This is a genomic window from Pseudomonas mangiferae (genome assembly GCF_007109405.1).
In the GTDB taxonomy this organism is placed as follows: Bacteria; Pseudomonadota; Gammaproteobacteria; order Pseudomonadales; family Pseudomonadaceae; genus Pseudomonas_T; species Pseudomonas_T mangiferae.
The window spans coordinates 168795-279395 of sequence record NZ_VJOY01000003.1 but is presented as its reverse complement, the minus strand read 5'-3'; the positions used below and the strand labels follow the sequence as shown (position 1 = coordinate 279395).

General features: G+C 67.3%; 108 protein-coding genes and 1 pseudogene (1 of these 109 cut by a window edge). 63 read left to right on the top strand and 46 right to left on the bottom strand.

Translation table 11 applies throughout. The features are described from left to right. A protein-coding gene (locus FM069_RS05645; protein ID WP_143487311.1) for a YihY/virulence factor BrkB family protein crosses the window boundary here: on the bottom strand, positions 1-23 show its beginning. 847 nt of this gene lie to the left of the window's left edge; only the first 23 of its 870 coding nucleotides appear in the window; its start codon is at positions 21-23; its stop codon lies off the left edge, out of view. Positions 24-433: 410 nt separating this feature from the next. Here FM069_RS05645 and FM069_RS05640 point away from each other — a divergent pair, with 410 nt between their 5' ends. The 6 genes from FM069_RS05640 (at position 434) to FM069_RS22020 (ending at position 6592) form a co-directional block, all read left to right on the top strand. Then, the gene (locus FM069_RS05640; RefSeq protein ID WP_143487310.1) at positions 434-1384 is read left to right on the top strand and encodes a hypothetical protein; all 951 of its coding nucleotides are present in this window, start codon (positions 434-436) and stop codon (positions 1382-1384) included. Positions 1385-1601: 217 nt separating this feature from the next. Then, the gene (locus FM069_RS05635; RefSeq protein ID WP_178106671.1) at positions 1602-1877 is read left to right on the top strand and encodes a DUF3509 domain-containing protein; all 276 of its coding nucleotides are present in this window, start codon (positions 1602-1604) and stop codon (positions 1875-1877) included. Between the two features lie 16 nt (positions 1878-1893). Next, a complete protein-coding gene (locus tag FM069_RS05630) occupies positions 1894-2094 on the top strand; it encodes a hypothetical protein (RefSeq protein ID WP_143487308.1) in 201 nt (66 codons plus the stop codon). A 169-nt stretch (positions 2095-2263) separates the two neighbouring features. Beyond that, positions 2264-4042, top strand: a complete 1779-nt coding sequence (locus tag FM069_RS05625; protein WP_233281986.1) for a putative bifunctional diguanylate cyclase/phosphodiesterase — start codon at positions 2264-2266, stop codon at positions 4040-4042. 200 nt (positions 4043-4242) lie between these two features. Beyond that, positions 4243-5862 carry a histidine kinase famiy protein gene (locus tag FM069_RS05620; protein WP_143487306.1) on the top strand — a complete coding sequence of 540 codons (1620 nt, stop codon included), beginning with the start codon at positions 4243-4245 and terminating at the stop codon, positions 5860-5862. 598 nt (positions 5863-6460) lie between these two features. Beyond that, a complete protein-coding gene (locus FM069_RS22020; protein WP_267904171.1) occupies positions 6461-6592 on the top strand; it encodes a hypothetical protein in 132 nt (43 codons plus the stop codon). 107 nt (positions 6593-6699) lie between these two features. Here FM069_RS22020 and FM069_RS05615 read toward each other — a convergent pair whose 3' ends face one another. Further along, positions 6700-6924, bottom strand: a complete 225-nt coding sequence (locus FM069_RS05615; RefSeq protein ID WP_143487305.1) for a hypothetical protein — start codon at positions 6922-6924, stop codon at positions 6700-6702. Positions 6925-7237: 313 nt separating this feature from the next. Between FM069_RS05615 and FM069_RS05610 the strand changes: the two genes are divergently transcribed. Both FM069_RS05610 and FM069_RS05605 read left to right on the top strand, forming a co-directional pair. Next, positions 7238-7534: a hypothetical protein gene (locus tag FM069_RS05610; protein WP_143487304.1), complete on the top strand. Its 297-nt coding sequence runs from the start codon at positions 7238-7240 to the stop codon at positions 7532-7534. A gap of 33 nt (positions 7535-7567) precedes the next feature. Then, positions 7568-7822 carry a hypothetical protein gene (locus FM069_RS05605; protein ID WP_143487303.1) on the top strand — a complete coding sequence of 85 codons (255 nt, stop codon included), beginning with the start codon at positions 7568-7570 and terminating at the stop codon, positions 7820-7822. Positions 7823-8059: 237 nt separating this feature from the next. Here FM069_RS05605 and FM069_RS05600 read toward each other — a convergent pair whose 3' ends face one another. Continuing rightward, complete coding sequence (locus tag FM069_RS05600; RefSeq protein WP_143487302.1) at positions 8060-8575, bottom strand: DUF4142 domain-containing protein; 516 nt, start codon at positions 8573-8575, stop codon at positions 8060-8062. A 228-nt stretch (positions 8576-8803) separates the two neighbouring features. On the opposite strand from FM069_RS05600, the gene FM069_RS05595 reads away from it, so the two are divergent. Next, complete coding sequence (locus FM069_RS05595; RefSeq protein ID WP_143487301.1) at positions 8804-9070, top strand: PepSY domain-containing protein; 267 nt, start codon at positions 8804-8806, stop codon at positions 9068-9070. 590 nt (positions 9071-9660) lie between these two features. After that, positions 9661-11718, top strand: a complete 2058-nt coding sequence (locus tag FM069_RS05590; protein ID WP_143487300.1) for a TonB-dependent receptor — start codon at positions 9661-9663, stop codon at positions 11716-11718. Between the two features lie 476 nt (positions 11719-12194). Here FM069_RS05590 and FM069_RS05585 read toward each other — a convergent pair whose 3' ends face one another. The 7 genes from FM069_RS05585 to FM069_RS05550 all read right to left on the bottom strand — a co-directional run bounded on the left by FM069_RS05585 (position 12195) and on the right by FM069_RS05550 (position 18845). Next, positions 12195-13073: an alpha/beta fold hydrolase gene (locus tag FM069_RS05585; protein ID WP_143487299.1), complete on the bottom strand. Its 879-nt coding sequence runs from the start codon at positions 13071-13073 to the stop codon at positions 12195-12197. Positions 13074-13191: 118 nt separating this feature from the next. Then, entirely contained in the window at positions 13192-13884 is a 693-nt protein-coding gene (locus FM069_RS05580; protein ID WP_143487298.1) for a pseudouridine synthase, read from the bottom strand. Next, complete coding sequence (locus tag FM069_RS05575) at positions 13884-14090, bottom strand: cysteine-rich CWC family protein (RefSeq protein ID WP_143487297.1); 207 nt, start codon at positions 14088-14090, stop codon at positions 13884-13886. Before FM069_RS05575 ends, FM069_RS05580 begins: the two co-directional genes overlap by 1 nt. 552 nt (positions 14091-14642) lie before the next feature. Then, positions 14643-15746, bottom strand: a complete 1104-nt coding sequence (locus FM069_RS05565) for an enoyl-CoA hydratase/isomerase family protein (RefSeq protein ID WP_143487295.1) — start codon at positions 15744-15746, stop codon at positions 14643-14645. Positions 15747-15846: 100 nt separating this feature from the next. Beyond that, complete coding sequence (locus tag FM069_RS05560) at positions 15847-16665, bottom strand: enoyl-CoA hydratase (protein ID WP_143487294.1); 819 nt, start codon at positions 16663-16665, stop codon at positions 15847-15849. Positions 16666-16673: 8 nt separating this feature from the next. After that, the gene (locus FM069_RS05555; protein ID WP_178106670.1) at positions 16674-17861 is read right to left on the bottom strand and encodes an acyl-CoA dehydrogenase family protein; all 1188 of its coding nucleotides are present in this window, start codon (positions 17859-17861) and stop codon (positions 16674-16676) included. A gap of 99 nt (positions 17862-17960) precedes the next feature. Beyond that, positions 17961-18845: an HDOD domain-containing protein gene (locus tag FM069_RS05550; RefSeq protein WP_143487292.1), complete on the bottom strand. Its 885-nt coding sequence runs from the start codon at positions 18843-18845 to the stop codon at positions 17961-17963. 80 nt (positions 18846-18925) lie between these two features. Between FM069_RS05550 and ung the strand changes: the two genes are divergently transcribed. Further along, positions 18926-19630: a uracil-DNA glycosylase gene (gene ung / locus FM069_RS05545; RefSeq protein ID WP_143487291.1), complete on the top strand. Its 705-nt coding sequence runs from the start codon at positions 18926-18928 to the stop codon at positions 19628-19630. A gap of 6 nt (positions 19631-19636) precedes the next feature. Here the strand turns inward: ung and FM069_RS05540 are convergent, their stop codons facing one another. The 4 genes from FM069_RS05540 to FM069_RS05525 all read right to left on the bottom strand — a co-directional run bounded on the left by FM069_RS05540 (position 19637) and on the right by FM069_RS05525 (position 23743). Continuing rightward, complete coding sequence (locus tag FM069_RS05540) at positions 19637-20509, bottom strand: DUF6279 family lipoprotein (protein WP_143487290.1); 873 nt, start codon at positions 20507-20509, stop codon at positions 19637-19639. Positions 20510-20717: 208 nt separating this feature from the next. After that, entirely contained in the window at positions 20718-22232 is a 1515-nt protein-coding gene (locus FM069_RS05535; RefSeq protein ID WP_143487289.1) for a tripartite tricarboxylate transporter permease, read from the bottom strand. A gap of 1 nt (position 22233) precedes the next feature. After that, positions 22234-22692: a tripartite tricarboxylate transporter TctB family protein gene (locus FM069_RS05530; protein WP_143487288.1), complete on the bottom strand. Its 459-nt coding sequence runs from the start codon at positions 22690-22692 to the stop codon at positions 22234-22236. A 73-nt stretch (positions 22693-22765) separates the two neighbouring features. Continuing rightward, a complete protein-coding gene (locus tag FM069_RS05525; RefSeq protein ID WP_143487287.1) occupies positions 22766-23743 on the bottom strand; it encodes a Bug family tripartite tricarboxylate transporter substrate binding protein in 978 nt (325 codons plus the stop codon). 390 nt (positions 23744-24133) lie between these two features. Here FM069_RS05525 and FM069_RS05520 point away from each other — a divergent pair, with 390 nt between their 5' ends. Beyond that, positions 24134-24805 (top strand): response regulator, encoded by a 672-nt coding sequence (locus FM069_RS05520; RefSeq protein ID WP_143487286.1) that lies wholly within the window; start codon positions 24134-24136, stop codon positions 24803-24805. Positions 24806-24845: 40 nt separating this feature from the next. Then, positions 24846-26231, top strand: a complete 1386-nt coding sequence (locus tag FM069_RS05515; RefSeq protein ID WP_143487414.1) for a sensor histidine kinase — start codon at positions 24846-24848, stop codon at positions 26229-26231. Here the strand turns inward: FM069_RS05515 and FM069_RS05510 are convergent, their stop codons facing one another. The 3 genes from FM069_RS05510 to ygfZ form a co-directional block, all read right to left on the bottom strand. Next, positions 26232-26987 carry a substrate-binding periplasmic protein gene (locus tag FM069_RS05510; RefSeq protein ID WP_143487285.1) on the bottom strand — a complete coding sequence of 252 codons (756 nt, stop codon included), beginning with the start codon at positions 26985-26987 and terminating at the stop codon, positions 26232-26234. A 63-nt stretch (positions 26988-27050) separates the two neighbouring features. After that, positions 27051-27887 carry an HDOD domain-containing protein gene (locus FM069_RS05505; protein WP_143487284.1) on the bottom strand — a complete coding sequence of 279 codons (837 nt, stop codon included), beginning with the start codon at positions 27885-27887 and terminating at the stop codon, positions 27051-27053. Positions 27888-27929: 42 nt separating this feature from the next. After that, the gene (gene ygfZ, locus FM069_RS05500) at positions 27930-29051 is read right to left on the bottom strand and encodes a CAF17-like 4Fe-4S cluster assembly/insertion protein YgfZ (RefSeq protein WP_143487283.1); all 1122 of its coding nucleotides are present in this window, start codon (positions 29049-29051) and stop codon (positions 27930-27932) included. Here ygfZ and FM069_RS05495 point away from each other — a divergent pair. Beyond that, the gene (locus FM069_RS05495; RefSeq protein WP_143487282.1) at positions 28999-29253 is read left to right on the top strand and encodes an FAD assembly factor SdhE; all 255 of its coding nucleotides are present in this window, start codon (positions 28999-29001) and stop codon (positions 29251-29253) included. The genes ygfZ and FM069_RS05495 overlap by 53 nt on opposite strands. Beyond that, positions 29237-29689, top strand: coding sequence for a protein YgfX (locus FM069_RS05490; protein ID WP_143487281.1), 453 nt, complete (start codon positions 29237-29239; stop codon positions 29687-29689). Before FM069_RS05495 ends, FM069_RS05490 begins: the two co-directional genes overlap by 17 nt. Here FM069_RS05490 and nadB read toward each other — a convergent pair. Next, positions 29658-31274 carry an L-aspartate oxidase gene (gene nadB, locus FM069_RS05485; protein ID WP_143487280.1) on the bottom strand — a complete coding sequence of 539 codons (1617 nt, stop codon included), beginning with the start codon at positions 31272-31274 and terminating at the stop codon, positions 29658-29660. The genes FM069_RS05490 and nadB overlap by 32 nt on opposite strands. Before the next feature lie 360 nt (positions 31275-31634). Between nadB and rpoE the strand changes: the two genes are divergently transcribed. From rpoE to pdxJ, 11 genes are all read left to right on the top strand, one after another. Then, positions 31635-32216 carry an RNA polymerase sigma factor RpoE gene (gene rpoE, locus FM069_RS05480; RefSeq protein ID WP_143487279.1) on the top strand — a complete coding sequence of 194 codons (582 nt, stop codon included), beginning with the start codon at positions 31635-31637 and terminating at the stop codon, positions 32214-32216. 30 nt (positions 32217-32246) lie between these two features. Beyond that, positions 32247-32837 carry an RseA family anti-sigma factor gene (locus FM069_RS05475; RefSeq protein ID WP_143487278.1) on the top strand — a complete coding sequence of 197 codons (591 nt, stop codon included), beginning with the start codon at positions 32247-32249 and terminating at the stop codon, positions 32835-32837. A 15-nt stretch (positions 32838-32852) separates the two neighbouring features. Beyond that, positions 32853-33815: a MucB/RseB C-terminal domain-containing protein gene (locus tag FM069_RS05470; protein WP_143487277.1), complete on the top strand. Its 963-nt coding sequence runs from the start codon at positions 32853-32855 to the stop codon at positions 33813-33815. Between the two features lie 140 nt (positions 33816-33955). Next, positions 33956-35380: a DegQ family serine endoprotease gene (locus tag FM069_RS05465; RefSeq protein WP_143487276.1), complete on the top strand. Its 1425-nt coding sequence runs from the start codon at positions 33956-33958 to the stop codon at positions 35378-35380. Between the two features lie 148 nt (positions 35381-35528). Next, positions 35529-37328: a translation elongation factor 4 gene (gene lepA, locus FM069_RS05460; RefSeq protein WP_143487275.1), complete on the top strand. Its 1800-nt coding sequence runs from the start codon at positions 35529-35531 to the stop codon at positions 37326-37328. A 5-nt stretch (positions 37329-37333) separates the two neighbouring features. Further along, on the top strand, positions 37334-38188 hold the full coding sequence (gene lepB / locus FM069_RS05455; protein WP_143487274.1) for a signal peptidase I: 855 nt from the start codon (positions 37334-37336) through the stop codon (positions 38186-38188). Between the two features lie 82 nt (positions 38189-38270). Next, a complete protein-coding gene (locus FM069_RS05450) occupies positions 38271-38645 on the top strand; it encodes a DUF4845 domain-containing protein (protein ID WP_143487273.1) in 375 nt (124 codons plus the stop codon). Next, complete coding sequence (gene rnc / locus FM069_RS05445) at positions 38642-39331, top strand: ribonuclease III (RefSeq protein ID WP_143487272.1); 690 nt, start codon at positions 38642-38644, stop codon at positions 39329-39331. The genes FM069_RS05450 and rnc overlap by 4 nt, the downstream gene beginning before the upstream one ends. Continuing rightward, positions 39324-40226, top strand: coding sequence for a GTPase Era (gene era / locus FM069_RS05440; protein WP_143487271.1), 903 nt, complete (start codon positions 39324-39326; stop codon positions 40224-40226). The genes rnc and era overlap by 8 nt, the downstream gene beginning before the upstream one ends. Before the next feature lie 31 nt (positions 40227-40257). Beyond that, positions 40258-40953, top strand: a complete 696-nt coding sequence (recO, locus tag FM069_RS05435) for a DNA repair protein RecO (RefSeq protein WP_143487270.1) — start codon at positions 40258-40260, stop codon at positions 40951-40953. Continuing rightward, positions 40946-41695, top strand: coding sequence for a pyridoxine 5'-phosphate synthase (pdxJ, locus tag FM069_RS05430; RefSeq protein ID WP_143487269.1), 750 nt, complete (start codon positions 40946-40948; stop codon positions 41693-41695). The genes recO and pdxJ overlap by 8 nt, the downstream gene beginning before the upstream one ends. Before the next feature lie 378 nt (positions 41696-42073). On the opposite strand, the gene cmoB is transcribed toward pdxJ, so the two are convergent. The 4 genes from cmoB to lon form a co-directional block, all read right to left on the bottom strand. Next, the gene (cmoB, locus tag FM069_RS05425) at positions 42074-43042 is read right to left on the bottom strand and encodes a tRNA 5-methoxyuridine(34)/uridine 5-oxyacetic acid(34) synthase CmoB (RefSeq protein WP_143487268.1); all 969 of its coding nucleotides are present in this window, start codon (positions 43040-43042) and stop codon (positions 42074-42076) included. Continuing rightward, positions 43039-43782 (bottom strand): carboxy-S-adenosyl-L-methionine synthase CmoA, encoded by a 744-nt coding sequence (gene cmoA / locus FM069_RS05420; protein WP_143487267.1) that lies wholly within the window; start codon positions 43780-43782, stop codon positions 43039-43041. The genes cmoB and cmoA overlap by 4 nt, the downstream gene beginning before the upstream one ends. 179 nt (positions 43783-43961) lie before the next feature. Further along, complete coding sequence (locus FM069_RS05415; RefSeq protein WP_143487266.1) at positions 43962-44363, bottom strand: protease inhibitor I42 family protein; 402 nt, start codon at positions 44361-44363, stop codon at positions 43962-43964. A gap of 171 nt (positions 44364-44534) precedes the next feature. Further along, positions 44535-46934, bottom strand: a complete 2400-nt coding sequence (gene lon / locus FM069_RS05410; protein ID WP_143487265.1) for an endopeptidase La — start codon at positions 46932-46934, stop codon at positions 44535-44537. A gap of 166 nt (positions 46935-47100) precedes the next feature. Here lon and FM069_RS05405 point away from each other — a divergent pair, with 166 nt between their 5' ends. The 6 genes from FM069_RS05405 (at position 47101) to FM069_RS05380 (ending at position 55797) form a co-directional block, all read left to right on the top strand. After that, positions 47101-47853: a helix-turn-helix domain-containing protein gene (locus FM069_RS05405; RefSeq protein WP_143487264.1), complete on the top strand. Its 753-nt coding sequence runs from the start codon at positions 47101-47103 to the stop codon at positions 47851-47853. Positions 47854-48069: 216 nt separating this feature from the next. Continuing rightward, on the top strand, positions 48070-51237 hold the full coding sequence (gene putA / locus FM069_RS05400) for a bifunctional proline dehydrogenase/L-glutamate gamma-semialdehyde dehydrogenase PutA (RefSeq protein ID WP_143487263.1): 3168 nt from the start codon (positions 48070-48072) through the stop codon (positions 51235-51237). Between the two features lie 288 nt (positions 51238-51525). Then, the gene (gene putP, locus FM069_RS05395) at positions 51526-53016 is read left to right on the top strand and encodes a sodium/proline symporter PutP (RefSeq protein WP_143487262.1); all 1491 of its coding nucleotides are present in this window, start codon (positions 51526-51528) and stop codon (positions 53014-53016) included. Between the two features lie 98 nt (positions 53017-53114). Continuing rightward, a complete protein-coding gene (locus tag FM069_RS05390; RefSeq protein ID WP_143487261.1) occupies positions 53115-53339 on the top strand; it encodes a VF530 family protein in 225 nt (74 codons plus the stop codon). A gap of 15 nt (positions 53340-53354) precedes the next feature. Further along, positions 53355-54038, top strand: coding sequence for a class I SAM-dependent methyltransferase (locus tag FM069_RS05385; RefSeq protein WP_143487260.1), 684 nt, complete (start codon positions 53355-53357; stop codon positions 54036-54038). A 349-nt stretch (positions 54039-54387) separates the two neighbouring features. Beyond that, the gene (locus tag FM069_RS05380) at positions 54388-55797 is read left to right on the top strand and encodes an amino acid permease (RefSeq protein ID WP_143487259.1); all 1410 of its coding nucleotides are present in this window, start codon (positions 54388-54390) and stop codon (positions 55795-55797) included. A 40-nt stretch (positions 55798-55837) separates the two neighbouring features. Here FM069_RS05380 and FM069_RS05375 read toward each other — a convergent pair whose 3' ends face one another. Next, a complete protein-coding gene (locus tag FM069_RS05375) occupies positions 55838-56989 on the bottom strand; it encodes an OpgC family protein (protein ID WP_143487258.1) in 1152 nt (383 codons plus the stop codon). Between the two features lie 230 nt (positions 56990-57219). On the opposite strand from FM069_RS05375, the gene FM069_RS05370 reads away from it, so the two are divergent. The 4 genes from FM069_RS05370 (at position 57220) to FM069_RS05355 (ending at position 59738) form a co-directional block, all read left to right on the top strand. Continuing rightward, a complete protein-coding gene (locus tag FM069_RS05370) occupies positions 57220-58044 on the top strand; it encodes an aldo/keto reductase (RefSeq protein ID WP_143487257.1) in 825 nt (274 codons plus the stop codon). Positions 58045-58165: 121 nt separating this feature from the next. Next, positions 58166-58426, top strand: coding sequence for a type B 50S ribosomal protein L31 (locus tag FM069_RS05365; RefSeq protein WP_143487256.1), 261 nt, complete (start codon positions 58166-58168; stop codon positions 58424-58426). Then, entirely contained in the window at positions 58423-58578 is a 156-nt protein-coding gene (gene ykgO, locus FM069_RS05360; protein WP_143487255.1) for a type B 50S ribosomal protein L36, read from the top strand. The genes FM069_RS05365 and ykgO overlap by 4 nt, the downstream gene beginning before the upstream one ends. Positions 58579-58757: 179 nt before the next feature. Next, complete coding sequence (locus tag FM069_RS05355; protein WP_143487254.1) at positions 58758-59738, top strand: SDR family oxidoreductase; 981 nt, start codon at positions 58758-58760, stop codon at positions 59736-59738. A 42-nt stretch (positions 59739-59780) separates the two neighbouring features. Here the strand turns inward: FM069_RS05355 and metR are convergent, their stop codons facing one another. Further along, positions 59781-60701: a transcriptional regulator MetR gene (metR, locus tag FM069_RS05350; RefSeq protein WP_143487253.1), complete on the bottom strand. Its 921-nt coding sequence runs from the start codon at positions 60699-60701 to the stop codon at positions 59781-59783. A 509-nt stretch (positions 60702-61210) separates the two neighbouring features. Here metR and FM069_RS05345 point away from each other — a divergent pair. Further along, the gene (locus FM069_RS05345; protein ID WP_143487252.1) at positions 61211-62200 is read left to right on the top strand and encodes an alpha/beta fold hydrolase; all 990 of its coding nucleotides are present in this window, start codon (positions 61211-61213) and stop codon (positions 62198-62200) included. A 14-nt stretch (positions 62201-62214) separates the two neighbouring features. Here the strand turns inward: FM069_RS05345 and FM069_RS05340 are convergent, their stop codons facing one another. After that, the gene (locus FM069_RS05340; RefSeq protein ID WP_143487251.1) at positions 62215-63576 is read right to left on the bottom strand and encodes an erythromycin esterase family protein; all 1362 of its coding nucleotides are present in this window, start codon (positions 63574-63576) and stop codon (positions 62215-62217) included. 156 nt (positions 63577-63732) lie between these two features. On the opposite strand from FM069_RS05340, the gene FM069_RS05335 reads away from it, so the two are divergent. Beyond that, entirely contained in the window at positions 63733-64425 is a 693-nt protein-coding gene (locus tag FM069_RS05335) for a uracil-DNA glycosylase family protein (protein ID WP_143487250.1), read from the top strand. A gap of 15 nt (positions 64426-64440) precedes the next feature. Here the strand turns inward: FM069_RS05335 and FM069_RS05330 are convergent, their stop codons facing one another. Then, complete coding sequence (locus FM069_RS05330) at positions 64441-65208, bottom strand: MlaA family lipoprotein (protein ID WP_143487249.1); 768 nt, start codon at positions 65206-65208, stop codon at positions 64441-64443. After that, entirely contained in the window at positions 65201-66502 is a 1302-nt protein-coding gene (locus tag FM069_RS05325; RefSeq protein ID WP_143487248.1) for an alpha/beta fold hydrolase family protein, read from the bottom strand. The genes FM069_RS05330 and FM069_RS05325 overlap by 8 nt, the downstream gene beginning before the upstream one ends. A 361-nt stretch (positions 66503-66863) precedes the next feature. On the opposite strand from FM069_RS05325, the gene FM069_RS05320 reads away from it, so the two are divergent. Next, the gene (locus tag FM069_RS05320; RefSeq protein ID WP_143487247.1) at positions 66864-67238 is read left to right on the top strand and encodes a hypothetical protein; all 375 of its coding nucleotides are present in this window, start codon (positions 66864-66866) and stop codon (positions 67236-67238) included. Between the two features lie 11 nt (positions 67239-67249). Here FM069_RS05320 and FM069_RS05315 read toward each other — a convergent pair whose 3' ends face one another. Further along, the gene (locus FM069_RS05315; protein ID WP_143487246.1) at positions 67250-69457 is read right to left on the bottom strand and encodes a patatin-like phospholipase family protein; all 2208 of its coding nucleotides are present in this window, start codon (positions 69455-69457) and stop codon (positions 67250-67252) included. Between the two features lie 72 nt (positions 69458-69529). On the opposite strand from FM069_RS05315, the gene FM069_RS05310 reads away from it, so the two are divergent. Then, positions 69530-69814, top strand: a complete 285-nt coding sequence (locus tag FM069_RS05310) for a SelT/SelW/SelH family protein (protein WP_143487245.1) — start codon at positions 69530-69532, stop codon at positions 69812-69814. Positions 69815-70151: 337 nt separating this feature from the next. Then, positions 70152-70658 carry a hypothetical protein gene (locus FM069_RS05305; protein ID WP_143487244.1) on the top strand — a complete coding sequence of 169 codons (507 nt, stop codon included), beginning with the start codon at positions 70152-70154 and terminating at the stop codon, positions 70656-70658. Positions 70659-70691: 33 nt separating this feature from the next. Here the strand turns inward: FM069_RS05305 and FM069_RS05300 are convergent, their stop codons facing one another. The 5 genes from FM069_RS05300 to FM069_RS05280 form a co-directional block, all read right to left on the bottom strand. Continuing rightward, positions 70692-71567 carry a DMT family transporter gene (locus FM069_RS05300; RefSeq protein ID WP_143487243.1) on the bottom strand — a complete coding sequence of 292 codons (876 nt, stop codon included), beginning with the start codon at positions 71565-71567 and terminating at the stop codon, positions 70692-70694. Next, the gene (locus tag FM069_RS05295; RefSeq protein ID WP_143487242.1) at positions 71564-71902 is read right to left on the bottom strand and encodes a tRNA-binding protein; all 339 of its coding nucleotides are present in this window, start codon (positions 71900-71902) and stop codon (positions 71564-71566) included. The genes FM069_RS05300 and FM069_RS05295 overlap by 4 nt, the downstream gene beginning before the upstream one ends. A gap of 79 nt (positions 71903-71981) precedes the next feature. Continuing rightward, entirely contained in the window at positions 71982-72722 is a 741-nt protein-coding gene (locus tag FM069_RS05290; protein WP_143487241.1) for an AraC family transcriptional regulator, read from the bottom strand. Between the two features lie 129 nt (positions 72723-72851). Next, positions 72852-74240, bottom strand: coding sequence for an adenylate/guanylate cyclase domain-containing protein (locus FM069_RS05285; RefSeq protein WP_143487240.1), 1389 nt, complete (start codon positions 74238-74240; stop codon positions 72852-72854). A gap of 152 nt (positions 74241-74392) precedes the next feature. Next, on the bottom strand, positions 74393-74710 hold the full coding sequence (locus FM069_RS05280) for an Mpo1-like protein (RefSeq protein ID WP_143487239.1): 318 nt from the start codon (positions 74708-74710) through the stop codon (positions 74393-74395). 161 nt (positions 74711-74871) lie between these two features. Between FM069_RS05280 and FM069_RS05275 the strand changes: the two genes are divergently transcribed. Continuing rightward, entirely contained in the window at positions 74872-75873 is a 1002-nt protein-coding gene (locus FM069_RS05275) for an AraC family transcriptional regulator (protein WP_143487238.1), read from the top strand. A gap of 6 nt (positions 75874-75879) precedes the next feature. Here the strand turns inward: FM069_RS05275 and FM069_RS05270 are convergent, their stop codons facing one another. Then, a complete protein-coding gene (locus FM069_RS05270) occupies positions 75880-77334 on the bottom strand; it encodes a TrkH family potassium uptake protein (RefSeq protein WP_143487237.1) in 1455 nt (484 codons plus the stop codon). A gap of 133 nt (positions 77335-77467) precedes the next feature. Between FM069_RS05270 and FM069_RS05265 the strand changes: the two genes are divergently transcribed. Beyond that, a complete protein-coding gene (locus FM069_RS05265; protein WP_143487236.1) occupies positions 77468-78025 on the top strand; it encodes a nitroreductase family protein in 558 nt (185 codons plus the stop codon). Between the two features lie 3 nt (positions 78026-78028). Here the strand turns inward: FM069_RS05265 and FM069_RS05260 are convergent, their stop codons facing one another. From FM069_RS05260 to FM069_RS05240, 5 genes are all read right to left on the bottom strand, one after another. Further along, positions 78029-79381 carry a sensor histidine kinase gene (locus FM069_RS05260; RefSeq protein ID WP_143487235.1) on the bottom strand — a complete coding sequence of 451 codons (1353 nt, stop codon included), beginning with the start codon at positions 79379-79381 and terminating at the stop codon, positions 78029-78031. Between the two features lie 76 nt (positions 79382-79457). Continuing rightward, entirely contained in the window at positions 79458-79883 is a 426-nt protein-coding gene (locus FM069_RS05255; RefSeq protein WP_143487234.1) for an LTXXQ domain protein, read from the bottom strand. 103 nt (positions 79884-79986) lie between these two features. Continuing rightward, complete coding sequence (locus FM069_RS05250; protein ID WP_143487233.1) at positions 79987-80664, bottom strand: response regulator transcription factor; 678 nt, start codon at positions 80662-80664, stop codon at positions 79987-79989. Positions 80665-80725: 61 nt separating this feature from the next. Then, positions 80726-81025, bottom strand: coding sequence for a YciI family protein (locus FM069_RS05245; RefSeq protein ID WP_143487232.1), 300 nt, complete (start codon positions 81023-81025; stop codon positions 80726-80728). Positions 81026-81034: 9 nt separating this feature from the next. Further along, a complete protein-coding gene (locus FM069_RS05240) occupies positions 81035-81625 on the bottom strand; it encodes a septation protein A (RefSeq protein WP_143487231.1) in 591 nt (196 codons plus the stop codon). Between the two features lie 136 nt (positions 81626-81761). Here FM069_RS05240 and FM069_RS05235 point away from each other — a divergent pair, with 136 nt between their 5' ends. From FM069_RS05235 to rluB, 6 genes are all read left to right on the top strand, one after another. Further along, on the top strand, positions 81762-82619 hold the full coding sequence (locus tag FM069_RS05235) for a PHP domain-containing protein (RefSeq protein ID WP_143487230.1): 858 nt from the start codon (positions 81762-81764) through the stop codon (positions 82617-82619). Positions 82620-82632: 13 nt separating this feature from the next. Then, complete coding sequence (locus FM069_RS05230) at positions 82633-83259, top strand: L-threonylcarbamoyladenylate synthase (RefSeq protein ID WP_143487229.1); 627 nt, start codon at positions 82633-82635, stop codon at positions 83257-83259. Positions 83260-83371: 112 nt separating this feature from the next. Then, positions 83372-84076: a segregation and condensation protein A gene (locus FM069_RS05225; RefSeq protein WP_178106676.1), complete on the top strand. Its 705-nt coding sequence runs from the start codon at positions 83372-83374 to the stop codon at positions 84074-84076. Then, positions 84073-84963 carry an SMC-Scp complex subunit ScpB gene (gene scpB / locus FM069_RS05220; RefSeq protein WP_143487227.1) on the top strand — a complete coding sequence of 297 codons (891 nt, stop codon included), beginning with the start codon at positions 84073-84075 and terminating at the stop codon, positions 84961-84963. Before FM069_RS05225 ends, scpB begins: the two co-directional genes overlap by 4 nt. Positions 84964-85037: 74 nt before the next feature. Continuing rightward, positions 85038-85220 (top strand): DUF1289 domain-containing protein, encoded by a 183-nt coding sequence (locus tag FM069_RS05215; RefSeq protein ID WP_143487226.1) that lies wholly within the window; start codon positions 85038-85040, stop codon positions 85218-85220. Positions 85221-85348: 128 nt separating this feature from the next. Further along, on the top strand, positions 85349-86572 hold the full coding sequence (gene rluB / locus FM069_RS05210) for a 23S rRNA pseudouridine(2605) synthase RluB (protein WP_143487225.1): 1224 nt from the start codon (positions 85349-85351) through the stop codon (positions 86570-86572). A gap of 99 nt (positions 86573-86671) precedes the next feature. Here the strand turns inward: rluB and FM069_RS05205 are convergent, their stop codons facing one another. From FM069_RS05205 to FM069_RS05185, 5 genes are all read right to left on the bottom strand, one after another. Then, positions 86672-87601, bottom strand: coding sequence for a GGDEF domain-containing protein (locus tag FM069_RS05205; RefSeq protein WP_143487224.1), 930 nt, complete (start codon positions 87599-87601; stop codon positions 86672-86674). Positions 87602-87811: 210 nt separating this feature from the next. Then, on the bottom strand, positions 87812-88552 hold the full coding sequence (locus FM069_RS05200) for a YciK family oxidoreductase (protein WP_143487223.1): 741 nt from the start codon (positions 88550-88552) through the stop codon (positions 87812-87814). Between the two features lie 69 nt (positions 88553-88621). Continuing rightward, on the bottom strand, positions 88622-89293 hold the full coding sequence (gene mupP, locus FM069_RS05195) for an N-acetylmuramic acid 6-phosphate phosphatase MupP (protein WP_143487413.1): 672 nt from the start codon (positions 89291-89293) through the stop codon (positions 88622-88624). Between the two features lie 2 nt (positions 89294-89295). Further along, the gene (gene ubiG / locus FM069_RS05190; protein ID WP_143487222.1) at positions 89296-89994 is read right to left on the bottom strand and encodes a bifunctional 2-polyprenyl-6-hydroxyphenol methylase/3-demethylubiquinol 3-O-methyltransferase UbiG; all 699 of its coding nucleotides are present in this window, start codon (positions 89992-89994) and stop codon (positions 89296-89298) included. 112 nt (positions 89995-90106) lie between these two features. Further along, positions 90107-91426, bottom strand: coding sequence for a TRZ/ATZ family hydrolase (locus FM069_RS05185; RefSeq protein ID WP_143487221.1), 1320 nt, complete (start codon positions 91424-91426; stop codon positions 90107-90109). Positions 91427-91606: 180 nt separating this feature from the next. Between FM069_RS05185 and mtnA the strand changes: the two genes are divergently transcribed. From mtnA to ihfB, 9 genes are all read left to right on the top strand, one after another. Next, positions 91607-92683, top strand: coding sequence for an S-methyl-5-thioribose-1-phosphate isomerase (gene mtnA, locus FM069_RS05180; RefSeq protein WP_143487220.1), 1077 nt, complete (start codon positions 91607-91609; stop codon positions 92681-92683). Positions 92684-92806: 123 nt separating this feature from the next. Then, entirely contained in the window at positions 92807-95620 is a 2814-nt protein-coding gene (gene gyrA / locus FM069_RS05175; RefSeq protein WP_143487219.1) for a DNA gyrase subunit A, read from the top strand. Positions 95621-95752: 132 nt separating this feature from the next. Beyond that, a complete protein-coding gene (serC, locus tag FM069_RS05170; protein WP_143487218.1) occupies positions 95753-96838 on the top strand; it encodes a 3-phosphoserine/phosphohydroxythreonine transaminase in 1086 nt (361 codons plus the stop codon). Then, on the top strand, positions 96838-97932 hold the full coding sequence (pheA, locus tag FM069_RS05165) for a prephenate dehydratase (RefSeq protein ID WP_143487217.1): 1095 nt from the start codon (positions 96838-96840) through the stop codon (positions 97930-97932). Before serC ends, pheA begins: the two co-directional genes overlap by 1 nt. A 78-nt stretch (positions 97933-98010) precedes the next feature. Continuing rightward, positions 98011-99123 (top strand): histidinol-phosphate transaminase, encoded by a 1113-nt coding sequence (gene hisC / locus FM069_RS05160; protein WP_143487216.1) that lies wholly within the window; start codon positions 98011-98013, stop codon positions 99121-99123. Positions 99124-99139: 16 nt separating this feature from the next. After that, positions 99140-101350 (top strand): bifunctional prephenate dehydrogenase/3-phosphoshikimate 1-carboxyvinyltransferase, encoded by a 2211-nt coding sequence (locus tag FM069_RS05155; protein WP_143487412.1) that lies wholly within the window; start codon positions 99140-99142, stop codon positions 101348-101350. Further along, a complete protein-coding gene (cmk, locus tag FM069_RS05150; protein WP_143487215.1) occupies positions 101350-102018 on the top strand; it encodes a (d)CMP kinase in 669 nt (222 codons plus the stop codon). The genes FM069_RS05155 and cmk overlap by 1 nt, the downstream gene beginning before the upstream one ends. A gap of 114 nt (positions 102019-102132) precedes the next feature. Continuing rightward, a complete protein-coding gene (gene rpsA, locus FM069_RS05145) occupies positions 102133-103815 on the top strand; it encodes a 30S ribosomal protein S1 (RefSeq protein WP_143487214.1) in 1683 nt (560 codons plus the stop codon). Between the two features lie 157 nt (positions 103816-103972). Beyond that, positions 103973-104251 carry an integration host factor subunit beta gene (ihfB, locus tag FM069_RS05140; protein WP_143487411.1) on the top strand — a complete coding sequence of 93 codons (279 nt, stop codon included), beginning with the start codon at positions 103973-103975 and terminating at the stop codon, positions 104249-104251. A 116-nt stretch (positions 104252-104367) separates the two neighbouring features. Here the strand turns inward: ihfB and FM069_RS05135 are convergent, their stop codons facing one another. Beyond that, entirely contained in the window at positions 104368-105927 is a 1560-nt protein-coding gene (locus tag FM069_RS05135) for a glycoside hydrolase family 17 protein (RefSeq protein ID WP_143487213.1), read from the bottom strand. A 301-nt stretch (positions 105928-106228) separates the two neighbouring features. Between FM069_RS05135 and FM069_RS05130 the strand changes: the two genes are divergently transcribed. The 5 genes and pseudogenes from FM069_RS05130 to pdxH all read left to right on the top strand — a co-directional run bounded on the left by FM069_RS05130 (position 106229) and on the right by pdxH (position 110254). Next, complete coding sequence (locus tag FM069_RS05130; protein WP_143487212.1) at positions 106229-106540, top strand: DUF485 domain-containing protein; 312 nt, start codon at positions 106229-106231, stop codon at positions 106538-106540. Continuing rightward, positions 106537-108192 carry a cation acetate symporter gene (locus FM069_RS05125; protein WP_143487211.1) on the top strand — a complete coding sequence of 552 codons (1656 nt, stop codon included), beginning with the start codon at positions 106537-106539 and terminating at the stop codon, positions 108190-108192. The genes FM069_RS05130 and FM069_RS05125 overlap by 4 nt, the downstream gene beginning before the upstream one ends. Before the next feature lie 252 nt (positions 108193-108444). Further along, the gene (locus tag FM069_RS05120) at positions 108445-108603 is read left to right on the top strand and encodes a DUF3309 family protein (protein WP_143487210.1); all 159 of its coding nucleotides are present in this window, start codon (positions 108445-108447) and stop codon (positions 108601-108603) included. Between the two features lie 324 nt (positions 108604-108927). Further along, positions 108928-109500, top strand: a pseudogene (locus FM069_RS05115) (OmpA family protein); the annotation flags it as partial. 103 nt (positions 109501-109603) lie between these two features. Continuing rightward, complete coding sequence (pdxH, locus tag FM069_RS05110; RefSeq protein ID WP_143487208.1) at positions 109604-110254, top strand: pyridoxamine 5'-phosphate oxidase; 651 nt, start codon at positions 109604-109606, stop codon at positions 110252-110254. 3 nt (positions 110255-110257) lie between these two features. Here the strand turns inward: pdxH and FM069_RS05105 are convergent, their stop codons facing one another. Next, a complete protein-coding gene (locus FM069_RS05105) occupies positions 110258-110506 on the bottom strand; it encodes a hypothetical protein (protein ID WP_143487207.1) in 249 nt (82 codons plus the stop codon). Positions 110507-110601 lie beyond the last annotated feature (95 nt).

Below are 110601 nucleotides of genomic sequence, written 5' to 3'. Positions count from 1 at the left end.
CTTATACCCTTCAGATCGAACATGCGAGAGGCTCCTTTACCCTTCTAATCGGGGATGCTTACGCCTGTTATGACCCGCTCCGCTGCGGAACGCTCAGGAGAATTCCGTTTTCCACCAAGGGCTGGATTTCTGTATGCATATACAGTATCGTCGGTTTTCCCCTCGACGCGGCCATTCCATGCCGTGTCCTTAGCGCAGCCATTCAGGCTGCTTTTTTTTGCGTCGAATTTTTTTTCAAGGCCATGCAAAACGCCTGCTGCTCCAGACGCTTCATTGCAAAACGCAAGCGTCATGTGAATTTCACATTTTTTTTGTATTTTAAAATCAGTTACTTACCTAAAGGTGACGAATGGCATGGTTACTGCTCAGAAGAGCAGGCGCAAACCCGTTCTCGAAGGGTGACGCTTCTTGAATCACTGCCGGAGTTCAACGAATGAACGAAACCTTCGCTGCCTATTCCGCCTCGTCGGAAGACCCTTCCAGCCGCTCTGCCGTTTCTTGGGGCGCCATCTTCGCCGGTGCCGCTGCTGCTGCGGCACTGTCGTTGATCCTGATCCTGCTGGGTGCAGGCCTCGGTTTTTCCGCTGTCTCGCCTTGGGCCAATGATGGCGTGGGCGCCGACAAGATCGGTATCGGGGGCATCGTCTGGATCGCCCTGACCCAGATCGTTGCGTCCGGGCTCGGCGGCTATGTTGCCGGTCGCCTGCGGGTGAAATGGGTGTCGCTGCACCATGACGAGGTCTACTTCCGCGACACCGCCCATGGCTTCCTGGCCTGGGCCGTGGCCACCCTGGTCACCGCGACCCTGGTGCTGTCGGCTACCGGTAGCCTGATCGGCGGCGCAGTGAAGGCCGGTACCACCGTCGCTGCCGGCGCAGCCACTGCAGTGGGTGCTACTGCGGCCAGCGCGGCCGATGGCAGCGACCAGACCTTCGGCTATTACGTGGACACCTTGTTCCGCACCGATCGCCCAGCAGCGGTGAGCGACGATGCCGTCCGTAGCGAAGTGGCGCGCATCTTCGGCAAGACCCTGGCCAATGCCAAGGACACTGGCGACCTGCAACTGAGCGCCGAGGACCGCAACTACCTGGCCCAGGTCGTAGCCCAGCGCTCCAACCTGACCGTGCCGGAAGCCGAACAGCGTGTCGATGCCGTGTTTGCCCAGGCTCGTCAGGCCGTACAGGAAGCCAAGGCCGCCGCGTTGAAGGCTGCCGATGACGCCCGCAAGGTCGCAGCTTGGACCTCTCTGTGGATGTTCATCGCCCTGCTGTGTGGCGCGTTCGTGGGCAGCCTGGGGGCTACCTTCGGTGGTCGTCAGCGTGAAGCGGTGGTCTACCTGACCGCTCGCGATGGCACCTACGCGACGACCGTCGACCGTCGCTGATACCAGGCAGTAGAGGTTGAAAACGGCAACCCTCGGGTTGCCGTTTTTATTTGCAAGGCTCTTGCAGTTTGCAATGTGACCGACGGTCATTCGTGCGTTTTGCAAGGTGTGCTGTTCAGGTCTAAACCCTAAGTACCTGTCGCGCATGGAATTGGATTTTCGTCCGCGATGGCCTGATGTTTGCTCCCTAGGATTGACCTACTCAGGAGTGTTCTCCATGGAACTCGCTCAACACGCCTTCACCACGGCTTTCCCCGACTTTTCCGTCACCCTGTCCGCCAATCCAGACCATAGCCTCGTGCTGGTGCTGCGCGGTGATACCGCCACCAGCGTCGTCCGGCGCACTATCCCGGCGAGTGAGTCGCGCTCCCACGGGTATCTGGAAAAGTGGATCAGCGCCATCCGCCGCGACCTCGCCCAGAGCGAAGCCGCCTCCGGCACCTTGGGTTATGACCCGCTGCTGGCCGTGCTCCCGCGCTACGCGCGACACTGATCCGGAGCGGCTGAGAATGGAGGTCAGGATCAAGAAGGGCCCTAGTGCCACTTGGCGGGTCTACCTCAACGACTGCTTCATCGAGTGCGACAGTCGCCAGACGGCCGTCGAACTCTATGAGAAAGCCGTCATCGGCTCCCTGGCGCCTCGGGGTGGCAGCCCCCATCCCCTGACGGCGGGTTCGGCCTTCAAGCCGCGCCGCGAGCGCACCTCCTGATCTGACGGGCGTTCTTCAGGCCGCTTCCCCATACGGCGGCCTTTTTCCATGACAATGACCATGGTCGACATTTATCGGACCCATACGAAAGTCCGAGCTGAGCAGATTGCATTCAGCCGCTATGCTTACCGCACTCCCCAGCAGAGCGGTCAGCATGGAAAGTAGTCCCATGATCCCCGAGAACGAGCAGCGGCGTCTGGTACGCGTCAAGGAGCTTTATCAGCTCGAACGCGACGGGGACGAGGAATTCGATTGCATCGCCGCGCTTGCAGCCCGCCTGTTCAAAGCGTCCATCGCGCTGATCTCCATCGTCGACGAAAAGCGCCAGTGGTTCTGCGCCCGGGTGGGCATCACCACCCATGAAACCCCTCGCCACCATTCCTTCTGTGCTCACGCCATCCTCGGCGACGAGCTGTTCGAGGTCTGTGACGCCCGCCTCGACGCGCGCTTCCACAAAAACCCCTTGGTGCTGGGCGAGCCCCAGATCCGCTATTACGCCGGCATTCCCCTGTGGACCGATGACGGCCTGGCCCTGGGTAGCCTGTGCATTATCGACGACCAGCCAAGGCCGCCCATGGAGCCCGAAGAGCGCGCTCTACTGCAGACCCTGGCCCAGTTGGCCATGAAGCGGATCAACAGCCTGCGGGCCATCAACTACATCGATTCACCCACCGGTCTGCTCAATCGCCTGCGTCTGCAGGAGGACGTCCAGCGCCTGCTGGACACTGGCGAGCAGCCCATGTGGCTGGTGGCTGCCGATGTGGTCTCGCCGGTCTTCCTCAACGAGATCGTCAAGGCATTGGGCTACGTGTTCAGTACCGAGCTGATGCTGCGTATCAAGGAGCGCCTGCAACTGCTGATGCCCCCGGCCACTCCGTTGTACAAGCTCAGCCCCACTCGGTTTGCCTTCATTCTGCGCGGCGATGATGCCGAGAGCCGCCGGGCCACGGCGCTGTTCAGCACCATCCTGGAGGCGTTTCGCGAAGAAGTGGTGTGCGACAACATCCCCATCCGTACCCAGCTGGGGCTTGGCGTGCTGCGCATGCGGCCCCAGGGGGAGGGCCGGGCCGACTGGCTACGTTGCCTGATCAGCACCGCCGACCACGCCCGGGCCACCGGTACCGGCTGGCGGTTCTACAGCGAGCAGCGCGATCGGGCCCAGCTGCGCGCGTTCGGCCTGCTCAACGCCCTGCCCACCGCCCTCAAGTCCGAAGACCAGCTCAGTCTGCACTACCAGCCGAAGCTGGACCTGCGCAGCGGCGAATGCACTTCGGTGGAGGCGCTGCTGCGCTGGACCCACCCCACCCTGGGCGAGGTCTCGCCCATGGAGTTCATTCCCCTGGCGGAAAAGACTGCCCTGATCCGCCCCATCAGCCTGTGGGTGATGAACCAGGGGCTGCGGCAGATCGCCGAGTGGCGGCGCCAGGGCTGGCGGTTCGGCCTGGCGTTGAACATCTCGGCCCTGGACCTGGAGGACGAAGCCTTCGTCGACCACCTGTTTCCGCTGCTGGACCACTACAGTGTGGAGCCCGAGCAACTGGAACTGGAACTGACCGAAAGCACGCTGATGAAACGCCCGGAGATGGTCAAGACGCAGCTGGAACGCCTGGTGGCGCGGGGCATTCATCTGGCTATCGATGACTTCGGCGCCGGCTACAGCAACTGGGCGTACCTGCGGGAGATCGCCGCCCGCTCGCTGAAGCTGGACCAGTCCTTCGCCCGAAGCCTGGACTCCAGCGAACGCAGCCGGGAGATCGTGAAGACCATGATCCAGCTGGCTCGCAGCCTCGGCTATCGGGTGGTGGCCGAGGGCATCGAGAACGAGAGCACCTATCGCCTGCTGCGGGAGTGGCAGTGCGACGAAGGGCAGGGCTACTACCTGGCATTGCCCATGCCGGCGGACGACCTGATCGCCTGGCTGGACGCGCACCAGCAGCGGAACGAGTAGGGGCGTCGAGGCGGTGGGGCACCGTGTCCTCGCTGCCGATGATGACCGTGCTTCTCCTCGATACTCGTACATCCTCATCCCGGTCCTGAGTGGCTAGAACGCTATGCCAGCGGCCTGGTGCCGACGGACGTCAGGCGGATTCTTCGCACCTTCTCCAAGCCCGCGCAGTCTCTCTTCCATGAGGGTTCGGAGGTCGAGGCATGGACAAGCGGTGCAACGAGGGTGCGGAGGCGAGTGACGGTGAACTCGCGCTGTTGTCGCAGGATGCGCTGCAGGCCATCGCTCGCGCCGAGGGCGTGCCGCTGGTGGTTACGGATCCGGCTCAGGCGGACAATCCCATCGTCTACGCCAACCAGGCATTTCTCGACCTGACGGGGTACGCCGCAGGCGATGTCCTGGGCCGCAACTGCCGCTTCATGCAGGGCCCTGAAACCGATCCGCGGGCATTGGAGCTGCTGCGGGGGGGCCTCGCCGGCAAGCAGGAAACCGTCGTCGAGTTGCTCAATTACCGCCGCGACGGCACGCCGTTCTGGAATGAACTGGTAGTGGCCCCGGTGAGCGACGGCAAGGACGGCGTGCGTTACTACATCGGCCTGTCCCGCGACGTGACGCGTCGCCGCGAGGCCGACCAGAGCCTGTACCAGGCCCAGAAGATGGACGCCCTCGGCCAACTCACCGGCGGACTGGCCCACGACCTGCACAACCTGCTGCAGGTGATGGTGGGCTACCTGGACATGATTCGCCTGCAGAACGGCCGGGAACAGCCGGACCCCCGGCGCATCCAGCGCAGCGTGGAGAACGCCTTGGGCGCGGCCGATCGTGCCAGGACCCTGACCCAGCAACTCTTGGCCTTTTCCCGGCGACAGAAGTTGGAGGCGCGCTCCACCGACCTGAACGCACTGCTGCAGGACATGCAGCCGTCGATCCAGCGCATCCTGGGCACCGACGTGGCCCTGGAAGCCCGCCTGGCCCCTGACCTGTGGTCCTGTAAAGTGGACCCGTTGCAGGCCGAATCCGCCTTGCGCAACCTGTTGTTGAACGCTTACGACGCGCTGGCAGGCGTCAGCCCGCGTGAGGTCCGTATCAGCACCGAGAACGCCTGGGTGGCGTCCGAAGACGTGGGGCTGGGGGATGATCTCCAGCCCGGTCCTTATGTCTGCGTGTCGGTCACCGATTCAGGGGCCGGCATCCCGTTCGAGCACTTGGGTCGGGTCATCGACCCGTTCTTCACCACCAAAGGCGCGGGGCCCGGTTCGGGTCTGGGCCTGTCCATGGTCTACGGGTTCGCCCGCCAGTCGGGCGGTACACTGCGAGTGTTGTCCGGACAAGGTATTGGAACCACGGTCAGCCTGTTCTTCCCGAGGGCAGAAGAGCAGCGCTCCACGGATGCGGCCATTGGCGCAGCCTGCTCTATAGAGTCTGTCGGCCAGGGCGAGCGCGTCCTGGTGGTGGAGGACCGGGCCGATGTGGCCGAACTGGCGCAGGTCATGCTGGAGGAGGCCGGCTACGCAACCCTGGTCGCCTACGATGCGGTCCAGGCGCTGAATGTGCTGGAGAAGCATCCGGTGGACCTGCTCTTTACCGACCTGAGCATGCCTGGCGAGATGAACGGGGTGACCCTGGCTCGGGAGGCGGTCAAGCGCCATCCAGGTCTGCGGGTTCTGCTCACCACCGGCTACGCCGATGCGGACTTGGCGCGTACCGACGGTGACGGTAAACGGTTCGAGACCCTGCCCAAGCCCTATGGTCACGACGATCTTTTGCGTCAGGTGCGGTGCGCACTGGAAGCAGCCTACCGGCCCTCTGCTTCTTCCGCCTGATCGGTCACCGTTCGTCCAGTGGGTCGCACCCGTCCGCGAGGATGGGGACAAAAAATACAGGCCCTTCGACACCGGAGCCGTGACATGCCGGTACAGATGCGTCGATGCAGGCTTCGACCCGATGAATGGAGAAGCGACATGACACCCAAGACACTCGCGGCATTGGCCCTAAGCGGCCTTCTCACCACCACGGCATTCGCCTCTTCGGTCTCCCCCGGCAACGGGGTAGGTGGAACCGGCACGGGGAATGGCACCGGTGCGTCCGGTAGCGGCATGGGGAGCGGCGCCGGCACGGGCAACGGCATGGGTACCGGGACAGGCACTGGGACCGGGACCGGGACCGGTACTGGGACGGGCGCGGGTACCGGCTCCATCGGCACCGATTCCGGCATGGGCACTGGTACGGGAACGGGCAGCACCGGCACCGGTACTGGTACCGGAACGGGCGGCATGAGCGCACCGCCGGCAGGCGGTACCGGTGGCATGGGGACGGGCACCGGCGGTACGGGCACCGGTACCGGGGGCTCCATGGGCAGTGGCTCCGGCTCGGGCATGGGGTCGGGTGCCGGAACCGGCACTGGTACCGGGGGTAGCACGGGTGGCAGTACCAGCGGCGGCATGGGGGGTTCCGGCGGCGGTACGGGCGGGGCTGCCGGTGGCTCGGGTGGTGCTGCGGGAGGAGCCGGTGGCGGTGCAGGTGGTGGAGCTGGCGGCGGAAGCTGATCGCTAAACAGCACAAGCCCCGCTTAGGCGGGGCTTTTCATTTGAAGGGAATTATTCAGTACCGAAAGACAATGAAGGACGATCCGGCGGCCGGGTGCCGCTGAGCAGCCTGGGTCAGTAGGTCCCACAGCGATTGCGCAGGAGTTCGGCCTGGATATCGTTCACCAAGGTATCCAGCAGGCCCCGATTTTCCAGGTGACGCTGGTAGAGCAGGCGACTGATGACCGAAGAACTAGCGGGGTCGCTGATGGTGAGCTCGATCACTTCGTCATGTACGTCCAAAGCGAACGGGGTGTCACTGGGCAAGGCAGAACGGATTTTTGCGGTAAGACGATGCATGGCGTGGCTCTTACTGTCTATGCACGTAAGAAATGACCTGAGGGCCGAGGTTTTCGTTCGAACCATCCATCGGCATATCTGCGTCATTCCACCACATGCCAGGAGGTTATCGGTGAGTGGCCAAGCCAGCCGATACGCAGAAAAGCTAGCCTGCATTTTGCACGACCCCTGAATCGTTCACCGTGCAATTTAACCGTAACATCGTGTGCTTATGTAACGCATGCCATTGTTTATTAAGGATTTTATTTAGCGTGCGATGAGGCACGCTCCGTGCACCATCAGGGGGAACCTTACCCGGCTATGGAGCGTAAAGATGTCGAGCCTGTTCGAGGTAAATTCGGTCATCGACCGTCTACCGCAACGATTCAATACCCACCAGTTCGCCCAGGCCTATCTGGATCTCTATCCCGGCCACTTCGCCGGTTTGTTGCGTAGCCAGGGTTCCCCCCGGCAAGCCGAGTTGGCTATCCGCGGCATTCACGCCCTGATGGGCAAACACCTTCAGCGCCACTGTGCCTTAACGGTACGAGCCCTGACTCGCCGGCAGCGGACGTTTCCGTTTCTCGCAGCTCCGGTGAACGATGCGTTTTCCATGTGGCAGCGCATGTAGCGCTGCGCTGACTCCGTTCAGAGGAGATTTGTCATGAAGGTCATGGTCTGCACGGTACTGGCAACATGCGCTCTGGGTACACAGCTTGCCCTGGCAGACGTAACGACCGGTTTGCCGAGCGCCGGCACTTCGGCGCCGCAAACCGAGAGTCGTCATGAACAGCAGGACAAGCAGTCCGCTCCTGTCATTCATACCCGAAACACTTCATCCACGACTAAGGACAAGACCTCTGCGGGTGAACATAAAAAGACCAGCAAGGAGAAGATTAAGAAATCCTCCGCGCAATAACGGACACGGATTTTTGTGTTGAACGCTTTATAGAAAGACTTTCTCTAAATCATGCAGGCCACCTAAACAAGGAGATACCCCATGCGTTCCATTCTGCTTTGGCTGCTCGGTGTACCGATCCCGGTCATTATTCTGCTTGCCATCTTCTGGCACTGATCCCGGAACATTAAAAAGCCCCGCTTGGCGGGGCTTTTTAATGCCTGCAGTTCGAAGAAGACTTCGAACTGCAATTGGCCATCAGTTGGCCTTTTTGTGGGCAGCGGCCAGTTTCTTGGCCATGTCCAGGTGGCTTTCCAGCTTCGGCAGGGTTTTCTTGGCGAAGGCTTTCAGCTCGGCATCGTCCGCAGTCTCGGCTTCGTCACGGAAGAGCTCGATGGTTGCCTCGTGAGCCTTGACCTGGTTATTGGCGTAGGCTTCGTCGAAGGATTCGCCGTCGCGCAGCTTGAGAATGAAGGCCTTGGCCTTGTTCATCAGCTCGGCGTCATCGGCCACTTTGAGTTTCTTCTCGCTGGCGAGGGTGGCGAGTTCCTTGTTCGCCGCGGTGTGATCGTCGATCATCATCTGGGCAAAGCTCTTCACATCGGCGGATGTGCCTTTGTCCAGCGCCAGTTTGCCGGTTTCGATTTCGGCGATGCCCTTGGCCGACGCCTCATCGACGAATTCACGCGGGCTCATCTTGTCAGCAGCATAGGCAGATGCCATCACGCCGAAGTAAGTGGCAACGGCGCCGGCAAGCAAAGTCTTCATGTTCATGGGATTTCCCTTCTTAGCGGACAATGGACTCGTAGCGACCAGCCTGTGCTGGTTCACCACGTGTGACCCTGTGCTTCGGTGATGGGTTCAGGTCAAGCAGATGGGCATAAGTCGTAGATGTGTTGGCCCATGAGAGCAATCCTGTTGAACTCTTCGCGGCGAACGTTCTTCCAACTTATCGGGGCGTCATTGAACGCCGCTCTTTATTGGTTGAATGGAGTTTTTGCCATGCTCAAGAAAACACTTGCCGCAGCTGTCGCTACCGTTTCCTGCCTGGCCGCAGGTGCCGCCCTGGCGGACCGCCCGGGTGCCGACTGGATCACCATCGAGCAGGCGATCGACAAGGCCAAGGCCGCCGGTTACACCCAGATCAACAAGATCGAGGCCGACAACGACGGCTATTGGGAAGGCGAAGGCCTCAAGAAGGACACCAAGGTCTATGAGTTCCGCATCGACGGCAAGACCGGCAACGTGCTGCGTGACAAAGAAGACTGAGGTCTTCTCGGAGTACCAAAGGCCCCGCTTGATGCGGGGTTTTTTATTGCGCGCCGTACAGGCTTATTGGTGGGCAGTGGGGGTGGAAACGCTTCGCGGTTTTCCACCCTACGGGCAGGCAAGGCGTAGGGTGGATAACGTTCCACTGTCCACCAGAACTTCGGGGCTGGTGAATCTCACATCTACAGCCACTCCTTCCAACCTCTTCAGACATTGCGACCTCGTGACGGGCCCCTTTCTTTCAGCAATGCGGTCGCTTCTTCGTGAAAAACCTCCTCACGAGATTGACTGCCTTTACGGTAAAGCGCTTCTCGCATAACCCCGGACCGTTTACGTTTCTCACGCCTACCCACTGACGCCGAACTCCCACTACCTGCCCATGAATCAAGCGCTTCTCTCATTGCTTGAATTGTTATGTTATTACATATTTAATCCGCTCGGCGACAATTCTCCCACGCCGCTTCTGCGAGCGGTTGTGCTCAGGGGAGTGCGAAGCGGTGTCGGGGCGGCATCGCTGCAGGAGAGCGTCGGTCGAGCGTGCGTTTCCTTTTCATATTTGCGCCTTGCGCATGAGGTTCACGGGGTAATCCATGAAAGCATTTCCACATTCACTGGCCTGGGCGATGGGCCTGGCGTTGTCGCCTGCGGCAATGGCGCAGGCTGCACTGGAGCTGGACACCGTCGAGGTCAGCGCCAGCGCCCTCGGGCGTTCCCCTCGCGAGATGGCCCAGCCAGCCGAGGTGTTGCAGGGTCCCGATCTGATGAAACGGCGCGGCGCGACCCTGGGGGAGACCCTGGACGGCCTGCCCGGCGTGCATGCCAGTGATTTCGGTGCAGGCGCCAGCCGGCCGATGATCCGCGGCCTGGAGGGCGCCCGGGTGAGGGTGCAGAGCGACGGCATCGAGACCCTGGATGCCTCGACCATCAGCCCCGATCATGCGGTGACGATCGAGCCGTTGCTGACCGAGCGCATCGAGGTGCTCAAGGGCCCGGCAACCTTGCTCTACGGCGGCGGTGCCATCGGTGGGGTGGTCAACGTGATCGATACGAAGATTCCGACCGCAGTGCCGGAAAAGGGCTATGCCGGCCAACTGGAGCTGCGGGGGAACAGCGTGGCTGACGAGGGCGCGGGCGCTGCCGGCCTGACGGTCGGCCAGGACCACTTCGCGCTGCGTCTGGAAGGGGCCAAGCGCCAGGCGAATGCCTACCGCATCCCGGGGGCGGAGGGCGACCCCCGCTCGGACAGGCAGGACGGCGCCTACAACGACACCGACACCGGCACCCTCGGGGCCAGCTGGATCGGCGACCGAGGTTACCTCGGCCTGGCTTATACCCAGCAACGCAACCGCTACGGCTTGCTCGCCCACCAGCACGCCGACTGCCATACCCACGGTCCGCGCGACTGGCACTGCGCCAGCCATGACGACCACGACCATGACGACGATGCTGGCGACGACCACGACCACGACCACGACCACGACCACGCGGGCGTGCCCTACATCGACATGGAGCAGAAGCGCTGGGACCTGCGGGGCGACCTCAGCGATCCCCTGACCGGCTTCGAACTCGCCCGGCTGCGGGTTTCCCACACGAACTATGAGCACCGGGAAATCGAAGGGGGCGAAGCGGCCACGACCTTCAACAACGATGCCACCGAGGGGCGCCTGGAACTGACCCACCAGCCCCTGTTCGGCTGGCGCGGCGTGCTCGGCGGGCAGGTACTGAACAGGGACTTCGAGGCCCTGGGCGAGGAAGCCTACGTGCCGCCCACCCTGACCCGGAACTACGGGGTGTTCCTGCTGGAGGAATACCGCGCCGGCGACTGGCGCTACGAGCTCGGCCTGCGCCACGAATGGCAGGCCATCGATGCGCGCCGCGAGCCGGATTCCGATCACGCGGGAACATCAGTGTCCGCCGGGGCGACCTGGACCTTCGCCCCGGACTATTCCCTCGGCTTCTCGCTGTCCCGCTCGCAACGCCTGCCGACGGCCGAAGAGCTGTACGCCAACGGCCCCCACGCGGCGACCCGCACGGTCGAGCTGGGCAACCCCGACCTGGACGAAGAAACCTCGTACAACGCGGACATCACCCTGCGCAAGTTCGTCGGCCGCACTCAGTTCAGCCTGAGCCTGTACCGCAACGAGGTGAGCGACTTCATCTATGCCGCCGACACCGGGCACGTGGTGGGCGGCGGCTACCGGGAGGTGGAATACCGCCAGCAGGACGCGGTGCTGACCGGCGCCGAGGGGGACGTACGCGTCCAGGTGACGGAGGCCTTCGCCGTGACCGTCTTCGGCGACCATGTGCGCGGCAAGCTGAAGGCGGGCGGCGACCTGCCGCGGATTCCCGCCGATCGCCTGGGCGTGCGTCTCGACCAGGCCTTCACCCCGGCGCTGGACGGCCAGCTGGAGTTCTACCGGGTGCAGCGTCAGGACGACCTGGCCGCCTACGAGACGGAAACCGGTGGCTACAACATGCTGGGCGCCTCCCTGGTCTACAGCGGCGTCCTCGACGAGACCGACTACCAGGTCTATCTGAAGGGCGACAACCTGCTGGACGCCGAGGCCCGCAACCACAGCTCCTTCATCAAGGACGAGGTGCTGCTGCCCGGGCGCAACCTGACCCTGGGCGTGAGGCTCAGCTTCTGAGGCCGGACCTTCCTGCGCCGGCCGGGTCGGCGCAGGAAGATTTCAGGGGGGATGCCGGGCCCCGGGTACCAGGGCGTGCCGCCTGATGACCGTATCGTTCGTTTCGTGAGTCCGCCTGCCGTGGCAGGCCCTCGCAACGGCAGCCTTTGACGCACACCTTCGGCTCGTCCCGACAGGAAATGAGGTTCTTAGACCCGCATGCTCGCCGGGTCCGCACGACTGCCGTGCCATGCGGCGACCCGGCGGGCGAGCGGTGCTGCCTGCCCTCATTCGCTTCACCTCGAGCCTCTTTTCTGAGGGGGTCAAAGGCGTCGACTACGCGATCACGAGACGCCTCCCGGCAGGGGGCAAGCGGACTCGACGAGCTTACCGCCGTGCTCCGCTATTCCCGCCAAACTCCCGTTCGGACGGCTGCCCATAGGCAGGCGATGGGTGCCTTCTGGCGTATCCGCTACCCGGCGGCCACCGCCATCTGCCTAGCCCGCCAGGGCCAGCGCGCCGCAGGTGTCGACCAGACGCCGGCGGGCCGGAGCGGAGGTGTCGAGGAAGCCGAGTACGGCATCGCGGGTCGCTTCCCAGGCGCGCTTGTGTTCCATGTCGAGGAAGTGCCCGGCGTTGTCGATGGTGGCGAAGTGGCTGTCGTCGATATACGCGGCGAAGCGGCGGGCGTCCGCCGGGGGCGTGTAGGCGTCCCGTTCGCCATTGACGAACAGCAGCGGGATGTCGATGGCGGTGAAGGCGTCGCAGTAGTCCCGGGATTCCAGGTCGAGCATCTGCTGGATGTGGGCATGCATCTGCCGGTACTCGTGCAGGTCGAGGCTGGCGATATGGCGATGGTTGTGGCGCTTGTACAGCGCCGACAGGTGCTGGCCGATGGTGGCGTTGACCAGCCCCGCGACGCGCTCGCGATCGCCCTGGCGCAGGTGCTCCAGGCCCCGGGTCAGGTAGTCCAGCATGGCGTCGTTGAAGGTCGGGGCGAAGGAGGCGATCACCGCGCGGGTCACCGTGCGGGGCCGCCGCGCCAGGGCCATCAGGGCGGCGATCCCGCCCCAGGAGAACGCCATCAGGTGGTCGGCGCGAACGTGGTCGATCAAGCCCGCCAGGATGTCCGCCTCGCGCTCCTTGCCCAGGCACACGCCACTGACGTTGCAGGCTTTGGAGCGCCCGGCATAGGGGGCGTCGTAGAGCACCACGTTGAAGCGCGGGTACAGGTAGCGCAGCGTCTGGGCGAAGGAAGCCGTGGTGGCCAGGGAGCCGTTGACCAGCAGCAGGGTCTTGTCCGCCTGGGGCGAGCGGTAGTGCTCGGTGTGGATGTTCCAGCCCGCTACCGCGATGACGGCGGTTTCCGGTTTCATGTCGCTGCCTCCGATGCCGGTGAATGACGCGGCGCCTCGCGCCGGGTTCCCAGCAAACCGCTTGGGCATGACAGGGGCGTGTCAGCCCGGGCCGTGGGGCGGGCTGAGCGACGGCCGGTCAGAAGGCGGTGATCTCCTCGGCGCTCAATGGCCGGTAGTCGCCGGGCGCCAGGGCCGGGTCCAGGAGGATCGGGCCGATGCGCTCGCGGTGCAGGCGGACCACCTTGTTGCGGAAGTGGCCGAACATGCGCTTGACCTGGTGGTAGCGACCTTCGTGCAGGGACAGGCGCGCTTCGCGAGGGGACAGGATGTCCAGCTCGGCGGGGAGGGTGGTGTGGTCCTCATAGGCGAAGTGGATGCCCCGGGCGAATGCCTCGACGCAGGCGGGGTCGATCGGGTCTTCGGTGCCGACGAGGTAGACCTTGGGCAGGCGGCTGCCGGGGAGGGTGGCGCGACGCGACCAGAGCCCGTCGTTGGTGATCAGCACCAGGCCGGTGGTGGTCAGGTCGAGCCGCCCGGCCAGGTGCAGTTCGTGGGTGTCGGGCTCGTCCAGCAGGTCGATCACGGTCCGGTGGTGCGGATGGTGGGTGGCGCTGACGCAACCGGCCGGCTTGTGCAGCATGAAATAGCGGGCGGGGAGACCGCTTTGGATCGGTCGATCATCCAGCTCCACGCGCTGGAAACGCGAGATGGGGCAGTCCGCTTCGGTCTCCAGGCGGCCATCGACCCGGACCCGCCGCGCCACCAGGGCTTGGCGCACGGCCTGGCGGCTGAGGCCGCCCAGGTGACCCAGCAGGCGGTCCAGGCGCATCAGCCGTCCACCCCGTGGCCCGCGGCGCAGCGCGGGCACAGGCAGGCCCGGTTACGGGCGTCGGCCGGCACCCGCTCCAGCGCCTCCGGGGACACCGTGGTCTCGAAGCACCAGCAGGGCTGGTCGCGGCGGGCCGGGTCCGCCTGGGTGCAGCGGTTCGAAAGGCCGCAGAGCGGGCATCGGCAGGGGTCGACGGGTTCGGGCATGGCAGCGGGACGGGACAGGGAGCGCCAAGGGTGGGGCGCGGAGTCGGGCGATGCAAGCGAAGGAGAGGGGTGTCGGCGAAATACGCGGTAAAGGTTGACGACGGCCACCGCGGGATACGCCCCGTTTGCCGCTGTCCTAGCTCCCAGGCGCCGCTCGTTCTCGCGCCTGCCTGCGGTCGAAAGGAGGCCGCCATGTATCGAGCTCTCATCCTGACTGTATGTGGCGCGTTCCTTGGCGGATGCGCCGTCTACGACTACCCCGTTTATTACCCCGCGCCGGCCCCCGTGAGGGTGGCCGAACCCATCAGGTACTACAGCGTTCCTCGCTACGACGTGGCACCGGCTCCGGTGATCTACGTTTCCGGCCCTCACTACTATTACCGGCCTTCGCCCCGTTATCTGCCCCCGCCGCCTCCGCCCCGCTGGGGACCAGGGCCTGGTTACTGGCAACCCCGTTACCGGCCGCCGATGTACGGCCCGCCAAGGCCGGGGCCGGGCATGCCGCCTCCGCCCGGCGTCCACGGGATGCCCATGCGGCGCTGAGCCGCGGCGCTACAGGTCGGCGAGCGGGTGCGGGCCATCCCAGGTCGGCTCGAAGTGGGCCGCCACCACTCCCTCGGGTACGGTATCGATATCCGGCCAGTGCCAGCGGGGCGCCTGGTCCTTGTCGATCAACCGGGCCCGGACGCCTTCGGGGAATTCCGGATGGCGGCAGCAATTCAGGCTCATGGCGTATTCCAGGCGGAACACCTCGGCCAGGGACAGCGTGCGGGCGCGGACGATCTGCTCCCAGACTAGATGCGCGGTGAGCGGGCAGCCCCCCGCCAGGGTCTTGGCCGCCCGTGCCAGCAGCGGGTCCGGGTCGCCCGCCAGACCCACCAGGGCATGCCAGGCTGCCGGGGCATCGCTGACGTCCAGCAGCGCATCCAGGCGTTCTCGGCGCGGCAGCCACTGGGCCGCGGGCAGGGCCTCCCGCGCCTCATGGCCCAAGGCCTGGAGCAGGCTGATGAGCTGCGCACCCGGGCGTTCATTCCAGTTCAGTTGGGTCAGGCCCTCCAGCAGCGCATCCTGCTGGTCGTCCCGCAGGAAGCGGTCGGCCAGGCCCAGGTCCAGGGCGTCCCGGGCATTGATCGGGCTGCCGGTGAGGCCGAGGAACAGGCCCAGCTTGCCCGGCAGGCGGGACAGGAAATGGCTAGCGCCCACATCCGGGTAGAGGCCGATGCCGATTTCCGGCATCGCCAGGCGACTGCTGGGGGTAACGATGCGCACCGAGGCGCCCTGCAGCAGGCCCATGCCGCCCCCCAGCACGTGACCATGGGCCCAGCACAGCAGCGGCTTCGGGTAAGTGTGCAGGTGGTAGTCGAGACGGTACTCGTCGGCGAAGAACCGCGCCGCCAGGGGCGGCACTTCGGCGGGGCGTTCGCGGCAGGCCTCCACCAGCCGGCGCACGTCGCCCCCGGCGCAGAAGGCTTTTTCGCCCAGGCCGCGCAGCAGCACGCAGGCAATGCCGTCGTCCCGGGCCCATTCGCCCAGGCGCTCGCTCAGGGCATGGATCATCGGCTGGGAGAGGGCATTGAGGCTATCCGGCGCCGCCAGGGTGGCGATGCCAATGCGCAGGCCCTGGGAAGCCCGGCGCTCTTCGAATTGTACGTTCATGGTCGAATCCCCGGACGCCCGCGGGCGTCCTGGCAAGGGCGGCGAGGCCCGGTGAAGGGAAGGGCGCGCCCGCCGAGCGGTCCGTGCCCGGCGTGGCCGCTCAGCGGTTGCGCCATTGCGGGTTGCGTTTTTCCAGGAAGGCGTTGACTCCTTCGCGGGTGTCGTCCGCCTCGAACAGGTCGACGAAGCGCTCGCGCTCCTCCGACAACCAGGCGTTGGGGCCGCGTTCCCGGGCGCCCTGGATCAGCGGCTTGATGGCGCGCACCGCCACCGGACTCTGCCGCGCCACCTGGGCCGCCAGCAGCAGCGCCGTGCCGCGGGCCTCGCCGCTGTCCACCACCTGCTCCACCAGGCCGATGCGCAGGGCCGTCTCGGCGTCCACCCGCTCGCCGCAGAGGATCATCCGCTTCGCCCAGCCCTCGCCCACCAGCCAGGGCAGCGCCTGGGTGCCACCGGCACACGGCAGCAGGCCGACCGCGGCTTCCGGCAGGGCCATCTGCGCCTGCCGCTCGGCGATCCGCAGGTCGCAGGCCAGGGCACACTCCAGGCCGCCACCCATGGCATAGCCGTTGATGGCGGCGATGGACACGCCGCGAAAATCCCGCAGGGCCTCGAAGGCCTCGCCGAAGCGGCGGGCCATCTCCCGTGCGCGGCTGCGGTCGCCGTCGGCGAACAGGTTGAGGTCGGCGCCGGCGCTGAAGAACGTGTGCCCCTGGCCGGTGATCACCAGGGCGTAGATGTCGTCGTCGTGGTTGAGGTGCTCGATGAGCTGGCGCAGGCCGATCAGGGACTCGCGGTCCCAGGTGTTGGCCGGCGGGTGGTTGATGGTCAGCAAGGCGGTGTGCCCGTGCTTCTCCACGGTGAGCTTGTGAGTCAGGTCGGACGGGCCGGGTGCGTAGGCTTCGACAGCGGTGTTCATGGCTTCCCTCAAGGTGCGGCGCACGGGGCCTCGGACTCCGCGGCGGCCTCGGACGCGGCCGCCTGCGGAGGCGCCTGCAAGGCCTGGGAGGCATGCAGGCGACGGGCGATGGCCGCGCGCAGGTGTTCGTCTCGCCCCTGGACGCCGGTGTGCATCTCGCTGTCGCGGGCCCGGCGATCCAGGGCGTAATCGTTGAGATAACCGGAGCTGGCCCGGAGTTGCAAGGCGGCACGGCACAGGCGCGGCCCGTGGTGGTCGGTGTAGTGCTTGGCCGCGGCGCAGAGCAGGCCGGCCTGGGGCGCGTCGTCGTCCAGCTGACCGGCCGCCAGGCGCACCAGCTGCTGGCCGGCGATGAGCGCGGCGTAGGGTTCGGCGAGGGCCTCGGGGACCTGGTCGACGGTCAGCGGCGACGGTTCGGGCACCCCGGTATGGCGAGGGTCGCGCAGCACCTGGCCCAGGGCCGCCTGGGCATTGCCCACCGCCACCGCGGCGAGTGCCAGGTGCGCACGCTCCCGGGCCCGGCGCAGGGCCTCGGTCGCCTGGCCCTCGGCGCCAAGCCGCTGGCCGGCCGCCACCCGAGCGCTGTCGATGCGCAGCGGGCGCGAGGGCAGGGCACGCCAGCCGCTGCGGGGTTCCTCGGCGCCGAAGCCGACGCCTTCGGCGGCCACCGGCAGCAGGAACAGGGTCGGTCCGGCGTCTTCCAGCTCGGCGTCCACCAGCAGCAGGTCGCTGGCCGCGGCGGCGGGAACCGCCCCGGGCAGGCCATCGAGGCGATAGCCGTCGTCGTCCCGGGTGGCGCGCAGCGGTGTCGGGGTGGCCTCGCCCAGGGCGAAGGCCACCAGCACTTCGCCGGCGCACAGCCGGGATAGCCAGTGGGCTTTCAGGGCGTCATCGGCGAAGCGGTCCACCGTCCAGGCGGCGACGTTGTGCAGGGCGATGAAGGCTGCGGTGGCGCCGCACCCGCTGGCCAGTTGCTCCAGCACCAGGGATTCGTCCAGGGCGCTCAGGCCGAGACCGCCGTGGGCGGGGCTCGCCGAGAGGCCCAGGTAGCCCTGGGCGGCGGCACGGGCGATGGCCTTCAGCGGGAAATGGCCCTCGCGGTCCCAGTCGTCCGAATGGGGAGCCAGTTCGCCGCGGGCGAAGGCGAATGCCGCTTCCACCCGTTGCCGCTGCGTGTCGCTGAATCGATAGTCCATGGTGCCTCGCCGGTCGGAGCAGGCGCCGCGCGGCAGACGCGCGGCCATCCCTATCCTTGACCGCGGAACGCCGCGGGCCGTTCGCGGGCGTGCCGGGGGTCAGGCGGCGGGCGGGGTCTTCGCCGGCGGCTTGGCGCCCAGCAGCTTGAACCACAGCGGCGCCTCCTCGGCGATCTGCTGCAGCAGGCTGTCGCTGGCTTCGACGGACTCGCCCACCACCGGGAACAGCCGGCGCAGCGCTGGCGCATCCCTCAGCGGCGGGGCATCGGCGGGCGGGAGGGCCTGCAGCAGGCTGGCCACCTGGACCAGGTCGGCGAGGTCGGCGAAGGCCTGGTCGCGGTGCCACTCGCGACGCTGGCGCGCCACGTCGATCATCGCCGGGGGCTGCTTCCAGGCGGTGAGGATCACCACCCCCACCGGCCCGGAAAGCTCCTCGCACAGGGCGCGCAAGGCGTTCTCGTCGCGGGGGAAGTCCGGCCAGCGCTCCAGTTCGGCCAGCAGCGGCAGGCTGCCGATGTCCTGCAGCAGCCCCGCCAGCAGGGCGTCGTCCACCGACGCCACGGGGCTGCGGGCCGCCAGGCAGGCGCAGTAGGCGGCGCGCTCCAGGGACGCCCGCCAGCGGGCGCGGAAGACCTTCTGCAGCGGCAGTTCCTTGCTGATGAAGAGGTTGCGCATGCTGAAGCCCAGCACCAGTTGGTAGAGCTTCTCGGTGCCCAGGCGGCCGAGCACGTCGCGCAGGCTGTTGCACGGGCGGGCGCCACGCAGCATCGGGCTTTCGGCGAATTGCAGCAGGTAGGCGGCCAGGGGCGGGTCACTGTTGATGACCCGGCTGAGCTGCTCCAGGGAGGTCCGCGGGTCGTCCAGCAGGCGCCGGATGCGCAGGGCGTTCTCCGGCATCTGCGGGATCTTCGCCTCGCCCTTGAGGAAGCGGGTGTACAGGGCGAAGCGCAGGCTGTCGGTGGACGGCGGCGGGAGGGTGCTCATGAAGCGGCCAGGACTCCTGGATTGACAAGCCGGGCGGGCTTTTCTAGGGTGCGGCGGCCATGTACAGGACGGGTGGAGCCATGACTGCCAGCGATGATCGTATCAAACTCGAACCGGGTTGGAAGGAAGCCCTGCGGGACGAGTTCGACAAGCCCTACATGCAGTCGCTGCGGGCGTTCCTGATGCAGGAAAAGGCCGCCGGCAAGGTGATCTACCCGCCGGGGCCGCTGATCTTCAATGCCCTGGATTCCACGCCGCTGGACCAGGTCAAGGTGGTGATCCTCGGCCAAGACCCCTACCACGGGCCGAACCAGGCCCACGGCCTGTGCTTCTCGGTACAGCCCGGCGTGCCGGCGCCGCCCTCGCTGCAGAACATCTACAAGGAGCTCAAGCGCGACCTCAATATCGAGGCGCCGCGCCACGGCTACCTGCAGCACTGGGCGGAGCAGGGCGTGCTGCTGCTCAACACTTCCCTGACCGTCGAGCAGGCCCGCGCCGGCTCCCATGCGGACAAGGGCTGGCAGCCGTTCACCGACCGGGTGATCGAGGTGGTCAGCGAGCGGCGGCCGCATCTGGTGTTCCTGCTCTGGGGCGCCCATGCCCAGAGCAAGCAGCGGCTGATCGACGCCAGCAAGCACCTGATCCTGCGCTCGGCCCACCCCTCGCCCTTGTCCGCCCATCGCGGCTTCCTCGGTAACGGCCACTTCAGCCGATGCAATAAATTCCTCGAACAGCACGGCCTGGCGCCCATCGACTGGCGCTTGCCGGAGTTGTCCGCCGCCTGAGGCGGCTCAGGCCGGGGCGTCCTTGCAGGGCATCTCGGCGAAGCGCTGGTGCAGCTCGTCCAGGCGTTGCCGCACCCGCTCGCGCTGGGCCGGCTCGGCGTCGTTGAGCAGGTCGGCAAGCAGCCGCGAGAAGGCGTTCAAGGAGTGATCGAACGAGGTGTGGTAGGCCTCGCTCCAGAACTGCTCGCGCTGCTGGATGAGGGAAGTGAGGGTGGCCGGGAAGTCGTCGGCACCGCGGTTGGCCAGGGCAGCGCGGAAATGGGTCTGCCAGTTCTCGCGATTGCCCAGCCACAGGGCGTTCTGCCCGCCCAACTCGTTGGACCAGGCGAGAATGCGCGCCCGCTGGGCGGCATTGAGCCGGCCGAACCAGCCCTGCAGGCGCTGCTGCATGCGCTTGGCACGGTCCTCCACCTGTTCCTGCAGGGGCGGGTCCAGGTAGTCCTCTTTCCACTTGGCCTTGTCCTCGTCCAGACGTGTGTTCACCTGGGCCACCTGCTCGTCGCTCAGGCTGCGGGCCAGGTCGATGGCGTCGGGGGTGATGCGCACCGCCACCTGGTGCACCGCGTTCTTCATTTCCAGCAACTGGCTGGCCACCTGGTCCGGCTTCACCGGCCGGGCATCCACCAGGGTCCGCGCGCGGTCGATCCATTGGGCGTAGGCGGGCAACTGGGTGCGACAGTGCCAGGCGAGGTGGGCCTTGAGGCCGGCGTCGAGGCGCGCCTTCTGGGCCTTGTCCAGGGTCACGTAGTCCCGCAGCGACCAGGGCACCAGCCAGTCCACGTTGCGGTAGGCCAGGTCGAGCCGGGTACAGCCGGCGATCAGCACGAGGGCCAAGCAGGCCAACAGGCGGCGGGCGAGACGTACGTCCAGTACCGGCATAGGAAGCTCCCAGGGGCGCCAGGCTGGGGCGAGGCATGCGCCTCGCCGGCGTGAAGCCGCGATGGGGGCGGCTCCTGGGTTCTGACCGGGGGGCGGAAAGGGAGGTTCCCCCTGCCCAGCGAAGCGATGCCGCGGTGGTGCGAGGCCGGAGAAGGGGCGTGGCGCCAGCGCCCCGCGTCATCCATTCCGACCTCGCGGGCGCGCCTGCTCAGGCCTCCGCCGGAACCCGGCGACCCTGGGCCCGGCGTCGCGCGATGCGCACCAGGGGCAGGGCCAGCATCAGCGCCACCAGCGCCCAGGTGCCGAGGGTGATCGGGCCGGACCAGAGGATGCTCAGCTCGCCGTTGGAGATGGACAGGGCGCGGCGCAGGTTCTGCTCCATCAGCCCGCCGAGGATGAACCCCAGCAGCAGCGGCGACAGCGGGAAGTCCAGCTTGCGCAGGATGTAGCCGAAGACGCCGATGCCCACCATCAGGAACAGGTCGAAAGTGGTGGCGTGCACCGCGTACACGCCGATGGCGGTGATGATCGCGATCAGCGGCACCAGCAGCCAGTTGGGCACCGCCAGGATGCGGGTGAACAGGCGGATCATCGGCACGTTGAGCACGATCAGCATGAGGTTGGCGATGAACAGCGAGGCGATCAGGCCCCAGACGATCTCCGGCTGGTTCTGGAACAGCAGCGGCCCCGGGGTGATGTTGTAGAGGGTCAGGGCGCCGATCATCACCGCCGTGGTACCGGAGCCCGGTACGCCGAGGGTGAGCATCGGCACCATGGCGCCGCAGGCCGAGGCGCCGATGGCGGTTTCCGGCGCCGCCAGGCCGCGGGGATCGCCCTGGCCGAAGCGGCCGCCGGCGCCGGCGAGCTTCTTCTCGGTCATGTAGGCCACCGCGCTGGCCAGGGTCGCCCCGGCGCCGGGCAGTACGCCCAGGGCGAAGCCCAGCAGGCCGCAGCGCAGGTTCACCGTGAACACCCCGGCCGCCTCCCGCAGGTTGAACAGCATGCGCCCGGTGGCTTTCACCGCCGCCTGGCCGTGGTGGGTCTTCTCCAGCAGCAGGAGGATCTCGCTCACCGAGAACAGCCCCAGCACCAGCACCACGAACTGGATGCCGTCGGCCACGTGGATACTGCCGAAGGTGAAGCGGTAGACGCCGCTGTTGGCGTCGATGCCCAGGGTCGAGAGGAACAGGCCCAGCAGCGCGGCGATGAAGGTCTTCAATGGGCGGTCGCCGGCCATGCCGCCCAGGGCGACGATGGCGAACACCATCAGCACGAAGTACTCCGCCGGGCCGAAGGCGATGGCCCAGCGCGCCAGCAGCGGGGCGAACAGCACCATGCCGCAGGTGGCGATGAACGCGCCGATGAAGGAACTCCAGGCCGACAGCGACAGGGCCACGCCGCCCAGCCCCTGGCGCGCCATGGGGTAGCCGTCGAGGGTGGTCATCACCGTCGACGCCTCGCCCGGGATGTTCAGCAGGATCGAGCTGATGCGGCCGCCGTACTCGCAGCCCAGGTACACCGCCGCCAGCAGGATCAGTGCCGACTCCGGTGGCAGCCCCAGGGCGAACGCCACCGGGATCAGCAGGGCCACGCCGTTGATGGGCCCGAGGCCCGGCAGCAGGCCCACCACGGTGCCGATCAGGGTGCCCACCAGGGCGGTGATCAGGTTGTAGGGGGTCATGGCCACGCCGAAGCCCTGGCCGAGGTAACCGAGTGTATCCATGTCAGATCTCCAGGAAACCGAGGATGCCCAGGGGCAGCGGCACGTCCAGTGCCTTGTCGAAGAGCAGGTAGAGGCCGACGCTGAGCAGCGCGGAGCAGCTCAGGGCGGCGCGCCAGCGACCGCCGTACAGGCGGGCCATGGCAGCCCCCAGCAGCCAGCTGGAGGCGATGAAGCCCAGGGGCTCGAACAGCCCGGCGTAGACCAGCAGCAGGCCGATGCAACCGGCCACCTTGAGCAGCGCCGCCCGGTCCAGGGGCGGCTCGTCGGCAGCCTGGCGCAGGGGCACCGGGCGCAGCAACTGCCAGGCCAGGGCGACGGCCATCAGCCCCAGCATGAGCAGCGGGAAGGCCCGGGGGCCTACCGGTTCATAGGAGAACGGAGCGTGGTAGCCCCAGGCGATGGCGGCGAAGGCCAGGCAGGCGATGAGCCAGCCGGCGCTGAACAGGCGTTGGAAGAGCATGGCGAAACCCTCGTGGGCGCGTGGCAGGTAACCGTGGGAATGGCCGGACCGCGGGGCGACCCGGCCGCGCGGATCACTGGATCAGGCCGAATTCCCGGGCCAGGGTCCGGTAGTCGGCCACCTGCTTCTTCACGTAGGCGTCCAGCTCCGCGCCGGTGAGGGCGAAGGGGAACAGCTCGCGCTGGTCCCGCAGACGCGCGAAGTCGTCCGAGGCCAGCAGGGTGTCGAACGCCTGCTTCCACCAGGCGTAGTCCGCGTCGCTCACTTTCGGCCCCAGGTAAAAGCCGCGCACCACCGGCCAGACGATGTCGTAGCCTTGTTCCCGGGCGGTGGGAATGTCGGCCATGGCCGGGTCTTCCAGGCGCTTCTCGGCGAACACCGCGAGGACCCGCATCTGCCCACCCTGGATGTGCGGCATGGAATCGGAGATGTCGGTGCTGCCCACCTGGATGTGGCCGCCCAGGAGCGCCGTGGCGATCTCCCCGCCGCCTTCCAGGGCCACATAGCGCAGGTTGCGCGGGTCGATGCCGGCGGCCCGGGCGACCAGCGCGGTCTGCATCCAGTCTTGGCTGCCGACGGTGCCGCCGGACCCGATCACCACCTTACCCGGGTCCGCCTTCAGGGCTTTCACCAGATCATCCAGGGTGCGGTAGGGCGAGTCGTTGCGTACGGCGATGGCACCGTAGCTGGTGCCCACCGCCGCCAGCCACTTCACCGCGTTCTCGTCGAAGCGGCCGAACTTGCCTTGGGCGAGGTTCAGCAGCGAGCCGCTGGACCAGGCGGTGAGGGTGCCGGCGTCGGCGGGGCGCTGGGCGACCACGGCGTTGTAGGCCACCGCGCCGACGCCACCGGGCATGTAGGTGACGCGCATGGGCTTGGACAGCAGCTTGGCGTCCACCAGGGCGCTCTGGGCCAGCTTGCAGGTCAGGTCGAAGCCGCCGCCGGGGGAAGCGGGGGCGATGCACTCGGGGCGTTTCGGTTCGGCCATCAGGTGGCTGGCGAACAGCAGGGCGGTGCCGGCGAGCAGCAGGCGGGCGAAAGGCAGGGGCATGGACGATCTCCAGGTCGAATGAACGTGCGCGCGCCGGAGCGGCCAGCGCGTCGAGTCTAGGCGATGCGCTCAGCGACGCCGAGGGCGGCGGGCGCGTGCGGGGCGGCGGGCGTGGAGGACGGTCGTCCGCGGGGGACGGAGGGACGAGGCGAAGGCCTGCGTGGACGGAGCGCGGGCAGCGAGTGGCATGTGGTCTTCCTCTTGTTTTTGTGAGCGCCGGCGCAACCACGGGCCGGCGTCTGTGGGGCGGCGCTTGCCACCCGCCACCGATGCTAAGGGCCGAAGCTTTCAGCAAGCTTTCGCCGGCGAATAAAGTCGGCGACTGCGCCGAGGACCTCGTCGCGCCGCTACACTGCGCGGCATCCGGGCCTTGCAAGCGAGAACGACACCGTGCGAATCCTGCTGGTCGAAGACCACCTGCCGCTGGCCGAGAGCGTGGCCCAGGCCCTGCGGGGCGCGGGCTGGAGTGTCGACGTGCTGCACGACGGGGTTGCCGCCGAACACGCCCTGACCAGCGAGGACTACGCCCTGGCGGTGCTGGACGTGGGCCTGCCGCGCCGCGACGGCTTCGAGGTGCTGGCCCGCCTGCGGGCGCGCGGCCGCACCCTGCCGGTGCTGATCCTCACCGCCCGCGGCGAAGTGCGGGACCGGGTGCACGGCCTCAACCTGGGCGCGGACGACTACCTGGCCAAGCCGTTCGAGCTCAGCGAACTGGAGGCCCGGGTCAAGGCCCTGCTGCGTCGCAGCCTGCTGGGCGGCGACCAGCAGCAGCGCTGCGGCGACCTGCTCTACGACCTGGGCACCCGGCGCTTCAGCGTTGGCGAGCGGCCCTTGAGCCTGACCTCCCGGGAGCTGGCGGTGCTGGAGGCGCTGATCGCCCGGCCGGGACGGGTGATGAGCAAGGACCAGTTGGCCGCCCAGGTGTTCGGCCTGGACGAGGACGCCAGCCCCGACGCCATCGAGATCTACGTGCACCGCCTGCGCAAGAAGCTGGAAGGCGCCGCAGTGCGCATCGTTACCTTCCGCGGCCTGGGCTACCTGCTGGAGGCCTCGGATGGCTGAGCGGGCATTCCGGCCGTTCAGCCGCCGCCGGCAGGCGCCGGTGGCCTCGGCCAGCAGCCTGCGCGGGCGCCTGCTGCGGCGGCTCGCGGCGCTGCTGGCGGTACTCCTGCTGGTCAGCGGCCTGAGCGCCTACTGGAACGGCCGGGCGGCGGCGGACATCGCCTATGACCGGACCCTGCTGGCTTCGGCGCGGACCCTGGCCGAAGGGCTGTACGCCCAGGACGGCAGCCTGCGGGCCGACGTCCCCTACGTGGCCCTGGACATCTTCGCCTACGACAGCGCCGGCCGGCTGTTCTACCAGGTCAACGACATCCACGGTCAGCCGATCTCCGGCTACGAGAACCTGCCGCCACCTCCGCCGGGCACGCCGCGCACCGACGATTACCCGGCCCTGGCGCGCTTCTACGATGCCCGCTACCAGGGCGTGGCGGTGCGGGTGGTGAGCCTGCTGCAGCCGGTCAGCGAGCCCAGCGTCAACGGCATGGCGGAAATCCGCGTGGCCGAGACTGAGAACGCTCGTGAGCGCATGGCCCGCGACCTGCTGCTGGATACCCTGTGGCGCATGGGCGTGCTGGCCTTGGGGGCATTGCTGCTGGTGTACGGCGCCGTGAGCGCCGCGCTGCGTCCCCTGGAGCGGCTGCGCGCGGCGGTGGAGGACCGCCAGCCGGACGACCTGCGGCCGTTGCCGGTGCTGGCGACCCAGAGCGAACTGCGTCCCCTGGTGGTGTCACTGAACCATTTCACCGAGCGGCTTCGTTTGCAATTCGAGCGCCAGGCCCAGTTCATCGCCGATGCCTCCCACGAACTGCGTACGCCCCTGGCGGCCCTCAAGGCTTGCCTGGAGCTGGGCCTGCGAGAGCGCGAGCCGACGCGCTGGCTGGCCACCCTGAACGAGGCGGGGCAGGGTACCGACCGGCTGATCCACCTGGCCAACCAGTTGCTCTCCCTGGCCCGCATCGAGAGCGGCGCCCGGGCCATCGCCGAAGGCGGCGCGCAGCGCATCGAGCTGGGCCACCTGGCCCGGGAGCTGGGCCTGGCCCTGGCGCCCCTGGCCCATTCCCGCGGGGTGGCCCTGGCGCTGGAGGCGGAGCGGCCGGCCTGGGTGCAGGGCGAGCCGACCCTGCTCAACGAACTGCTCAGCAACCTGCTGGACAACGCCATGGCCCATACCGAGGCGGGCGGCGCGGTGGTCCTGCGAATCCTGGAGCCGGCGGTGCTGGAAGTGGAGGACGACGGCCCGGGGATTCCCCCGGACGAGCGGGACAAGGTGTTCCAGCGCTTCTACCGGCGGTCGCCACGCTGGGGCGGGGCCGGCCTGGGGTTGGCGATCGTCGGCGAGATTTGCCGGGCCCACCGGGCCACCATCAGCCTGCACGATGGCGCCCTGGGTGGCCTGCGGGTGCGGGTGGCGTTCCCGCCCGCCTGATCAGTGCGCCAGGGCCAGAGTCTGCTGCAGGTCGTCCAGGTAGCGGTCCAGCAGCCCTTCGCGGCGCAGGGCGGCGAGGCCGTGGTTGAAGCGTGCCAGCAACTCGGCGTTGCCGGAGACCCGGCGCGACAGCAGCAGGTGCAGGGTATCCACCCGCAGGGGCCGCGGGTGGTAGGTCAGGCGGGCGCGCTCGGTAACGTCGTATTCGTTGCGCAGCAGGTGCAGGGCGACGATCCGGTCCACCGGCAGCACGTCGATGCGCCCTGCCAGCAACATGTCCAGGCCCTGGCGCTCGCCGCGCATGCGCGCCACCTGCAGGCGCCCGTCGCGCTCGGCCTGCTGGAACGCTTCCCCATAGTCATAGCCGAGGGTGCCGCCCAGGCGCAGTCCCTGCAGGTCGTCCACCGATTGCCAGTCGAAGCGGCGGTCGCGCCGGTGGAACAGCACGTAGCCGCTTTCCAGCACCGCTTCGCTGATGTGGAAGGCGCCCTCGCGCTCCGGCGAGCGCAGCCAGAGGGCGGTACCGGTTCGCTGGCCGCGTTCGGCCATGCGCAGGGCGCGGGCCCAGGGGTGGAACTCCCACTGCACCTCGACGCCTTCGCGGGCGAAGGCTTCCTCGACGATGCGCGAGCCGACGCCATGGTGGGGCAGGTGCTCGCCGAAGTAGGGCGGCCACTCGCCGTTGGTCAGGCGGATGATCTCGCTCCGTGCCGGCAGGGTGACGAGCAGCGCGAGCAACAGGACCCATACGCGCATGCGATTCCCTCCTTGGACGGCGTCCACCGCAGCGGTGGACGCCGGCGATGCGGTGTCAGGCCCTCATTTCAGCATGCTCATGGCCGCCTGCATGGCGTCCGACATGTCCTCGTCGGCCTGCATGTCCACCTGCGGGTCGAGGCCGAGCTTGCTGAACGCCGGGATCTGCGACCAGTCCAGCTGGGTGAACGGGTGCTCGCTGCCCAGGTAGCTCTGCAGGGTCGCCACCTGGACGATGTCCACGTAATCCACCTTGGCCGAGTCGCGGGTGAAGTCCAGGTACTGGCTGGGCACCAGGGCGATGGGTTCGGGGAATTCCCAGGTGCGTAGGATCTTGTCGCCGATGATCGGATGGATCTTCTCGATCACGTGGTTGAGGCTGATGGAATCCGCCAGCAGCTCGTTGTGCTCCTCGGCGTAGGTCAGGATCGGCAGCACGCCGATCTGGTGTACCAGGCCGGCCAGGGTGGCCTGGTCGGGCATCAGCCGGGTGAAGTGGCGGCACAGCACGTGGCTGATGCCGGCGATCTCGGTGCTCTTGTTCCACACCTCGCGCATCTTGCGGTCCACCACGTCGGAGGTGGCCTGGAACATCTGCTCCATGGCCAGGCCGGTGGCCAGGTTGCAGGTGTAGTTGATGCCGAGCCGGCTGATGGCCATCTGCAGGTCGGTGATTTCCTTGTGGCTGCGCAGCAGGGGGCTGTTCACCACCTTTACGATGCGCGCGGTGAGGGCGGCGTCGTTGCCGATCACCCGGGCCAGGGCGGCGGTGCCGATGTTCGGGTCCTCGGCCGCCTCGCGCACCTTCAACGCCACCTCCGGCAGCGTCGGCAGCACCAGCTCATCGTTGTCGATGGCGCGGATCAGCTCCTCTTGGACTTTTTCGGCAAGCTTGCTCATGTCGTAATCCCTTGCTGGGCGAGTGCCCTGTTCAGTGTAGGTCTAGCGCTGGATCTCACGGTCCGCGTCGAGGGTATAGGGCAGGTCCAGCAGCGTCAGGGCGGGCCCGTCAGGGGCGCCGAGGGCGATGCGGCCGTCCGTGGCGGCGTCTTCCTGCAGCACCGCCAGCAGTTCCGGTGTGCCGTCCGTGAGGGCCACCAGGACCACCTCGCCGACGCTGCTGCCGTGCACCGGCGAGAACACCGGGGTGCCCGGCGCGGGCTGCCCGGCGCCGGGTGCGGCCAACCGGTGCAGGCGGCGCTTGAGCTTGCCCAGGTACTGCATGCGCGCAACGATTTCCTGGCCGGTGTAGCAGCCTTTCTTGAAGCTGACGCCGCCCACCGCCTGCAGGTTGATCATCTGCGGCACGAACAGCTCGCGGGTGGCGCCGAACACCTGGCCGACGCCGGCCCGCACCTGGCCCAGCAGCCAGTCATTCAGCGGCGCTTCGGGCAGGTGCTCGGCGAGCCGCGCCAGCAGGGCCTCGCGTTCGTCAGCCGGTATCCACAGCTCGACCCGCTCGGGGTCCAGGCGGATCGCCAGGCAACGGCCGTTCCGTGCAACCTGGCCCGCTTCGGCGGCGGGGTGCAGGCCCAGGTCGTCCAGCAGGGCGTCGGCCTGAGCGACGCCGATGCGTGTCCAGGCGGCGCTCTCGTCCTCCAGACGAACCTTGGAGAACACCGCGTATTTCTTCAGCTCGTCCCGTTGCGCGTCCAGCAGCTCGGCAGCCATGGCCAGGAGGAAGCCGTCGTCTTCGGCCACGATGCGGAAGCTGGTCAGCATGCGCCCCTTGGGGGTGCAGCGGGCGCCCAGGCTACTGTGCGCAGTCCCGAGGTAGTTGAGGTTGCAGGTCACCTGACCCTGGAGGAACTTGCTGGCGTCCGGACCCCGCACGGCCAGCAGGCCTTCGTGGGTCAACGGACAGAAAAACGCGGACTGGGTCATTGCGAGTCGCTGGGAGGAGGGCGAGGCGTCATGATAGAGCCGCCTTCCCGGCTTGTCAGCGGGTGCGGCCCGGCGCACGCCGTCGCTATAATGCCGCCCCACTTCCCTCGGATGCCCGGAGCCCGCGATGGTCGACGCTACAGAACTCAACCGCCTTTTCTGGCACAGCCGCCGCGGCATGCTGGAACTGGACGTGTTGCTGGTGCCTTTCGTGCGCGAGGTGTACCCAGACCTGGACCCCGAGGACCAGGCACGCTACCGCAAGCTGCTGGCCTGCGAGGACCAGGACCTGTTCACCTGGTTCATGCAGCGGGGCGAGTCGGACGATGCTGACCTCCAGCGCATGGTTCGCATGATCCTGGACCGTGTCCAGCCGAAGTGACCGCTTCGAGTGTCACTGGCGCCCTTCGCGGCGCCTGCTGACGCTCTACCTGGCGCTCCAGGCGTTGGTGCTGGTAGCGCTGCTGACCAGCGACCTGCCGACCTGGAGCGTTGTTATAGGCATCGCGCTGGCGCTGCTCCACGGGCTGTGGACGGTGCCGCGGCACGTGGCGCTGAGCGCATCCTCCGCATTCACCGGCCTGCGCCACGAGGGCGAATCCTGGTCCCTCTGGCGCGCCCGGGACGGCTGGCTGCCGGTGCGCCTGCATCCCGACAGTCTGGCGCTGCCGCTCGCCGTGGTGCTGCGTTTCCGGCTGGAGGGCGGGCGCCGGGTCCAGGGCGTGTGCATCCCAGGGGACGCGCTGCCGGCGACGGAACACCGCCGCCTGCGGGTGCGCTTGAGGTTCAGTCGCCGTAGGTGGGCGGAACCAGAATAGTGTCCTGGGGCGGGTCGACCGGGTCCGGGTAATCCAGGGTGTAGTGCAGGCCACGGCTCTCGTGGCGTTGCATGGCCGAGCGGATGATCAGGTCCGCCACCAGCGCCAGGTTGCGCAGCTCGATGAGGTCGCGGCTGACCTTGTAGTTGCTGTAGAACTCGTCGATTTCGCTGAGCAGCAGCCGCACACGGTGCTGGGCCCGCTGCAGGCGCTTGTTGGTCCGCACGATGCCCACGTAGTCCCACATGAAACGCCGCAGTTCGTCCCAGTTGTGGGCGATGATCACGTCCTCGTCCGAATCGGTCACCTGGCTCGCGTCCCAGCTGGGCAACTGCTCCGGCAGAGGCGTCAGGGATGCCTGCTCGAGGATGTCGAAGGCGGCCGAGCGTGCATAGACGAAGCATTCCAGCAGCGAATTGCTGGCCAACCGGTTGGCGCCGTGCAGGCCGGTGAAGGTGGTTTCCCCGATGGCATAGAGTCCGGGGATGTCGGTGCGCCCCCGGGCTTCCACCACCACGCCGCCGCAGGTGTAGTGGGCGGCGGGCACCACCGGAATCGGCTCGCGGGTGATGTCGATGCCAAAGGCCAGGCAGCGATCATAGACGGTGGGGAAGTGCGCCTTGATGAAGTCCGCCGGCTTGTGGCTGATGTCCAGGTAGACGCAGTCCGCGCCCAGGCGCTTCATTTCATGGTCGATGGCGCGGGCTACCACGTCCCGGGGCGCCAGTTCGGCACGGCTGTGGAAGCGCTGCATGAAACGCTCGCCGTTGGGCAACTTCAGCAGGCCCCCTTCGCCCCGCACCGCCTCGGTGATGAGGAAACTCTTGGCCTGAGGGTGATAGAGGCAAGTGGGGTGGAACTGGTTGAACTCCAGGTTGCCCACCCGGCACCCCGCGCGCCAGGCCATGGCGATGCCGTCGCCGCAGGTGCTGTCCGGGTTACTGGTATAGAGGTAGACCTTGGAGGCGCCGCCGCAGGCCAGCACCACGAAGCGTGCGTGGTAGGTATCCACCTCGCCGCTGGCGCGGTCCAGCACGTAGGCGCCCAGGCAGCGGTCGCCGGTCTGGCCGAGCCGGCGCTCGGTGATCAGGTCCACGGCGACCCGCTGTTCCAGCAGCTCGACGTTGGGCCGCTGCCGGGCCTTCTCCAGCAGCGTATTGAAGATGGCCGCCCCGGTGGCGTCGGCGGCATGGATGATGCGCCGGTGGCTATGGCCGCCTTCCCGGGTGAGGTGGAACTCGAAGCCGCCGTCTTCCCGGCCCGGGTCCTCGTCCCGGGTGAAGGGCACGCCCTGTTCGATCAGCCACTGGATGGCTTCCCGGCTGTGCTCGACGGTGAAGCGGACCGCGTCCTCGCGGCAGAGCCCGGCGCCGGCCACCAGGGTGTCCTGCACGTGGGAGTCGACCGTGTCGGTGTCGTCCAGCACGGCGGCGACCCCGCCCTGGGCCCAGTAGGTGGAACCGCTGGCAAGGCTGCCTTTGCTCAGCACGGCGATGCGCAGGTGTTCGGGCAGGGTGAGGGCCAGTGTAAGGCCGGCAGCACCGCTGCCGATTACCAGAACATCGTGCCGATGGTGGTGGCTCATGGTAGGAATCCGCGACAGGACGCTCGCTAGTATATAGAGGGGGGGGACGGCACAATAGCCGGCTGGGTGAATGATGGCGCTCTGGAACTTTCCCCGACCCGGGGGCTCCATAGCAGGTCACCCTTGAACGGGACACGGCTTGTTTTCGAGAGGGCTGGACGGCCTGCATGCTTCGGATCAAGTGAAAATTATGGGTGCAGCAAGATGGAAGTCTGGCTGCGCCGTTTCGTGCAGGATAGAAACCGGTCCTGCAGGAAAGCCTGCTTGGAGGGGAGAACTTTTGTGCAACGCCCGAGTCTATTTTGGCAGTTCGATCTGCTGGCCGGCGCGACAGTCCTTCGACGATAAGGAGGAATGCCGATGCTGACCCAAGAGCAAGACCAACAGCTGGTCGAGCGCGTACAACGAGGTGACAAGCGGGCCTTCGACCTGTTGGTGCTGAAGTACCAGCACAAGATTCTCGGGTTGATCGTGCGCTTCGTCCACGACACCCAGGAAGCCCAGGATGTCGCTCAGGAAGCCTTCATCAAGGCCTACCGCGCGCTTGGTAATTTCCGCGGCGACAGCGCCTTTTATACCTGGCTGTACCGCATCGCCATCAACACGGCGAAGAACCATCTGGTAGCTCGCGGACGCAGGCCCCCAGATAGCGATGTAAGTGCTGAGGATGCCGAGTTCTACGATGGCGACCACGCCCTCAAGGACATCGAGTCGCCCGAGCGCTCGTTGTTGCGGGATGAGATCGAAGGAACCGTTCATCGAACCATTCAGCAATTGCCGGAAGATTTGCGCACCGCTCTAACATTGCGCGAATTCGACGGTCTCAGCTACGAAGACATTGCGAGCGTCATGCAGTGTCCAGTCGGTACCGTGCGCTCCCGTATCTTCCGAGCGCGTGAAGCCATCGATAAAGCCCTGCAACCCCTGTTGCAGGAAGCCTAGGCAGCGGCGACAGCCAAGAGAGGAAACACCATGAATCGTGAAACCCTGCAGGAATCGCTGTCCGCGGTGATGGATAACGAAGCGGACGAACTGGAACTGCGGAGAGTACTGAGCGCCAGTGAAGGCGCGGACGTACGGGCCGATTGGGCACGCTACCAGCTCGCTCGCGCCGCGATGCACAAAGACCTGCTGGTGCCGCGCCTGGATATCGCCGCCGCCGTTTCCGCTGCACTGGCCGACGAAGCCGCACCCGCCAAAGCGTCCACTCCGTGGCGTGGCCTGGGTCGCCTGGCCGTTGCAGCCTCGGTAACCGTGGCTGTGCTTGCCGGTGTTCGTATGTTCAACCAGGACGATGTCGCTGGTGCCCAACTGGCCCAGCAAACCGCTCAGCCGGCGTCGTCGTCGGTTGCTGTGCCGCAGGCCAAAGGCCCGGCAGTTCTGGCTGGTTACACCGAGGAAACCACCCTCGAAGAGACGGCTACCAATGTCGAGCAGGATCAATCGGCCTGGCAAGACCAGCGTGTACCGTCCTACATGCAGCAGCATGCCCAGCAAGCCGGTGACAAAGGTGCCAATGCCGCCCTGCCGTATGCCCGCTCCAACAGCATGGAAAATCGCTGATACGTAGGAAACTCGATGCGTGCGCTTCCGTTGTTGGCTGTCTTCGGTGGCTGGCTGGTACAGTCGGCCCATGCTGCCGAAGCGCAGGACTGGTTGCAGCGCCTGGCTTCGGCCGAGCAGCAACAGAGTTTTCAAGGTACTTTCATTTATGAGCGCAACGGAAGCTTCTCCACTCATCAGATCTGGCATCGCGTCGAATCGAGTGGAGAGGTGCGTGAGCGCTTGCTCCAAGCCGACGGTTCTTATCAGGAAGCGATCCGAGTTGCCGGTCAACTTCGGTGCGTAAGCGGTGATTCTGCCGTCATCGCAGGGGCGATCGAGCAGACGCAGACAAAGAACGCCTCTTTCAAGTCGCTGGGAAATTGGTACGACGTTCAGGTAACAGGAGCGTCACGCATCGCCAATCGTGACACCGTCGTTCTGGCGTTGACCCCTCGCGACCCTTATCGCTATGCCGCCGAGTTTCAGATCGATTCTCAAACTGGGCTGCCATTGAAATCCATCTTGTTGAACGACAAAGGGCAGATGCTCGAGCGACTTCAATTCGTCCAAGTCGATATAGGCGATGTTGTGCCTTCGATGCTTCAACCGTCCGCAGCCTGCAAACCGGTGAGTGTTGCAGCGACTCCGCCTTCGAAAGATGTTACTCAGGCCTGGCATTCGGACTGGCTTCCCCCCGGTTTCACTCTGAAATCAACGTCTCAGTCTCCCAGCTCGGTAACCCAAGATCTGGTTGATCGTCTGACATACGATGACGGTCTCAGTGGATTTTCCGTTTTCTTCGAGCCGTTGCATGGGGCTCAGGTTGAGACGTCCCATAGCCAATTGGGGCCGACCGTAGCGGTGTCGAAGCGTATTCCAACGGATGAAGGTGGCGTCATGGCTACCGTGGTCGGAGAAATCCCGCTGGGGACTGCCGAGCGTATCGCATTGTCCATGCGCGCGGGCCCCGGGGATAAACGTCAGGCGACGCCTTAGGCAATGATGTTTCACGGTATCGTCCGGGCGGATGGCCGTCCGGAATGGGCGAGTGGAGCAGTGCCACTCGCCGTGTGCTGGCTCAGGGCGTCCTGCCCGATTCGAGCCTTTCCTCGTTGTGTAACGGGAGCTTTCCATCAATGTTCAACCTCAAATCCTACCTGACGGCAGTCGCCACGGTGCTCCTGCTGGGTCAGACCTTGAGCGCCCGGGCCGATCTGCCGGACTTCACCCCTCTGGTCGAGGAAGCCTCGCCCGCAGTGGTGAACATCAGTACCCGACAGAAGCTGCCGGATCGCATGTCCGCCAATGCCCAGGGCATGCCGGACCTGGATGGCCTGCCGCCGATGTTCCGCGAGTTCTTCGAGCGTGGCATGCCGCAGGCACCACGCAACCCGGGCGGCCGCCAGCGTGAAGCGCAGTCGTTGGGCTCTGGCTTCATCATCTCCCCCGACGGCTACGTGATGACCAACAACCACGTGGTGGCCGGTGCCGACGAGATCATCGTCCGCCTGTCCGACCGGAGCGAGCTGAAGGCCAAGCTGATCGGCGCGGATGCCCGTACCGATGTGGCGCTGCTCAAGGTGGAAGGCAAGAACCTGCCCACCGTCAAGCTGGGCAAGTCTGAGCCACTGAAGGTGGGTGAGTGGGTGCTGGCCATTGGCTCGCCCTTCGGCTTCGACCATTCGGTGACCGCCGGTATCGTGTCTGCCAAGGGCCGTAACCTGCCGAACGAGAGCTATGTCCCGTTCATCCAGACCGACGTCGCGATCAACCCGGGTAACTCCGGGGGGCCGCTGTTCAACCTGAAAGGCGAAGTAGTAGGGATCAACTCGCAGATTTTCACGCGTTCGGGCGGTTTCATGGGCCTGTCCTTCGCCATCCCGATCGACGTGGCGCTCAGCGTGTCCGACCAGTTGAAGACAGAAGGTAAAGTAAGCCGCGGCTGGCTGGGCGTGGTGATTCAGGAGGTCAACAAGGACCTCGCCGAGTCCTTCGGCCTGGAGAAGCCAGCCGGCGCCTTGGTTGCCCAGGTACTGGAAGACGGCCCCGCCGCCAAGGGTGGCCTGCAGGTGGGCGACGTGATCCTCAGTCTCGACGGCAAGCCCATCATCATGTCTGGGGACCTGCCGCACTTGGTCGGGGCGCTCAAGCCGGGCGCCACCGCTACCCTGGAAGTGGTGCGCGAGGGTGCTCACAAGGACCTCAAGGTCACCATCGGCAACCTGCCGGACGATGACGACGACGTGGCCGGTCCCGGTGCTACCCAGGGTGCCGAGCGCAGCAGCAATCGCCTCGGGATTTCCGTGGCCGAGCTGACCGGCGAACAGCGCCAGGCCCTGGACATCAAGGGGGGCGTGATGATCAAGGACGTTCAGGATGGCCCGGCCGCGCTGATCGGTCTGCGTCCCGGCGACGTCATCACTCACCTGAATAACCAGGCCATCGATTCGGCCAAGACCTTCACCCAGATCGCCAAGGATCTGCCGAAGAATCGCTCAGTGTCCATGCGCGTACTGCGTCAGGGCCGGGCCAGCTTCATTACCTTCAAGCTGGCGGAATAACCGCTGCCAACGAAAAAGGGCGACTCAGGTCGCCCTTTTTCATGGCACCCGGCCAACTGCCGCGCGTGACGGCCCATCGGGCGATCGGGTAAACTCCGCGACTATTTTTCGACGAGCAACCAGCTCGTGCTATTTCGAGTGTTGATCCGTGAGTGACCTGAGTCATATCCGCAATTTCTCCATCATCGCCCACATCGACCATGGCAAGTCGACGCTGGCGGACCGCTTCATCCAGATCTGCGGTGGTCTGTCCGATCGCGAAATGGAGGCCCAGGTTCTGGATTCCATGGACCTGGAACGCGAACGCGGCATCACCATCAAGGCCCACAGCGTCACCCTGCACTACAAGGCGCAGGATGGCCGTACCTACCAGCTGAACTTCATCGACACCCCCGGGCACGTGGACTTCACCTATGAAGTCAGCCGCTCCCTGGCGGCCTGCGAAGGAGCATTACTGGTGGTGGACGCAGGGCAGGGCGTCGAGGCCCAGTCCGTGGCCAACTGCTATACCGCCATCGAGCAGGGCCTCGAGGTCATGCCGGTGCTGAACAAGATGGACCTGCCCCAGGCCGAGCCGGAGCGGGTCAAGGACGAGATCGAGCACATCATCGGCATCGACGCCACCGACGCCGTGCCCTGCAGCGCCAAGAGCGGCATGGGCGTGTTGGACGTGCTGGAGCACCTGGTGAAGGTGATCCCGTCGCCCGAAGGCGAGATCGAGGCACCGTTACAGGCGCTGATCATCGACTCCTGGTTCGACAACTACCTCGGCGTCGTCTCCCTGGTGCGGGTCAAGCATGGGCGGGTGAAAAAGGGCGACAAGATCCTGGTGAAGTCCACCGGCAAGGTCCACCAAGTGGACAGCGTCGGCGTCTTCACGCCCAAGCACACCGAGATGGCCGATCTCAAGGCTGGCGAAGTGGGCTTCATCATCGCCGGTATCAAGGAAATCCTCGGTGCGCCGGTGGGCGATACCCTTACCCTGTCCACCACCCCGGACGTGGACGTGCTGCCGGGCTTCCAGCGGGTCAAGCCCCAGGTCTACGCCGGCCTGTTCCCGGTGAGCTCCGACGATTTCGAGGATTTCCGCGAGGCGCTGCAGAAGCTGACCCTCAACGACGCCGCGCTGCAGTACGAGCCGGAAAGTTCCGAGGCCCTGGGCTTCGGCTTCCGCATCGGCTTCCTCGGCATGCTGCATATGGAGATCATCCAGGAGCGCCTGGAGCGCGAATACGACCTGGACCTGATCACCACCGCGCCCACCGTGGTCTTCGAGGTGGTGTTGAAGAATGGCGACATCATTTATGTCGACAACCCTTCGAAACTGCCGGACCTGGCGTCCATCGGCGAGATGCGCGAGCCCATCGTGCGCGCCAACATCCTCGTGCCCCAGGAGCACCTGGGCAACGTCATCACCCTGTGCATCGAGAAACGCGGTGTCCAGCGCGACATGCAATTTCTCAGCAGCCAGGTGCAGGTCAGCTACGATCTACCGATGAACGAAGTGGTCCTGGACTTCTTCGACCGGCTGAAGTCCGTCAGCCGGGGTTATGCCTCGCTGGACTACGGCTTCGACCGCTTCGAAAGCGCCAACCTGGTGAAGCTGGATGTGCTGATCAACGGCGAGAAGGTCGACGCCCTGGCGCTGATCGTCCACCGCGACAAGGCTCACCACAAAGGCCGCGCCCTCACCGAGAAAATGAAAGAGCTGATCCCGCGGCAGATGTTCGACGTGGCGATCCAGGCGGCCATCGGTGGCCAGATCGTGGCGCGGACCACGGTCAAGGCGCTCAGGAAGAACGTTCTGGCCAAGTGCTACGGCGGCGACGTCAGCCGCAAGCGCAAACTGCTGGAGAAGCAGAAGGCCGGTAAGAAACGGATGAAGCAGGTCGGTAGCGTGGAAATCCCGCAGGAAGCCTTCCTCGCTGTGCTCAAAGTGGATAGTTAGGGTCTATGTCGATCAATTTCCCGCTGTTGCTGGTAATCGCCGTGGCTGTCTGCGGCCTTCTCGCCTTGTTCGACCTGGTGGTGCTGGCACCGCGCCGGCGGACCGCCATCGCCGCCTATACCGGGCAGGTGGGGGAGCCGGACCCGGACACCCTGGAGCGCCTGAACAAGGAGCCGATGCTGGTGGAGTACGGCAAGTCGTTCTTCCCGGTGCTGGCCATCGTGCTGATCCTGCGCTCGTTCCTGGTAGAGCCCTTCCAGATTCCGTCCGGCTCGATGAAACCCACCCTGGAGGTGGGCGATTTCATCCTGGTGAACAAGTTCGCCTATGGCATTCGCCTGCCGGTGGCGGAAACCAAGGTGATCGACATCGGCGACCCGCAGCGCGGCGACGTGATGGTGTTCCGCTACCCCAGCGAGCCGGACATCAACTACATCAAGCGGGTGATCGGCCTGCCGGGCGATACCATCAAGTACACCAGCGACAAGCATCTCTACGTCAATGGCCAACTGGTGGCGGAAACCCTGATCGGCGAAGAGCCGGGCACCCTGGGCAGCGCCACCCTCTACGACGAGAAGCTGGGCGACGTGGAGCACCAGATCCGCAAGGAAATGCGCCGCTACCGCATCGAGCCGGATCGCGAGTGGAAGGTGCCGGCCGAGCACTACTTCATGATGGGCGACAACCGCGACAACTCAAACGACAGCCGCTACTGGAACGACCCGCGGATCCCGAAGGAACTGCTGGGCATGGTTCCGGACCGCAACATCGTCGGCAAGGCGTTCGCGGTCTGGCTGAGCTGGCCGGAGCCCAAGCTGCGCAGCATGCCGACCTTCTCACGGGTCGGACTGATTCACTGATACGGCCGCGCCGCGTCCTGCGGCACCGGCTGCGGGCCCGGCGTTCCGCCGGGCTTCCAACTCAAGAAGAATGGGGTCGTACATGAGCGTTTCGCATTCGCAGAAAGGAATGTCGATGCTGAGCTGGGTGGTGGTGCTCGCCGTGGTGGCGTTCCTCGCCAGCGTCGCCTTCAAGATGATTCCGCACTACCTGGACTACATGTCCATGGACAAGATCATCAAGTCCGCCGAGACCGACAAGTCCACCGAGATCAAGTCGGTAGGCGACTTCTACAGCCACGTCGAGAAAGGCATGCAGGTGAACGGCATCCGGGACCTGAATTCCCACGACATCCTGACCGTGGAACTGGCGAACGATCAGTTCAAGGTCCACCTGAAATACGAGAAGCGCGAGCCGATCATCCAGAACCTCGATCTGGTGGCCCGTTTCGACAAAGAATACCGTCTGCGCCCGTGAGCTTTTCTCTGTCTCGACTCGAGCGTCAGCTCGGCCACACGTTCAACGACCAGGAGTTGATGACCCTGGCCCTGACCCATCGCAGCTATGCCGGTCGCAACAACGAGCGCCTGGAGTTCCTCGGCGACGCGATCCTCAATTTCGTCGCCGGCGAAGCCCTCTACGAGCGCTTTCCCCAGGCCCGCGAAGGCCAGCTGTCGCGCCTGCGGGCGCGCCTGGTGAAGGGTGAGACCCTGGCGCTGCTGGCGCGCGGTTTTGAACTGGGGGAATACCTGCGGCTAGGCTCCGGCGAATTGAAGAGCGGCGGCTTCCGCCGCGAGTCGATCCTGGCCGATGCCCTGGAAGCCCTGATTGGCGCGATTTACCTGGATGCCGGCATGGACGTCGCCCGGGAGCGGGTGCTGGCCTGGCTGACCGGCGAACTGGACGGCTTGACGCTGGTCGACACCAACAAGGACCCCAAGACCCGCCTGCAGGAGTTCCTGCAGTCCCGGGCCTGCGAGCTGCCGCGCTACGAAGTGGTGGGCATCCAGGGCGAGCCCCATTGCCGCACCTTTTTCGTCGAATGCGAGGTCAATCTGTTGAACGACAAGACCCAGGGCCAGGGCGCCAGCCGCCGGATCGCCGAGCAGGTGGCCGCGGCCGCCGCACTGATCGCCCTGGGCGTGGAGAATGGCCATGACTGATGCCTCGACCCCCCGCTGCGGCTATGTCGCCATCGTCGGCCGGCCCAATGTCGGCAAGTCCACCCTGCTCAATCACATCCTCGGGCAGAAGCTGGCGATCACTTCGCGCAAACCCCAGACCACCCGCCACAACATGCTGGGGATCAAGACCGAGGGCGACGTCCAGGCCATCTACGTGGACACCCCCGGCCTGCACAAGAACAGCGACAAGGCCCTGAATCGCTACATGAACAAGACCGCCTCGGCCGCCCTGCGGGACGTGGACGTGGTGGTGTTCGTGGTGGATCGCAGCCGCTGGACCGAAGAGGACCAGCTGGTGCTGGAGCGCGTCCAGTACGTCCAGGGGCCGCTGCTGATCGCGGTGAACAAGACCGACCGCCTGGAAGACAAGGCCCAGCTGATCCCGCACCTGGAGTGGCTGCAGCAGCAGTTGCCCAACGCCGAGGTGGTGCCGATCTCCGCGCAACTGGGGCACAACCTGGACACCCTGGAACGCCTGGTGGCGGAGCGCCTGCCGGAAAACGAGCACTTCTTCCCGGAAGACCAGATCACCGATCGCAGCAGCCGCTTCCTCGCCGCCGAACTGGTGCGCGAGAAGATCATGCGCCAGCTGGGCGCCGAGCTGCCGTACCAGATCACCGTGGAGATCGAGGAATTCAAGCAGGAAGGCCGCATCCTGCACATCCACGCGCTGATCCTGGTGGAGCGCGAGGGGCAGAAGAAGATCATCATCGGCGAGAAGGGCGAGCGCATCAAACGCATCGGCCAGGAAGCACGCAAGGACATGGAGGTGATGTTCGACTCCAAGGTCATGCTCAACCTCTGGGTCAAGGTGAAGGGCGGCTGGTCCGACGACGAGCGCGCTCTGCGTTCCCTGGGCTACCTCGACGAGTGAGGCGTCACGCCTCCCGTTCCCGGCGGCGGGCATGAACCCGGTCACGCCGGCCTTCGTCCTGCACAGCCGCGCCTACCGCGAGACCAGTGCGCTGGTGGATTTCCTCACGCCCCAGGGCCGCCTGCGCGCGGTACTGCGAGGCGCCCGCGGCCGGGCCGGGACCCTGGCCCGGCCCTTCGTTTCCCTCGAACTGGAACTGCGTGGCCGCGGCGAACTGAAGAACGTCGCCCGCCTGGAAAGCGCCGGCATCCCCTGGATGCTGGGGGGCGAGGCACTGTTCGGCGGCCTCTACCTCAACGAATTGCTGGTCCGGCTGCTGCCGGCCGAAGACCCCCAGCCCGCCCTGTTCGAACACTACGCCGCTACCGTTCCCGCGCTGGCCGCCAACCGGCCACTGGAGCCCTTGCTACGGGCGTTCGAGTGGCGCCTGCTGGACGAGCTGGGCTATGGTTTCGCCCTGGACCGGGATAGCCAGGGTCGGCCCATCGACGCCGACGGCCTCTACCGCCTGCAGCCGGACGCCGGCCTGGAGCCGGTGGCGCACCTGCAGCCGGGCATCTTCCAGGGGCGCGAGCTGCTGGCCATGGCCGAAGCGGACTGGCAGGCCCCCGGCGCCCTGGCCGCCGCCAAGCGGCTGATGCGCCAGGCCCTGGCCCCTCATCTCGGCGGTCGGCCGCTGGCCAGCCGCGAACTCTTCCTGAACCGCAAGGATTCCCCCCGTGACTGAAGCCAATCGCATTCTCCTCGGTGTGAACATCGACCACGTCGCCACCCTGCGCCAGGCCCGCGGCACCCGCTACCCCGACCCGGTGAAGGCGGCGCTGGACGCCGAGGAGGCCGGCGCCGACGGCATCACCGTGCACCTGCGCGAGGATCGCCGGCACATCCAGGAGCGCGACGTCGTGCTGCTCAAGGACGTGCTGCAGACCCGGATGAACTTCGAGATGGGCGTCACCGAGGCCATGCTGGCGTTCGCCGAGCGAATCGCGCCGGCCCACGTCTGCCTGGTGCCGGAGACCCGCCAGGAACTGACCACCGAGGGCGGGCTGGACGTGGCCGGGCAGGAGACGCGCATCCGCGACGCGGTACGGCGCCTGGCCGACAACGGCAGCGAGGTGTCCTTGTTCATCGACGCCGATCCCCGCCAGATCGAGGCGGCCCAGCGTGTCGGCGCGCCGGCCATCGAGCTGCACACCGGCCGTTATGCCGATGCCCACACGCCCGAGGAAGCCGCCCGCGAACTTCAGCGCATCCGCGAGGGCGTCACCCAGGGCGCCGGCCTGGGCCTGATCGTCAATGCCGGGCACGGCCTGCACTACCACAACGTCGAGCCCGTGGCCGCCATAGCCGGGGTCAACGAGCTGAACATCGGCCACGCCATCGTCGCCCATGCCCTGTTCGTCGGCTTCAAGGCGGCGGTGCTGGAAATGAAGCACCTGATCGTGGCGGCGGCCGGCCGTCGCCACTGAGCGGCCGCAGCTGGCCGTCCTCGTCGAAGCGAATCTTCAAGGAAACCCTCACGGCCAGGCCCCGACACCGGTTTACACGGAGGTCGCCCCCGAGGCCGGCAGCACCAGTGGCGCGTGCAGGGGCGGGACTTCTTTCGTACCGGTCATGGCTCGCGAGCCCGTAACGCCTTGGTAGGTGCCGGCGTCGCCGTATGGCTGGGCTTACGGGTCATGAGGGCGGACGGGACAGGCCAATGAAATACCGACCTGCATCCGCTGGGGCACCGCCCTTTTTGCAGCGCCTGGTTCGCTCGCCAATGGCACCGCCTGGGTCGGAAGGGCTTCGGATGAGAAGTCGCTAAAGCGCATCCATCCGACACCCTGCCTCCTTCGCCGTGCCTAGGGCTTGCGGGCCAGCAACACTGCCCGGGTCGGTGCTGGCAGGCCTTCCACGGTACGACTGGGGTCGCCGGGGGCGAGAAAGTCCGGCAGGGATTGGAAGCGCATCCACTCGGTGCTGCGCTGTTCGTCGAGGCCGGTGACGTTGACGTCCACGCAGCGCACGTCGACGAACCCGGCGCGGCGCAGCCAGCGCTCCAGCGCCGCCACCGAGGGCAGAAACCAGACGTTGCGCATCTGCGCATACCGATCTTCGGGCACCAGGACCTGGTGCTCGTCACCCTCCACCACCAGGGTCTCCAGCACCAGTTCGCCGCCCCTCACCAGGCAGTCCTTGAGGGACAGCAGGTGATCGATGGGCGCGCGGCGGTGGTAGAGCACGCCCATGGAGAACACCGTGTCGAACCCTTCGGGTTTTTCCGGCAGCTCTTCCAGGGCCAGCGGCAGGTGCCAGGTCTTCGCCTCGGGCAGGTAGCGCTTGAGGGCGAGGAACTGGCAGAGGAACAGCCAGTTGGGGTCGACTCCCACCACGCTGTCGGCGCCGGCGCCCAGCATCCGCCACATGTAGTAGCCGTTGCCGCAGCCCACATCCAGGATTCGCTTGCCGGCCAGGTCCAAGTGGGGCGCGACCCGCTGCCATTTCCAGTCCGAGCGCCACTCGGTGTCGATGTCCACGCCGAACAGCGAGAATGGCCCCTTGCGCCAAGGGATCAGGCCTTGCAGCGCGGCCCGCAGGCGCGCCTGTTGCCCGGCATCGCAGGAGCCTTCCAGGCCGACTCGGCTCGTCAGGTCGGCGTGCTCCAAGGGCAGGGCGGGCAGGGCTTCCACCGCACCTATCCAGCGCTGGAGGTCGCCGTGGCCGGTCGCCAGGCGCTCCTCCAGGATCGCCGGCAGGCGCGCGCACCAGTCCTCCAGGCGCGTGCCCCGGAGCTGTTGGCGCAGGGCGTCGTAGGCGAGCAGGTCGATCATGGCAGGGCGATCAGGGAGGCGAAGTTGAGGCACTGGAACCAGGGCACCACCTTGCTGAACCCGGCGGCCAGCAGGCGTTCGCGGTGGTCCTCCAGGCTGTCCGGGCGCATCACGTTCTCCAGGGCGCTGCGCTTCTGGGCGATTTCCAGTTCGCTGTAGCCATTGGCGCGCTTGAAGTCCAGGTGCAGGTCGTTCAGCAGGACGTGTTCCTCGAGGTCGTGGAAACGCAGCTTTTCCGAGAGGATCAACGCGCCACCCGGCAACAGCGCCCGATGCAGGGACTCCAGCAGACCCTGGCGCCGGTCCGGGGCGATGAATTGCAGGGTGAAGTTCAGGGCGATCAGCGAGGCCGGCTGCAGCACCAGGCCGAGGATGTCGGCCTCGACGACCTCCACCGGCAGCAGCTCCTGGTACATGGCGTCCTGGGCGTGCAGGTATTCCCGGCAGCGGTCCACCATGGCCGTGGAATTGTCCACCGCCACCACCCGACAGCCCTCGGTCTTCACGTGCCGGCGAAGGGCCTGGGTCACGGCGCCCAGGGAGCTGCCCAGGTCGTACAGGTGCGTGTGGGGCTGGGCGAAGCGCGCGGCCAGCACGCCGATGTTCTCGACGATGGTGGGGTAGCCCGGCACCGAGCGCTTGATCATGTCGGGGAACACCCGCACCACGTCTTCGTTGAAGACGAAGTCGGCCACGTTGCCGTGGGGCGTGGAATAGATGCGATCGGGCGTGTCGGTCACGGTCGGGTCCGCCTGGCGAAAAGGCGGCATTCTAGGTTCTGGGCGGTAGGCCGTCGAGGGAGGCCGTGGGCGTGACCCGGGCGACGAGAGGGCCGGGACTGGGATCGTCGCGGCGAGTGCGCCTCAGGCGGCCCGTCCCGGGCACGTCCTGCTGCGGTTGTAGCTGGAAGGGACCGGGCTCAGGGCCTGACCTCGACCCGGCAGTCGAACATGTCCGCCGGCGCCACACCGGTTTCCCAGGGGCGGCGCGAGATCAGCATGAGGTGACCCTCGCCGGCCTCGGCGGCCTTGAAGCGCCAGGTGGAGTGCCCGCCGCCGCCCACCAGCCCGTCGTCATCGTCGCCCGCCGCATAGACCTCCGGCCCCAGGCTGTGCAGGACATTGGCGGCGCCCTCGCGCATTTCCCAGCGGTAGCCGCTGGTGGGGTCGCTGGGCAGGGTGAGCACCAGCACCTGGTCGCGGGCGAGCTGCAACGGGCAGTCCTCCTGCTGCTGGACCAGCAGCGTACCGCTGGGCTGGCTGGCGCAGGCGGCCAGCAGGGTCAGCGGAGCGAGGCGCAGGGCGCGGGTGATGGGCTTCATCGAAGGACTCCTGTCGGCGGGATCGGCACAGGATAACCAGAAGCGGTGGGTGAGGAACACCGACGAGGCGCCGAGAAGGTGTCGCGGGGGGCGCCGGCGGCGAGAGGAGCGCTGAGGAACCCGCCGGGCGGCACGCGTCCGGACGCTGCCGAGGCAGCGCCCGGGCGGTGGTCAGGCGAACAGCACCTTGGCCACGTCGGCGTAGTGCTTGGCGAAGTGTACGGTGAGGCCGGTCTTCAGGTAGTCCGGCAGTTCCTCGAAGTCGCCGCGGTTGGCGTCGGGCAGGATCAGCTCGAAGAGCTTCTGCCGCCGGGCCGCAATGACTTTCTCCCGCACCCCGCCGATGGGCAGCACCTGGCCGGTGAGGGTCAGCTCGCCGGTCATGGCCACGCCTTTCTTCGGCGCCTGCTTGCGCGCCAGGGACAGCAGGGCGCTGGCCATGGTGATGCCGGCGCTGGGGCCGTCCTTGGGCGTGGCGCCCTCCGGCACGTGCAGGTGGACGAAGGCCTTGTCGAAGAACACCGGGTCGCCGCCGAAGCGCTTGAGGTTGGAGCTGACGTAGCTGTAGGCGATCTCCGCCGACTCCTTCATCACCTCGCCGAGCTTGCCGGTGAGCTTGAAGCCGCGGTTGAGGGTGTGGATCAGGGTGGCCTCGATGGGCAGAGTGGCACCGCCCATGCTGGTCCAGGCCAGTCCGGTGATGACCCCGACGCCGCCCAGTACCTGTTCCTTGCGGAACAGCGGCATGCCCAGGTAGTCCGGCAGGTCGCGGGGGCCGACCTTGACCTTCGACTGGGGGTCTTCCAGCAGCCGTATCACCGCCTTGCGGACGATCTTGCCCAGCTGTTTTTCCAGCTGCCGCACGCCGGCTTCCCGGGCATAGCCCTCGATCACCGCGGTCATGGCGCTGTCGCTGATGCTCAGGCGATCCTTCGGAACGCCGGCCTTCTCCAACTGCTTAGGCCACAGGTGGCGCTTGGCGATGGCCAGCTTCTCCTCGGTGATGTAGCCGGACAGGCGGATCACCTCCATGCGGTCCAGCAACGGCCCGGGGATGGAGTCCAGGGTGTTGGCGGTGCAGACGAACAGCACCTTGGACAGGTCCAGGCGCAGGTCCAGGTAGTGGTCGAGGAAATCGACGTTCTGTTCCGGGTCGAGGGTCTCCAGCAGCGCCGACGCGGGGTCGCCCTGGTAGCTCTGGCCCATCTTGTCGATCTCGTCGAGCATGATCACCGGGTTCATCACCTCGACGTCCTTCATGGCCTGCACCAGCTTGCCCGGTTGGGCGCCGATGTAGGTGCGGCGGTGGCCCTTGATCTCGGCCTCGTCACGCATGCCGCCGACGCTGAAGCGGTAGAACGGCCGGCCCAGGGACTCGGCGATGGAGCGGCCGATGCTGGTCTTGCCCACCCCCGGCGGGCCCACCAGCAGCACGATGGACCCGGCGATCTCGCCCTTGAAGGCGCCCACCGCGAGGAATTCCAGGATGCGGCCCTTGATGTCGTCGAGGCCGGCGTGGTGCTGGTCCAGCACCTTGCGGGCGTGCTTGAGGTCCAGCTTGTCCTTGCCGAAGACACCCCAGGGCAGGGCGGTGGCCCAATCCAGGTAGTTGCGGGTGACGGCGTACTCGGGCGAGCCCGTCTCCAGGATCGACAGCTTGTTCAGCTCCTCGTCGATGCGTTTCTGCGCCGCCGGCGGCACCTGCTTGCCGGCCAGCCGGGCGCGAAACTCGTCGCTGTCGGCGCTGCGGTCGTCCTTGGTGATGCCCAGCTCGCGCTGGATGATCTTCAGCTGTTCCTTGAGGAAGAACTCCCGCTGGTGCTCGCCGATCTTGCGGTTGACCTCGGCGGACAGCTCCTTCTGCAGGCGCGCCACTTCCACTTCCTTGCGCAGCAGCGGCAGCACCTTCTCCATGCGTTTGAGGATCGGCACGGTGTCCAGCACTTCCTGCAGCTCGTTGGCCGGGGCCGTGGTGAGGGCGGCGGCGAAGTCGGTGAGGGGGGAGGGCTGGTTGGGACTGAAGCGGTTCAGGTAGTTCTTCAGTTCTTCGCTGTACAGCGGGTTGAGCGGTAGCAATTCCTTGATGGCATTGATCAGCGCCATGCCGTAGGCCTTGACCTCGTCGCTGGCCGGGGGCTGCTCCTTGGGGTATTCCACTTCCACCAGGTAGGGCGGGCGATGGCGCTTGAGCCAGCCGGTGATGCGCAGCCGCGACAGGCCCTGGGCGACGAACTGCAGCTTGCCGTTCTCGCGGCTGGCGTGGTGCACCCGTACCAGGGTGCCGTATTCCGGCAGGGTGCTGGGGTCGAAGTGTCGCGGGTCCTCCGGCGGCTGGTCCATGTAGAACAGCGCCAGGCAGTGGTGGTCGCTGTTGGCCACCAGATCGAGGGTCTCCGCCCACGGTTCCTCGTTGACGATCACCGGGAGGACCTGGGCGGGGAAGAAGGGACGGTTGTGGATCGGGATGACGTACAGCTTGCTCGGCAGATGCTGGCCGGCCAGCGCCAGGCCCGTGCTGGCCTGCACCGCTTCGGCTTCGAGAATGTCCTGGTTGATATCCTGATCGCTCATGGGGCACCGTCTGAAAGGGTCACGCAGCCTTAGATGGGGAGAGGGCCCAGGCATTTCAACCAATGCAGCGGTTTTTGCCGCTGGCGTAGCGGCAGGGTGCCATGCGGTGCTGTGCACGGCGGGCGCGGTTCTCTAGAATCCGGCAAAACCCGATCGTGCGCCGCCCATGCTCAAAGCCCGTTTCATGCGTCTGGAAGACCAGGCCACCGAACACGCCCACGACTATCACCAACTGGTGATGTCGGTGTCCGGGCGCGCCGAGTTCGAGGTCAACGGCCGCGGCGGCGAGGTCTGCCGGATGCGCGCCTGTCTGGTGCCGGGGGACGCCGAGCACCAGTTCGCCGGCATGGGCGACAACCGCATGCTGATCCTCGACCTCAACGAGCAGGACATGTCCGCCGAGGACCTGGAGCTGCTCGGCCGGTTGTTCGATTCGCCGCGCTTCCCGGCCCTGGATGCCGACTTCCAGAACCTCCTCAACTACGCCGACGCCGAGCTGACCCGCTACGGCAGCGACCCGCTGCTGTCCCGCGCCCTGGGCGGCGTGCTGATCCGCGCCTTGCACCTGCGGCTGTTCGGCGAGCACACCCGGCGCAAGGTGGGGCCGCTGGACCTGGGGCGCCTGGACGCCTACATCGGCCAGCACCTCGGGCGGCGCATCAGCGTCGCCGAACTGGCCCAGGTGGCCTGCGTCAGCCCCAGCCATTTCCACGTGCAGTTCAAGGACTGCGTCGGCCTCACGCCCCACCAGTACCTGCTCAAGGCGCGCCTGGACCGGGCGGCCCGCCTGCTGCGGGAAAGCCCGCTGCCGCTGGTGCGGATCGCCGAGGAGTGCGGCTTCTCCAGCCAGAGCGCGCTGACTACCGCCATGCGCCGGTACCTCGGCCTGACTCCCAAGCGGGTTCGCGGCGCCCCTTGAACGCGGAGTGACCTGCCGGTCACTCCATAAGGGATGCGTTGTCGAGAACAGGAGCTTTTCGCAAAAACTCCGGAGGTTCCGGCAAGAAGGCCCGGCCCGGCAGCTTCTACATTCCGCCATCCCGTCGCGGCGGGCGTCACCGGCATGCCTGCCAGGGAAACGGGTTTCCGCGACGATTTCCCCACCATCCCATCTCCACAGCAGGAGGGAGGCGTGATGTTCAATGCCGCTCGCGTCGTGCTAGACGACCTTCCGAACCGGACCGCCGCCGAGTTCTTCCCCGTCATCAGTGACCACTACGACATCGACGAGGCCCAATACCTGGGCGAACTGGCGCGCCTGGCCGATCCCGGCGACGCCGGCATCGAGACCATCCGCCGCAATGCCCGTGCGCTGATCGAGGACGTGCGCGGCCGCGACAACGTGGTGGACACCCTCGACGCCCTGCTGCGCCAGTACAGCCTGGACACCCAGGAAGGGCTGATGCTGATGTGCCTGGCCGAGGCCCTGCTGCGGGTGCCCGACGCCGCTACCGCCGATGCGCTGATCCGCGACAAGCTCAGCGCCGCCGAGTGGGAACGCCACCTGGGCCAGAGCGACAACCTGCTGGTGAACTTCGCCGCCTGGGGCCTGGTGATGACCGGCAAGGTGGTGGACCCGGAGACCGCCGACGGTCGCCCGAAGAACGTCCTCGGCCGCCTGCTCAAGCGCTCCGGCGAGCCGGTGATCCGCGCCGCCATGAACCAGGCGATGAAGCTGATGGGCAAGCAGTTCGTGCTCGGCCGCACCATCGGCGAGGCGTTGAAGAACGGGCGCCCGCAGCGGGAGAAGGGCTACACCTATTCCTTCGACATGCTGGGCGAGGCCGCGCTGACCCGCGCCGACGCCGAGAAATACATGGCCGACTACCGCCAGGCCATCGATGTGGTAGGCCGCGAGCCCCAGGTCGGCCCCGGTCCGCGACCGTCCATCTCCATCAAGCTTTCGGCGCTGCACCCGCGCTATGAGGTGGCCCAGCGCGAACGGGTCCTGACCGAGCTGTTCGCCAACGTCCGCGAGCTGGCCAGCCGCGCCCGGGCGCTGGACGTAGGTATCACCATCGACGCCGAGGAAGCCGACCGCCTGGAGCTGTCCCTGGCGCTCTACGAGAAGCTCATGCGCGACCCGGCCATCGCCGGCTGGGGCGAGTTCGGCCTGGTGATCCAGGCCTACTCCAAGCGCTGCCTGCCGGTGCTGGTGTGGCTGACCCTGCTGGGCCGGGAACTGGGTGCGCGGATTCCGCTGCGGCTGGTGAAGGGCGCCTACTGGGACAGCGAGATCAAGCAGTGCCAGGTCCAGGGCCTGGACGGCTACCCGGTCTACACCCGCAAGGAAGGCACCGACACTTCCTACCTGGCCTGCGCCCGCTACCTGCTCTCGGAGCACACCCGCGGGGTGATCTACCCGCAGTTCGCCAGCCACAACGCCCACACCGTCACCTGCATCCTGGCCATGGCCGCCGAGGCCGCCACGCCCCGGGAGTTCGAATTCCAGCGCCTGCACGGCATGGGCGACGCGCTGTACGACACGGTGATCGAGAAATACCGCAAGAACGTGCGCATCTACGCCCCGGTGGGCGCCCACAAGGACCTGCTGCCCTATCTGGTGCGGCGCCTCCTGGAAAACGGCGCCAACTCCTCGTTCGTCCACCAGCTGGTGGACCCACGGGTCCCGGTCGAGGCGCTGATCGACCACCCGGTCACCGAGCTGCGCCGCTTCGCCAGCCTCGGCAACGACCGCATTCCGCTCCCGCCTGCGCTGTTCGGCGCCGGCCGCACAAACTCCCAGGGTGTGAACATGAATATCCAGAAACAGTGGCAAGAACTGGACGCCGCCTACCGTCCCTTCCTCGACCGCCAGTGGCAGGCGGCGCCCCTCGTCGACGGCCGCGCCCTGGCCGGCACCGCCCATGACGTGCAGTGCCCCTACGACCTGGGCAAGCGCATCGGCAGTGTCCAGTGGGCCACCGCCGAGCATGCCCGCCAGGCCCTGGACGTGCTGGACAAGGCCTGGCCGCGCTGGAGCGCGACGCCGGTGGACGCCCGCGCGGCGATCTTCGAGCGCCTCGCCGACCTGCTGGAGCGCAACCGCGCCGAGCTGATGGCCCTGTGCACCCTGGAAGCCGGCAAGTCCCTGCAGGACGGTATCGACGAGGTCCGCGAGGCGGTGGACTTCTGCCGCTATTACGCCCAGCAGGCCCGTGAGCGCCTGGTGCGTACCGAGCTGCAAGGGCCCACCGGCGAGCGCAACGAACTGTTCTACGAAGGCCGCGGCATCTTCGCCTGCATCAGCCCGTGGAACTTCCCGCTGGCGATCTTCCTCGGCCAGATCAGCGCCGCGCTGGTGTCCGGCAACACCGTCATCGCCAAGCCGGCGGAACAGACCAGCCTGATCGCCGCGCGCACCGTGGAGCTGATGTTCGAGGCCGGCCTGCCCAAGGACGTGATCGCCCTGCTGCCGGGCGATGGCGCCACCCTGGGCGGGGTGTTCTGCCGCGATGCGCGGCTGGTGGGCGTGGCCTTCACCGGCTCCACCGACACCGCCCGGGTGATCAATCGCCAGCTGGCGGACAAGCCCGGCCCGCTGGCCGCGCTGATCGCCGAGACCGGTGGCCAGAACGCGATGATCGTCGACTCCACTGCGCTGCCCGAGCAGGTGGTCAAGGACGCGGTGCAGTCGGCCTTCACCAGCGCCGGCCAGCGCTGTTCCGCGCTGCGGGTGATGTACGTGCAGAACGACGTCGCCGAGCGGGTGATCGAGTTGCTCAAGGGCGCCATGGCCGAGCTGCGTATCGGCGCGACCCACCTGCGGGAGACCGACGTCGGCCCGGTGATCGACGCCGAGGCCAAGTCCGGCCTGGACGCCCATGTCGCCACGTTGAAGGGCGAGGGCCGGCTGATCGCCGAGGCACCGCTGCCCAGCGGCCTGCAGGGGCATTTCGTGGCCCCGGTGGCTTTCGAGATCGACGGCATCCAGGTGCTGGAAAAAGAGAACTTCGGGCCGGTGCTGCACGTGGTGCGCTTCGCCGCCGACCAGCTGGACGACGTGGTGCGGGCCATCAACGCCACCGGCTACGGTCTGACCATGGGCGTGCACAGCCGCAACGAGGAAACCGCGCGGCGCATCGAGCACCTGGCGCGGGTCGGCAACCTGTATGTCAACCGCAACCAGATCGGCGCGGTGGTGGGCGTGCAGCCGTTCGGTGGCCACGGCCTGTCGGGCACCGGGCCCAAGGCTGGCGGGCCCAACTACCTGCTGCGCTTCGTCAGCGAGCGCACCACCTCGGTGAACACCACCGCGGTGGGCGGTAACGCCTCGCTGTTGTCTCTCGCCGACGCCGAGTGACCCCGGCTTGCGCCGTTCGGCGCGAGCGAAGACCCGCGGCGCAGAGCCTTCCTGCGCCGCGACTGCCAGATGAGCCACGCCGTCGTGCCGGCGTGTAAACTCCGCGCCGCCTCGCTTCGTCCTATCGACGTGTTCGGCGTACCAGAAGCCGGAGGATTCGGCGCGGCCACAACGGCCAGCCCCGGAGCGGGCAGGAGCATCGGGCCACCGTCACGAGCGGTTGCCCCTCGAGCGGACCAGGTCTTCCCCCTGGCCGTATAACAACAACGCAAGGGTAGATCCCCCCAAATGACTGCTAGCAATCCGACGCTGATCACGTTCGTGATCTACATCCTGGCGATGGTCCTGATCGGCTTCGCCGCGTACCGCGCCACCAAGGACTTCTCCGACTACATCCTCGGCGGCCGCAGCCTCGGCAGTTTCGTCACCGCGCTGTCCGCCGGCGCCTCGGACATGAGCGGCTGGCTGCTCATGGGCCTGCCCGGCGCCATCTACGTCTCCGGCTTGTCGGAGAGCTGGATCGCCATCGGCCTGATCGCCGGCGCCTGGTTGAACTGGCTGTTCGTCGCCGGTCGCCTGCGGGTGCATACCGAGCACAACAACAACGCCCTGACCCTGCCCGACTACTTCACCCACCGTTTCGAGGACCACAGTCGCATCCTGCGGGTGCTCTCCGCCCTGGTGATCCTGGTGTTCTTCACCATCTACTGCGCCTCCGGCGTGGTGGCCGGAGCCCGTCTGTTCGAAAGCACCTTCGGGGTGCCCTACGACATCGCCCTGTGGGTCGGCGCCGCCGCCACCATCGCCTACGTGTTCGTCGGCGGCTTCCTGGCGGTGAGCTGGACCGATACCGTGCAGGCGACCCTGATGATCTTCGCCCTGCTGATCACCCCGGTGTTCGTCATCCTCGCCCTGGGCGACTACTCCGCCGCCATGGCCACCATCGAAGCGAAGAACCCGGCGAACTTCGACATGTTCCGCGGCCTGGGCTTCGTCGCCGTGATCTCCCTGCTGGGCTGGGGCCTGGGCTACTTCGGCCAGCCCCACATCCTGGTGCGCTTCATGGCCGCCGACTCGGTGAAGTCCATCCCCAATGCACGCCGCATCGGCATGACCTGGATGATCCTCTGCCTGGGCGGCGCGGTGGCTGTCGGCTTCTTCGGCATCGCCTACTTCTCCGACAACCCCGGCCAGGCCGGCCCGGTGAGCGAGAACAGCGAGCGGGTGTTCATCGAGCTGACCAAGCTGCTGTTCAATCCCTGGGTCGCCGGGGTGGTGCTGTCCGGCATCCTTGCCGCGGTGATGAGCACCCTGAGCTGCCAGTTGCTGGTCTGTTCCAGCGCCCTGACCGAGGACTTCTACAAGGCTTTCCTGCGCAAGAATGCCGGTGAGCGCGAGCTGGTGTGGGTCGGCCGCGGCATGGTGCTGCTGATCGCCGCCGTAGCCATCGCCCTGGCGGCCAACCCGGACAGCAAGGTGCTGGGCCTGGTGTCCTACGCCTGGGCCGGCTTCGGCGCGGCGTTCGGCCCGGTGGTGCTGTTCTCCCTGCTGTGGAAGCGCATGACCCGCAACGGCGCCCTGGCCGGCATGCTGGTGGGGGCGGTGACGGTGATCGTCTGGAAGCAACTGGCGCTGCTGGGGCTCTACGAAATCATCCCCGGCTTCATCTTCGGCAGCCTGGCCATCGTCGTCTTCAGCCTGCTGGACAAGCAGCCGTCGGCGGCCATGCAGGCCCGCTTCGAGGCTGCCGAGGACGAGTACCGCAGCGCTTCCCTCTGATCCCGATGGCGGCCGCCGGCCGCCATGCTCTCCCGGACGCCTGCGGGCGTCCGCATCCCTCTGCTAAGCTGCATCGCCTTCCTTCCTGGCGATTCCCGATGACCTCTCCCTCCCGCGATCCGTTGCACGGCATCACCCTCAGCGCCCTGCTCACCGAACTGGTGGCGCGCCACGGCTGGGCGGGGCTTGCCCAGCGCGTGCCGATCCGCTGCTTCCAGCACGAGCCGAGCCTGAAGTCGAGCCTGGCCTTCCTGCGCCGCACGCCCTGGGCGCGGGAAAAGGTGGAGGCGCTGTACCTGGAAAGCCTGGGGTCCGACCGCTGACTGCCGAGGTACGCGATGGATGACCGCTCCCCGCCGACGACCGAAGATCCACGCCTGCTGAGCAGCTGGCAGCACAACGCCGGGGCCTGGACCCGGGCCGTCCGCGAGCAGCGCATCGAGAGCCGGCGCCTCGCCACCGATGCGGCGATCCTCGCCGCGGTGCGCGAGCGCCGTCCGGCCCGGGTGCTGGACATGGGTTGCGGCGAGGGCTGGCTGTGCCGGGCCCTGGCCGAGGCGGGCATCGACGCCCTGGGGGTCGACGGCGCCCCGGCGCTGGTGGACGCAGCGCGGGCCGCCGGCGGCCGCTTCGAAACCGTGGCCTATGCCGACTGGCCGGCACAGCCGCGGCGCTTCGGCCTGTTCGACGCCATCGTCTGCAACTTCGCCCTGCTGGACGCGGCCCCAGGGGCCCTGCTCGCCGCCCTCGGTGACGCCCTCGCCCCCGGCGGGGCGCTGCTGATCCAGACGGTGCATCCCTGGGCCGCCGCGGGCGAGGAGGGGTACCGCGACGGTTGGCGGCTGGAGCGTTTCGCGGCCTTCGGTGAAGGCTTCGCCCCCATGCCCTGGTACTTCCGCACCCTGGAGTCCTGGTTCGTCTTGCTGAATGCGGCGGGCCTGCGCCTCGAAACGGTGCGCGAACCGCGCCATCCGGATTCCGGGCACCCGCTGTCGCTGCTATTGGTGGCCCGCCGTCAATGAGTGAGGTGCGAACGGTCCATCGCGCTGTTCGACGGTTTTCCTGAGAAATAATCTGATTTGGAGTCGCCTTTCGGCAGAAGCTGCTACAGAACCGAAGGCGCGCGGGTAAAGCCCTTGGCTAGCGAGGGCACGGCCCGCTCCAGACGAGTGCCGCCGCTCTAAATCGAGGCATGACGCTGACCTGTCTTTGTGCAAAACTCGCCGCCGACCTCGGGTGCCTCGGTTCCCGTCCCGCTTTCGCGGCCCCAAGAAGGCCGTCCGGCGGGCGGAGCGTGCCGGTCTATCGCCGCGCACGGGCGGGCCTGTATCCGACTTCTCGATAAATACAAGATATAGAGGTAACCGCTTCATGCACGTCGGCGAAAACGATCCGCAACGTGACACCCTGCACCGCGACCTGGGCGAGCGTCACATCCGTCTCATGGCCCTGGGCGCCTGCATCGGCGTCGGCCTGTTCCTCGGCTCGGCGAAGGCCATCCAGATGGCCGGGCCGGCCATCATGCTGTCCTACATCCTCGGCGGCCTGGCGATCCTGGTGATCATGCGCGCCCTGGGCGAAATGGCTGTGCACAACCCGGTGGCCGGCTCCTTCAGCCGCTATGCCCAGGACTACCTCGGCCCGCTGGCCGGCTTCCTCACCGGCTGGAACTACTGGTTCCTGTGGCTGGTGACCTGCGTCGCGGAGATCACCGCCGTGGCCATCTACATGGGCATCTGGTTCCCCGAGGTGCCCCACTGGATCTGGGCCCTGGCGGCCCTGGTGAGCATGAGCGCGGTGAACCTGATCGCCGTGCGCGCCTTCGGCGAGTTCGAGTTCTGGTTCGCCCTGATCAAGATCGTCACCATCATCGCCATGGTGGTGGCCGGTGCCGGGATGATCGTCTTCGGCTTCGGCAACGAGGGCGTCGCCACCGGCATCTCCAACCTGTGGAGCCACGGTGGCTTCATGCCCAACGGCTTCCAGGGCGTGCTGATGTCGCTGCAGATGGTGATGTTCGCCTACCTCGGCGTCGAGATGATCGGCCTCACCGCCGGCGAGGCGAAGAACCCGCAGAAGACCATTCCCCACGCCATCGGCTCGGTGTTCTGGCGCATCCTGCTGTTCTACGTCGGCGCGCTGTTCGTGATCATGTCCATCTACCCCTGGAACGAGATCGGCACCCAGGGCAGCCCGTTCGTCATGACCTTCGAGCGCATGGGCATCAAGACCGCCGCCGGCATCATCAACTTCGTGGTGATCACCGCCGCGCTGTCCTCCTGCAACGGCGGCATCTTCAGCACCGGGCGCATGCTCTACAGCCTGGCCCAGCAAGGCCAGGCCCCGCGCGCGTTCGCCGTGACCAAGCAAGGCGTGCCGCGTCGGGCGCTGCTGGTGTCGGCGGCCGCGCTGCTGCTGGGCGTGCTGCTGAACTACCTGGTGCCGGAGAAGGTGTTCGTCTGGGTGACCTCCATCGCCACCTTCGGCGCGATCTGGACCTGGGCAATGATCCTGCTGGCCCAGCTGCGCTTCCGCCGCGGCCTGAGCCCGGCCGAACGCGAGCGCCTGAGCTTCCGCATGTGGCTGTACCCGGTGAGCTCCTACGCGGCGATGGCGTTCCTGGTGCTGGTGGTGGGCCTGATGGCGTACTTCCCGGACACCCGCATCGCGCTGTACGTCGGCCCGGCGTTCCTGGCCCTGCTGGTGGTGCTGTACCACGTGTTCAAGCCCGGCCAGGGCAACACCGTGGCCCACACCCCGTCTCCCCACGTCGCGTCCTGACGTCCCTCGGGGCGGCCCATTCGGGCTGCCCCCGCTTCCCTCACGTCGGCTGCAGCGCCACCGCTGCGGCCGGTGTTCTCGGGCTCTGGCCGAGACGCTTGTTCAGGTCCAGCCAGGCCGCCAGCCCCGCCATCAACGCCAGCCCCAGCAACGCGGTGCCCACCTGAGCTAGCGGGTGATCGTCCGCCAGGGTGTTGCCGGCGTCCGCCAGGGGGGCCAGCAGCACGCCCAGGCAAAACACCTCCAGGGAGAACTGCCCCATGCGGGTGAATTCCCGCGCCGGCCAGCGCCGCAGCCACTCGCCCGCCGGCAGCCAGGCGGCCACGCAATAGGCCAGGGCGAGGAAGTGCAGCAGCCGCGCCGGCGCCAGGTTGGTCTTGTCGATGGGGTACAGCCACTGGGCCAGGGCCTGGGGCATCCAGGCGTCGTGAATGGCCGGGAAGCGCCAGGACACGGCGATCAGGCCGGTTGCCAGCAGGTAGCCGGCGCACAGCGCCAGCAGCATCCGGCGACGGCGCGGATCGGGCGACGTGCCGCTGGTGCGCCGGCGCTGCGCCAGCAGCGAGGCCGCACCGCCCAGCACGAAGAGGAACTGCCACGCCCAGGGGTTGAAGAACCAGGTCCCGCCGCTGGCGGCGGCGAAGTTCCATTGCAGCAGCGGGGCGCACAGGTACAGCGCCAGGGAGGCGGCCAGGGTCCAGCCGGGATGGCGCAGAAGCGCCGGGAGGATCGCCGGCAGCGCCATCAGCAGCACCACGTACAGCGGCAGCGGGTCCATCAGGTTCGGCTTGAAGCGCAGCAGCAGTTCGTCGATCAGCGCCTGCTGCGGGTCGCTGAGGAAATAGCCGAGGCCCATCTCGGCGATGAAGTCGCGGGTTTCCACGTGGTTGTTGGTGACGAAGACGATGCCCATCAGCACCGCCAGCAGGAAGATGTGCGCCACGTAGAGGACCCAGACCCGCCGCAGGATCCGCAGGCAGGCGTAGCCGTAGCCGTCGCGCAGCAGCACCTTGCCGTAGGCCATCACCGCGGCGTAGCCGGCGAGGAAGACGAAGATTTCCGCGGCATCGCTGAAGCCGACGTTGCGGGGCGTCAGCAGGCCCAGGGGGTTCTGCGGGATGTGATCCCAGAAGATGAACAGCAGCGCCAGGCCGCGGAAGAAATCGATGCGCAGGTCACGTCCGCTTTGCATGTCGTTGTCTCGCCGAAAAAAAGTCCGCGCCACCGCGGCGATGGTGGGGGAAGGGTACTTGCTCCGGGCAGGCGCCACCAGCGGCGAGGGCGCGGGGCGCGGCGCGTCGCGACCTGGGTCACAGCCACCGCCGGCCCTCGACGAAGCGCGTCGAATTCCTGGCGGTGGGTCGGGTCTTTCACGGAAGAGGCGGGCCGTCGGGCCACCGCCACCGGTTTGGAGAGAATCCGATGCGTGACGTACGTCTGCAGGACGGCTGCGAAGTGCCGGCGATCGGCCAGGGCACGTGGCACATGGGGGAGTCGGCGGCGCGCCGCCAGGACGAAGTGGCTGCGCTGCGGCGTGGGCTCGAGCTGGGGATGCGCCTCATCGATACCGCGGAGATGTATGCCGACGGCGGCGCCGAGCGGGTGGTGGGCGAGGCCATCGCCGGCCGCCGGGACCAGGCGTTCCTGGTGAGCAAGGCCTATCCCTGGCATGCCGGCCGGCACAGCCTGCCGCGAGCCTGCGAGGCCAGCCTCGACCGCCTGGGTACCGACTACCTCGACCTCTACCTGCTGCACTGGCGGGGCGATTTCCCGTTGATGGAGACTGTCGATGCCTTCGAGCGCCTGCGGGAGCAGGGCAAGATCCGCCGCTGGGGCGTTTCCAACTTCGACGTGGACGACCTGCAGGAACTGGAGGGGCTGGCCTGCGCCACCAACCAGGTGCAGTACAACCCCGAGGCCCGCGGCGTCGACTTCGACCTGCTGCCCTGGCAACGCCGCCGGGGAATGCCGCTGATGGCCTATTGCCCGGTGGGGCAGGGCGGCGGGCTGCTGGGCCATCCGGCGCTGCTGCAGGTAGCCGAGCGACGCGGCGCCACGCCCGCCCAGATCGCCCTGGCCTGGTGCCTGCGGGATGACGGGGTGATCGCCATTCCCAAGGCAGTCGACCCGGAACACCTGCGGCAGAACGCCGAAGCCGCCGATATCCGTCTGGACGACGAGGACCGGGCGGTGCTGGACGCCGCCTTCCCGCCACCGACCCGCAAGCAGCGCCTGGCGATCGTCTGATCCGGGTGCGTGCGAAGCCCTTGCACTGAAGGCAGCGCAGGGGCGGTCAAACCCAACGCCAGTTGCAAAGCCGACTCGGGTTCCAGTATTGTTATCTTATAACATTTGACTGGAGATTGAGATGAAACCCGGCATCCACCCCGATTACCGTCCCGTGCTGTTCCACGACCTGGCGGCCGATGTGTATTTCCTCATCGGCTCCTGCGCCGTCACCGACAAGACCCGCACCCACAGCGACGGCGTGACTTACCCCTACGTGCCCCTGGACATCTCCAGCGCCTCGCATCCCATCTACACCGGCCAGCAGCGCCAGGCGAAGAGCGAAGGGCGCGTGGCGGGCTTCAACAAGCGTTTCGCCGGGTTCGTCGGGGGTGGCCAATGAAGGTCCTGTCCTCCCTGAAACAGGCCAAGCTGCGCCACCGCGATTGCCAGATCGTCAAGCGTCGCGGGCGGCTGTACGTGATCTGCAAGACCGAACCGCGCTTCAAGTGCGTGCAAGGCCGGCCGAAGCCCCAGCGCAAGCACAAGAGCTAAGCGCTGTCGGGTACCACCGCGCCGGACACCGCTGTTCGGCTACGGCCCAGATCGCCCCACTCGGGCGCCGTGCCCTCGGCGAATCGCCAGGCACCGCCCGCCGGATGGCTGGAATGATCCACGGCGCAGCGGGGTCCCTCCTTTCTCACGCCCAACGGCAACCAACGAGGAGAGACCCGATGGCGCATAACGATCTGACGGACAAGCTGGTGGTGGTGACCGGTGCTTCCAGCGGCATCGGCCGGGCCACGGCCCAGGCCTTCGCCCGGAGTGGCGCCTACGTGGTGCTGGCGGCGCGAGACGAAGACGCGCTGGCCGAGGTGGTGGAGGAGTGCCGTCGCCTGGGCGGCGGCGCCGAAGCCGTGGTCACCGACGTGACCGATGCTCAGGCGGTGCAGGCGCTGGGCGAGACCGCCCTGCGCATCGGGGGCGGGCGTATCGACGTCTGGGTGAACAATGCCGGGGTCGGTGCCGTGGGGCGCTTCGAAGAGACCCCGCTGGCCGCCCACGAACAGGTAATCCAGACCGACCTGCTGGGCTACCTGCGCGGCGCCCACGTGGTACTGCCGATCTTCAAGCGCCAGGGCCATGGCACCCTGATCAACACCCTGTCCCTGGGCAGTTGGGTCGCGCAGCCCTACGCCGCCGCCTATTCCGCGGCGAAGTACGGCCTGCGCGGCTTCACCGAGGCCCTGCGGGGCGAACTCAGCGGCTGGCGCGACATCCACGTGTGCGATGTCTACCCGGCGTTCATCGACACCCCCGGCCTGCGCGACGGCGGCAACTACAGCGGCCGCAGCATCAAGCCGCCGCCCCCGGTGTACGACCCGCGCAAGGTGGCCGACGCCATCGTGTCCCTAGCGGTCCGGCCGCGGGCCTCGGTCACCGTCGGCAGCGTGGCCACCCTGCTGCGTGTGCAGCACTTCCTGACCCCGGGGTTCCCGGCCCTGTCGCGCTGGGTGCTGGACCGTGCCTTCGCCCGGGCCAAGCCGGTGGCCCACTCCTCCGGCAACCTGTTCGGTCCGCCCAGCGGCGAGCGCCGTGTGGACGGGGGGTTCAGCCGCGCCAGCAACACCGCCGGCGCGGTGACCGTCGGCGCCCTGGCGGCGGTGGCGCTGCTGGGCCTGTATACGGCGCGGCGGTTGAGCGACCGCCGCTGACGGCCCGCACGGGTTGCTTCTGCATCGGCGGGTTCCGGCGCATCAGCCCCGGGCGGCGCTGACCCCGGCCAGGGTGGCGAACGAGGTGTCCTTGGCCGTGAGCAGAAAGTCGCGCATGAACGGTGCGTCCAGCATGTCGGCGCGGATCGCCGCGTAGAGGGTGGCGTAGAGCGCCTTTTCGCCGAGGCGCTTGGCAGTGACGTAGCCCCGCGAGCTGTACTCGTGGAGCGCCCAGTTGGGCAGGCAGCAGACGCCCCGGCCGCTGGCCACCAGCTGCATCATCATCACCGTCAGCTCGGAGGTGCGCACCTGGGCCGGCTCTACGTCCGCCGGCTCCAGGAAGCGGGCGAAGATGTCCAGGCGATCGCGCTCGATGGGGTAGGTGATGAGGATCTGGTCGCGCAGGTCTTCCGGCTGCACGTAGGGCTTGCCTGCCAGGGGGTGTTGATTGGCCACCGCCAGCAGCGCCTCGTAGGTGAACAGCGGCACGTAGGTGATGCCGCTGAGCTCCAGCGGGTCGGCGGTGACCACCAAGTCCAGGTCGCCCCGGGCGAGGGCGGGCAGCGGCGCGAAAGAGAAGCCCGAGGCCAAGTCCAGTTCCACTTCCGGCCAGGCATCGCGGAACTGGTCGATGGTAGGCATCAGCCACTGGAAGCAGCTGTGGCATTCGATGGCCATGTGCAGGCGCCCGGCGGTGCCGCCGGCCAGGCGCGCCAGGTCGCGCTCGGCGCTGCGCAACTGGGGCAGCAGGCTGTCCGCCAGTTGCAGCAGGCGCAGGCCGGCGCTGGTGAAACGTACCGGCTTGGTCTTGCGGATGAACAGCGACATGCCCAGGCGCTCCTCCAGTTCCTTGAACTGGTGGGAGAGGGCGGACTGGGTCAGGTGCAGGCGTTCTGCGGCTTCCACCAGGCTGTCGGCCTCGCGCAGGGCGTGCAGGGTTTTCAGATGGCGCAGTTCCAGCATTCGGACTACCTCTTGCGAAAGACGACGAAACGGCGGCCACGACCGGTCTGTCCGGTAGGCGGCGAAGCGCGATGACTATGAGGAAAACTGGAGATAACTGCCAGGCGGTTGAGTCTGTCTCAAGTTGATCGGCCTGTCATCAGGCGGGCGTACTGGCTGGCCAGGCGCTTCCGATCGTCCAAGTTCTTTGAAGTCCGCAGGCCGGTCATTCAATGACGTCGCTTGGAAGCGTGGTTGAATGATGTGTGCGGGCGGGGGCGCCCATCTTTACAGGCAGGTGAAGAGGCTCGCTGAAGCCCTGCCACGGTTGCCTGCGGTGAGAGACGGATCACGCAGGTTCACCTATCGCCGGGTCGTTTCGGATAAAACGGGGCGCCCTGGCGTCTTCGTCCCCCTGAAAGGCGACGAACCGTTCGGCGCCTGTCATGCAACGGTCACCCGCCTGTGGCAGCGGGATTGCCGCCGGGCTCGGCAGAATCGGCTCTTTTCCCGATCCGTCCCGTTATGCCATGCGAGTGCTCCTGTTCCTCGCCGCCTTGTTGAGCGGCTCCCTCGGTTTCGCCGCGTCTCGCTGCGACACCCACGTTCCCACCGAAATCCTGCCCCTGGGCGACGTGCGCCTGGCCTACCAGAGCATCGGCGACCCACGTGACCCGACGCTGCTGCTGGTGATGGGCCTGGGCGGACAACTGATCCACTGGCCGGACGACGTGGTGGCGCGCCTGTGCGAGCAGGGCTTCCGGGTGATCCGCTACGACAACCGTGACGTCGGCCTGTCCGCCTGGCGCGACCGGCCGCCCACCGCCAACCTGGTCTACGAGGTGCTGCGCTATCGCCTCGGTCTGGCGGTGCAGGCCCCCTATACCCTGACCGACATGGCCGACGACGGCCTGCGCCTGCTGGACGCCCTGGGCGTTCGCCAGGCCCACGTGCTGGGCGCCAGCATGGGCGGAATGATCGCCCAGCACCTGGCCGACCGGGCCCCGGAGCGGGTCCTCAGCCTGACCCTGGTGATGACCAGTTCCGGCGCTCAGGGGCTGCCGGCGCCCAGCGATGCCTTGCTGGGATTGTTGGCCCGCCGGGAGGTGCCGGACCGCGCCACCGCCCTGGAGCGCCAGGCCGACCTGCTGGCGGCCTTGGGCAGCCCGAAGGTGGTGGATGATCGTGAGCAGCTGCTGGAACAGGCGGCCCAGGCCTACGACCGCGCCTTCAACCCGGAGGGTGTGCAGCGCCAGTTGCTGGCGATCCTCGCCGAACCAAGCCGGGTTCCGCTGCTGGAGCGCCTGCGCGTGCCGACCCTTGTGGTCCACGGCACCGCCGACCCGTTGTTGCCGGTGATGCACGGGGTGCACGTGGCTGCCCACGTACGGGGCGCCCAGCTACGGCTGATCCCGGGACTGGCGCACCGGTTCCAGGAGGTGTTCAGGGAGCCGCTGCTGGCGGCGGTGCTGCCCTACCTTTCGGCTCACCGCCAGCCGGACCAGGTGGCCCGGCTGTGACCTGAAGGCCGCATTCAGAGGCCGAAGGGGAAGGTGTCTTCCTCGTGGCTGGGGGAGGCGAGGGTCGCCAGGGGCTCCACCGCGTGGGTCTCTTCCAGCCACAGGTAGGCGTCGAACTGCTCGGCCAGCACCGCTTCGAAGTAATGGCTGACCCGCTCCGTCTGTGGCCGGTAGATGACCCCGATGGCCCGCTCCAGCAGGACCTCCGACAGGGCGTCGCGCAGGTCTTCGCGGTCGGCGGCGCGCCAGTCGGTGAGGGACGCGGGCACCCCAGCCTGCAGGAAGCGGTGCTCCCAGCTGTCCGGGTCGGACGGGCGCACCGTCTTCACCTCCAGGGTGCCGTCCCAGTCGTCGGCCGCCGCCACCCCGCCCCGGTCGGTGCCCATGCCGATCAGCACGGCATCCCGGCCCCAGGCGGTGCGGCACAACTGGCCGAGGGTGAACTCGCCCTCCCAGCCCATGGCGGTGGCGGCGGCGTTGCCGATGTGGGAGTTGTGGGCCCAGACCACCGCCTTCGCCTGGGGCCCGCGGTGCGCCATCAGCGCCTGCAGGGTCTCGAACATGTGCCGGTCGCGCAGGTTCCAGGAGGCCGTGGTGCCCCGGTAGATGGCCCGGTAGTACTGCTCGGCGGCCCGCACCACCCGGGCGTTCTGGGTGGCGTTGAAGAACGCCTCCTCGTCCTCGACGAGATGCGCCAGGCGGTCCCCCAGCAGATGCTGCAGCTGGTCCACCACCGCCTGTTCGCAAGACGGCTCGCCGACCCGCTCGACAAAGTGCCCATAGAGCGCCGGGTCGTCCTGCCAGGGGGTGAGGCAGGCGTAGCGCTGGCGCGCCTGGTGCGCGGCGTCGGGGTCGGCCTGGTCCAGGTAGCGCAGCACCTCGGTCATGGAGTTGCGCAGGCTGTAGATGTCCAGGCCGCGGAATTCCACGCGCTGGGCCGGCATCAGCGGCCGGTTGTGGGCCTGCAGCCAGCGGGTGAAAGTCTTCACCTCGGTGTTGCGCCACATCCAGGTGGGGAAGCGGGTGAACGCCTGCCCGTACCAGGGTGAGGGGCCCAGGTCGCGCACGTAGCGGTCGATCTGCCCGGCGTCTGGCCAGTCCGCCTCTACCGCCACCAGGTTGAAGCCGTGGCGCTCGATCAATCGCTGGGTGACGGCCGCGCGGGTCCGGTAGAACTCGGCGCTGCCGTGGCTGGCTTCGCCGATCAACACCACCCGGGCGTCGCCGTAGCGGTCGAACAGTGCGCCGAACGCCGGATCGTCCAGGGCCGGCAGGGGCTCGGCATAGCGGCGCAGCAGCTCCGGCAGGTGGTCTTCGTGGTCATCGGTGCGGCGACGGCGGAAGCGTTGCAGGAGCTCCTTGGCAGGCAGGGTCATGATGCTCTCCTCTCGGCGGCCGGACAGGGCCCTTGCTCATCCCGACCCGCTGGGTACGGCGATGTTCCCCGGCGCTGACCGGCGCATGGGCACGCCGTTGGCACCCCCGCCGGCTAGCACGGTCGAGATGGAAAGGACATTCTGAGGAGGACCCGCATGGCCCTGAGCAAGGCATTCCGTGAGCAGTTCCGCGCCCTGGCGGCCCACACCGACGGCATCGACGTCGAGGTCTACCGGCAGTTTGGCAAGGACCCGCTGGAGCCCATCGTCGGCGCCGGCGAGCGCCACGTGCGGATCGGTTTCTTCGGGCGCGACCCGGGGCGGGAGGAGGTGCATCACGGCGAGCCGTTCATCGGCTCCGGCGGCAAGATCGTGCGCAAGGTCCTTTACCAACACCTGCACGGCGAGCCGGCGCCCGACGTCGAGGCCCTGCGGACCCTGGGGCGGCTGTTCTTCTGGATCAACACCGTGCCCTACAAGCCGGTGGGCAACAAGGCCTGGTCCATGGCGGTGAAGCGGCGCTTCCAGCCCCTGGTGAGCCGCCTGCTGATCGAGCAGTGGGACGGCCACGAGGTGATCACCCTGGGCCGCGAAGCCTTCCTCTGGTTCGGCCTGGAGCAGCCCCGGGAGACCCGCGAGGCGTTGGAGGCGTTCTGGGTCCGGGAGGATCGCTTCAGCGCGTCCATCGACGTGGAACTGCGCAGTGGCGGGGACGCGCGGACGTTCCGCCTGCACCCATTGCCGCACCCGTCGCCCCTCAACCAGACCTGGTTCAAGCGCTTCCCCGAGCTGCTGCGGGCGCGCCTGGAGGCCCTGGGCGTGGAGGCCGGCGAAACACCCAAGGCGTAACGCCGACCGGCGGCCTCACTCGGCGATCTGCAGCTTGCGCGCCTCGGTGTAGACGTAGCGGATTTTCTCGTATTCGAACGGCGAGTTGAGCTGGCCGTAGCGCAGGTTGGTGGTGTAGCGCTTGTCGATGCCACGGAGCACGGTGATCTCCGGGTGCTCGCTGCTCAGCTCGCTCATGTTCAGGTAGTTGATCTGCCCTTCGGCGCCGAAGTCCACCACCAGGCCGCTGGTGTCCCGCACGTTGGACGGCCCCAGCAGCGGCAGCATCAGGTAGGGGCCGGCGGGCACGCCGTAGAAGCCCAGGGTCTGGCCGAAGTCCTCGCTCTGTTTGGGCATGCCCCAATGGGTCGCCGGGTCCCACAGGCCGGCGATGCCCACGGTGGTGTTCACCAGCAGGCGCCCGGTGGTCTGCAGGGCGCGCTTGCCCTTGAGCTGCAACAGGCTGTTGAGCAGGTTGGGCACGTCCCCCAGGTTGCTGAAGAAGTTGCTGACCCCGGTGCGCACGAAGCTCGGGGTGACGTAGCGGTAGCCGTTCACCACCGGCAGCAGGACCCACTCGTCCACCCGGTAGTTGAAGTGGTAGACCCGGCGGTTCCACGATTCCAGCGGGTCGTAGACGTTCAGCGCCTGCCAGGTGGAGCGCTCGAACTCGCGCTGGTCCAGGCCCGCGTTGAACTTCAGGTCCTTCAGCGGCTGGGTGAAGCCGTCGTCCTCGACGGGCTGGTCGGCGAGGGCCGCGCCGCTGAGCAGCAGCGAGGCGAGCAAGAGCAGTTTCTTAGCCACGGAAGAACTCCAGCATGGCGTCGCTGTTGACGCGGTAATTGAGGTTGCCGCAATGGCCGCCGTAGGGGTAGACGATCAGCCGCGGGCCCAGGGTGCGGCGCAGGAAACCCAGGTCGCCGGGGCCGAGGATGACGTCGTCGGCGTTGTGCATGACGGCGATCTTGCGGCTGCTGCGGAGGTAGTCCTCCAGGGCGTAGAGGCTGACCTGGTCCACCAGTTGGGTGAGGCTGCCGCCCTTGGAGACCTTGCGCCAGTGGGGGATCAGTTGCTCGCTCATGTAGCAGTCGAAGTCGCACTGCAGGGCCCGGCGGAAGAACGGCGTCAGGCTGGTGCCCTCGCTGACCGGGTAGGCGGGCGGGATGATCAGGCCGCGGCGGTTGATCAGGTCTGAGGTGAAGGTGATGTCGGCGGCGGAGAAGCGGAAGGAGGTGCCGATCAGCATCGCCATCTGCTCGTCGGACAGGCGCTGCCGGGACGACTGGAAGTCGAAGAGCAGGGCGTCGTTGAGGTCGATGTAGCCTTTCTGCTGGAAGTAGCGGGTCAGCTTGCCCAGCACCATGTCGTAGAAGGTGGTGGTGTTGTCGATGCCTTTCACCTGGGTCTGCACCAGGCGATCCAGGTTGGTCACCGAGGTGTAGAGGTTGACCGGCGGGTTGAGCAGCAGCACGCGCTTGAAGTTGAAGCTGCGGCGGGTCTCGTCCAGCTTGCTGACGAACGCCGCGTCCAGTGCGCCCAGGCTGTAGCCGGTGAGGTAGAAGTCGGTGATCGGCAGCTTGGGATGCTGGGCACGCACCGCCTGCATGACCCGGTAGAGGTCGTCCGCGTCCTCGGTGGAGATGCCCGGGGTGGCGTGGCGCGAGGCCGCGGCCATGAAGTCGTAGCTGGTGGGGGAGGACAGCTGCACCACGTGGTAACCGGCTCCGTAGAACAGCTTCTTCAGGTATTCCGCGAGGCTGCTGGAGTAGGGCGCGCCGGTGCCGGCGATGATGAAGATCAGCGGTGCCGGGTGGTCCTGCTGGGCCAGGCGGTAGCGCAGCTGTTTCACCGGCCAGAAGTTGTCCGGCAGGATGAATTCCCGCTCCGGCCGCAGCCGCAGGGTGTAGTCGCTCTGGTCGATGTCCTCGTCCGTGGGCAGCGCCGGGCGCAGGTCCGGCGGTGTGGTGGCGATGGTCGCCTCGAACGGGTTGGTCAGGGGGAAGCCATAGGTGGCTTTGTCGATGTCGTCAGCGAGTGCGGACGCACCGTAGAGCAGGCCGCCGAGGAGCACGGCGGCGAGGCAGCGAAGGCGGAGCATGGCGGTTTCCCTGGGGTAGTGACCGTGGTGAGTGCGACGGGGCGCCATCCTGGCCTCCGTGGGTACAGCGCCGGCCACGGGGGGCGGCCGGCAGCCGGCGCGTCCGGGCGCCGGCGACGTGATGGTCCGAATCGGGTGCTTGGCGCGGCTGTCCGGCGACCGCGCGCGGCGGGCGCGACCGGAGGCGGACGCCGCGCACAGTGTACGGGGAGCCGCTGCCGCTGTGCAGCCGTCCACAGCGGAAAAACCGCGCCCGCCGGCGGGTTCGCCGACGACGAGGCCGGCCGCGTGCCGGTCCGGCCTTGCATAAGCCGGGCGGGGGATTATGCTGGGCGCCGTTTCGCCATTAGGAGAGTGCGTCATGTCCCGCCGTCTGCCCCTGATCCTGTTGCTCCTGGCCCTGTCGCTGTGGCTGGGCGCCAGCTACGGGCTGCGCTACGCCTTCATGGAGGACCCGCGCTGGGTGGGGCTCTGCGCCGAGGACGCCGGGCGGTGGGAATGCGTGCTGCGCTCCAGCCTGGGCACCCTCATCCATTACCGGGTGATCGCCCTGGCCGGCCTGCTGGCGGCGCTGGTGGCGTTCTTCCTGCCGGGCCGGCCCGGCTGGTTGCTGGCGGTGCTGGCGTTGCTCTTCGCGCTGCCGGCTCTGGTGCTCTACAGCGCCAGCCTGGCGGTGTTCGCGGTGGTGATCGGCGCCCTGCGCCTGGTGCGCCGGCCGCTGGACGCGGCGCTCTAGGCGCCGGCCCTTCAGAAGTTGCCGCCGAGGTTCAGGTAGAAGGCGTGCTGTTCCTGGTCGTTGAGGCCATAGCTGAAGTTCAGCGGCCCCAGCGGCGTCTCGAAGCCCAGGAACAGGCTGGCGGCGTTCACGTAGCCGCTGTCGAAGGCATTGTCGTTGTTCCATACCCGTCCCCGTTCCAGACTGCCCCCCAGGTACACCGGGAAATCCAGGGGCAGGAAGGCGCGCTCGGTCAGCCGCCGGTAATAGACCAGCCGGCCGAAGCTGACGTTCTGTCCCGATAGCGCGTCCTGGCGGAAGCCGGACAACTGTCGCGCGCCGCCCAGCAGGAAGCTGGACGACACCACCTCGGCGTCGTCCAGGGTCCGCCCGTAGCGGCCACCCAGCATGAAGGTGTCGGGGCCGTGGCTGAACGCCTTGTCCAGCTTCAGCTGCCACTGCCGGTAGCGCTCGTCGGACCCCAGGCGCTTGTCGTACTGGCGCAGGGTCAGGCCGATGTCCTCGCCTTCGTGGGGGTAGTCGACGTTGTCCAGGGTGTCGAAGGAATATTTCAGTTCGTAGTAGCCCTCGCTGAAGCTGAAACTGGGCAAATCCCGCTCTCCCACCCGCACGTTGGCCTCGCCCCAGGCCTGGCCGATGCCGAAGCGGATCTCGCCGTTGTTGGCGATCTGGCGGCCCAGGTTGAATCCGTAGCCATAGCGTTCCAGGCGGTATTCGGCGATGGGGTCGTTGTCCTCCAGGCGCTCCACGTTGCGCGCCTCGCCCACCAGGTAGGGCGCGACGAAGTAGCGCGAGCCGGCGTCCAGGGGCTGGTAGAACTCGCTGTACAGTTCCTGGTGGTCGCCCAGCTGCACCCGTGTCAGCCACTCGGCGCCCAGGCGGTTGATGCCGTTGACCCGGTAGCTGGCGCCCAGATTGAAGGCGCTGTCGCCGCGCATGTCGTCGGAGAGGTTAAGCCCCAGGCGCAGGAAATCGGTGCCGGCGCGCTTGCCGCGGGCATCGATCACCAGGGCGTTGCCGTCCCGCTCGTGGGCCACCCGGTATTCCACGCGCTCGAAGTAGTCCAGGCCGTAGAGCGTGCCCATGTCCTTCTGCAGGCGCTCCAGGTCCAGCCGTTCCCCGAGGGGCTGGCGGATATAGCGGCGGATCACGTCGTCGGCCACTTTCGAGTCGTTCTCCACGCGAATCCGGTGGATCACCGGGGTGCGATGCCCCGGCGCACGGGCGGCGCTCAGCTCGGCGTCTTCGGTGCCTGCCGGCCGCAGGTCCGCCAGGCGCCCCCGCAGGGCGCGGGTGGCCCGGTAGCCGGCGTCGATGGCCTCGCGCACCCGGCCGAAGTCGGTGCCCGCGAACCCCGCCAGGGGCGGCTGGATCAGGATGTCCTGCGCGTCCAGGGTGGCCAGCTGTTCCTCGGAATTGCGACGGGTCATCAGGGTGATGGACTGGTTCATCACGTCCACCACCGTGAGCAGTTCCTTGCGAGGTCGCAGCGCGGTGCCGATATCCACCACGATGACCCGGTCGACGCCCATGGCCCGCGCCACGTCCACCGGAATGTTGTCCGCCATGCCGCCGTCCACCAGCAGCCGCCCGTCCATCTCCACCGGGGCGAACACCGCCGGGATCGACATGCTGGCGCGGATCGCCTGGGGCAGGTGGCCGTGGTCGAACACCACCTTCTCGCCATTGGCGATGTCCGTGGCCACCGCGCGGAAGGGGATGGCCAGCCGGTCGAAGTCGCGGGTGTTGCTGGTGTGCACCAGCAGGCGTTCCAGGGTCAGCGCCAGGTTCTGCCCCTGGATCACCCCGATGGGCAGGCCGAGGCTGCCGTCGTCGCGGAAACTCAACTGCTGCCGGACCAGAAAGTCGCGGTCATCCTGCTTGCGGCGGAATGGCACGTCGGAACGCGGCGGCGAATCCGACAGCACCTGCTGCCAGTCCAGGGTCAGGGCCAGTTTCTCCAGTTCCTCGACCCGGTAGCCGGAGGCATACAGGCCGCCCACCACCGCGCCCATGCTGGTACCGGCGATGGCGTCGATGCGGATGCCCTGTTCCTCCAAGGCCTTGAGCACGCCGACGTGGGCCAGGCCCCGGGCAGCGCCGCCGGACAGTACCAGGCCGACGCGTGGGCGCGGGTCGTCGGCGGACTGGACGGGCAGGGCGGGCAGCAGAAGGCAGAGCAGCAGGCCGGGAAGCAGGCGGGACAACAGGCGGCGCATGGGCACCTCGGGACGCGGGTGTAAACGGAAAGCCGGCTATTATAAGCCTCCCGCCCTCACGAGCCGCCGCCCATGCCCGACGTCCGCGCCGAGATCGTCATCACCTACTGCACCCAGTGCCAGTGGCTGCTGCGGGCCGCCTGGCTGGCCCAGGAACTGCTCAGCACCTTTGCCGACGACCTCGGGCGGGTGACCCTGGAGCCCGGGCGTGGCGGCGTTTTCCGCATCACCTGCGACGGCGAGCAGATCTGGGAGCGCAAGGCCGACGGCGGTTTCCCCGAGGCCAAGGTCCTCAAGCAGCGTGTCCGCGACCGCATCGACCCGGACCGGGACCTGGGTCATAACGACCGGTCCTGACCGGCTTCTTTCCCGACTGCCCGGACCGCTGTAGCTGCGCTGCGCAAGGCAGGGCGCTGCAGACAGTCCGGGCGACAAGGGCATCGCCTCGCGAGGGCTGGTCTTCCCCGTCATCCGTCGGCGCCAATCGCGGGCCAGGCCATTCGGCGAGAGGTGTTGTCACTCTGGCATTCTGCGTGCGGACGCGGTCGTTCCGACCGACGCGTGTAGCGCCTTTGTATCAACCCTGTCGCAGTCCTTTACCCAGCGCTTACCCGGTGCTGACAGCCAGGCCCCTGGCGGGCGGCGATAATGCGTGGGCGCAAGGTGGCTTGCGTGTCTCTCGAGGAGGTGTCGGATGTCTTCCCCCCTGATGCGCGCCGGCGTGGCCGGGCTGCTTTCCCTGGTTCTCGCCGCGCCGGCGTTCGCCGGCCCGCCGGGTCCCGGTGGGCCGGGAGGCCCGGGCTTCGGCGGCCCGGGGCCGCGGCACTTCGAACCCGGCCCGCGGTATGGCCATGGCCTGCCCGGGGCCGCCCGGGAAGTGTGGATCGGCAGCACTTTGTATTTCCTGGCCGCCGGCACCTATTACCTGTGGAGCGCGAACCAGCAGCAGTACGTGGTGGTCAGCCCGCCGCCGGCGGTGCAGACGGTGAGCCAGGGCAACTACGAGGTGATCGCCTACCCCTCTCGCGGGCAGCCCGCCGAGCTGCAGGCCCGGGATCGCTACGAATGCCACACCTGGGCGGTGGGCCAGAGCGGCTTCGACCCGGCTGCGGCCCAGGCTGCGCCCCCGGCCGGGGTCTCCGACCTGTATCGGCGCGCCCTGGGTGCCTGCCTGTCCGGGCGCGGCTACAGCATCAACTGAAAATGGACGGCCCCGGTCACGGGGCCATCATGCTCACGGTGCCGCCAGGGCCTGTTCGGTGGGCGCGGCCTTGGCGCGGCTGGACAGGACGATGGCGGCGATGATCAGTGCGCCGCCCAACAGCATGCGCAGCCCCGGCTTCTCATCGAACAGCCACCAGGCGAAGGCGATCCCATAGACCGGCTCCAGGGCGAACACCAGGGCGGCGGTACGGGCATTGAGCACGTGCAGGGCGGAAACGAACAGGCTGTGGGCGACACCCGTGCAGAACGCGCCCAGCAGGAACAGCCACAGCCAGTCCAGCGGGCGCAACGGCAGCAGGTCGCGCCAGGCGAACGGCAGCAGGCAGACGAGGATCGCCAGGTTCTGGCACAGCGCCGCCTGCATCGGGTTCAGGCCCTTCACCGTGGCGCGGTTGGCCAGGGTCAGCAGGGCGAACAGCAGCCCCGAGGTTACCGCCCAGAGCAGCCCGCCGGTGCCGCTGCTGGCGAGGTCGAAGTGGGGCGTCACCAGCACCAGGCCCAGGGTCACCAGGGCCACCAGGGACCACTCCCGGCCGTGAATGCGCTCACGGAACAGCAGCCCTTCCAGCAGCACGGTGAACGCCGGGAAGCTGGCGAAGCCCAAGGTGGCGATGGCCACGCCGGAGATCTTCACCGCGTGGAAGAACGTCAGCCAGTGGGCGCCCAGCAACAGGCCGCTGCCGGCGAGCCGCCACAGGCGATGGCGGTCGAGGGGCACCTGGCCCGCCCGGCGCCGGCAGAAGGGGATCAACGCCAGCACCGCGAACAGCGCGCGCCCCAGGACGATGGCCAGCGGGGCGGCCAGGGCCAGCTTGCCGAAGATGCCGCTGAGGCCGAAGGCGAGGGCGCCCAGGTGCAGCCCCAGTAACGCGCGACGGGTGTTCATGCCAGGCGCGCTCCGTTGGGCAGCGGACGGTCGAAGCCGGCCAGCACCACCTTGCCCTCGGCATCGTGGACGCCGGTGACCAGCACCTCCGAGCGCACGCCGGCGATGCGCTTCGGCGGGAAGTTGCAGACACAGAGCACTTGGCGCCCTACCAATTCGGTGGCGGTGTAGTGGGCGGTCAGTTGTGCACTGGAGATCTTTACGCCGCGCGTCCCCAGGTCGATCTCCAGCACGTAGGCCGGCTTCATGGCTTTTTCGTTGGGTCGCGCGCTGAGCACCGTGCCGACGCGCAGCTCGACCCGCAGGAAATCGTCCCACTCGATATCAGGGTTCATGGCACCTCCGAGGATCAGGCCGCCAGTGTGCCGCGCCGTGGCGCGCGCGTCTGTCGGCGGACTCGCGGCAATCGTCGCGTCACTCGCGGCGCAGTTGCCGGGGTGTGCGGCCGAAGGCCTTCACCAGCGCGGCGGTGAAGGCGCTCTGGGAGTGATAGCCGACCCGGGCAGCGACCTCGCCCACCGGCGCCGCGCTGGTGCGCAGCAGGTGCAGGCCGAGCCGCAGGCGCCGCTGGCGCACGTAGTCCATGGGCGTGCGCCCGGTCTCGGCGAGGAAGCGGGCGTGGAAGCGGGCGCTGGACAGGCCGCAGAGCCGCGCCAGGTCGGCCACCTGCAGCGGGTGGGCGGCGTGGGCGTCGATATGGGCGTCCAGCCGGGCCAGCGGCAGGCAGGCGCGTTCCACTTCCGGCTGCGCCACCAGGCTGGTCAACAGCAGTGCGGTCCCCTGGCGGGCGATCACCGGGTCCTGGACCGGGCTGGCGGCCAGCCATGCCACCAGCTGGCTCTGGAAGGCGTCCAGGCTCAGGGCGCCGGGCCGCTCCAGCACCCGTCGAGCGGCGTCCGCGTGGGGGCCGAGGGCGTCCCGCAGCCAGGCTTCGTCGGGCACGTCCACCACCAGGCAGCGGCTGCCGCCCGGGCTCGCGCAGGCATGGGAAAAGGTGCTGGGCACCACCGCCAGGGTCTGCCGCCAGACTTGGGCGCCCTGGCCGGCCACTTCGAACTCCAGGCAGCCGGAGAGCCCGAACACCAGTTGCGGATGGGGATGGCTGTGGACCAGCACGTCATGGTCGTACTGGCGCAGGCTGAGGATCGCGGACATCGGGCATCGCTCGCGGGAAGTCGCCGCAGTCTAGCAAGCCCAGGCCAGCGTGCGGCGACCATCCAGTGGGCGAAAAACGGTGCGACGGCTGCGGGAGCCTCTCCGTGTGGGGAAAGGTGACGGGATGGGTTACAGAATGACCTTGTCGCGCAGTTTCTCGGCGGCGGTCTGCAGGGCCTGGATCACCCGTTCCTTGTCGTAGTTCTGGATGCCGTTGGTGTCCAGGTACATGGAGAAGCCCGGCAGTTCGTGCTCCACGTAGCTGGAGGTGGCGCCCAGGTCGCGGCGGAAGTCCACCACCTGGTAGATCTGCACCGGCCGGGTGAAGCCCTTGACGGTGATCTGCCCCTTGTCGCGGCACATGATCACGTCCTTCACCATGGAATAGGTCTCGTGGGAGATCAGGATCTCGCCCGCCTCGGCCGCGCTTTCCAGGCGACTGGCGAGGTTCACTTCGCGACCGATGATGGTGTAGTCCATGCGCGTGTCGGCGCCGAAGTTGCCCACCGTGCAGTAGCCGGTGTTCAGGCCCATGCGGATCTCCAGGGGCTTGGTGATGCCCTGGGAACGCCACTGCTGGCGCAGCACCTTCATGTGCTTGCGCATGGCGATGGCCATGGACACCGCCAGCACCGCGTCCTTCTTGGCGCCCTGGGACGTGGGGTCGCCGAAGAACACCATCACGCTGTCGCCGACGAACTTGTCGATGGTGCCGCCGTACTTGAGGGCGATCTTCGACATTTCGTTAAGGTAGGTGTTGAGCAGGTCGGTGAGGGCCTCGGCCTCCAGCTCCTCGCTCATCTCGGTGAAGCCCTTGATGTCGGAGAAGAACACCGTGAGTTTCTTGCGCTGGGTCTCCAGGCGCACGCTCTTCTTGCCGCTGAAGATGGTCTCCCAGACCTGGGGCGACAGGTATTTGGCCAGGTTGCGGGCGAGCCGCGCGGCCTTTTCCTGCTCCCGGGTGATCTCGCCGCGGGCCTGGGCCAGGCGCAGCCCCTGCTGGTGCACGAAATAGGCGGTGATGCAGATGTACAGGGTGGTGAACAGGGCGCTCACCAGGGACACCAGGACCGGCGTGGCGGCGTTCAATTCGGGGCGGAAGATGACACTGGTGAGCACCAGGGCGCTGGCCGCCACCAGCAGGGCCATGCCCAGGTAGCGCAAGCCACCGATGATCAGTGCGCTGAACGCCAGCACCAGCAGGAACATCAGGGCGGGTACCACCGAGAAGCCCATCAGGACGGCGCCACCGCCGGCGTTGACGGCATCGATGAACAGCAGCACCAGGTGGGTCTGGCGGGCATGGTCGCGCTTGAAACGCAGGCTCAGGTGATGCGCCAGGTGCGGGTAGAGCAGGGAGTAGGGGACCATCCAGAGCAGGTCGTAGGAGAAGTGCTGGACGTAGGTGCCGGCCGCGATGGTGGCGGCGGTGGCGATATAGGCCAGGACCCGCGAGTAATATTCGCGCAGCAGCGGCATGGGCAGGCTGCTGGGACGCTCTGAAACGACTGACTTCATGGACGGTAAACGATCCCTGCTGAATGGACGCCGGAAACGCGCGACGTTGCAAGACCCGAGCCAAAACCCTGGCGGGGTGTGGGATCATAACCAAGCGTGGCGGCGCCCGCCAAGGACTGCCGTCCGGCGGCCGGCGGGCGCCGTCGGGTGCGTCAGAAGCGAATCCGGCCGGTGAAGGCGTCCTTGAGCATCACCCAGTCGCCCAGCAGGCTGTACAGCGGATACTGGAAGGTAGCCGGGCGGTTCTTCTCGAATACGAAGTGGCCGACCCAGGCGAAGCCGTAGCCGGCCACCGGCATGGCCAGCAGCCACAGCCACTGGCCGCTGACCAGGGCATAGGCGAGGATTCCCAGCACCAGCAGGCTGCCGGCGTAGTGCAGGCGGCGGCACACCGGGTGGCTGTGTTCTTCCAGGTAGTAGGGGTAGAAGTCGGCGAAGCGGGTGTAGCGCTCGGCGGTCGGCTGGCTCACGGGGCACCTCCTGCGGGTCGCCGCGCCCGGGCGGGTGCGGCTGTTCTTGTTTTTCGCAGTCTAGGCAGTCGCCGGCGGACCAGCAGTGACAATGAGTGCCAGTCTAGTATCCTTGCCGGCAGCCCGGGTTCCCGCCGGAACCCTCAGAACAAGAAGACGCCATGAGCGAACGTACCACGTCGTCGAGCTGGGCCCAGGGCATCGTCCAGGCGCTGGAAGCGGGCGGCGTCGACTGCCGGCCACTGTTCCACGAACTGGGCCTCGACTACGCCGCCCTGCAGGACCCCGATGCGCGGTTCCCCCAGGACGCCATGACCCGGCTGTGGACCCGCGCGGTGGCCCTCTCGGGCGACCCGGCCATCGGCCTGAACATGGCCAAGGTGGCCCGCCCGGCCTCCTTCCACGTGGTGGGCTACGCGCTGATGTCCAGCCGGACCCTCAGCGAGGGGTTCGCCCGCCTGGTGCGCTACCAGCGAATCATCGCCGAAGGCGCGGACCTGCGCTTCCACCCTGGCCTGGACGGCTACACCCTGAGCCTGACGATCCACGGCGACCGCCTGCCGCCCGCCCGGCAGAGCGCCGAAGCCTCCCTGGCCGCCGCCCTGGCGTTCTGCCGCTGGCTCACCGGACGGGACATCGCCCCGCAAGCGGTGCGCCTGCGGGGCGAGCCGCCGGCGGACCTCACGCCCTATCTACAGGTATTCGGCATCGCGCCCACGTTCGCGGCCGACGACTATGCCCTGGTGCTGTCCCGGGCCGACATGGAGCGGCCGTTGCCCACCGCCAACGCTGCCCTGGCGCACCTGCACGACCGCTTCGCCGGGGACTACCTGGCGCGCTTCGTCGGCAGCCGGGTCACTCACCAGACGCGCCAGGTGCTGTGCCGGCTGCTGCCCCAGGGCGAGCCTCGCCGCGAAACCGTGGCGAATGCGCTGCACCTGTCCCAGCGGACTTTGCAGCGGCGTCTGCAGGAGGAGGGCACCGGCTTCCAGCAGTTGCTGGACGATACCCGCCGCGAACTGGCCGAGCAGTATCTGGCGCAACCGGAGCTGACCCTGCTGGAGGTCGCCTACCTGCTGGGGTTCGCCGACCCGAGCAATTTCTTCCGCGCGTTCCGCCGCTGGTTCGGCGTCACCCCGGGCGAGTACCGCGCCCGCGGGTGAGCCGCGTCAGTGGCGCCAGAACGCCGGGGTCAGCACCACCAGCACGGTGATGATCTCCAGCCGGCCCAGCAGCATGCCCACCGAAAGCATCCACTTGGCCGCGTCCGGCAGGCTGGCGAAGTTGCCCGCCGGCCCGATGATGTGGCCCATGCCCGGGCCCACGCCGCACACCGTGCTGGCGGCGCCGGTGAGGGCGGTGATCCAGTCCAGGCCGGTGAGGGTCAGGCCCAGGGCGATGACCGCGATGGTGATGGTGAAGAAGAACGAGAAGGTGATGATCGAGCGGACGATCTCGTCGTCCAGGGGGTGGCCGTTGTACTGCTGCTTGATCACCGCCCGGGGGTGCACCAGTTGCTGCATGTTGGCCCGCAGCAGCACCCAGGCCACCTGGAAGCGAAAGATCTTCAGGCCGCCGGCGGTGGACCCGGAGCAGCCGCCGATGAAGCCCAGGTAGAAGAACAGCATGATCGAGAAGCTGCCCCAGAGGGTGTAGTCACCCAGGGCGAAGCCGGTGGTGGTGACCACCGAGGTGACGTTCACCGCGACGATGCGGATCGCGTCCGCCCAGGGCAGGTCGGCGTGCAGCCAGTACCAGGTGCCGAAGCCGAGCCAGGTGACCAGCAGAAGGCCCAGCAGGCCCCGGACCTGCTGGTCCCTCCACAAGGCCAGGCGGTGCCCGCGCAGGGTTGCCACGTAGAGGGTGAAGGGCAGGCTGCCGAGAATCATCATGACCACCGCGACCCAGTGCACCGCCGGCTGCGGCCACTTGGCCAGGGACAGGTCGGAGGTGGAGAAGCCGCCAGTAGAAATCGCCGACATGGCGTGGTTCACCGCATCGAACGCACTCATGCCGGCGCCCCAGAACCCCAGGCTGCCCAGCAGGGTGATGCTGACGTAGATCGCCAGGATGTACTTGGCGACCATGTGGGAGCGGGGCATGACCTTTTCCGACCAGTCGGAGGATTCGGTCTGGAACAGGCGCATGCCGCCGACCCGCAGCAGCGGCAGGATCGCCACCGCCATGCCGATGAAGCCGATGCCCCCCAGCCAGTGCAGCAGCGAGCGCCAGATGAGGATGCCCGGCGACATGCCGTCCAGGCCGCTGAGCACGGTGGCGCCGGTGGCGGTCACCCCGGACATGCTCTCGAAGAAGGCGTCGGTGTAGCTGATGTGTTGGATCAGCAGCAGCGGCAGGGCGGCGAAGCAGCAGACCGCCATCCAGCTCACGGTGGTGAGGAAATACATGTCCCGCGGCCGCAGGTGCACGTGGGCGGGGCGCCCGGGCAGCACCAGGGCGAGGCCGGTGACCAGGGTGATCAGGCTGGCGGCGAGGAAGGAATGCAGGTCGTCGCTGCGGTCGTAGACCAGCAGGGTCAGCATGGGCACGAGCATGCTGATGGCCAGGGTGATGAGGAAGATGCCGATGATGAAGCCGATGATGCGCAGGGTCGGCAAGGCCATGGGTAATCCGGTCTGGACGGACGAAGGGCGCCATTCTACCCGTGGCGCCCCGGCTGTAAACCGCGGCCCGGCCATCGGCGCTCCCGCCCCGGAGCGGCTAGAATGCCGGCTCGTTCGTTTTCGGAGAGAGTCGATGGAAGCCCTCGATGCCTTGCTCAACCGTGTATCCACCGCCCGCCTGAGTGACCCGGCGCCGACCGCGGCCCAGCGCGACGTGCTGTTCCGTGCGGCGTTGCGCGCGCCCGACCATGGCCAGCTGCGCCCCTGGCGCTTCCTCACCGTCGAGGGCGAGGCGCGGCAGCGCCTGGGTACCCTGTTCGCCGAGACCCTGCAGGCGAAGCAGACGGAGCCGCGCCCCGAGGCTCTCGACAAGGCCCTGGCCATGCCGTTGCGGGCGCCGTTGCTGGTAGTGGTGGTCGCGCGCCTGCAGGATCACCCGAAGGTGCCTCGGGACGAGCAGTTGCTGGCGGCGGGCTGCGCTGCCCACGGCCTGATCCAGGCCGCCTTCGCCCAAGGCCTGGGGGCCATCTGGCGCACCGGTGATTTTTCCTACGACCGCCACGTGGCGGCTGGCCTGGGCCTGGCCGATGACGAGCGGATCATCGGGTTCATCTACCTCGGCCAGGTGGAGGGTGCCTTCCGCACACCGCCCGCCCTGGCTCCCGAGGATTTCGTGTCCGCCTGGGGCTGAGCCTCAGCGCCGCCAGCCGGTGCCGGTGGCGGCGGATTCCACCAGGCTGGGTGCCAGGGGAAGGTCCAGAGTAGCGACGAAGCCGCCCTCCGCATGGTTGGCCAGGGACAGGCTGCCGCCATGGCGTTCCACCGCGCGTCGTGCGATGGCCAGGCCGAGGCCATGGCCGCTGGCATTCTGCCCGGGAGCCCGGAAGAACGGTTCGCCCAGGTGCTCCAGGTGCTCTTCCGCGACCCCGGGACCGTGGTCGCGCACGCTCAGCCGCAGGCGCTGGTCCTCACTTCGGGCCTGCACCTCGATGGGCTGGCCCGGCGGATTGAAGCGCGCGGCGTTGCGCAGCAGGTTGTCCACCGCCCGCTCCAGCATGTCCGGCCAGCCGAACACGCTGGCACCAGGCTCGATGTCGACGGCGATGGTCTGTTCCGGGTGGCTGAGGCGAGCGTCTTCCCGCAATTTGTTCAGCAGCGGCAGCAGCTCGATCCGGTGCGAGGTGCCCGGCTCGGCATCGAGGCGGGCCAGGGCGAGGATCTCGCTGATCAAGGCTTCCAGGCGGTCGCATTCCTGGGTCAGGCGCGGCCACAGGCGCTCCCGTTCCTCGGCGCCGGCCCGTTCCACCAGGGCCAGGGCGATGCGCAGGCGGGCCAGGGGCGAGCGCAATTCGTGGGAAACGTCCCGCAGCAGCTGCCGCTGGCTGCCGATCAGCCCTTGCAGACGCTGGCCCATGCGGTTGAAGTCTTTCGCCAGCACCCCCAGCTCGTCGCCCCGGCGAGCCAGCCGCGCCAGGCTTTCCTGCTGGTACACGGTGTGGCCCAGGTCGTGCACTGCACTGCGCAGGCGATTCAGCGGGCGGGTGATGGATAGAGTAAGCAGCAGGCTGAACAGGGTGAGCACCACCAGGGCGATGACTAAGGCGCTCATGGGCCAGAGCAGGCTGCTGCGGCGCCAGGCATCCAGTTCCGGGTAGGGCAGGCGATAGATGAACAGATAGGTGTTGCCACTGGGACTGGTGTATTCCTCGGTGAGGCGTCGCCAGGGTGGCGGGCGGTCACCCCGGTCCCTGAAGAAGCCCGGCACGCTGCCGAAGGTTTGCCGCATCAATGGGGCATAGTTGATGTCGAGGATCTGTACGTCCAGGTGATAGAGGCGTTTGCGCCTCTCCAGCTGTTCCTGGGCGCCTCGGTAGTCGCCGGCTTCATAGATCCGGGCCCAGGTGGTCGCCAGGTCGGCGATGGCGGGGTGCCGGGCGATGATCCAGGAGTCTTGGTTCGCCGCATGGCCCAGGAGCAGCGACAGGCCCGCCACCAGGGCGATGGCCAGCCAGAAACTGGCGAAGACCCGCCAGAACAATGAGCGCACGGCATTTCCTCTCACATGCGACGACCCCGCTGGGGATTCAGCCCGGCGGGGTCGCGACGACGTTACGGTGGCGATATCAGCGATCGAGCTGACTCACTTTCTGGGCTTTCCAGGCCTGGAATTCCTTCCATTCCTCGCGTCGATCGGCCTGGCGTTTCTGATTCTCGGCGAAGCGCTTCTGCTGTTCGGGAGTCAGCTTCGCCTGGATGGCCGCGTCGGTCTTGTCCTTGCTGGCCTTGATCTCGTTTTCCATCGCCTGCCGGTCCGCGGCGGGCAGCTTGTCGAGGTAGCGTTCGGTGATCTCCCGGCGGCTCTTCATCTGCTCGGCCATCAGGATACCGACTTCGCGGCGTTGATCACGGTTCAGGTCCAGGTCGCCGAGGATCTGCATCCCACCGAAGTCACGGCCGGGCGGGCCGCCCATGGGACCATGATTGGGGCCTGCCAGCGCCAGGCCGGGCAAGGCGACCGCGAACAACAGGGCAGAAAGGGTCTTCTTCATGATTCATCCTCGTCGATCCCGGCCGGTTGCCGGATGAGCCCAGTCTAGGGACGCTTCGGTCAAGCGCGGTCAGGCGAGGGTAAAGGCAGGGTAAAGGGGCGTCTCAGGGGGCGTAGTAGTAGCCGCGGCTGCGCAGCGCGACGATGCGCGGACGGCCGTCGGCGTGGCTGCCCAGCTTCTTGCGCAGGTTGCTCACGTGCATGTCCAGGCTGCGGTCGTAGAGGGTCAGCTTGCGGCCCAGGGCCAGTTGCGCCAGCTCCTGCTTTTCCACCGGCTCGCCGGGATGGGTCAGCAGCGCTTCCAGCAGGCGGCCCTCGGACACCGTCAGGGCGATTTCCTGGTTGGCCACTACGGCCACGCCGCGCAGGGGGCTGTAGCAGAGGTCGCCCAGTTCCAACTGGCTAGAGGGCGCCACCGGCTGGGTGCGGCGCAGCACGGCGCGCAGGCGTGCGGTCAGTTCCCGCGGGTCGCAGGGCTTGGCCAGGTAGTCGTCGGCCCCCAGTTCCAGGCCGAGGATGCGGTCCAGCGGCTCACCGCGGGCGGACAGCATCACCACCGGCAGGTCGGGATGATCGCCCCGCAATTGCTTGAGCAATTCCAGGCCGCTGCCATCCGGCAGCATCACATCCAGCACCACCGCGGCGGGTGTCATGTCCGCCAGCGCCTGCCGGGCCGCCTGGCCGTCATGGCAGGCGCGTACGTCGAACCCTTCCTGGGTCAGCCAGGTGCCGAGCAGCTCGCACAGCTCTTGGTCGTCGTCGATCAACAGTAATTCGCTCATGACGTCCTCTGACGACAGGGGGCTCCGTCCGGAGCCGGTGAACGACGAGGGCGTCCGGCCCTCAGGGCAACACTTTCTTGAACGGCTTGACCAACACGGTTCCGTAGACCCCGGCATCGCGGTACGGGTCGGCGTCGGCCCAGGCGGTGGCCGCGTCGAGGGACTCGAACTCGGCGATCACCAGGCTACCGGTGAAGCCCGCGTCGCCCGGCTCGTTGCTGTCCACCGCGGGATGCGGGCCGGCCAGCACCAGGCGGCCTTCGTTCTTCAGCTGTTCGAGGCGCGCCAGGTGCGCCGGCCGGGCCGCCAGGCGCTTGTCCAGGGAGCCCAGCACATCGGTGGCGATGATCGCGTACAGCATGGGGAATCCTCACTCGTTGCGGTTTTCGGGCTCGGCGTCGTGCAGGTGGCGCGCCAGGAAAACGCCCTGGCCCAGCAGGAACAGCACCGTGAGGCCGAGGCTGCCGAAGACCTTGAAGTCGACCCAGAAGGCCGGGAAGGTGAAGGCGACGAACAGGTTGGCCGAGCCGCAGACCAGGAAGAACAGCACCCAGGCCAGGTTCAGTCGCGCCCAGGTGGCGGCCGGTAGGGTGACGGCGTGGCCCATGATGCGCTCGATGAGCGGCTTCTCGCCGATGAAATGGCTGGCGGCGAAGGCCAGGGCGAACAGCCAGTTGATCACCGGGGCCTTCCATTTCAGGAAGGTTTCGCTGTGGAATATCAGGGTCATCCCGCCGAAGAGCAGGCAACCCGCCAGGGTCAGCCACTGGCCTTTCTCCAGGCGCCGCTGCAGCAGCAGGATGGTGCCGTAGACTACCACCGAGGCGGCGATCAGCACCGCGGTGGCGCTGAATATGCCGCCCAGAGTGAAGGCATGACCCGCCAGTTCGACGGTGCGGGGCTCCAGTTTGTAGACGATGAAGAACAGGATCAGCGGGATGAAATCGATGAGTTGTTTCACTGTAGCGGCCGCGGGCGGGATGTAGCCGGCATAATAACAAACCCGCTTGCGCGGGGAACGCCGATCGGCGCCGAGTTTCAACAAGGTATGATGCCCCGTTCGCCCGGTCCTGGGGCGAGGAAGAGAAGCGCGATCCATGCACGTCGACCTGCACTGTCACAGCACCGCCTCCGATGGCGCCCTGATGCCCGCGGCGCTGGTGGCGCGCGCCCGTGAGCGGGGCGTCGAGGTGCTGGCGCTGACCGACCACGACACCCTGGACGGCCTCGACGAGGCCCGCGCCAGCGCCCGCGAGCTGGGGGTGCGGCTGATCGACGGGGTCGAGCTGTCCTGCACTTGGGGCGGTGCCACCATCCACGTGCTGGGCTACGCCTTCGATCCGGCCGCGCCGTCTCTGCATGAGGCCCTGGATGCGCTGCACCGCGGTCGCTGGGAGCGGGCCGAGGAAATCGACCGGCGCCTGGCCGCCAAGGGCATGCCCGGCGCCTTCGACGGCGCACGGGCGGTGCAGCAGGAACTGGGCGGCGGCCACAACGCCCCGGCGCGGCCCCACTTCGCCGAGTACCTGGTGCGGGCCGGCTATGCCGTCGATCGCGCCGAGGCGTTCCGCAAGTGGCTGGGCTCCGGCAAGCTGGGCGACGTCAAGCAGCACTGGCCCGAGCTGCACGACGCGGTGAGGACCCTGGTGGAGGCCCGCGCCTGGGTCAGCCTGGCGCATCCCTGGCACTACGCGTTCACCCGTAGCAAGCGCCGGCGCCTGGTCACCGATTTCCTCGCTGCCGGTGGCCATGCCCTGGAGGTGGTCAACGGCCTGCAGCCGGCCGAACAGGTCGGCGGTCTTGCCATCCTTGCCCGGGAGTTCGGCCTGATGGCCAGCGCCGGCAGCGATTTCCACGCACCGGGCGACTGGTCCGAACTTGGCATGTACCGCCCGCTGCCCGACGATCTGCCGCCGTTGTGGGCACGCTTCGCCGATGAACACGTGTCCGCCTGAACGGGAGGGTCCCATGAGCCAGTTCTTCCAGCTCCACCCGGAAAACCCCCAGCCGCGGCTGATCCGCCAGGCGGTGGAGATCATCCGGGCCGGGGGCGTCATCGTCTATCCCACCGACTCGTCCTACGCCGTGGGCTGCCGGATCGGCGAGAAATCCGCGGTGGAACGCATCCGCCGCCTGCGCCGGCTGGATGACAAGCACAATTTCACCCTGGTGTGCTGCGACCTGTCCCAACTGGGCATCTTCGCCAAGGTGGGCACCGGTGCGTTCCGCCTGCTCAAGGCCCATACACCCGGCCCCTACACTTTCATCCTCGACGCCACCCGGGAAGTGCCGCGCATGCTGCTGCACCCCAAGCGCCGCACCATCGGCCTGCGGGTGCCCGGCCATGCCATCGCCCAGGCGCTGCTGGCGGAACTGGGCGAGCCACTGATGAGCGCCACGCTGATCCTGCCTGGCGAGACCCTGCCCATGAGCGATCCCTACGACATGCGCCAGGCCCTGGAGCACCAGGTGGACCTGATCATCGACGGCGGCCACGGCGGCCTCGAGGCGTCCACCGTGATCAACCTGGCCGAGGGCGACCCCCAGGTGGTGCGGGTGGGCTGCGGCGACCCGACGCCGTTCCTGGCGGGCTGACAGCGTGGCCGAGGACGTCCGCATCCCCGAGCAGCAGGAACTGCCCTTCGCCCTGGTCTACGGCCAGGCGGTCACCCAGCTGCCGATGGACCTGTACATCCCGCCGGATGCCCTGGAAGTCTTCCTCGAAGCCTTCGAGGGACCGCTGGACCTGCTGCTCTACCTGATCCGCAAGCAGAACATCGACATCCTCGACATCCCGGTGGCCGAGATCACCCGGCAGTACATGGGCTACGTCGAGCTGATGAAGTCGGTGCGCCTGGAACTGGCCGCCGAATACCTGGTGATGGCCGCCATGCTCGCCGAAATCAAGTCGCGGATGCTCCTGCCGCGCTCCAGCGAGGCGGAGGTGGAAGAAGAAGACCCCCGCGCCGAGCTGATCCGTCGCCTGCAGGAATACGAGCGCTACAAGGCCGCCGCCGAAGGGCTGGATGGCCTGCCGCGGGTCGGCCGGGACATCCTGGTGCCCAGCGTCGCCGCACCGGATGCCCGGGCGCGCAAGCTGCAGCCGGACGTCAGCCTGGACGAGCTGCTGGTATCCATGGCCGAGGTGCTGCGGCGGGCCGACATGTTCGAGAGCCACCAGGTCACCCGCGAGGCGCTCTCGACCCGGGAGCGCATGAGCCAGGTGCTGGAGCGTTTGCGTGGCGGCGCCTTCGTGCCGTTCGTCGCGCTGTTCGCCGCGGAGGAAGGCCGCCTCGGGGTGGTGGTGACCTTCATGGCGGTATTGGAGCTGGTCAAGGAGTCCCTGGTGGAGCTGGTGCAGAACGAACCCTTCGCGCCCATTCACGTCCGGGCCCGGGTCGAACAGCCATGAACCTGTCCGAGCCGAAGGAACTGGCCGCGCTGCTGGAGGCGTTTCTCCTGGCGGCGGGGCGGCCCATGCCCCTGGAACGCCTGGGCGAGCTGTTCGAGGAGAACGAGCGGCCTTCCCCGGCGCAGTTCAAGGCAGCGCTGGACGTATTGCGCAAGTCCTGCGACAAGCGCGCCTTCGAGCTCAAAGAGGTGGCGTCGGGCTACCGTCTGCAGATTCGCGAGCGTTTCTCGCCCTGGGTCGGGCGCCTCTGGGAGGAGCGGCCCCAGCGCTATTCCCGCGCGCTGCTGGAGACCCTGGCGCTGATCGCCTACCGTCAACCCATCACCCGTGGCGAGATCGAGGATATCCGTGGCGTCGCGGTGAACAGCCAGATCGTCAAGACCCTGCAGGAGCGCGAGTGGATTCGGGTAGTGGGCTATCGGGACGTGCCGGGCCGCCCGGCGATGCTCGCCACCACCAAGGCCTTCCTCGACCACTTCAACCTGAAGAGCCTGGAGAACCTGCCGCCGCTGGCTGCCCTGCGCGAACTGGAGCCCGAACCGGTACTTGGCCTGGACGACGACCTGCCGGTCCCGCCCGACTTGCAGGCCCGGGCGGATGCCGAGGGGCAGGCCGAGCCCCAGGCACCCGCCGAGGCGCGGGAAGAAACCAGCTTCCGCAGCCTGCTGGCCGAGCTGGACGGCATGGAACTGGGGCTCAAGACCGATTTCGACGACCTGGCCGACGCCGTGGTCGAGACCGAGGTGCCGGCAGTCGACGGGACGGAGACTGAGGTGTCGAGCGCCGCATCGGCGGCCACCGGATTGCCGGCCGCCGGATCGCCGGGCGCCGATGCATCAGCCGTCGAGACGTCAGCTACAGGCGAGCCGGACGAGACCCTTCACTGACGCACGGTGCGAATCAACCCGCGCCGCGGCACTCACAACAGAACCAGGTCGAATCGTCCGTCGTCGGAGGCCGTGTGAAGAGTCCCTGCATCAAGGTCTGTGAGTTCGAGCGGGACGTCTGCGTCGGCTGCGGTCGTCGCAAAGACGAGGTGAAGGCCTGGAAGAAACTGGACAAGGCGGAACAACGGGCGGTGCTGGCCGAGGCCGCTTTGCGCCTGCTGGCGCTGGAGGCCACCGGCCGGCGCCGGCAACGCTGAGCGGCGGTGCGGACCGGTTCCGATGGGCGTATGATGCGCGCCCCTTGGCGCGGCTGCCGCGACGCTCCGCCGCCCGCGATGCCGGACGTCCGGCGCCGCCACGTGACGACACACCGGGAGGTGCCCTGATGAGTGATACCGAATACAGCCCCGCCGGGGAAAAGCTGCAGAAAGTCCTGGCGCGCCTGGGACTGGCCTCGCGCCGCGACATCGAGGCCTGGATCGGCGCCGGCCGGGTGATGGTCAACGGCGTGGTCGCCAGCCTCGGCCAGCGGGTCGACAGCCGCGACGCCATCAGCGTCGACGGGCGCCTGCTGCGTCGGGAAGAAGCCGCCCCGGTGCGCCGTGTCCTGATCTACAACAAGCCGGACGGCGAGATCTGCACCCGCGACGACCCCGAGGGTCGGCCCACCGTGTTCGACCGCCTGCCGCGTCCCAGCGAGGGGCGCTGGATCAACATCGGCCGCCTGGACATCAACACCACCGGGCTGTTGCTGTTCACCACCGACGGCGAGCTGGCCAACCGGCTGATGCACCCCTCCTACGAGATGGACCGGGAGTACGCCGTGCGTGTGCGCGGCGAGGTGACCGAGGAAATCATCGAGAACCTGAAGACCGGGGTGATGCTGGAAGACGGTCCGGCCAAGTTCACCGACATCCAGGAAGCCCCGGGGGGCGAGGGGTTCAACCACTGGTACCATTGCGTGGTGATGGAAGGCCGCAACCGCGAAGTGCGTCGCCTGTGGGAATCCCAGGGTCTGGTGGTCAGCCGCCTGAAGCGCGTGCGTTTCGGCCCGGTGTTCCTCACGTCGGACCTGACCATGGGGCGCTGGCGCGAAATGGGCCAGGGCGAGGTGGATATCCTCAGCGCCGAGGTGGGGCTCAAGCCGGTGGCGCTGCCGGAGATGAAGGGCAAGCTGCGGGAGAAGCTCGACCGCCTGCAGCGCAAGTCCGCCAAGCCCGTGGGGCGTGGCGAACGCCCGCCCCGCACCACCCGCGAACCGGGTAGCGAAGGGGCCGGCAGTCGCCCGGCACGGTCGCCCCGCTCCGATGAGGGTGCGCGCCCGGCCCGGCCGCCGCGTCGCCAGGACGGCGAGGCACCGAAAGGCCGCGCGCCCCGTGACGACAAGGCCCAGCGCCCGGTGCGAGCGCCCGCCGCCCGTGGCGAGTCGAAGGGAACGCCGGTCGCCGAGCGGCCCCGCGACGTCAACAAGAAGCGTCCGGCCAAGCCTCAGGCGCGTCCGGCGGTAGAGCTGGCCGAGCGTCCGGCCCGCAAGCCGCGCACGCCGACCGCCAGCAAGCGTCCGCCGGCGGGTGATGGTCAGCGTCCCGGCTTCGGGCGCAAGCGCTAGCCGCGACCGCTGGCAGCCTCGGGTCCCTCCCGGCAGGCAGTGACATGAAAAAGGCCGGACGATCGTCCGGCCTTTTTCATGGGCGTCGGTGTAGCGCGGTCAGCCAGCGAACGCCAGCCGGTTGCGGCCTTCGCGCTTGGCGTTGTACAGCGCATTGTCGGCGCGCCGCAGGAGGCTTTCCACGGTCTCGCCGGGGGCCAGGGTCGCGCAGCCCAGGCTGATGGACAGGTGGATGGCCTGGCCTTCCACCAGGTGCTGCAGGGCTTCCACCGCCTGGCGCAGGCGTTCGCCGATCATCGCCGCCGCCTCCTGCCCGGTTCCGGACAGCAGCACCAGGAATTCCTCGCCGCCGTAGCGGAACACCAGGTCGATGTTGCGCAGGTCGGCCTTGAGGGTGGTGGCGATGGCCTTCAGCACCTCGTCGCCGACCCCATGACCGAAGCGGTCGTTGATCGACTTGAAGTGGTCGATGTCCAGCATCAGCACCGACAGCGGTTCCAGGGTGCGCCGGGCCCTGTCGGCCTCGCGTTGCAACGCCTGGTCCATGGCGATCCGGTTGCCGGTGTCGGTCAGCGGGTCGCGCAGGGCGCTGCGCAATGCGGCGCGGTAGAGCAGGGCGTTGCGCAGAGGAAACAGCAGGCAGGCCATCAGGGATTCCAGCTGGCCCAGTTCCTGGTCGTCGAAACGCCGGCCACGGCGGAACACCACCTCCCCCAGGTACTCGCCCTCGTGGCTCAGGCGATAGCTGGCGGAGTGGCTGGCGGACACGCCGAATTCCAGGCGCAGGTCGCTGCCGGCGTTCCGGTAGGCCAGCGTGTCCAGCGGCACCAGGCGCCGGACTTCCTGAAAAAACAGGGTGAGGATGCGGTCGGCTTCCAGGCTGGTCTGCAGCTGCAGGGTGAGCTGGCGCCGCAGGTCCGCCAGGCTGAGGGCCCGCAGCGGGCCGGGCTGCTGGGCCGAGGAGAAGCCGAGCCGCCGCAGCTTGGCGGCATCGAAATCGATGGTGTTGCTTTGATGCGGCGGGACCATGGGGGCTCGACCTCTGAGCGAACGGAACGCTGGAGGCAGAGCGAAAACCATGCCAGGCCAGAAGCCACCTGAATAGTGCTTTCGAATCAGGGGGTTAGAAAATACGTCATGCGCTGGCCGGCCAGTCGGCGCCGGTGGCTTGGCGGTCCGGGCAAGGTTTTGCCGGTCCGACCGCCCGCCCGCGTCGGAAGACAGGCGGCCCGTGGCGGGTCACTGGGCGTCGAACGCCTGGCCGTTCACGCCGGCGCTGTCCGGCCCCATCAGGTACAGGTACACCGGCATGATGGCCTCGGGCAGCGGATTGGTGGCCGGGTTCTCGGCCGGGTAGGCCTGGGCGCGCATGCCAGTACGGGTGGCGCCGGGGTTGACGCTGTTGGCGCGCACCGGGGCGACGTCGTCCAGTTCGTCGGCGAGCACCTGCATCAGGCCCTCGGTGGCGAACTTGGAGACCGCGTAGGCGCCCCAGTAGGCCCGGCCCTTGCGGCCGACGCTGCTGGAGGTGAACACCACGGAGGCATCGCTGGACAGCTTGAGCAGTGGCAGCAGCGTGCTGGTGAGCATGTACATGGCGTTCACGTTGATGTGCATCACGCGCATGAAGTTCTCCCCCGACAGCTGCTCGAGAGGGGTGCGCGGGCCGAGGATCGAGGCGTTGTGCAGCACGCCGTCCAGGCGGCCGAACTCGTTCTCCAGGTGCGCGGCCAGCTCGTCGTACTGGTGCGGCAGGGCGGTCTCCAGGTTGAACGGGATCACCATGGGCGTCGGGTGGCCGGCGGCCTCGATGGCATCGTAGACCTCGTTGAGGTATTCCTCGGTCTTGCCCAGCAGCAGCACGGTGGCGCCATGGGCGGCGAAGGTGCGGGCGGCAGCGGCGCCGATGCCGCGACCGGCGCCGGTGACGAGGATCACCCGGCCGGCGAGCAGGTCGGGGCGGGCGGTGTAGTCGAACATGAAGGTAGCGCTCCTACGGAAAAGCGGGGGCCGGATCGCGGGCCAGCCGGGGTGAACGAGAAGAGGGGGTCAGCAGCCGCACAGCGCCCGGTCGAGCACCGCACGCAGCTCGCTGGGGTGATCCACCACCGCATCCGCGCCCCAGGAGCGCGGGTTGTCCTCGGGGTGGATGTAGCCATAGCCCACCGCCACGGTCCGGGTGCCGGCGGCACGGCCGGACTCGATGTCGCGCAGGTCGTCGCCGATGAACAGGACGCTGGCTGGTTCCACCCCGAGGCGTTCGCAGGCCAGCAGCAGCGGTTCGGGGTCGGGCTTGCTGCGGCTCACGTGGTCCGGGCAGATGAGCACCCTGGAGCGCTCGGCGAGGCCCAGGCGCTGCATGATGGGTTCGGCGTAGCGCACCGGCTTGTTGGTCACCACGCCCCACAGCAGGCGGGCGTGCTCGATGTCGTCCAGCAGCGCCTCGATGCCCTCGTAGGGGCGGGTCAGCTCGGCGCAGTGGTCCTGGTAGCGCTCGAGGAACTCCAGGCGCAGGACCTCGAAGGCCGGGTCGAACGGGTCCACCTCGAAGGCGTTGATCACCATCGCCCGGGCGCCGCCGGACACTACGTCGCGCACCCGCTGCGGGTCCACCGGCGCCAGGCCGCGGGCGGCGCGCATCTGCTGGATCACTGCGACGAAGTCCGGCGCGCTGTCCAGCAGCGTGCCATCCATGTCGAAAAGAACCGCTTTCAGCCGCATCGTCATGCCTCGCGCCGGGTCTGGATCATGTAGTTGACGTCCACATCGCGTTCCAGCCGGTAGCGCCGCGTCAGGGGGTTGTAGGTCAGGCCGATGATGTCTTCCACCTTCAGGCCGGCCTCCCGGCACCAGCCGCCCAGTTCGGAGGGGCGGATGAATTTCTTGAAGTCGTGGGTGCCGCGGGGCAGCAGGCGCAGCAGGTACTCGGCGCCGAGGATGGCCAGCAGGTAGGACTTGGGGTTGCGGTTGAGGGTGGAGAAGAACACCTGGCCGCCGGGCTTGACCAGGGCCTGGCAGGCGCGGATCACCGAGGCCGGGTCGGGCACGTGCTCCAGCATCTCCAGGCAGGTGACCACGTCGAAGGCGCCGGGCTGTTCCGCGGCCATCGCCTCCGCGGTGATCTGCCGGTACTCCACCGGAACGCCGGTTTCCAGCTGGTGCAGGCGGGCCACCGAAAGGGGCGCCTCGCCCATGTCGATGCCGATGACCGTGGCGCCGCGTACCGCCATCGCTTCGCTGAGGATGCCGCCGCCGCAGCCCACGTCCAGCACCCGCTTGCCGGCCAGGCCGACGCGCTGGTCGATCCAGTTGACCCGCAGCGGGTTGATGTCGTGAAGGGGCTTGAACTCGCTCTCGCGATCCCACCAGCGGTGGGCCAGGGCCTCGAATTTGGCGATTTCGGCGTGGTCGACGTTGCTCATGTGTATCCCTTGAAAGCGATGGCGGCGGGGCGAAGGGCCTATGGTGCCAGCTTCGCGAGCGCCCGAGGACGCCCGCCGGTTGTCAGTTTGTCGCAGCGTGCGACGCGGCGGATCAGCGCTGGCCGATGCGCTCGCCCCAGGCGCGGGCCTCGGCAGCGATGTGGTCGCCGTCCAGGCGCGTCAGCTGGCGGTCCTCCAGGAGCGGCTTGCCGGCCACCCAGACGTGCCTCACGCAGTCGCGCCCGCTGGCGTAGATCAGCTGCGAGACCGGGTCGTAGACCGGTTGCTGGGCCAGGCCGGTCAGGTCGAAGGCCACCAGGTCGGCCGCCTTGCCCACTTCCAGGCTGCCGATCCGCGACTCCAGGCCCAGGGCCCGGGCGCCGTTGAGGGTCGCCATGCGCAGCGCCCGGTGGGCGTCCAGTGCGGTCGCCGACCCGGCCACCGCCTTGGCCAGCAACGCCGCGGTGCGGGTCTCGCCCAGCAGGTCGAGGTCGTTGTTGCTGGCGGCCCCGTCGGTGCCCACCGCGACATTGACGCCGGCCTGCCAGAGCCGTTCCACCGGGCAGAAGCCACTGGCCAGCTTGAGGTTGGATTCCGGGCAGTGGATCACGCTGGTGTTGCTCTCCACCAGCATCTCCAGGTCGGCATCGTCCACCTGGGTCATGTGCACCGCCTGGAAACGCGGCCCCAGCAGCCCCAGGCGGGCGAGGCGCGCCAGGGGCCGCTCGCCGTTCAGCTCCAGGCCGCGGGCCACCTCGGAAGCGGTCTCGTGGACATGCATGTGGACACCGGCGTCCAGCTGGTCGGCGAACACCCGGATGTTCTCCAGCTTGTCGTCGCTGACCGTGTAGGGGGCGTGAGGGCCGAACGCCACGGTGATCCGCGGGTGCTGCTTGAGGTCGTCGAACAGGGCCAGGCCCTTGCGCAGGGCCTCGTCACTGTCACGGGCGCCGGGTACCGGGAAATCCAGCACCGGGATGGTGATCTGCGCGCGTACGCCGCTGCGGTGCACCCGTTCGCTGGCGATTTCGGGGAAGAAATACATGTCGGAGAAGCAGGTAATGCCGCCCAGCACCTGCTCGGCGATGGCCAGATCGGTGCCGTCACGGACGAAGGCCTCGTCGACCCACTTCGATTCCGCCGGCCAGATGTGCTGCTGCAGCCAGTTCATCAGCGGCAGGTCGTCGGCCAGCCCGCGGAACAGCGTCATGGCGGCATGGCCGTGGGCGTTCACCAGGCCCGGCGCCAGGAGCATGCCCGGCAGCTCGCGGACCTCCTTGGCGGTCTGGCGCAGGGCCACGTCCCGCGGCGCCAGCAGCACGATGCAGCCGTCGCGGACCCCCAGGGCGTGCTCGCGCAGCACCACGCCCGCGGGTTCGACCGGGACCAGCCAGGTGGGAAGCAGGATCAGGTCGAGGGGGGCGTCGGGCATGGTGGGGTTCCACGTTCAGGGGTAACCGGCAAGTGTATATGAGGAATGCGATGGGCTAGAAGCCGAGGCCCGCTTCGCCGCGACGGGTTGCGTCGCCGGGTGGCGTCTAGCGTCGCCACGCCGCCTGTGCCGCGCGCTTGCGGGTATACTCGGCAGCTTTTGAGTGCGAGGACGTGTGCGATGCGCGAGCGACTGCTGGCGGCGGAGAAGGTCAGGGCCATCGACTGGCGGGACGGTACGCTGCACCTGCTCGACCAGCGCCTGCTGCCGTTCGAGGAGCGCTGGCTGGCGTACGACAGCGCCGCCGGCGTCGCCGAGGCGATCCGCTCCATGGTGGTCCGTGGCGCGCCGGCCATCGGCATCAGCGCCGCCTATGGGCTGGTGCTGGGCGCCCGGGCGCGACAGGCCGCCGGCGGCGACTGGCGCAACGACCTGGAGGCGGATTTTCGCCTGCTGGCGGACACCCGGCCCACCGCGGTCAACCTGTGCTGGGCCCTCAACCGCCTGCGCGACCGCCTTGATCGTCTCAAGCCCCACGAGGACCCCCTCGCGGCCCTGGAGGCCGAGGCGGTGTCGATCCACCTCAGCGACCGCGAGGCGAACCTGACCATGGCCCAGCTGGGGGTGGACCTGATCCGCCGCCACCAGGGCAATCCCCAGGCGCTGCTCACCCACTGCAATACCGGCGCCCTGGCCACCGGTGGCTTCGGCACCGCGCTGGGGGTGATCCGCGCCGCCTGGCTGGATGGGCTGGTGGAGCGGGTCTATGCCGACGAGACGCGGCCCTGGCTACAGGGCGCGCGCCTCACCGCCTGGGAGCTGGCGGGCGAGGGCGTGCCGGTCAGCCTCAGCGCCGACGCCGCGGCGGCGCACCTGATGAAGACCGCCGGCATCACCTGGGTGATCGTCGGCGCCGACCGCATCACCGCCAACGGTGACGTGGCCAACAAGATCGGCACCTACCAGCTGGCGGTCAACGCCATGCACCACGGGGTGCGCTTCATGGTGGTGGCGCCCAGCTCCACCATCGACATGGCCCTGGAGAGCGGCGACGAGATTCCCATCGAGGAACGCGACGGCCGCGAGCTGCTGGAGCTGGGTGGCCGGCCGGTGGCCGCCCCGGTGGATGCGGTCAACCCGGTGTTCGACGTGACCCCGGCGGACCTGATCGACGCCATCGTGACGGAGAAGGGCGTGGTGGAGCGTCCGGATACCGCCAAGCTGGCCCAACTGATGTGCCGCAAACGCCTGCACTAGGTTCTCGCGACGCCTCTGCGACCGCCGTGCGAGGCGGTCGCAGACCCTCCAGCGGCGTGCCGCCCTGTGTTACCATCCCGCGCTTACTGCAAGCCCTCGCTGACAACAAGGAACCAGGCTTCCATGGGTGAACTGGCCAAAGAAATCCTCCCGGTCAATATCGAAGACGAGCTGAAGCAGTCCTACCTCGACTACGCCATGAGCGTGATCGTCGGGCGCGCCTTGCCGGATGCCCGCGACGGCCTGAAGCCGGTGCACCGCCGCGTGCTTTATGCGATGAGCGAGTTGGGCAACGACTGGAACAAGCCCTACCTGAAGTCGGCCCGTGTGGTCGGCGACGTGATCGGTAAATACCACCCCCACGGCGATACCGCGGTCTACGACACCATCGTGCGTATGGCGCAGCCGTTCTCCCTGCGCTACATGCTGGTCAACGGCCAGGGCAACTTCGGTTCGGTGGACGGCGACAACGCCGCGGCCATGCGATACACCGAAGTGCGCATGTTCAAGCTGACCCACGAACTGCTGGCGGACCTGGACAAAGAAACCGTCGACTGGGTGCCCAACTACGACGGCTCCCTGCAGATTCCCGCGGTCCTGCCCACCAAGGTGCCCAACCTGCTGGTCAACGGCTCCAGCGGCATCGCCGTGGGCATGGCCACCAACATCCCGCCCCACAACCTGGGCGAGGTGATCGATGGCTGCCTGGCGCTGATCGACGACGCCGACCTCACCGTCGATGACCTGATGAAGTACATCCCCGGCCCGGACTTTCCCACCGCCGGCATCATCAACGGTCGCGCCGGCATCATCGAGGCCTACCGCACCGGTCGCGGCCGCATCTACATCCGTGCGCGGGTGGAGATCGAGGACATCGACAAGGTGGGTGGCCGCCAGCAACTGGTGATCACCGAGCTGCCTTACCAGTTGAACAAGGCGCGGCTGATCGAGAAGATCGCCGAGCTGGTGAAAGAGAAGAAGATCGAAGGCATCACCGAACTGCGCGACGAGTCCGACAAGGACGGCATGCGTGTGGTGATCGAGCTGCGCCGCGGCGAGGTGCCGGAGGTGGTGCTCAACAACCTCTATGCCCAGACCCAGCTGCAGAGCGTGTTCGGCATCAACGTGGTGGCGCTGGTAGACGGCCAGCCGCGCATCCTCAACCTCAAGGACATGCTCGAGGCGTTCATCCGCCACCGCCGCGAGGTGGTGACCCGGCGCACCGTGTACGAGCTGCGCAAGGCCCGCGAGCGCGGCCACGTGCTGGAAGGCCAGGCGGTGGCCCTGTCCAACATCGACCCGGTGATCGCCCTGATCAAGGCCTCGCCGAGCCCCGCCGAGGCCAAGGAACGCCTGATCGCCACGCCCTGGGAATCCAGCGCCGTGGAGCAGATGGTGGAGCGCGCGGGCGCCGATGCCTGCCGCCCGGAAGACCTCGACCCGCAATACGGCCTGCGCGACGGCAAGTATCACCTGTCGCCGGAACAGGCCCAGGCGATCCTCGACCTGCGCCTGCACCGCCTGACCGGCCTGGAGCACGAGAAGCTGCTGGCCGAGTACCAGGAGATCCTCGGCCAGATCGGCGAGCTGATCCGCATCCTCACCAACCCGGCGCGGCTGATGGAAGTCATCCGCGAGGAGCTGGAGAAGGTCAAGGCGGAGTTCGGCGACGCGCGCCGTACCGAGATCGTCGCGTCCCACGTGGACCTGACCATCGCCGACCTGATCACCGAAGAAGACCGCGTGGTGACCATTTCCCACGGCGGCTACGCCAAGTCCCAGCCGCTGGCGTCCTACCAGGCCCAGCGCCGTGGCGGTCGCGGCAAGGCGGCCACCGGAGTGAAGGAAGAGGACTACGTCGAGCACCTGCTGGTGGCTAACAGCCATGCCACGCTGCTGCTGTTTTCCAGCAAGGGCAAGGTGTACTGGCTGAAGACCTACGAGATTCCCGAGGCCTCCCGCACCTCCCGCGGGCGGCCCCTGGTGAACCTGCTGCCCCTGAGCGAGGGCGAGCGCATCACCGCCATGCTGCAGGTGGACCTGGAGGCCGTGCGCCAGCAGGCCCCCGAAGGCGAGGACAGCGACGACATCATCGAAGGCACTCTGGCAGAGCCCGAGGAGCTGGAGGATGTGGCGGAGGACGAGGAGGCCGATGATGGAAGCGCCGACGAGCCCACCGGCGCCTACATCTTCATGGCCACCGCCAACGGCACCGTGAAGAAGACCCCGCTGGTGCAGTTCAGCAAGCCGCGCAGCGTCGGCCTGATCGCTCTGAAGCTGGAGGAGGGCGATACCCTCATCGCCGCGGCCGTCACCGACGGTGCCCAGGACGTGATGATGTTCTCCGACGGCGGCAAGGTGATCCGCTTCAAGGAAAGCAAGGTGCGCATCATGGGCCGCAATGCCCGCGGTGTGCGCGGCATGCGCCTGCCCCAGGGCCAGCGCATCATTTCCATGCTGATCCCCGAGCCCGAGGCGCAGATCCTCACCGCCAGCATCAACGGCTACGGCAAACGCACCGCCATCGGCGAGTTCCCGCGCCGCGGTCGTGGCGGCCAGGGCGTCATCGCCATGGTCAGCAACGAGCGTAACGGCCAGCTGATCGGCGCGATCCAGGTGCAGGACGGCGAGGAGATCATGCTGATCTCCGACCAGGGCACCCTGGTGCGTACCCGGGTCTCCGAGGTGTCGTTCCTCGGCCGGAACACCCAGGGCGTGACCCTGATCAAGCTGGGCAAGGGCGAGAAACTGGTGGGCCTCGAGCGCGTCCAGGAGCCTTCCGTGGAGGAGGAGCTGGAAGAAATCGAGGCGTCGCTGGACGACGAAGTGCTGGACAAGGAATTACCGGTGATCAGCACCGAGCCCGAGGAAGACGAGCTGCTCGGCGGCCTCGGCGACGTGCCGCCGGACGTGGTACCGACCGACGACGAGGAGTGACGGGTCGCCTCACCGTTCCGCGTCGGCGCCCGGACGGCCCGGTGGCGGGACTCGGAGCCCGCTCCCGGCCGGAGCGGGCGATTGGCAGAGGCCGCGCCGGGGGCGCGGCCTGCGAACGTTGAGAGAGAACCCATGAGCAAACGCGCCTTTAACTTCTGCGCCGGTCCCGCCGCCCTCCCGGAGGCCGTCCTCCAGCGCGCCCAGGCGGAACTCCTCGACTGGCAAGGCAAGGGTCTGTCGGTGATGGAGATGAGCCATCGCAGCGACGAGTACGTGGCCATCGCCGAGAAGGCCGAGCAGGACCTGCGCGACCTGATGGCCATCCCGTCCCACTACAAGGTGCTGTTCCTCCAGGGCGGCGCCAGCCAGCAATTCGCGGAAATCCCGCTGAACCTGCTGCCCGAGGGTGGCAGTGCCGACTATATCGAGACCGGCATCTGGTCGAAGAAAAGTGTCGAGGAGGCCCGCCGCTACGGCCAGGTGAACCTGGCGGCCAGCGGCAAGGACAGCGAGTTCCGCGCCATCCCGCCCCAGGACCAGTGGCGCCTGGACCCCAAGGCCGCCTACCTCCACTACGCCTCCAACGAGACCATCGGCGGCGTGCAGTTCGACTGGATTCCCCAGGCCGGCGACGTCCCCCTGGTGGCCGACATGTCCTCGGACATCCTCTCGCGGCCGGTGGACGTGTCGAAGTTCGGCCTGATCTACGCCGGCGCCCAGAAGAACATCGGCCCCTCCGGGCTGGTGGTGGTGATCGTCCGCGAAGACCTGCTGGGCAAGGCCCGCGCGGCCTGCCCGACCATGCTCAACTACAAGATCGCCGCCGACAACGGCTCCATGTACAACACCCCGGCCACCTTCTCCTGGTACCTCTCCGGGCTGGTGTTCGAGTGGCTCAAGGAGCAGGGCGGCGTCGCCGCGATGGAACAGCGCAACCGCGCCAAGAAGGAGCTGCTGTACGGCTACATCGATGGCAGCGGTTTCTACGCCAACCCCATCGCGACCCCGGACCGCTCCTGGATGAACGTGCCGTTCCGCCTGCCCGACGAGCGCCTGGACAAGCCGTTCCTGGTGGGTGCCGAGGCCCGCGGCCTGCTCAACCTCAAGGGCCATCGCTCGGTGGGTGGCATGCGCGCGTCCCTCTACAACGCCGTGGGCCTGGAGGCCGTCGAGGCCCTGGTGGCGTACATGGCGGAGTTCGAGAAGGAGCGCGGCTGATGAGCGACCAGGAACTCAAGGCGCTGCGCCTGCGCATCGACAGCCTGGACGAGAAGATCCTCGACCTGATCAGCGAGCGCGCCAGCTGTGCCAAGGAGGTGGCGCGGGTGAAGATGCTGTCCCTGCCGGAGGGCGAGGAGCCGGTGTTCTACCGGCCCGAGCGGGAGGCCTGGGTGCTCAAGCACATCATGGAGCGCAACCGCGGCCCGCTGGACAACGAGGAAATGGCCCGGCTGTTCCGCGAGATCATGTCCTCCTGCCTGGCCCTGGAGCAGCCCCTCAAGGTGGCCTACCTGGGCCCGGAGGGCACCTTCTCCCAGGCGGCCACCGTCAAGCATTTCGGCCACGCGGTGATCACCGTGCCCATGGCCGCCATCGACGAGGTGTTCCGCGAGGTGGCGTCCGGCGCGGTGAACTTCGGCGTTGTGCCGGTGGAGAACTCCACCGAGGGGGCGATCAATCACACCCTGGACAGCTTCCTCGAGCACGACATGGTGATCTGCGGCGAAGTGGAGCTGCGCATCCACCACCACCTGCTGGTGGGCGAGACCACCAAGACCGACCGCATCACCCGCATCTATTCCCACGCCCAGTCCCTGGCCCAGTGCCGCAAGTGGCTGGACGCCCATTACCCCAATGTCGAGCGGGTGGCGGTGTCCAGCAACGCCGACGCTGCCAAGCGGGTGAAGAGCGAGTGGAATTCCGCGGCCATCGCCGGCGACATGGCAGCCAGGCTCTACGGCCTGAGCAAGCTGCACGAGAAGATTGAGGACCGCCCGGACAACTCCACGCGCTTCCTCATCATCGGCAGCCAGGAAGTGCCGCCCACCGGCGACGACAAGACCTCGGTGATCATTTCCATGCGCAACAAGCCGGGTGCCCTGCACGAGCTGCTGGTACCGTTCCACACCAACGGCATCGACCTGACCCGGATCGAGACCCGGCCGTCCCGCAGCGGCAAGTGGACCTACGTGTTCTTCATCGATTTCATCGGGCACCACCGCGATCCGCTGATCAAGGACGTGCTGGAGAAAATCAACGGCGAGGCCGTGGCGCTCAAGGTGCTGGGCTCCTACCCCAAGGCGGTACTTTAACGGCGGCCGCGGGCTGCCCGCTGCGCACCGCCGGACGGGGCGGGCGGGCAACCACGGCGCCTAGCGTGAGGCGTTCCGATGAGTTGCGATTTCCTCGCCCTGGCCGTGCCAGGCGTACAGAAACTATCCCCCTACGTGCCAGGCAAGCCGGTGGACGAGCTGGCCCGTGAACTGGGTCTGGAGCCGGCGCACATCGTCAAGCTGGCCAGCAACGAGAATCCCCTGGGGCCGAGCCCCCGGGCTCTGCAAGCGATCCGCGCGGAACTGGACGAGCTGACCCGCTACCCGGACGGCAACGGGTTCGAGCTGAAGGCCGCCCTGGCCCGTCGCTGCCAGGCTGCGCCGGATCAGATCACCCTGGGCAACGGTTCCAACGACATCCTCGACCTGGTGGCGCGCGCCTACCTGGCACCCGGCCTGAACGCGGTGTTCAGCCAGTACGCCTTCGCCGTCTATCCCATCGCGGTGCAGGCCGTGGGCGCCGAGGGCCGCGCGGTACCGGCGCGGGACTGGGGCCATGACCTGGACGCGATGCTCGCTGCCATCGACGACGCCACCCGCGTGGTGTTCATCGCCAACCCCAACAACCCCACCGGCACCTGGTTCGGCCCGGATGCCCTGCAGGCGTTCCTCCGACAAGTGCCCGAGCGGGTGCTGGTGGTGCTGGACGAGGCCTACATCGAGTACGCCGAGGGCGATGACCTGCCCGACGGCCTGTCGTACCTGGCCGAGCACCCGAACCTGCTGGTTTCCCGCACTTTTTCCAAGGCCTATGGCCTGGCGGCGCTGCGGGTGGGCTATAGCGTCTGCTCGGCGGAGATCGCCGATGTGCTGAACCGTGTGCGCCAGCCGTTCAACGTCAACAGCCTGGCCCTGGCGGCGGCCTGCGCCGCCCTGGAAGACGAGGACTACCTGGCGCGCAGCCGGCAGGTCAACGATGCCGGCATGGCGCAGCTGGAGGCCGGTTTCGCGGCCCTCGACCTGCGCTGGATTCCCTCCCGCGGCAATTTCATCGCCGTGGAGCTGGACCGGGAGGCCGGCCCGGTGTACCAGGCGCTCCTGGCCGAAGGCGTGATCGTGCGCCCGGTAGGGGGCTATGGGATGCCGCGTCACCTGCGCATCTCCATCGGCCTGCCAGACGAGAATGCCCGTTGCCTGGCCGCACTGGCGAAGGTGCTGGGCCGTGGCTGAGCTGCCGCCGCGCAACATGCCCGGCCTGGGCCGGCTGGTGGTGATCGGCCTGGGCCTGATCGGCGGCTCGTTCGCCAAGGGGTTGCGGGCGAAGGGCCTGTTCCGCGAAGTGGTAGGGGTCGACCTCGATCCGCAGTCCCGGCGCCTGGCCGTGGAGAACGGCGTGGTGGACCGTTGCGAACGCGATCTCGCCGTTGCCTGCCAGGGCGCCGCGGTGATCCAGCTGGCGGTGCCGATCATTGCCATGGAGCGGCTGCTGGCCGACCTGGCGCGGCTCGACCTGGGCCAGGCGGTGCTGACCGACGTCGGCAGCGCCAAGGGCAACGTGGTAGCGGCGGCGCGCCAGGCGTTCGGCGCCGACCTGCCGCGCTTCGTGCCCGGACACCCCATCGCCGGCTCCGAGCGCAGCGGCGTGGAGGCCGCCAATGGCGAGCTGTTCCGTCGGCATAAGGTGATCCTCACCCCCCTGGCGGAAACCGACGCCGAGGCGCTGTCCCGGGTGGATCGCCTGTGGCGCGAGCTGGGGGCGGACGTGGAGCACATGGACGTGACCCATCACGATCAGGTCCTCGCCGCCACCAGTCACTTGCCGCACCTGCTGGCGTTCGGGCTGGTCGACTCGCTGGCCAAGCGCAGCGAGAATCTGGAAATCTTCCGTTATGCGGCCGGCGGCTTCCGCGATTTCACGCGGATCGCCGGCAGTGATCCGGTCATGTGGCACGACATCTTTCTCGCCAACCGCGAGGCCGTGCTGCAGAACCTGGATGCGTTTCGCGACGACCTCGACGCCTTGCGCGCGGCGGTCGACGCAGGGGACGGGCATCACCTGCTGGGCGTCTTCACGCGCGCCCGGGTGGCCCGTGAGCACTTCGGCAAAATTCTGGCCCGCCGGGCCTATGTGGACGCCATGCATACGAACGACCTGATCTACCTGGCCCAACCGGGCGGCCGCCTCTCCGGACGCCTGCGCGTGCCGGGCGACAAATCCATTTCCCACCGCTCGATCATGCTCGGCTCCCTGGCCGAAGGCACCACCGAGGTGGAAGGCTTCCTCGAGGGCGAGGATGCCCTGGCGACCCTGCAGGCGTTTCGCGACATGGGCGTGGTCATCGAGGGCCCGCATCATGGCCGGGTGACCATCCATGGCGTCGGCCTGAAAGGCCTGAAGGCGCCGCCGGGGCCGCTCTACCTGGGCAACTCCGGGACCTCCATGCGGTTGCTGTCGGGCCTGCTGGCCGGGCAGCCCTTCGACACGGTGCTCACCGGCGACGCCTCGCTGTCCCAGCGACCGATGAACCGGGTGGCCAAGCCGCTGCGGGAAATGGGCGCGGTGATCGAGACCGCGGCGGAAGGTCGTCCGCCCCTGACCATCCGTGGCGGCCAGCGCCTGACCGGCATGCACTACGAGATGCCCATGGCCAGCGCCCAGGTGAAGTCCTGCCTGCTGCTGGCCGGCCTCTACGCCGCCGGCGAAACGTCGGTCGCGGAGCCGGCGCCCACCCGCGACCACACCGAACGCATGCTCCAGGGCTTCGGCTACCCGGTGGCGGTGGACGGCAACATCGCCTGCATCGAATCGGGCCATCGCCTGGTGGCGACCCAGATCGAGGTGCCGGCAGACATTTCCTCCGCCGCCTTCTTCATGGTGGCGGCGAGCATCGCCGACGGCTCCGAGCTGCTCCTGGAACATGTGGGTATCAACCCGACCCGGACCGGCATCATCGACATCCTCAAGCTGATGGGCGCCGACATCGCCCTGGAAAATCAGCGCGAGGTAGGCGGCGAGCCGGTGGCGGACATTCGCGTGCGCGCGGCGCGGCTCAAGGGCATCGACATCCCCGAGGACCTGGTGCCCCTGGCGATCGACGAATTCCCGGTGCTGTTCATCGCCGCCGCCTGCGCCGAGGGCCGCACCGTGCTGCGCGGTGCCGAAGAGCTGCGGGTTAAGGAGTCCGACCGCATCCAGGTGATGGCCGACGGCCTCGCCGCCCTGGGCGTGAAGGCCGAGCCGACGCCCGATGGCATCGTCATCGAGGGTGGCGCCTACGGCGGCGGCGAAGTCTACAGCCACGGCGACCACCGCATCGCCATGTCCTTCAGCGTCGCCGCGCTGCGGGCAGGGGCACCCATCCGCATCCACGATTGCGCCAACGTGGCGACCTCCTTCCCGGGCTTCCTCGACCTGGCGGCCCGTGCCGGCATGGGCGTGCGGGAGGAGGGCAAGTGATGGGCGCGCCGGTGATCGCCATCGACGGGCCCAGTGGCTCTGGCAAAGGCACCCTGGCCAGCCTGGTGGCGCGCCGCCTGGGCTGGCACCTGCTGGACTCCGGGGCGCTGTACCGCCTGCTGGCCTTCGCCGCCACCGGTCGTGGCATCGACCTGGACGATGCACCGGCGTTGACCGTGCTCGCCGCCAACCTGGATGTGCGCTTCGAGGGCGAGCTGCGCATCGTCCTGGACGGCGAGGATGTAGGCGCCAGCATCCGCAACGAACAGGTGGGCGCTGGCGCCTCCCGGGTCGCCGTGCTGGCCACGGTGCGCGAGGCCCTGCTGGGCCGCCAGCGGGCGTTCCGCGAGGCGCCTGGGTTGGTGGCCGACGGCCGGGACATGGGCACCGTGGTATTCCCCACAGCGCCGCTGAAAATCTACCTTACCGCCAGCGCCGAGGAACGGGCGCGCCGACGCTACATGCAGTTGAAGGACAAGGTTGAAGGTGTTAGTCTGGCGAGTCTGCTGGATGAGATCCGTGCGCGCGACGAGCGCGACACGCAACGCGCCGTCGCGCCGCTGAAACCGGCGAGCGACGCGATCCAGCTGGATTCCACGGAACTCTCCATCGAGCAGGTCCTGGAACGCATCCTCAGCGAGGCCGCCGCACGCGGCCTGGTCGGGTGACAAGAAGCGCGGGAGACCAGTCCCCGTCCCGCCGCCTCTTTATCTATGAACGAACCCACATTGACTGGAGTGTGGTTTGGGCGGATTAGCCGTCCTTGATCAACAGGAATCGACATGAGCGAAAGCTTTGCAGAACTTTTTGAAGAAAGCCTGAAGTCCCTCGACATGCAGCCGGGCTCCATCATCACCGGCGTCGTGGTCGACATCGACGGTGACTGGGTCACCGTGCATGCTGGCCTGAAATCCGAGGGCGTCATCCCGGTCGAGCAGTTCTACAACGAACAGGGCGAGCTGACCATCAAGGTGGGTGACGAGGTCCACGTCGCGCTGGACGCGGTGGAAGATGGCTTCGGTGAAACCAAGCTGTCCCGCGAGAAAGCCAAGCGCGCCGAGTCCTGGCTGGTTCTGGAAGCTGCGTTCAACGCCGAAGAAGTGGTCAAGGGCGTCATCAACGGCAAGGTCAAGGGCGGTTTCACCGTCGACGTCAACGGCATCCGCGCGTTCCTGCCGGGTTCGCTGGTGGACGTGCGTCCTGTCCGCGACACCACTCACCTCGAAGGCAAAGAGCTCGAGTTCAAGGTCATCAAGCTGGACCAGAAGCGCAACAACGTTGTCGTTTCCCGTCGCAGCGTGCTGGAAGCCGAGAACAGCGCCGAGCGCGAGGCCCTGCTGGAGTCCCTGCAGGAAGGCCAGCAAGTCAAAGGTATCGTCAAGAACCTCACCGACTACGGCGCGTTCGTGGACCTGGGTGGCGTTGATGGCCTGCTGCACATCACCGACATGGCCTGGAAGCGCATCAAGCATCCGTCCGAGATCGTCAACGTGGGTGACGAGATCGACGTCAAGGTCCTCAAGTTCGACCGCGAGCGCAACCGCGTATCGCTGGGCCTGAAGCAACTGGGCGAAGATCCGTGGGTCGCCATCAAGGCGCGCTACCCGGAAGGCACCCGCGTCATGGCTCGCGTCACCAACCTCACCGACTACGGCTGCTTCGCCGAGCTGGAAGAGGGCGTGGAAGGCCTGGTACACGTCTCCGAGATGGACTGGACCAACAAGAACATCCACCCGTCCAAGGTCGTTCAGGTCGGCGACGAAGTGGAAGTTCAGGTTCTGGACATCGACGAAGAGCGTCGTCGTATCTCCCTGGGCATCAAGCAGTGCAAGTCCAACCCGTGGGAAGACTTCTCCAGCCGCTTCAACAAGGGCGACCGCATCTCCGGCACCATCAAGTCGATCACCGATTTCGGTATCTTCATCGGCCTGGAAGGCGGCATCGACGGTCTGGTTCACCTGTCCGACATCTCCTGGAACGAAGCCGGTGAAGAAGCCGTGCGTCGCTTCAAGAAAGGTGACGAGCTGGACACCGTCATCCTGTCGGTCGATCCGGAGCGTGAGCGTATCTCCCTGGGTATCAAGCAGCTGGAAGACGATCCGTTCTCCAACTACGCGTCGCTCAACGAGAAGGGCAGCATCGTTCGCGGTACCGTGAAGGAAGTCGACGCCAAGGGTGCCGTCATCGACCTGGGCAACGATATCGAAGCGACCCTGAAAGCGTCCGAAATCAGCCGCGACCGCGTCGAAGACGCCCGCAACGTGCTGAAGGAAGGCGACGAAGTCGAAGCGAAGATCATCAGCATCGACCGCAAGAGCCGCGTGATCAGCCTGTCCATCAAGTCCAAAGACGTCGAAGACGAGAAGGATGCGATGAAAGAGCTGCGCCACAAGCAAGACACCGAGAACACCGGTCCGACCACCATTGGTGACCTGATCCGTGCTCAGATGGAGAACCAGGGCTAAGTCCCTGTTTCACCAGCGGTAATAAAAAGGGCGACTTCGGTCGCCCTTTTTGTTTTCGTTCTGTTTTACCGGTCGCCGAACGGACTGTTCAAAGCGTATCGGTCATGCTAAAACTCCCGAGGAGCTCATCTAGCCGCTTGAAAAAGAAGGGAAAATGATGACCAAGTCGGAGTTGATCGAACGTATCGTCACTCAGCAGGGCCAGCTTTCATCGAAAGACGTCGAGTTGGCCATCAAGACCATGCTCGAGCAAATGTCGCAAGCGCTCTCCACAGGAGACCGGATCGAGATCCGCGGCTTCGGCAGCTTTTCCCTTCACTACCGGGCACCCCGGGTGGGACGCAATCCGAAGACCGGCGAATCGGTCTGCCTGGATGGCAAGTTCGTACCCCACTTCAAGCCGGGTAAGGAACTGCGAGATCGGGTCAACGACTGACGGCCCGGACGGTATCCCGCTTATTCTTCCCTTCTCTACTCTGCTTCCGTCTCAAGCGCGAGCGAGTATCCGCCACGCGACGCCATGAGAGCGCCGCATCGCATTTCTCCCGATATTCACACGCCCTGGCGGCTGACGCGCAGGCTGTGCAATAGCGCGCCCAGCAGCAACAGGCTGGAGACGGCCCAGAGAATCGCCTGGAGGTTGCTCAGGGTTTCCTCGAACAGCTGCGGGACGATCCCGGCACCGATGAACACCGCCAGCAAGGCGGTTTCCCGACGAGGAACGGCTACTGGGCGGAACAGGTAGAACAGCGCCGGCAGCAGGATCGCCGCGCTCGGGAAGCTGCGGTAGCGGGCGTCGAACACCAGCCCGAGCATCAGAATCGACCCGGCGAAGCCGGCCGCCGACAGCCACCAGCCACCACGGCTTTGCAGCCAGAGGTACCATGCCGCGCGTTTGCCCTGGCGGGCTGACAAGGCCAGCGAGCCGTGGGCCAGGATCACCAGGTTGAGTCCCACCAGGAAGGCCGCCCACGCCCACTCGCCAACGAAACGACTGGTGATGCGTGCCAGCTCGCCCCACAGGCCGATGCAGCCGGCACCCAGTGCAGCCAGCAGCGGCAGCAGGAAGGCGGCGCGGGTGGACGCCGGTCGGCCTGCCAGCACCAGGGCGGCGCCAAACAGCGTCAGCGAAACCCCTAGCCAGACCGGCCAATGGGGCAGGTTGGAGACCGGCCCGGCGAGCACGCCCTTGTCTTGGCGGTCGGCATCGAACAGCCCCCAGTAACCGCCGACGGCCCCTTCGCTCTCCCGTTTCCAGGGCTGGTCGAAGGCCTCGATCAGGTTGTAGCGCCAGCCATTTTGCTCGGCCATGTGCACGAAACCACGGATGAACCGGGCCTCGTTGACCCGGCTGGGCAGGGCGGTTTCCCGCTGGCGACCTTCGCTCGGCCAGCCGGTTTCGCCGATCAGGATGTCCTTGGGCGCGAAGCGGCTGCCGAAGACCTGGCGAATGTCGGCGACGTGGGCCAGTGCCGCGTCGATGCCGGTGGGTTCGTCCTCCCAGTAGGGCAGCAGGTGGATGGTGACGAAGTCGACGGCCGGCGCCACTTCCGGGTGCTTCAGCCAGAACTCCCAGACGTCCGCATAGGTGACGGGCTGCTTCACCTGGGCCTTGACCTGGCCTATCAGCCTCGCCAATTGCGCGCCGGTGACTTCCTTGCGCAGCAGTGTCTCGTTACCGACGATCACCGCCTGGACCACGTCCGGGTAACTGTTGGCCGCCTTGACCAGGGCGTCGATTTCCTTGCCGGTATCCACCGGGTTGGCGTTGACCCAGGCACCCAGCATCAGCTTCAGCCCATGCTTGCGCGCCAGTTCGGGCAGGCCTTCCAGGCCAGTCATCGAATAGGTGCGCAGGCACTCGAAGCGGGTGGCCAGCAGCGCGAAGTCCGCATCCATGCGCTCGGGGCGCAGGGTGAACGGCTTGTCGAAGGGCGACTGGTCCTTGTCGAAAGGGGTGTAGGACGCGCACTGCAGCTTGTGGGTCGGGGTCGCAGCGTCGGGCAGGACCACCGGTTGGCCGAGCCCATACCACAGGCCGGAGAGTGCCAGCAAGGCGAGCAGAACGGCGAGGCAATAGGGCAAAACCGGGAAGCGGGTGGGATGGGTCATGAGGGCTGCGCGGTCGAAGTGGCAAAGCCGCGCATTTTAGCGGAATTCGTAGCCGCTGCGGTGAGCGCTGCAACGGGCCCGGGCAAGCTGGGGAATGAAGGGTGGATCGCGTTGGCGAGCAGGCGGAAAGTGCCATCGAGCACTATCGTTCAAACAACGGGGTGGCATACCTGGCCCCGGTCCGGCGATGAAGGCCAAGGCCTGTAGAAACCCCGCAGGTTACGACTAACGTCGACTGTCTTCCTCGCGGCGTCAGCTTAGAGTGAAACGACCCCCAACCATGCTGTGGAGGACAACAACAATGAACGACAGCATCTACAAGCGGATCGAGCAGAATCCGCGCTTCCAGGAGTTGGTCGCCAAGCGCGAACGCTTCGCCTGGATTCTTTCGGCGATCATGCTCGGGCTGTACCTGGCCTTCATCATATTGATCGCCTTCGAACCCCAGCTCCTGGGCGCTCGCATCAGCCCGGACTCCAGCATCACCTGGGGCATCCCCATCGGGGTCGGCCTGATTCTCTCCGCGTTCGTGCTCACCGGTATCTACGTATACCGGGCCAACGGCGAGTTCGATTCCCTGAACCAGAGCATCCTCGAGGAGGTGCAGCCATGAAAACGCGTCTGCTCAGCGCATTCGCGCTGCTTGGCTTCTCCCCCCTGCTATGGGCCGATGCCCTGACCGGGGATGTGCAGCGCCAGCCGATCAACGTTCCCGCCATCCTGATGTTCATCGCCTTCGTCGGGGCGACCCTGTGCATCACCTACTGGGCATCCAAGCGCAACAATTCGGCATCCGACTACTACGCCGCCGGCGGCCGCATCACCGGGTTCCAGAACGGCCTGGCGATCGCGGGCGACTACATGTCCGCCGCGTCCTTCCTGGGCATTTCCGCGCTGGTGTTCACCTCGGGCTATGACGGGCTCATCTACTCCATCGGTTTCCTGGTGGGCTGGCCAATCATCCTGTTCCTGATCGCCGAGCGGCTGCGCAACCTGGGCAAGTACACCTTCGCCGACGTGGCGTCCTACCGCCTCAAGCAGAAAGAGATTCGCACCCTGTCCGCCTGCGGTTCGCTGGTGGTGGTAGCGTTCTACCTGATCGCGCAGATGGTAGGGGCGGGCAAGCTGATCGAGCTGCTGTTCGGCCTCAACTATCACGTGGCCGTGGTCCTGGTGGGCATCCTGATGGTGCTCTACGTGCTGTTCGGCGGCATGCTGGCCACCACCTGGGTACAGATCATCAAGGCGACCCTGCTGCTGTCGGGCGCGACCTTCATGGCCATCATGGTAATGAAGCACGTCAACTTCGACTTCAGCGCGCTGTTCAGCGAAGCCATCAAGGTGCATCCGAAAGGCGAGGCCATCATGAGCCCTGGGGGCCTGGTGAAGGACCCGGTCTCCGCCATCTCCCTCGGGCTGGCACTGATGTTCGGCACTGCGGGCCTGCCCCACATCCTGATGCGCTTCTTCACCGTCAGCGACGCCAAGGAAGCCCGCAAGAGCGTGTTCTACGCCACCGGGTTCATCGGTTACTTCTACATCCTCACCTTCATCATCGGCTTCGGCGCGATCCTGCTGGTCAGCACCAATCCGGCCTTCAAGGATTCCACCGGCGCCCTGCTGGGCGGTACCAACATGGCCGCGGTGCACCTGGCCAATGCCGTGGGTGGCAGCGTGTTCCTCGGCTTCATCTCCGCGGTGGCCTTCGCCACCATCCTGGCGGTGGTGGCGGGCCTGACTCTCGCCGGTGCCTCCGCCGTCTCCCACGACCTGTACGCCAGCGTGCTGAAGAAGGGCAAGGCCAACGAGAAGGATGAGATCCGCGTCTCGAAGATCACCACGGTGGCCCTGGGCGTCCTGGCCATCGGCCTGGGCATCCTGTTCGAGAAGCAGAACATCGCCTTCATGGTGGGCCTGGCCTTCTCCATCGCGGCCAGCTGCAACTTCCCGGTGCTGTTCCTTTCCATGTACTGGAAGCGCCTGACCACCCGCGGCGCCATGGTGGGTGGCTGGCTGGGCCTGATCACCGCGGTGGTGCTGATGATCATCGGCCCGACCATTTGGGTGCAGATCCTGGGTCACGCCGAGGCGATCTATCCCTACGAGTACCCGGCGCTGTTCTCCATGCTGGTGGCGTTCATCGGGATCTGGTTCTTCTCGGTGACCGATAAATCCCAGGCGGCAGACGAGGAACGTGCGCGTTTCTATCCGCAGTTCGTGCGGTCCCAGACAGGCCTTGGCGCCAGTGGTGCAGTCGCGCACTGAGTGGTGCTTCCAAGAAAAGGCGGCCGCGAGGCCGCCTTTTTTATTGTCCCGTTACACCTCGGGCACACGTCTCGGGACAACTTTGGTGAACTTTCAAGTCTGTGTTTATTTGTGCCGTGGTTCTCCAAGTCAGCTGAATCTTTCTTTCGAGGGGGCAGTCAGAACATGTGAGCATCGAAGCGTCACCTGACGATGAGCCGAGCTGGCCGGTGCTTGGAAGTTAAAACCTCTAAAGAACGAAAGGAGTTTTCCATGAGCCTCGGCACTATTCTGATCATTGTCTTGATCCTGCTGCTTATCGGCGGCCTGCCGGTCTTCCCCCACTCCCGCAGCTGGGGCTATGGACCGTCCGGTATCATCGGCACCGTTCTCGTCATCCTGCTGATCCTGGTATTGCTCGGCAAGGTCTAGATCGCTGGCGGACTGCAAAGCGGCGCGGCTGATTACAGCCGCGCCGCTTTTGCTTTTCACCCTGTTTACCGACTGTTTCTTAATGCTGCCGATTTCGGTAGCGCTTCGTCGCCTAATCCGGTTAATTCTGAACGTTTCGCCGTTTAACTTTGTCAGCGTGTGGAAACTCGTATATAAAACACTGCGTTTTTCGAATCCAACAATCGTAAAAGCGGGTGTTCAATGTCAATTAAAGCGTCTTTCTACCTGCCCCTGGCACTTGTACTGGCCGGCTGTGCGCATACCTCGCCTTCCTCTTCCGAACACGTCAGCACTGCCAAACATTGGTGGTGGCCATTTGGTAATGAAACGCCGAATCAGCAGGCTGCAGTTGCCAAGCCGGACCCCAAGGTCACCCGCGCCTGGATGGATGAATACGAGCCGCGCCTGCGCGAGGCCCTGAAAGACAGCAAACTCGAGCTGGAACGCCGCGACGACCTGCTGGTGGTCACCGCTCCGGTGGACAGCTCCTTCAACCCCGATCGCCCGTCGATGCTGCTGCCTGTGACCCTCGGGCCGTTCAGCCGTGTCGCCAAGCTCCTGGAAAAAGATCCCAAGACCGGCGTACTCATCCTCGGCCACGCCGACAGCTCCGGCCAGGACAAGCTGAATCGCGACCTCAGCCAGCAACGGGCCCAGGCCGTGGCGGCCATCTTCCGGCTCAGCGGGTTGCAGCGTGATCGCCTGCAGCTCAAGGGCCTCGGTTCGGACATGCCGCGGGCTGCCAACGACAGCAAGGAAGGCCGCTCCCTCAATCGCCGCGTGGAAATCCTGGTCACCCCGCAGGAGACCCTGGTCGCCGTGCTGGCAGGCTACACCCACCCGCTGAAAAGCACGGCCGTGGTTGTCGCAGATCAACCCAAGCGGTAGGCGCCTGCCTAAGCTAGAGCGGACTGGACGCCCCGCTCGCCGGCATGGCGAGCGGGGCGTCTCTCTTTAGTCGTTTTCTCCAGGAGTCGCCATGTACCAGACGCTGGCCGATATGCGTCGCGATTACACCCGGGACGGCCTCAGCGAGACCGATGCGCCCGACGAGCCCTTTGCCTTGTTCCGCCGCTGGTTCGACGATGCGGTGCGTACCGAGCAGCTACCGGTGGAGCCCAACGCGATGACCCTGGCGACGGTCGACGCAGACGGGCGTCCTCATTGCAGAATCCTGCTGCTCAAGGGGCTGGACGACCAGGGCTTCACCTTCTTCAGCAACTACGAGAGCGACAAGGGCCGCCAGCTGCAAGCGCATCCCTTCGCCGCCATGACCTTTTTCTGGCCCAGCCTGGAGCGCCAGGTGCGCATCGAGGGACGGGTGGAGCGGGTGACCGAGGCGGAGTCCAACGCCTACTTCCAGATCCGTCCGCTGGGCAGTCGCATCGGCGCCTGGGCCTCGCCCCAGAGCCGGCCGATCCGCGACCGGGAAGAGCTGGAGGCGCTGCTGCGGGAGACCGAGCGCCGTTTCCTTAACCAGGCGCCTACCTGTCCGCCCCACTGGGGAGGGTATCGCCTGCTGCCGGAGCGGGTGGAATTCTGGCAAGGCCGGTCGAGCCGCCTTCACGATCGCCTGGACTACCGCCGCGAGGACGGCGGCGCCTGGGCCCGCCAGCGCCTGGCACCCTGAGGATCAACCGGCAGCCGCTGCGCCCGGGTATTCCGAGGCGCGCTGGGCCAGCCAGGCGTGCAGGTCGCGCCGCTTGATCCGTCGTGCGCGTGCTTCCTCCAGCTGCAGCAGCATGTAGTCACGCTTGCCGGCGTCGGTGCCGGCCAGGGACAGCGCCAGGTCGCGGTCCATCCAGCGCTTGATGCGCAGGTACAGCCACCCGTGGAAATACAGGCCGGCGAGGGTGGTGATGACGACGATGAAATAGTCCATGGATGCCCCTTCGTTTTCGCCAACCCTAGCGCAAAGCCCACGATGAGCGGAATGCTTCTTCCGGTCGCGGCTAAACTGTATGGAGACTGAACAGG

Excerpts from the sequence above, each read along its gene's own strand:
- FM069_RS05640 (WP_143487310.1), top strand. The coding sequence starts at position 434 with ATGAACGAAACCTTCGCTGCCTATTCCGCCTCGTCGGAAGACCCTTCC.
- FM069_RS05635 (WP_178106671.1), top strand. The coding sequence starts at position 1,602 with ATGGAACTCGCTCAACACGCCTTCACCACGGCTTTCCCCGACTTTTCC.
- FM069_RS05630 (WP_143487308.1), top strand. The coding sequence starts at position 1,894 with ATGGAGGTCAGGATCAAGAAGGGCCCTAGTGCCACTTGGCGGGTCTAC.
- FM069_RS05625 (WP_233281986.1), top strand. The coding sequence starts at position 2,264 with ATGATCCCCGAGAACGAGCAGCGGCGTCTGGTACGCGTCAAGGAGCTT.
- FM069_RS05620 (WP_143487306.1), top strand. The coding sequence starts at position 4,243 with ATGGACAAGCGGTGCAACGAGGGTGCGGAGGCGAGTGACGGTGAACTC.
- FM069_RS05615 (WP_143487305.1), bottom strand. The coding sequence starts at position 6,924 with ATGCATCGTCTTACCGCAAAAATCCGTTCTGCCTTGCCCAGTGACACC.
- FM069_RS05610 (WP_143487304.1), top strand. The coding sequence starts at position 7,238 with ATGTCGAGCCTGTTCGAGGTAAATTCGGTCATCGACCGTCTACCGCAA.
- FM069_RS05605 (WP_143487303.1), top strand. The coding sequence starts at position 7,568 with ATGAAGGTCATGGTCTGCACGGTACTGGCAACATGCGCTCTGGGTACA.
- FM069_RS05600 (WP_143487302.1), bottom strand. The coding sequence starts at position 8,575 with ATGAACATGAAGACTTTGCTTGCCGGCGCCGTTGCCACTTACTTCGGC.
- FM069_RS05595 (WP_143487301.1), top strand. The coding sequence starts at position 8,804 with ATGCTCAAGAAAACACTTGCCGCAGCTGTCGCTACCGTTTCCTGCCTG.
- FM069_RS05590 (WP_143487300.1), top strand. The coding sequence starts at position 9,661 with ATGAAAGCATTTCCACATTCACTGGCCTGGGCGATGGGCCTGGCGTTG.
- FM069_RS05585 (WP_143487299.1), bottom strand. The coding sequence starts at position 13,073 with ATGAAACCGGAAACCGCCGTCATCGCGGTAGCGGGCTGGAACATCCAC.
- FM069_RS05580 (WP_143487298.1), bottom strand. The coding sequence starts at position 13,884 with ATGCGCCTGGACCGCCTGCTGGGTCACCTGGGCGGCCTCAGCCGCCAG.
- FM069_RS05575 (WP_143487297.1), bottom strand. The coding sequence starts at position 14,090 with ATGCCCGAACCCGTCGACCCCTGCCGATGCCCGCTCTGCGGCCTTTCG.
- FM069_RS05565 (WP_143487295.1), bottom strand. The coding sequence starts at position 15,746 with ATGAACGTACAATTCGAAGAGCGCCGGGCTTCCCAGGGCCTGCGCATT.
- FM069_RS05560 (WP_143487294.1), bottom strand. The coding sequence starts at position 16,665 with ATGAACACCGCTGTCGAAGCCTACGCACCCGGCCCGTCCGACCTGACT.
- FM069_RS05555 (WP_178106670.1), bottom strand. The coding sequence starts at position 17,861 with ATGGACTATCGATTCAGCGACACGCAGCGGCAACGGGTGGAAGCGGCA.
- FM069_RS05550 (WP_143487292.1), bottom strand. The coding sequence starts at position 18,845 with ATGAGCACCCTCCCGCCGCCGTCCACCGACAGCCTGCGCTTCGCCCTG.
- ung (WP_143487291.1), top strand. The coding sequence starts at position 18,926 with ATGACTGCCAGCGATGATCGTATCAAACTCGAACCGGGTTGGAAGGAA.
- FM069_RS05540 (WP_143487290.1), bottom strand. The coding sequence starts at position 20,509 with ATGCCGGTACTGGACGTACGTCTCGCCCGCCGCCTGTTGGCCTGCTTG.
- FM069_RS05535 (WP_143487289.1), bottom strand. The coding sequence starts at position 22,232 with ATGGATACACTCGGTTACCTCGGCCAGGGCTTCGGCGTGGCCATGACC.
- FM069_RS05530 (WP_143487288.1), bottom strand. The coding sequence starts at position 22,692 with ATGCTCTTCCAACGCCTGTTCAGCGCCGGCTGGCTCATCGCCTGCCTG.
- FM069_RS05525 (WP_143487287.1), bottom strand. The coding sequence starts at position 23,743 with ATGCCCCTGCCTTTCGCCCGCCTGCTGCTCGCCGGCACCGCCCTGCTG.
- FM069_RS05510 (WP_143487285.1), bottom strand. The coding sequence starts at position 26,987 with ATGCGCGTATGGGTCCTGTTGCTCGCGCTGCTCGTCACCCTGCCGGCA.
- FM069_RS05505 (WP_143487284.1), bottom strand. The coding sequence starts at position 27,887 with ATGAGCAAGCTTGCCGAAAAAGTCCAAGAGGAGCTGATCCGCGCCATC.
- FM069_RS05495 (WP_143487282.1), top strand. The coding sequence starts at position 28,999 with ATGGTCGACGCTACAGAACTCAACCGCCTTTTCTGGCACAGCCGCCGC.
- ygfZ (WP_143487283.1), bottom strand. The coding sequence starts at position 29,051 with ATGCCGCGGCGGCTGTGCCAGAAAAGGCGGTTGAGTTCTGTAGCGTCG.
- nadB (WP_143487280.1), bottom strand. The coding sequence starts at position 31,274 with ATGAGCCACCACCATCGGCACGATGTTCTGGTAATCGGCAGCGGTGCT.
- rpoE (WP_143487279.1), top strand. The coding sequence starts at position 31,635 with ATGCTGACCCAAGAGCAAGACCAACAGCTGGTCGAGCGCGTACAACGA.
- FM069_RS05475 (WP_143487278.1), top strand. The coding sequence starts at position 32,247 with ATGAATCGTGAAACCCTGCAGGAATCGCTGTCCGCGGTGATGGATAAC.
- FM069_RS05470 (WP_143487277.1), top strand. The coding sequence starts at position 32,853 with ATGCGTGCGCTTCCGTTGTTGGCTGTCTTCGGTGGCTGGCTGGTACAG.
- FM069_RS05465 (WP_143487276.1), top strand. The coding sequence starts at position 33,956 with ATGTTCAACCTCAAATCCTACCTGACGGCAGTCGCCACGGTGCTCCTG.
- lepB (WP_143487274.1), top strand. The coding sequence starts at position 37,334 with ATGTCGATCAATTTCCCGCTGTTGCTGGTAATCGCCGTGGCTGTCTGC.
- FM069_RS05450 (WP_143487273.1), top strand. The coding sequence starts at position 38,271 with ATGAGCGTTTCGCATTCGCAGAAAGGAATGTCGATGCTGAGCTGGGTG.
- era (WP_143487271.1), top strand. The coding sequence starts at position 39,324 with ATGACTGATGCCTCGACCCCCCGCTGCGGCTATGTCGCCATCGTCGGC.
- recO (WP_143487270.1), top strand. The coding sequence starts at position 40,258 with ATGAACCCGGTCACGCCGGCCTTCGTCCTGCACAGCCGCGCCTACCGC.
- cmoB (WP_143487268.1), bottom strand. The coding sequence starts at position 43,042 with ATGATCGACCTGCTCGCCTACGACGCCCTGCGCCAACAGCTCCGGGGC.
- FM069_RS05415 (WP_143487266.1), bottom strand. The coding sequence starts at position 44,363 with ATGAAGCCCATCACCCGCGCCCTGCGCCTCGCTCCGCTGACCCTGCTG.
- lon (WP_143487265.1), bottom strand. The coding sequence starts at position 46,934 with ATGAGCGATCAGGATATCAACCAGGACATTCTCGAAGCCGAAGCGGTG.
- FM069_RS05405 (WP_143487264.1), top strand. The coding sequence starts at position 47,101 with ATGCTCAAAGCCCGTTTCATGCGTCTGGAAGACCAGGCCACCGAACAC.
- putA (WP_143487263.1), top strand. The coding sequence starts at position 48,070 with ATGTTCAATGCCGCTCGCGTCGTGCTAGACGACCTTCCGAACCGGACC.
- putP (WP_143487262.1), top strand. The coding sequence starts at position 51,526 with ATGACTGCTAGCAATCCGACGCTGATCACGTTCGTGATCTACATCCTG.
- FM069_RS05390 (WP_143487261.1), top strand. The coding sequence starts at position 53,115 with ATGACCTCTCCCTCCCGCGATCCGTTGCACGGCATCACCCTCAGCGCC.
- FM069_RS05385 (WP_143487260.1), top strand. The coding sequence starts at position 53,355 with ATGGATGACCGCTCCCCGCCGACGACCGAAGATCCACGCCTGCTGAGC.
- FM069_RS05380 (WP_143487259.1), top strand. The coding sequence starts at position 54,388 with ATGCACGTCGGCGAAAACGATCCGCAACGTGACACCCTGCACCGCGAC.
- FM069_RS05375 (WP_143487258.1), bottom strand. The coding sequence starts at position 56,989 with ATGCAAAGCGGACGTGACCTGCGCATCGATTTCTTCCGCGGCCTGGCG.
- FM069_RS05370 (WP_143487257.1), top strand. The coding sequence starts at position 57,220 with ATGCGTGACGTACGTCTGCAGGACGGCTGCGAAGTGCCGGCGATCGGC.
- FM069_RS05365 (WP_143487256.1), top strand. The coding sequence starts at position 58,166 with ATGAAACCCGGCATCCACCCCGATTACCGTCCCGTGCTGTTCCACGAC.
- ykgO (WP_143487255.1), top strand. The coding sequence starts at position 58,423 with ATGAAGGTCCTGTCCTCCCTGAAACAGGCCAAGCTGCGCCACCGCGAT.
- FM069_RS05355 (WP_143487254.1), top strand. The coding sequence starts at position 58,758 with ATGGCGCATAACGATCTGACGGACAAGCTGGTGGTGGTGACCGGTGCT.
- metR (WP_143487253.1), bottom strand. The coding sequence starts at position 60,701 with ATGCTGGAACTGCGCCATCTGAAAACCCTGCACGCCCTGCGCGAGGCC.
- FM069_RS05345 (WP_143487252.1), top strand. The coding sequence starts at position 61,211 with ATGCGAGTGCTCCTGTTCCTCGCCGCCTTGTTGAGCGGCTCCCTCGGT.
- FM069_RS05340 (WP_143487251.1), bottom strand. The coding sequence starts at position 63,576 with ATGACCCTGCCTGCCAAGGAGCTCCTGCAACGCTTCCGCCGTCGCCGC.
- FM069_RS05335 (WP_143487250.1), top strand. The coding sequence starts at position 63,733 with ATGGCCCTGAGCAAGGCATTCCGTGAGCAGTTCCGCGCCCTGGCGGCC.
- FM069_RS05325 (WP_143487248.1), bottom strand. The coding sequence starts at position 66,502 with ATGCTCCGCCTTCGCTGCCTCGCCGCCGTGCTCCTCGGCGGCCTGCTC.
- FM069_RS05320 (WP_143487247.1), top strand. The coding sequence starts at position 66,864 with ATGTCCCGCCGTCTGCCCCTGATCCTGTTGCTCCTGGCCCTGTCGCTG.
- FM069_RS05315 (WP_143487246.1), bottom strand. The coding sequence starts at position 69,457 with ATGCGCCGCCTGTTGTCCCGCCTGCTTCCCGGCCTGCTGCTCTGCCTT.
- FM069_RS05310 (WP_143487245.1), top strand. The coding sequence starts at position 69,530 with ATGCCCGACGTCCGCGCCGAGATCGTCATCACCTACTGCACCCAGTGC.
- FM069_RS05305 (WP_143487244.1), top strand. The coding sequence starts at position 70,152 with ATGTCTTCCCCCCTGATGCGCGCCGGCGTGGCCGGGCTGCTTTCCCTG.
- FM069_RS05300 (WP_143487243.1), bottom strand. The coding sequence starts at position 71,567 with ATGAACACCCGTCGCGCGTTACTGGGGCTGCACCTGGGCGCCCTCGCC.
- FM069_RS05295 (WP_143487242.1), bottom strand. The coding sequence starts at position 71,902 with ATGAACCCTGATATCGAGTGGGACGATTTCCTGCGGGTCGAGCTGCGC.
- FM069_RS05290 (WP_143487241.1), bottom strand. The coding sequence starts at position 72,722 with ATGTCCGCGATCCTCAGCCTGCGCCAGTACGACCATGACGTGCTGGTC.
- FM069_RS05285 (WP_143487240.1), bottom strand. The coding sequence starts at position 74,240 with ATGAAGTCAGTCGTTTCAGAGCGTCCCAGCAGCCTGCCCATGCCGCTG.
- FM069_RS05275 (WP_143487238.1), top strand. The coding sequence starts at position 74,872 with ATGAGCGAACGTACCACGTCGTCGAGCTGGGCCCAGGGCATCGTCCAG.
- FM069_RS05270 (WP_143487237.1), bottom strand. The coding sequence starts at position 77,334 with ATGGCCTTGCCGACCCTGCGCATCATCGGCTTCATCATCGGCATCTTC.
- FM069_RS05265 (WP_143487236.1), top strand. The coding sequence starts at position 77,468 with ATGGAAGCCCTCGATGCCTTGCTCAACCGTGTATCCACCGCCCGCCTG.
- FM069_RS05255 (WP_143487234.1), bottom strand. The coding sequence starts at position 79,883 with ATGAAGAAGACCCTTTCTGCCCTGTTGTTCGCGGTCGCCTTGCCCGGC.
- FM069_RS05250 (WP_143487233.1), bottom strand. The coding sequence starts at position 80,664 with ATGAGCGAATTACTGTTGATCGACGACGACCAAGAGCTGTGCGAGCTG.
- FM069_RS05245 (WP_143487232.1), bottom strand. The coding sequence starts at position 81,025 with ATGCTGTACGCGATCATCGCCACCGATGTGCTGGGCTCCCTGGACAAG.
- FM069_RS05235 (WP_143487230.1), top strand. The coding sequence starts at position 81,762 with ATGCACGTCGACCTGCACTGTCACAGCACCGCCTCCGATGGCGCCCTG.
- FM069_RS05230 (WP_143487229.1), top strand. The coding sequence starts at position 82,633 with ATGAGCCAGTTCTTCCAGCTCCACCCGGAAAACCCCCAGCCGCGGCTG.
- scpB (WP_143487227.1), top strand. The coding sequence starts at position 84,073 with ATGAACCTGTCCGAGCCGAAGGAACTGGCCGCGCTGCTGGAGGCGTTT.
- rluB (WP_143487225.1), top strand. The coding sequence starts at position 85,349 with ATGAGTGATACCGAATACAGCCCCGCCGGGGAAAAGCTGCAGAAAGTC.
- FM069_RS05205 (WP_143487224.1), bottom strand. The coding sequence starts at position 87,601 with ATGGTCCCGCCGCATCAAAGCAACACCATCGATTTCGATGCCGCCAAG.
- FM069_RS05200 (WP_143487223.1), bottom strand. The coding sequence starts at position 88,552 with ATGTTCGACTACACCGCCCGCCCCGACCTGCTCGCCGGCCGGGTGATC.
- mupP (WP_143487413.1), bottom strand. The coding sequence starts at position 89,293 with ATGCGGCTGAAAGCGGTTCTTTTCGACATGGATGGCACGCTGCTGGAC.
- ubiG (WP_143487222.1), bottom strand. The coding sequence starts at position 89,994 with ATGAGCAACGTCGACCACGCCGAAATCGCCAAATTCGAGGCCCTGGCC.
- FM069_RS05185 (WP_143487221.1), bottom strand. The coding sequence starts at position 91,426 with ATGCCCGACGCCCCCCTCGACCTGATCCTGCTTCCCACCTGGCTGGTC.
- mtnA (WP_143487220.1), top strand. The coding sequence starts at position 91,607 with ATGCGCGAGCGACTGCTGGCGGCGGAGAAGGTCAGGGCCATCGACTGG.
- gyrA (WP_143487219.1), top strand. The coding sequence starts at position 92,807 with ATGGGTGAACTGGCCAAAGAAATCCTCCCGGTCAATATCGAAGACGAG.
- serC (WP_143487218.1), top strand. The coding sequence starts at position 95,753 with ATGAGCAAACGCGCCTTTAACTTCTGCGCCGGTCCCGCCGCCCTCCCG.
- pheA (WP_143487217.1), top strand. The coding sequence starts at position 96,838 with ATGAGCGACCAGGAACTCAAGGCGCTGCGCCTGCGCATCGACAGCCTG.
- hisC (WP_143487216.1), top strand. The coding sequence starts at position 98,011 with ATGAGTTGCGATTTCCTCGCCCTGGCCGTGCCAGGCGTACAGAAACTA.
- FM069_RS05155 (WP_143487412.1), top strand. The coding sequence starts at position 99,140 with ATGCCCGGCCTGGGCCGGCTGGTGGTGATCGGCCTGGGCCTGATCGGC.
- cmk (WP_143487215.1), top strand. The coding sequence starts at position 101,350 with ATGGGCGCGCCGGTGATCGCCATCGACGGGCCCAGTGGCTCTGGCAAA.
- rpsA (WP_143487214.1), top strand. The coding sequence starts at position 102,133 with ATGAGCGAAAGCTTTGCAGAACTTTTTGAAGAAAGCCTGAAGTCCCTC.
- ihfB (WP_143487411.1), top strand. The coding sequence starts at position 103,973 with ATGACCAAGTCGGAGTTGATCGAACGTATCGTCACTCAGCAGGGCCAG.
- FM069_RS05135 (WP_143487213.1), bottom strand. The coding sequence starts at position 105,927 with ATGACCCATCCCACCCGCTTCCCGGTTTTGCCCTATTGCCTCGCCGTT.
- FM069_RS05130 (WP_143487212.1), top strand. The coding sequence starts at position 106,229 with ATGAACGACAGCATCTACAAGCGGATCGAGCAGAATCCGCGCTTCCAG.
- FM069_RS05125 (WP_143487211.1), top strand. The coding sequence starts at position 106,537 with ATGAAAACGCGTCTGCTCAGCGCATTCGCGCTGCTTGGCTTCTCCCCC.
- FM069_RS05120 (WP_143487210.1), top strand. The coding sequence starts at position 108,445 with ATGAGCCTCGGCACTATTCTGATCATTGTCTTGATCCTGCTGCTTATC.
- pdxH (WP_143487208.1), top strand. The coding sequence starts at position 109,604 with ATGTACCAGACGCTGGCCGATATGCGTCGCGATTACACCCGGGACGGC.
- FM069_RS05105 (WP_143487207.1), bottom strand. The coding sequence starts at position 110,506 with ATGGACTATTTCATCGTCGTCATCACCACCCTCGCCGGCCTGTATTTC.